We start from the raw sequence: 115,343 nt of genomic DNA, 5'->3' as shown, positions 1-115,343 counted from the left end.
GGCGCTCGCCGTGAGCAACGCTCTGCGCGACGAGGTCGAGTACATCCCGGGCGCGACGACGGTGCACACCCCGGCGTCCGAGGCCTGGGCCAAGCGCGCCGGCGTGTGCCAGGACCTCGCGCACCTGGTGTCCGGGGCACTGCGGTCCATCGGCATCCCCGCCCGGTACGTCTCGGGCTACCTGCACCCGGACGACGAGGTCGAGATCGGCACGACGGTCAGCGGTGACTCGCACGCCTGGGTCGAGTGGTGGGTGGGCGAGTGGTTCGCCTACGACCCGACCAACCGGGCGATCGCGGGCGACCACCACGTGGTGATCGCGCGGGGACGCTCGTACGACGACGTCCCGCCCTTGCGCGGGATCTTCGCCGGTGCGGGCACGCAGGAGACCTCCGTGACGGTGGAGATCACGCGCGAGGCCTGACGCGCTCGCGGGTCAGGCGATGCCGGCCTCGACGGCCAGGATCGCCGCCTGCGTCCGGTTGGCGACGCCCAGCTTGTCCATGGCGCGCGTGAGGTAGGTCTTGACGGTCGTCTCGGCGAGGAACGTCCGCCGGGCGATCTCGGCGTTCGAGAGGCCGTCGGCCAGCAGCGCGACGATCTCGCGCTCCCGGTCGCTCAGAGCGCCGACCGCTCGCACGGCCCGGGCGTGCCGCGGGTCGAGGCCGGGACCGACCGAGTCCAGCAGCCGGCGCGTCACGGCCGGGGACAGGACCGCGTCGCCGTCGGCCGCCGCGCGGATCCCTCGTCGCAGCTCGTCGGGGGAGCTGTCCTTGAGCAGGTAGCCCGACACCCCCGCCCGCAGTGCCGGAAGGAGGTACTCGTCGTAGAGGAAGCTCGTGAGCAGGACGACCGCGGTCTCGGGTCGCGCGCGCAGGATCTCGGCCGCGGCGGCGACACCGTCGAGCTCCGGCATCTGGATGTCCATCAGCACGACGTCCGGCCGGTGGGCGGCCGCCTGCTCGATCGCCGCGCGCCCGTCCGAGGCGGACCCGACGACGGTGAGGTCGTCGGCGACCTCGACCATCTGCGTGATGCCGAGCCGGAACAGCTCCTCGTCGTCGACGACGAGGACACGGACCGTGCCGTTCGCGGTGGTGCTCATGTCGCCTCCGGCGAGGTCGGTTCCAGGGCTCGTGGTGACCGGGGGAGGAACGCCTCGACGAGGAAGCCGCCGTCGCCCGTCGCCGCGGCCGTCGTCGTCCCACCGGCGCTGCGCACGCGGTCGGCCATGCCCGCGAGCCCGGCGCCCTGGCCGGGACCGCGGACCACACCGTGGGCCGGCGGGTCGTTGCGTACGACGACCTGCAGGCGGTCGCGGTCGGCGGACCGGACGACGACCCTCGTCGCCGCGCCGGGCGAGTGCGCGGTCGCGTTAGTCAACGCCTCGCGCACGACGAGCGTCACGACGGACCCGGCCGCGCCGCGCAGCTCGTCGGCGGAGACCTGGACGTCGAGCTCGATCGGCTGTCCGACGGCCCGTGCCTCCTGCGTCAGCCGGCTCAGGACGGCGAGGACGTCGTCGGGGTCGTCGTCGGGCGGGTATCGGCGTTCCAGGCCGAAGACCTCGCGCAGGTCGTCGGTCGCGAGCCGTCCCTCGTGCCGGATCCGCTCGGCGGCCTCGTGCACGGCCGGGGACGGGTCGGAGGTCTCGAGCAGGTTCGCGGTGAGCACGATGACGCTGATCCGGTGCGCGACGGTGTCATGGGTCTCGCGGGTCAGCCGCTCCCTCTCGGCGGTCCGCGCGGTCTCGGCGGCTCTATCCTGTGCGCGGGTCGCGCGCACGGCTGCCTCGGCTGCCCGACGTTGGGTGTCGCGGTCGGCGCGACCGATCAGCCAGGGCACGAGGATCGCGACGACGTACGCGACGGTGGCGGCCGGGACGACGTGGGGTGCCGTGAGCGCCTCCACGGGTCCGACGAGCAACGCCGCCGCGGCGATCCACAGCGCGCTGGCCCGGGTCGAGGCGACCTCGCGCCCGGTCGAGTGCGCCGCGACCAGTGCGGCCGGTGCCGGCGACACCCAGCACAGCAACGTCGTGGCCAGCAGGACGGGGCCTGGGAACGACGAGCGCAGGAGCAGGGCCATCGATGCGAGCACCTGGGCGAGCAGCTCGACGGGAACCCCGTGGACGGCGGCGCCACCCTCGTCGCGGACCAGCACGACTGTCACACCGCACAGGGCCGCGAGCACGGCGACGGTGAGGTCGAGCCGTGACGGCACTGCCGGCCGCGTCATTCGCCCACCGTAGGGGCGCGGGCTCGTGGAGTCGACCTTCGTACGACACGGGTCGGACCGATCGTCGGACCTGGTCAGCGGCGTGCCCGGGCACTGTTGAACCGTCACCGACCGCCCCGCTCTCGTGGCTCGCTTCCCCGATGAGCCGGTGGCGTCAGGACTTCAGCACCCCGTCCGGCAGAGACGACCGAGACGGATGCAGGACCACAGAAGGAGCACGACATGTTCAGCACCGCTAGGAAGACGTGGCTCGCGGCGACCGCCGGGGCTGCCCTGCTCACCCTCACGCTGACCGCCTGCGGTGGCATGAGCGAGGTCGAAGCCCCGCCGGCCAAGGCCGCCGCCACCGCCGAGGCCCCGGTCGCCGAGGACACCACACCCGAGCCGGTCGCCGAGGCAGCAGCCGAGCCGAAGGGCACCTTCAAGGACCCGTTCGTGTTCGGCACGCCCGTGGGCACCGACGACCTGGCCGTCACGCTGGGCGCGGTCGAGGTGGACGGTGTCACCGAAGCCGTCAAGGCCGCGAACGAGTTCAACGAGGACGCCCCTGCGGGCACGGCGTACGTCCGGGTGCCGGTCACCCTGACGAACACCGGCACCGAGAAGGTCACCCCGTGGCTGGCCGTCACGGTCACCCTGGTCGCCCAGACCGGAGAGTCGTTCGACAACGTGCTGCTCGCCGAGGGCTCGGGTGCCTCGCTCGGCAGCCTGACCGACGTGGCCGACCTGTACGAAGGCGGAACCGGCACGGGCTACCTCTACTTCGCCGTGGACCCCGCCGCGCTGCCGACCATGGTCTTCAACGTCGCCGAGCTGATCTCGTTCAGCGACGGCGTGTTCGTCAAGGCAGTCTGACCGTCGACCTACGTCGCCGGCGCCTCGCGAGGCTCGCGTGACCCGTCCTGAGCACCCGGCCAGCTCCGCTGGCCGGGTGCTCGTGCGTGCGGGTGGACGACGGCGTCGACGAGTGCCGCGGCGGCCCGTCGTCGGCTCGTGGGCTCCGTCGAGGAGTCGACCTTCGTACGACATGGATCGGACCGATCGTCCGACCTGGTCAGCGGCCCGTCGCGGGACGGTTGAACCCTCATCGATCCACCACCGCCAAGAGAGCAGAGACATGAACCCGAACACCCGCCGCCTGATGCGCCTGACGGTGCCGGGCCTCGTGATTGCCGCCGTCCTCGTCCCGTCCGCCGCTTCTGCGGCGTCTGCTGAGGACATCGACACCGTCGTGGTCCTCGACCAGGCCGCCGACACCTCCGCGGACGTGCCGACCGAGAACGCCACGCCGGCGCCCGCCGACGTCGCCGCGGCCGTTCCGCCCGCCGACGTCGCCGAGCCCGTCGCGGTCGCCGCCGCGGAGGTCGAGAACCCCGCCGCGCCGGCGCCGACGACCGACGCCGCCGCCGTGACCGCGGCCGCGGTCGCCGCCGAGCCCGTCGCGACCGCGGCGCAGGCGCCGGAGKCCGCCGCCACCGCGACGCCCCCCGTCGCGCTGACCGCCTCGGTGGTCGCGCAGGCGGACACGGTGACCGAGCGCGTCGTCCTGCACGCCGCGGCCACGAATAACGACACGAAGGCAGCACGCATCGTGTTCTCGAGCTCCTACGGCCAGGTCGCGTTCGACGGTGTCGCGCCCGGCGCGACCGTCAGCGGTGACATCCAGACCGGCCAGCGTTCCGTCGCGGCCGGCTCGGTGACCCTCGCGGCTCACATCGCGGCCGACGCCAGCCACGCCGGTGCCTACACGAACCGCACCCTCACGTACGCCCCGTCCATCGCGACGGTCGCCCCGCGAGGGCGCGCGAACGGCAACGGCTGGGTCCACCCCCAGACCGGGCACTCGTTCCTCGCCGGGTACTTCGTCAACACGGGCGGCGACCCGGTCGTCGTCCGTCTCCTGACGCCGTATGGCGACTCCGAGCAGCAGACGGTCGCGCCGGGTGCGGCGGCCTACCTCACGGTGGACACCGGGAAGGTGTCCGTCCCCGCCGGCACGATGTCCATCCGCGCGTACAAGTACGTCGACGGCCGCGGCTACGCCCACGTGTTCGACATCACCCACCCCGAGCTGACGGGCTTCGAGCCGGTCAAGCCGGTCCCGCCGCGCTCCGTCACCCCCGCGGTCCCGACCTGGGTGGACCCGTGCGGCGTCGACGACAACGGCACGTGGAAGTTCACCGACACCGCCGACTACACGTACACGGTCCGGACGTTCTCCAACGACAAGGTGCAGATCAAGGCGACGCCCGCGGACGGCGTCGTGTTCCCGGCGGCCGCGGCCGTCCAGTGGCAGAAGTTCCAGGACAACAGCCGGTGCCTGATCTCGCCGTCCGTCCGGGTCACCCAGCCGACGACGGACGTCGCCACCGGTGCGGTCACGATCGACCGCGTCGAGGGCATCGCGTCGGCGTACGTCTTCAACGGCGCCGGTGTCGTCTCGGGCAAGCCCGCTGACCTCAGCCGCCTGCAGGCGGGCACCTACACCGTGATCGCGACCCCGGCCGCCGGGTACGCGTTCGGCAGCCTGCCCGCCGGCTGGAAGCTCAGCGTCAGCGGCAAGGCCGTTCTCACGTTCGTGGTCGCGGCGCCGAGCACCGCTCCGGTCCTCCCGTCTGTCCCGACGACGCCCGACCTGGGCGACGCGGCCGCCGAGGTGTCCGACGTGGCCGACAACGCCGGCGTGGCCGACATCGCCGACCTGGCCGACGAGGCCGCGCCGGCCGACCAGGCCGAGGTCACGGGAGCTGTCCGGCAGGTCCCGGCGAGCGCGTTCGCCCGGGAGGCCTCGTTCCGCCCTGCCGACGTCAACCCCCTCGTCGCGTCGCAGGTGCTCGCGGCCGGTTCGTCGAGCGGCACCCTCGCGCTGACCGACGACTCGGGGGACACGCAGGTGCGTGCCGACGCCCCGGTCGCGAAGCACGCGACGGCCGAGGTGTCCGACGGCTCGCGCTCGATCCTCGCCTACCTGGTGGTCGGGCTCAGCACGCTCGCACTGGGCGTCGCCCGGTGGGTCCGCATCTGACGCACTCCGCAACGACGCAGGTCTCCCGGCCAGTCCGACTGGCAGGGAGACCTGCGCGTCTGTCGGCTACGGGGTCAGGCGACGGGACAGGGCGTCGTCGAGCGCCGGTCGGTCGCCCGTGACCTCGAGCAGGTCCGGCGAGAGCCGTCCCCACAGGAGGAGGGCGAGGTCGCTCGCCGTCCCGTGCACCGCGACGACCGGGCCAGTGGCCCCGCCGAGCAGCCACGACCGGTCCGCGTCGGTGGCGTGCAGCGCGACGGGTTCGGGCAGGGGCTCCATGCGTCCCATGCGCTCCTGGCGCGGCTGCATGACCGTGACCACCTCGTCGACGGTGTCCGCCCACACGACGGGATCGACGACGAGGTCCAGGGTGCCCGCGGTGCGCAGGTCCCAGAGGTGGACGAGGGTCTCGTGCACCTGCCGGCGACGCCAGAACGAGGCCGGGCCGTTCCCGTCGAGGGTCCAGGCCTCCGCGTCGGGACCGAGCGAGGTGAGGGTGTCGACGAGCTCGGCCGCGCAGTCGCGGTAGAGGTCCTCCAGCACGAAGGGCCCGCGGCCCAGCGGCGTCTCCTGCCGGCGTCGGGCCTGGCCGGCGGCCCAGTGGTGGATCCGGGCGACGTGGACGACGAGGTCCTTCACGCGCCAGCGGCCGCACCAGGGGACGCGGGTGGTCGGGTCGACCGCGGGGATCGTCGCGAGGAACTGGCCCTGGAGATCGGACAGGACGGTCAGGAGGTCGAGGGTCGCGGCGGGCGCAGCTTCTGAAACAGGAGGGTGCGTCGTCATGGGACCATGGTGGTACCGACCGCACGCGACCCGACAGGGCGTCGGCGGTCACCGTTCGTCGCTACGGCGCCAACGCCGGAGCAACACCTATCCCAGGAGCCAGTCCGCTTGTCCCCGATCCCCGGTGCCGCCGCCTCGTCGCGCATCCACCCCGCGGCCACGCCGCCGGAGCTGCTGCGCAACTTCTGCATCATCGCGCACATCGACCACGGCAAGTCGACGCTCGCGGACCGCATGCTGCAGCTCACGGGCGTGGTCGACGCGCGAGCCATGCGTGCGCAGTACCTGGACCGGATGGACATCGAGCGCGAGCGCGGCATCACCATCAAGTCGCAGGCCGTGCGCATGCCGTGGGGTGTCGGTGACGACGCGTTCGCGCTGAACATGATCGACACGCCCGGCCACGTCGACTTCACCTACGAGGTGTCGCGGTCGCTGGCCGCCTGCGAGGGTGCCGTGCTGCTCGTCGACGCCGCGCAGGGCATCGAGGCCCAGACGCTGGCGAACCTGTACCTCGCGCTCGACAACGACCTGACGATCATCCCGGTGCTCAACAAGATCGACCTGCCGGCCGCGCAGCCCGAGAAGTACGCGGAGGAGCTGGCCAAGCTCATCGGTGGCGAGCCCGAGGACTGCCTGCGCGTCTCGGGCAAGACCGGCGAGGGCGTCACGGAGCTGCTGGACCGCATCGTCGAGCTCGTCCCGCCGCCCACCGGCGACGCGAACGCCCCGGCCCGCGCGATGATCTTCGACTCCGTCTACGACACCTACCGCGGGGTCGTCACGTACGTCCGTGTGGTCGACGGCAACCTGAACCCGCGCGAGAAGATCGTCATGATGTCGACCCGCGCGACGCACGAGCTGCTCGAGATCGGCGTGATCTCCCCGGAGCCCGTGCCGACGAAGGGCCTCGGCGTCGGCGAGGTCGGCTACCTGATCACGGGCGTGAAGGACGTGCGCCAGTCGAAGGTCGGCGACACCGTCACCAACGCGAGCAAGCCGGCCGCCGAGGCGCTGGGCGGCTACTCCGACCCGAAGCCCATGGTGTTCTCGGGCCTGTACCCGATCGACGGTACGGACTACCCGGTGCTGCGCGACGCGCTCGACAAGCTCAAGCTCAACGACGCCGCGCTCAACTACGAGCCCGAGACGTCGGTGGCGCTCGGGTTCGGGTTCCGCGTCGGTTTCCTCGGGCTGCTGCACCTCGAGATCGTCCGCGAGCGGCTCGAGCGTGAGTTCGACCTCGACCTCATCTCGACCGCGCCGAACGTCGTCTACGAGGTCACGCTCGAGGACAAGAGCGTGGTCACGGTGACCAACCCGAGCGAGTTCCCCTCGGGCAAGATCGGGGCCGTCAACGAGCCCATGGTCAAGGGCACGATCCTGGCGCCGAGCGAGTTCATCGGCGCGATCATGGAGCTCTGCCAGACCAAGCGCGGCGAGCTGCAGGGCATGGACTACCTGTCCGAGGACCGCGTCGAGCTGCGCTACGTGCTCCCGATGGCCGAGATCGTCTTCGACTTCTTCGACCAGCTGAAGTCCAAGACGCGCGGCTACGCGAGCCTCGACTACGAGCGCATCGGCGACCAGGAGGCCGACCTGGTCAAGGTCGACATCCTGCTGCAGGGCGAGACGGTCGACGCGTTCAGCGCGATCGTGCACAAGGACAAGGCCTACGCGTACGGCGTCATGATGACGGCCAAGCTGAAGGACCTCATCCCGCGCCAGCAGTTCGAGGTGCCCATCCAGGCCGCGATCGGCGCCCGGATCATCGCGCGCGAGACCATCCGCGCCATCCGCAAGGACGTCCTGGCCAAGTGCTACGGCGGCGACATCACGCGCAAGCGCAAGCTCCTGGAGAAGCAGAAGGAGGGCAAGAAGCGCATGAAGACGATCGGACGGGTCGACGTGCCGCAGGAGGCCTTCATCGCCGCGCTCTCCAGCGAGCCGGCCGGTTCCGCCGGTGGCAAGGACGCGAAGAAGAAGTGAGTCCAGCGCTCCCCGAAGGGGACGTTGCGCCCGACGACGGATCGTTGCCGCAGTCGGCGTTCGAGGGTCTGTCGGAGCGCGCCTTCGGCGTCTACCTGCACGTGCCGTTCTGCACGGTGCGCTGCGGGTACTGCGACTTCAACACGTACACGGCCACGGAGCTGGGCGGCGGCGCGAGCCAGAACGCGTACGCGGACACCGCGCTGAAGGAGATCGCGCTCGCGGCCTCGATCCTGCCCGCCAGGCCGGTGCAGACCGTCTTCGTCGGCGGCGGCACGCCCACCGTCCTGTCCGTCCCGGACCTGTCGCGCATGCTGGGCGGCGTCCGGGACGCGTGGGGGTTTTCCGACGACATCGAGGTCACCACCGAGGCGAATCCCGACTCGGTGACCCCGCAGTCGCTCGAGGCGCTCGCGGCGGCCGGCTTCACGCGGGTCTCGTTCGGCATGCAGTCCGCGGTGCCGCACGTGCTGGCCACCCTCGAACGCACCCACGACCCCCGACGCATCCCGGACGTCGTGCGCTGGGCGAAGGACGCCGGCCTGGCCGTCTCGCTCGACCTCATCTACGGGACGCCGGGGGAGTCGGTCGACGACTGGCGCACCAGCGTCGAGGCCGCGCTGGACACCGGGGTCGACCACGTCTCGGCGTACGCGCTCGTCGTCGAGGCGGGCACGCGCATGGCCGTGCAGGTGCGCCGCGGCGAGCTCGAGCTGCCCGACGGCGACGACCAGGCGACGAAGTACGAGCTCGCCGACGAGTTGTTCGAGGCCGCCGGCCTGCACTGGTACGAGGTGAGCAACTGGTCGCGCGACCGGTCCACCGAGTGCCGGCACAACCTCGCGTACTGGCGCGGCGACGACTGGTGGGGGGTCGGGCCGGGCGCGCACAGCCACGTCGGCGGGGTCCGCTGGTGGAACGTCAAGCACCCGCGCGCGTACGCGGACCGGCTCGACCGCGGGCTGAGCCCCGCGGCTGGTCGGGAGATCGTCACGGGCGACGGTGAGCTGCTCGAGCGGCTCATGCTCGGCGTCCGGCTCTCCGACGGGCTGCCGATCGACGCGCTGCCGACCGACGCGCGGCCCGCGGTCGCTGGGCTCATCGCGGACGGTCTGGTGGACGGCACGGCCGCTCTCGCCGGGCGACGGCTCGTCCTGACGCGTCGCGGTCGGCTGCTCGCGGACGCCGTCGTCAGGAGCCTCGCCGGCTGACGAGCCGACATGCCGGGTTTGATGCGGTTCCTTGACACGGGTGTGCGGCTTCGGTTCGCTGTCCGCTGGGCGACGACCGCCCGTGACCAGGGAGGCCACGCATGAGCGAGAACCCGGGCGGAACGCCGCCGAACGACGGCGAGCCCGTCGCACCTGACCCGCAGCCGCCGGTTCCTCCGGCCCAGCCACCCGCCGCCCCGCCTCCTCCGCCGCCCGCTCCGCCGGTCGCGCCCCCGCCTCCGCCGCCCGCTCCGCCTGCACCCCCGGCGGCTCCGTACGGTCAGCCTGCCCCGGGTGCGTACCCGCCGCCGCCGGCTCCGCAGTACGGGCAGCCCGCTCCGGGCGCCTACCCGCCCGGCTACGGCCAGCAGCCGCCCGGTGCCTACCCGCCCGCGCCGCCCGGATACGCCCCGCCGCCCGCCGGCGGCTACGCCCCGCCGCCGCCCTCGCCGCTCGGTGAGTCCTTCGGGTACGGCTGGAAGGCGTTCACGCGCCACGGCGGCCTGTTCATCGGCGCCGGCGTCGTGTGGTTCGTCATCTTCATCGTCGCGTTCTCGATCGTCGCGGCGATCTTCGGCGGGTTCAGCGACCTGTTCCGGACGACCGCCGGCGGGCGGATCGGGTTCTCGTTCGGGTTCATCGTGCTGACGCTGGTCGCCTCGCTGATCGGCTACCTGATCCAGGCGGTCTTCATCAAGGCGGCGCTCGACGTGACGGAGGGGCGCCCGATCGGCTTCGGCGACTTCTTCCGGTTCGTCGACGCCGGCCCGGTGATCGTGACGGCCCTGATCCTGACCGGCATCTCCGTGGTGCTCAGCCTCATCCCGTTCTTCGGGGGGCTCGTCTCGCTCGTCGTGAACTTCCTGCTGTTCTTCACGTTCTGGTTCGTGATCGGCAAGCAGCTCGCGCCGGTGGACGCCATCAAGGCGAGCTACCAGCTCATCACGGCGAACCTGTCGACGACGATCCTGTTCTACCTGCTCAGCATCCTGATCCTGGCTGCGGGCGCCATCCTGTGCGGCATCGGCCTGCTCGTCGCCGTCCCGGTCGTGCTCCTCGCGAGCGCGTTCCTGTTCAAGCGGCTGCTCGGCGACCCGATCGCCGCCGTCGCCTGACCGCTCCACACCCGGTGCCCGGTCCTCGTCCGCGAGGGCCGGGCACCGTCATGTGGTGACGAAGTCGATGAGCTCCTCGACGCGGCCGAGCAGGCTGGGCTCGAGGTCGGCGTAGCTGCGGACCGAGCGCAGGATCCGCTGCCACGCCCGCGCGACGTCGGCCTGGTCCTGCGCCGGCCAGCCGAGCTCGCGCAGGATGCCGTGCTTCCACTCGGTGCCGCGCTCGATCGTCGGCCAGGCCGTCAGGCCGATGCGCTCGGGCCGGACCGCCTGCCAGACGTCCACGTACGGGTGGCCCAGCACGAGCACCGTCCCGGCGGGGGCGAGACGGACGGCCTCCGCGGCGATCCGGCTCTCCTTGGCCCCGGCGACGAGGTGGTCGACGAGCACGCCGACGCGGCGGCCCGGACCCGGGGCGAAGTCGCGGATCGCGTCGGGCAGGTTGTCGACGCCGTCGAGGAGCTCGACCACGACGCCCTCGAGGCGCAGGTCGTCGCCCCAGACCTTCTCCACCAGCTCGGCGTCGTGCTTGCCCTCGACCCAGATCCGGCTTCCGCGGGCGACGCGCGCCCGGGCGTCGTGCACCGCGACCGAGCCGGAGGCCGTGCGGGTGGGCTTGGCGGGTGCGGTCGCGCGGACCGGCGCGGTGAGCGCCACGGGTTCGCCGTCCACCCAGAAGCCCCGGCCGAGCGGGAACGTGCGGGTGCGGCCGGCGCGGTCCTCCAGGACGACCACGTGGATGCCACCGGACTTCTCGACGCGGACGACCGCACCGACCCAGCCGGTGGTGACCTCCTCCACGACGAGGCCGGTCTCGGCCGCCTGCGGGCGGCTGGTGCGTGGTGCGCGATGGTGTGTCGAGCCCGAGCCACGCAGGACGTCGGAGCCGTAGCGGTCCTGGTTCACCCGGGCAGCGTAGGTGGCGGCCGCGCGGGGGTCGTCGGGGCGCGCCGGTTCCGCTGTGCGCGGAGCACCCGGTGGTGTCGGCGGCGCGGCGTAGCATTGGCACTCCTGCCGGGCGAGTGCTACCGGCGTGCGTGCGCGAACCACGAGGCTGGGCGAGGAGGCGAGAGATGAGCGACGACAGGCGTCTGGACGTCCTGCGCGCGATCGTCGAGGACTACGTCGCCACCCGCGAGCCGGTCGGGTCGCGCGCGCTGGTCGAGCGACACTCCCTCGGGGTCTCGCCGGCCACCATCCGCAACGACATGGCCTCCCTCGAGGAGGGCGGCTACATCGCGCAGCCGCACACCTCGGCCGGTCGCGTGCCCACCGACAAGGGCTACCGGCTCTTCGTCGACCAGCTCTCGAGCGTCAAGCCGCTGTCCAGCCCCGAGCGCCGCGCGATCGGCACGTTCCTGGAGAACGCGCAGGACCTCGACGACGTCGTCGACCGGGCGGTGCGCGTCATCGCGCAGCTGACGCAGCAGGTCGCGGTCGTGCAGTACCCCTCGCTGCGACGGTCGGCGCTGCGGCACGTGGAACTCGTGCCCGTGGGCCAGCGGCACCTGCTCGTCGTGCTCATCACCGACACCGGGCGCGTCGAGCAGCGCACGCTCGAGCTGGACCGCGACCTCGACGAGTCGGTCGTCGCCCTCCTGCGCGCCCGGCTGAACGTGAGCGCCGCAGGTCGTCGGCTGTCCGAGCTGCCCGTAGCGCTCGCGGACCTGACGCCGGCGTTCGAGCCCGCGGACCAGGATCTCGTCCGCAGCGTCGTCGCGGTGCTCGAGGAGACGCTGGCGCAGGAGAGCGAGGAGCGCGTGGTGCTCGCGGGCACCGCGAACCTCGCACGCGCCGGCGGCACCGACGTGCGCTCGATCGGGCCGGTGCTCGAAGCCCTGGAAGAGCAGGTCGTCCTACTGCGGCTGCTCTCGGAGATGGCCGAGGACACGCAGGCGGTCACCGTGCGGATCGGTCGCGAGACCCAGCACGACGGCCTCGTCGAGACCAGCTTCGTGACCACCGGCTACGGCGACGAGGGAAGCGGCTCGGTGGCCCGCATCGGCTCCATCGGCCCCCTGCGCATGGACTACCCGGCGACCATGTCCGCGGTGCGCGCGGTCGCGCGCTACCTCACGCGGATCCTGGCCCAATGACGGAACTGACCAGCACTCCCACCGGAAGCGAGCACATCCTCCCGTGACCGACTACTACGAGATCCTCGGCGTGCCGCGGGACGCGACGCCCGAGCAGATCAAGAAGGCGTACCGCAAGCTCGCGCGCGAGCACCACCCGGACGTCGCCGGGGCGGACGCCGGGTCCGAGGACACCTTCAAGGACGTGTCGCGCGCCTACGACGTGCTCGGCAACCCCGAGAAGCGTCGCGCGTACGACATGGGCGGCGACCCGTCGTCGCCCGGTGGCGGCATGGGTGGCGGCTTCGGCTTCCAGGACATCTTCGAGACGTTCTTCGGTGCCGCGACCGGCGCCGCGCAGCAGCGCGGTCCCATCCCGCGGGCGCGTCGTGGCCAGGACGCGCTGGTCCGCCTCGACCTCGACCTGGCCGACGTGACGTTCGGCGTGCACCGCGACGTCCCCGTCGACACCGCGGTCGTCTGTCCCACCTGCTCGGGCACGTGCTGCCGGCCTGGCACCTCGCCCCGCACGTGCGAGGTCTGCGGCGGCCGTGGCTCCGTGCAGCGCGTGGCCCGCTCGTTCCTCGGTCAGGTCATGACGACCCAGCCGTGCGCGGCGTGCCACGGGTTCGGCAGCGTCATCCCCGAGCCGTGCACCGAGTGCTCGGGCGAGGGCCGGGTCCGGTCGCGTCGCACCCTGAGCGTCGACGTCCCCGCGGGCGTGGACACGGGCACCCGCATCAAGCTCACGGGCCAGGGCGAGGTCGGCCCCGCCGGCGGCCCGGCCGGCGACGTGTACCTCGAGGTGCGCGAGCGCAAGAACGACACGTTCGTCCGCCGCGGCGACGACCTGCACGCGACGCTCCAGGTGCCGATGACCGCCGCGGCGCTCGGCACCGTGCTGACCCTGGACACGCTCGACGGTCCGCGGGAGGTCGACCTGCGACCCGGCACGCAGCCGTCGCAGATCATCACGCTCAAGAACCTGGGTGTCGGGCACCTGCACATCGGCGGGCGGGGCGACCTGCACGTCCACGTCGACGTCCAGGTTCCGACGGCGATGGACGACGAGCAGTCCGAGCTGCTGCGCAAGCTCGCGGCGCTGCGCGACGAGGAGCGCCCGGAGGCGCGTTTCGCCGGGTCGAGCTCGGGCGTGTTCGCCAAGCTGCGCGACAAGCTGTCCGGCCGCTGAGCGGCCGGTCCGGATGAGCGCGCCCGTCTTCCTGGCCGACCCCGGGAGCCTCCGGGACGTCGTCGCCGGTGGCACGTACCTGCTCGGCGGTACGGAGGGCCGGCACGCCGGCGTCGTCCAGCGACGAGCCCCCGGTGAGCGGGTCGACGTCGTCGACGGTGCCGGGGTGCGCCTCGTCGGCGTGGTCGACGCGGTGACGGCCGACGGTGTGGCCGTCGCGGTGACCGAGGTCGTCGTCGAGCCCGCGCCGGCCGTTCCGCTGGTGCTGGTGCAGGCGCTGGCCAAGGGCGACCGCGACGAGATGGCGATCGAGGCGGCCACCGAGGTCGGCGTCGACGCGGTGGTCCCGTGGCAGGCGGAGCGCTCGATCGTGGTGTGGCGGGGCGACCGCGCCACCAAGAGCCGGGCGCGCTGGCTGGGCACCGTGCGGGCGGCCGCGAAGCAGTCGCGCCGCGCCCGCGTGCCCGACGTCGAGGTCGCGCTGGACGGCCGGGCGCTCGCCGAGCGCATCCGGTCCGTGGTCGCCGCCGGCGGCGTCGTGCTCGTCCTGCACGAAGAGGCGGCAGCCCCGATCGCGGAGGTCGCGCTGCCGACCGCGGGGGAGTGCCTGGTCGTCGTCGGGCCCGAGGGTGGGATCGGCGAGGTCGAGCTCGCCCGCCTGACCGATGCGGGCGCGGGCGCGGTCCGGCTGGGTCCGCACGTGCTGCGCACCTCGACGGCAGGACCCGTCGCGATCGCGATCCTCGCGCAGCGGCTGGGACGTTGGGTATGACGGGGACTCTTGTGGGCCAGGGCTCGTAGACTTGCACCCTGCACGAACACATCGCTGACAAGGAGCCCACGGCGCACGCCGAGCACATGGCCGAACCAACGCCCAACCCCGCACGCCCAGCCCGCGCCCACGGTGCGCCGGCTCGCGTCGAGCACCGGATCACCGTGCCGTCGGACATCTCCATGGTGGAGCTGCTCGGCCTCCAGGACGAGGTCCTTCGCGCGATCGAGACCGGCTTCACCACGGTGGACATCCACGTGCGGGGCAGCGAGGTCACGCTGGCAGGTCCGGTCGGCGACGTCGCGCTCGTCTCCCGGCTCGTCGACGAGCTCGTCGAGATGGCCGCGAGCGGCACGCCGCTCACCCCGGACATCGTGGCCCGCTCGGTGACCATGCTCACGGCGGCGTCGACGGTCCGCCCGGCCGACATCCTCTCGTTCAACATCCTGTCCAGCCGCGGGCGCACCATCCGGCCCAAGACGTCCGGGCAGAAGGAGTACGTCGACGCGATCGACCGGCACACGGTGACGTTCGGCATCGGTCCGGCGGGCACCGGCAAGACCTACCTCGCCATGGCGAAGGCCGTTCAGGCGCTGCAGGACCGCACGGTGCACCGCATCGTCCTCACGCGGCCCGCGGTCGAGGCCGGCGAACGGCTCGGGTTCCTGCCCGGCAGCCTCTCCGACAAGATCGACCCGTACCTGCGCCCGCTGTACGACGCGCTGCACGACATGGTCGACCCGGAGGCCATCCCGCGGCTCATGGAGGCCGGCACCATCGAGGTGGCACCGCTGGCGTACATGCGCGGGCGGACCCTGAACGACGCGTTCATCATCCTCGACGAGGCGCAGAACACGACCGTCGAGCAGATGAAGATGTTCCTCACCCGCCTGGGCTTCGGGTCCAAGGTGGTCGTCACCGGGGACGTCACGCAGGTGGACCTGCCGTCGGCGACGACGTCGGGGCTGCGGGTGGTCGAGCAGGTGCTCTCGGGTGTCGACGACGTGGCGTTCTGCCGCCTCGGCTCGTCGGACGTCGTCCGGCACCGGTTGGTCAGCGAGATCATCGACGCGTACGCGCGCTGGGACAGGAACTGAGAGCGGCATGAGCGTCGATGTGAACAACGAGTCCGGGTACGACGTCGACGAGGCGGAGTTCGCCGCGCTGACGCGGTACGTGCTGGACGCGATGCACGTGCACCCGCAGACCGACGTCTCGATCCGCCTGGTCGACACCGACGCGATGACGGACCTGCACGTGCAGTGGATGGACGAGCCGGGTCCGACGGACGTCCTGTCGTTCCCCATGGACGAGCTGCGCCCCGGTCGTGAGGGCGAGCCGTCCCCGGTCGGCCTGCTCGGTGACGTGGTCCTGTGCCCCGAGGTGGCCGCCCAGCAGGCGCGCGCCGCCGGGCACTCGACCGCCGAGGAGCTCCTGCTGCTCACCACCCACGGGCTCCTGCACCTGCTCGGGTACGACCACGCCGAGCCGGACGAGGAGAAGGAGATGTTCGCCCTCCAGCGCCAGCTGCTGCTGACGTTCCTGGCGTCGCGATGACCGACGTCCCCGCCGCGCTGCTCGTCCTGCTGGCGGTCCTCGGCATCGCTGCCGCCGCGGCCCTGTCGGCGGGCGAGATCGCGGTGGTGCGCGTGTCGCGCGCGGCGGTCTCCGAGCTGGTCGCCGAGCGGCACCCCGCCGCCGGGCGGGTGCGTGCCCTGACCGAGCACCCGAGCCGGGTCGCCGCCGCGGCCGCGTTCGTGCGGCTCCTCACGGAGATGACCGCGACCGTCTGCATCACGCTCGCCGTCGGGTCGGGAGACCTGCCCTGGTGGGCGGTCCTGCTGATCTCCGTCGCCCTGTGCGGCCTGGTCGCGTTCCTCCTCGTGCGGGCCAGCCCGCGCACGCTCGGCCGGCGGCACCCGGCCCGCACCCTCACGGCCCTGTCGTGGCCGCTCACCGCGGTCACCGCGGTCGCGGGGCGGCTCGGTGCGGTGGGCCGGCCGACCGCGGGGTCGGCCGAGGAGGAAGAGGACGAGCTGCGCGACATGGTCCAGCGCGTCAGCGAGTCGGACGTGATCGAGGACGAGGAGCGGGAGATGTTCCGCTCGGTCCTCGAGCTGGGCGACACGCTCACGCGCGAGGTGATGGTCCCGCGCACCGACATGGTCACCACGCCCGAGGACACGCCCGTGCGCAAGGCGCTCGCCCTGCTGCTGCGGTCGGGGTTCTCCCGCGTGCCGCTGACGGGGGAGTCGGTCGACGACCTGACCGGCGTCCTGTACCTCAAGGACGTCGTGCGGCGGCTGCCGATCGCACCCACCGGCCGCTCGAACAACAACGAGCAGCAGGCCATGCTCGACGCCCCGGCCAGCTCCCTGGCGCGGCCCGCGGTGTTCGTGCCCGAGTCCAAGCCCGTCGACGAGCTCCTGCGCGAGCTCCAGGACGGGTCGTCGCACATGGCGATGGTGGTCGACGAGTACGGCGGGATCGCGGGCCTCGTCACCATCGAGGACGCCCTCGAGGAGATCGTCGGCGAGCTGACCGACGAGCACGACCCGACCGCACCGGTGGTCGAGGACCTCGGTGACGGCGTGTTCCGGGTGCCGGCCCGGCTGGGCCGCGACGAGCTCGGCGAGCTGTTCGGCATCGAGGTCGACGACGAGGACGTGGACAGCGCCGGCGGCCTGCTGGCCAAGGCACTGGGTAAAGTTCCACTGCTCGGGTCCGCCGGGGACATCCACGGGCTGCACCTCGTCGCTGACCGCGTCGAGGGTCGGCGTCGCAGGCTGGCCACCGTCCTGGTGAGCCAGATCGGCAAGGTCGGCCCCGAGCCCGACGACGAGCAGGACAGCGCGGGTTCCACACGTGACCCCGCGTCCGACAACCACGGAGCAACCCGATGACCTTCCGATCCGGCTTCGCCTGCTTCGTCGGGCGACCCAACGCCGGCAAGTCGACGCTGACCAACGCGCTGGTCGGCCAGAAGGTCGCGATCACGTCCGGCCGGCCGCAGACGACGCGGCACACCATCCGCGGCATCGTGCACCGCCCCGACGCGCAGCTGATCCTCGTCGACACCCCTGGCCTGCACCGGCCGCGCACGCTGCTCGGCGAGCGGCTCAACGCGCTGGTCAAGGACACGCTGACCGAGGTCGACGTGGTCGGGTTCTGCCTGCCCGCCGACCAGCGCGTCGGCCCGGGCGACCGGTTCATCGCCGAACAGATGACCGAGCTCGCGCGCGACGGCCGGGGCACGCCCGTCGTCGCGGTCGTGACGAAGTCGGACCTGGTCAGCAAGGGCAAGCTGGCCGAGCACCTCATGCAGGTCCAGGAGCTGGGCGAGTGGGCCGACATCGTGCCGGTCTCGGCGGTCGGCGGCTACCAGGTCGACGTCCTGGAGAAGGTCCTCATCGGGCACCTGCCCGAGGGGATGCCGCTCTACGCGGAGGGCGAGCTGACCGACGAGCCCGAGGCCGTCATGGTCGCCGAGCTGGTCCGCGAGGCTGCGCTCGAGGGCGTGCGCGACGAGCTCCCGCACTCGCTGGCGGTCGTCGTCGACGAGATCGTGCCGCGCGACGAGCCGGCCGCGGGCGGGGTGCCGATGCTCGACGTGCGCGTCCACCTGTTCGTCGAACGCGACAGCCAGAAGGCGATCATCATCGGCAAGGGCGGTGCCCGGCTGCGCGACGTCGGCAGCGAGGCGCGTCGCGGGATCGAGGCACTGCTCGGCGCGCGCGTCTACCTCGACCTGCACGTCAAGGTCGCCAAGGACTGGCAGCGTGACCCCAAGCAGCTCGGGAAGATGGGCTTCTAGACGACATGCTGAAGAAGGACGTCGAGACGTCGAGCGCGTCGGTGGTGTCGAGCCCCGAGACGTCGGACGCGCCGCGCGGGACCTCGCGTGCGCCCGAGAGCGGTAGCCGGACCCGGTCCGCTCTGGGGATCGCGGCGAGCACCGTGGTCGGCGTCGTGGTGCTGGCGGTGCTGGGGTCCATCCTCGGGCCGCAGTGGGACCCGACCCCGCTGACCGACCCGTTGCAGGTGCAGACGGCGTCGACCGCGATCGGGAACGCGGGGACGGTCGGGAAGTACGAGGTCAAGACGACGGTCGTGACGGTCCAGCTGGACGGGACGACGATCGACGCGCGGATCAGCGAGCCCGTCGGGCTCGACGAGCCGAAGCCGGGCGTGGTGTTCATCCACGGTGCGGGCACGGGCGAGTACAAGATCGCGTTCCTCGCGCAGGCGAAGGCGCTGGCGGCCTCGGGCATCGTCGCGATGGTGCCCAACAAGCGGCTCGACACGTACACGACCCGCCACCGCGACTACCCCGCGATGGCCGAGGACTACGCCGCATCCGTGAAGTTCCTGCAGTCCTACCCGGGCGTCGACCCGGACAAGGTGGGCCTGTACGCCGAGAGCGAGGGCGGCTGGATCGCGCCGGTGCTCGCGGCCGAGCACCCGGACGTCGCGTTCGTGGTCCAGGTGTCGTCGCCGGTGGTCCCGCCGCGCGAGCAGGCCGCGTTCGCGGTCGACTCCTACCTGCGCAACACCGGCGTGCCGGACGGGGTGTTCCGGGCGATCCCGCGCGCGGTCGGCATGTCGATCCCGGGCGGTGGGTTCGAGTACGCCGACTTCGACGTCACGCCGTACCAGCGCCGCATGCACCAACCGGTCCTCGTCGTCTACGGCACCGGCGACATCTCGATGCCGACGATCCAGGGCGCCCAGCAGATCATCGACGACACCGCCCTGGCCGAGAACAGCGACATCACCGTGCGGTACTACGCGGGCGCCAACCACGGGATCCGGGTGGACGGGGTCGTGGACGCCGCGTTCCTCGACGACCTGTCGGGCTGGATCCTCGGGCTGCCCGGGACGGCGGCATCCGAGCCGCGCGTCGCCGGCGACCAGCCGGTGCAGACGTACCTCGCCGCGCCGGTGCCGCACCCGGTCTGGAACAGCGACGTGGTGCTGGTGCTCCTCGGGCTCGCCGTGCTGCTGATCCTGCTCGGACCCGTCGCGGTCGGGGTTGCCCGTGGCATCGAGGCGGTCACCGTGCGCGGCGACGCGCCGGTGGGACACCGGTTCGCCCACGGCATCCTGCCTCGGCTGGTCGCGGTCGGCGTCGGTGCGATCGTCACGCTGGTCGCACTGGTCTGGTACATCGTCTCGATCGCCCGGCTCGCCCTGAACTACCAGCGCGACGACCTCGTGGTGCAGGGCGGCTGGATCCTCGTCCGCGTCCTCGGAATCGCCGTCGTGGTCGCTGCGGTGCTGCTCGTGCGGCAGTACCGTCGGGCTCGGGGTGCCGGTGCACGCCCGGCGCCCGGCGTCCTGCGGACCTTGGTCCTATGGGGCGGTGTGGTTGGCTCGGGCATCCTTCTCGTGGTGCTCGCCTACTGGGGTGTCTACCAGCTGGGCATCTGACCACAGGGTGGCCGCTCGTTGTGTACCTGAGGCTCAGGTAGGGGACGATGTGCGCCGATGATGACTGGAGGCACCCGATCGGGTGTCACCTCGTCGCGCGAACAGCTGGGGGGACCGCAGTGCGAACGTCGTGGGGTTCGGCCACCGACCGCGGACGCGTTCGCGACGTCAACGAGGACGCGCTCCTGGCCTACCCGCCGGTGTTCCTCGTTGCGGACGGCATGGGCGGTCACGACGCCGGCGACCTGGCCAGCCGGATCGCCGTCGAGGAGTTCGCGCAGCTCGCCGGCCAGGCGGCGGCCAGCGCGGACGACGTGCACGCCTGCTTCGAGCGGACCGCGGCGCGCATCCGCACCGAGTTCACGGGCGGGCGTCAGGGCGGCACGACCGTCGCGGGCGTCGCCGTGACCGAGCACGACGGCGGCTCCTACTGGCTCGTCTTCAACGTCGGCGACTCCCGCGTGTACCGCTGGGACGGCGAGTCCCTCGAGCAGGTCAGCGTGGACCACTCGGTGGTCCAGGAGCTCATCGACCTCGGCGAGATCGACGTCGCCGAGGCGGAGACGCACCCCGAGCGGCACGTGCTGACGCGCGCGCTGGGCACGGGCGACGCACCGGAGCCTGACTACTGGCTGCTGCCTGCGGGCCTGCAGGACCGGCTCCTGATCTGCACGGACGGGCTGACGCGCGAGCTCGGTGAGGCGGCGCTGCAGGAGGTCCTGGTCGGCACGAGCGACCCGCAGGACGCGGCCGCCCTCCTGGTCCGACTGGCGCTCGAGCACGGCGCCCGCGACAACGTCAGCGCCGTCGTGGTGGACGTGGCCACCTCGTCGGGTGCGCACGAGGACGTGCACATCACCGTCCCGCGGGTCGATGCCGACCGCGGTCCGCACCTGTGGGACGAGATGCTCAACGGCGCCACCGTCCCGCGGTTCTACGCGCCGGGCGAGTCGCCGAGCGACACGAGCAAGCCCTACGAGGAGGACCAGTCATGAGCGTTCCCGAGTACTCCGCAGGCGAGTGGACCGCCATCGTGCGGCCGGGGTTCGTGGCGCTCCTGGGTCCGACGGCGGCCGAGTCCACCGTCCGCGACCTGTGGCAGGAGACCGGCGACGGCGTGTTCGCGGCGCTGGCCCTGCTCGCCCGCGACGGTTTCGCCGGCCTGCCCCCGTTCGCGCTCGTGTCGGTGGACAAGCGCCGCGTGCACGCCGCCCTGCGTGGTGACGTCGAGGTCGTCGTCGACCTGGACGGTCGCCTCGAGACGCTGCGCTCCGGTGAGGTCAGCACGTGGACGGAGCGGGTCCTCGACGGTGTCGGCTCGGTCGCCGTCCAGGTGGACCACGCGCCGGTCGACGCGCCGACCCTTCCGGTCGCCGACGGCGTCGTGCGCGCGTCGCGGGTCCGGATCGAGCTGTCCGTCTCGGACGAGGGCGCGGGCGGCGTCGAGGACGTCGCGATCGTGCCCGCCCAGGTCGTGGAGCCGGTCGCGGCCGACGAGCAGCCGGACGCCGTCCTCGACGTTCCCGACGTGCCGTCGTCGCCCGGCGACGAGGCCGCCCCAACCACAGACACAGACCCCGTCGCCCTCGTCCCGGTCCGCGAGCACGGCGACTCGTCCGGGGTCGTCGCGGCCGCCGAGGCGTTCCTGTCCGACTCCGCGTTCGACGAGAAGCACGGCACCGGCGGCGGCCCGACCGTCCCGCTGACGGGGGCGTCGCTGGACGACCACGACGGCCTGACGATCCTGTCCACCGACCTGGCGGACATCCGCGACCAGCTGCCGTCCTGGGCGTCCGACGACATGCCGGCCCCGTTCCGTGCGCCCGAGGGTGCTCCGATCCCGGCCAGGCTCGTGCTCTCGACCGGTCTGGTCGTGCCGCTGGACCGCGCGGTGCTGCTCGGTCGCGCGCCGCAGGTCGCGCGCGTCTCCAACCGCGAGCTGCCCCGTCTGATCACCGTGCCCAGCCCCCAGCAGGACATCTCTCGCACGCACGCCGAGGTGCGCGTCGAGGGGGACCACGTCCTGGTGACCGACCTCGACTCGACCAACGGCGTGCACGTGGCGCGGCCGGGCGAGGGCGCCCGTCGCCTGCACCCGGGCGAGCCGAGCGTGGTCGGTCTGGACGAGCTCGTCGACCTCGGCGACGGCGTGACGTTCTCCCTGGAGCGGGGTTCGTGACCGCACGCCGCGAAGCCTCCACCCCGCCGCAGCTCCCGGGGTACGAGCCCGTCCGTGTGCTCGGTCTGGGTGGCTTCGCGGACGTCTTCCTCTATGAGCAGCAGCTCCCGCGCCGCGAGGTCGCGGTGAAGGTGCTGCTCGCAGGGAGCCTCGACGACGACGTCCGGGCGCGGTTCCAGACCGAGGCCAACCTCATGGCCCAGCTGTCGCACCACCCGTCGATCGTGACGATCTACCACGCGGCCATCGCCGCCGACGGCCGCCCGTTCCTCGTCATGGAGTACTGCTCGCGCCCCGGGCTGGCCGACCGCTACCGGCAGGAGCGGATCTCGGTCCCCGAGGCGCTGCGCATCGGCATCCGCCTCGCGTCGGCGGTCGAGACCGCGCACCGCGCCGGGATCCTGCACCGCGACATCAAGCCCGCCAACGTGCTCACCACGGACTTCGGCTGGCCCGCGCTGACCGACTTCGGCATCGCCGCAACGACGGGTCAGGGCGGCGGCGCGACCGTGGGCATGTCGATCCCGTGGTCGCCGCCCGAGCTGCTCGGTGAGCACCCGACGGGCGACGAGCGCTCCGACGTGTACTCGCTCGCCGCGACGATCTACTCGCTGCTCGCGGGCCGCACCCCGTTCGAGATCGCCGGCGGCCAGAACAGCGCCCAGCAGCTGGTCGCCCGCATCGAGCGGTCCCCGCTGCCGCAGACCGGGCGCGACGACGTCCCGCCCGCGCTCCAGCAGGTGCTCGAGAGGGCCATGGCCAAGGTGCCGGCGCGCCGCTACGACTCCGCGGCCGCGGTCGCCCGGGCGCTGCAGCAGGTGGAGGTCGACCTGCGCCTGCCCGTGACGCCCCTGGACCTGACCGAGGAGGCGCTCGCCGCCCCGCGCGACCAGCCGGGCCCGGGCGACCGCGGCACGGGTGCGCCGCCGGTCGACGACGATGCGACGCGTCTCCGCTCGATCGTCAGCGTGGCTCCCCACGACGCGCTGCAGGTTCCGGCGCAGCAGTCGTCCACCGGATTCGTCCCGGGTGCCGACGAGGCGACCCGCGTCCGCTCGATCACCACCGTCTCCTCGGCCCCGACGGCGACGACGGCCACCGCCCCGCGCCCGGAGCTGCCGCGGTTCGTCGCGCCCGAGGAGCCCGAGGCGGCCGACGAGGTCGACGTTCCCGGTCGTCGGCGGACCCGGACGATCGTCGGCATCGTGTCCGGGCTCGTCGTGCTGGCGGCCGTGGCGACGCTGGGCGCCGTGGCGCTGCGCGCCGACGACACCCCGTCCGGGCCGCCGAGCGCGGGCCCGGAGTTCGTCCCGGACCCGGCGCCGACCTCCATCGACGACGTCGTCCCGGCGCCCCACTCGCTGCAGGGCACCCGGCAGCCGGACGGCTCGGTGGTGTTCACCTGGGAGAACCCGGAGCCGCACGACGGCGACCGGTACCTGTGGGGCGTCCTGGAGGCCACCGGCGAGCCCGAGCTCGCGCTGATCGACGTGCCGACCACGACGGTGCCCTCCGACGGCGGCACGGGTGAGGTCTGCATCGAGGTGTCGATCGTGCGCGAGGACCGGCGCTCGTCGGCCACCCCCGCGCAGGGGTGTGCGCCGTGAGGTTCGCCCGGGCGCGCACGAAGGTGACGACCACCGCCGCCGTGGTCACCGTCCCGGTGCTGATCGCGGTGCTCGCCTTCGTCAACCAGGGCTTCCCGCTCGCCCGGCTCGACCTCAACGACGGCGCCGTCTGGTTGACGGCGACGAGCCAGAGCCAGCTCGGCCGGTACAACGCCAAGGTCGAGGAGCTCAACGGCGGCCTGGTCGCTGAGGGGACGAGCTTCGACGTCCTGCAGGACGAGGGCGACATCCTGCTCGTCGAGCCCGGCCAGGTCTCGGTCGTCGACCCGGCGTCGGTGACCGTCACGACGCAGGTGGCGACGCCCGGGACCGAGGTGCGGATGGCCGGCGGGACGGTCGCGATCACCGACGACGACGGCAACGCGTGGGTGCGGGCGATCGGCGACCTCGACGGCCTGCGGATCGGCACGGACACGCCCGACCTGGAGCTCGGCGAGGGCGGCAGCGTCGTCGTCGCCCAGGACGGCGCCGTGCTCGGCGTCGACGCGAAGGACGGGGCCGTGACGCGCCTCGACCTCTCCGACGGGTCGCTGCAGAAGTCCACCGCCGGGAGCCTGGGCGCCGGCGAGATCGAGCAGATCACCGCGGTCGGCGACCAGGCCGTCACGCTGTCGGGCAGCACGCTGCGCACGCCGCACGGCACGGTCGAGGTGCCGGGCGACGGTCTGCGCCTGCAGCAGCCCGGTCCGGCGTCGTCCGTGGTGCTGGTCGCGAGCACGACCGAGCTGATCGAGGTCCCGCTCGGCGGTGGCGACCTGGTGGAGCACGCGACCGGGGGGTCGGGCAAGCCGGCCGAGCCGGTGCGCGTCGGCACGTGCGCGCACGGCGCCTGGGCCACCGGGACCGGGTCGTACCTCCAGCTCTGCGACAACTCGGTCGCGCACGTCAGCGACCTCGAGGACATGTCGAGCACGGACGCGCTGAAGTTCCGGGTGAACCGCCAGGTCGTCGTGCTGAACGACACGCTCCGCGGTCGGCTCTGGATGCCGCTGCAGGACACCGACCTGCGCGTGCCGAACTGGAACGACGTCGTCCCGCAGGAGAACCCCGAGGAGACCAAGGACGAGTCGCAGAGCTCCGACACGACGCAGGACCTGGTCACCGAGTGCTCGAACGAGTCGGCGCCTCCGACGGCCGCCGACGACGAGTTCGGCGTCCGCCCGGGCCGCACCACGATCCTGCCGGTCGTCGACAACGACTCGTCGTCGGACTGCGGCATCCTCGCGATCTCCCAGTTCGACCCCGTGCCACCCGAGTTCGGGACGGTCGAGTCGATCTACGGCGGGCGGGCCCTGCAGGTGCAGGTCGTCCCCGAGGCGGTCGGCTCGATCGACTTCACGTACACGATCACGGACGGGCACGGCACCACGGCCCCGTCGACGGCGCACGTGGTGCTCACGGTCCACGCCGCGGGGTCCGACGAGCCGCCACGCCAGCTGCGGACCGGCTCCGTGACGGTCGAGCAGGGTGGCCAGGCCGACCACCAGGTGCTCGCCGACTTCGTCGACCCCGACGGCGACGACCTGCTGCTCGTCGGGGCGTCGGCCGACGCGGCGGCCGGGTCGGTGCGCTTCCGTCAGGACGGGACGCTGACGTTCAAGGCCGACGGGCCGACGCTCGGCCGCACCCGCGTGACGCTTCAGGTCTCGGACGGCACGAGCACGACCGAGGGCGTCCTCGACGTCGACGTGCGCCCGGGCGGCTCGCTGGCACCGCAGATCGACCCGGTGTTCGCGGTCACCTACGTGGACATGCCCGTGACGCTGCACCCGCTCGACTCCGTGCGCAGCTCGTCGAGCGAGCCGCCGCGCCTGGCCGGGGTCGACGACGTGGTCGGTGCGACGGTGACGAGCGACCTGCAGGGAGGCACCTTCACCTTCAGCGCCGCGCGCGCGGGCAGCTACTACGTCTCGTTCCTCGTCGCTGCCTCGCCGCAGCAGGCCACCGGGCTCGCCCGCATCGACGTGAAGGAGTGGCCCGAGACGGCCGCCCCGCCGGTCGCGGTGCGGGATCGCGCCTCCCTGCCCGCGGGCGGCGAGGTCACGATCGACCCGCTGGAGAACGACTCCGACCCCGCCGGCAAGGTGCTCGTCCTGCAGTCGGTCGACGCCCCGGAGGGGTCGGGCCTGCGCGTCGCCGTCCTCGACCACCGCCTCGTGCAGATCCGCGGCGACCGTACGCTCACCGCGTCGGTCGTCCTGCGGTACTCGGTCTCCAACGGCCAGTCGTCGGCGATCGGGGAGATCGTCGTCCAACCCGTGCCCGCGTCGGCGTCGTCGCAACCTCCCGTGGTGCCCAACGTCGAGGTCGACGTGCGCACCGGCGGCGTCGTCACGATCCCAGTGCTCGAGGGCGCTTACGACCCGGACGGTGACCGGCCGACGCTGGTCCCGCAGCTGTCCGAGGAGCTCGAACCCGGTCAGGGTCTGCTCTTCGTCTCGGGCGACGTGCTCCGTTACCAGGCCCCCGCGACCGCACTCACCGCGCACGCGACGTTCGAGGTCCAGGACGCCACGGGCAACCGCACCGCCGCGACGCTGACGGTCCGGGTGCACGAGTCGGACGCGAGCACCAAGGCCCCGCCGCGCCCGCGCGACCTCACGGCCCGCGTCTTCGAGGGCGACAAGGTGCGGATCGAGATCCCGCTCATCGGGATCGACCCGGACGGCGACGGCGTGACCCTGCTCGGCGTCGCCTCCGGCGCGACCCACGGTCGTGTGACGTCCGTCGGGCCCGACTGGCTCGAGTACCAGGCGCTGCCCGGCGAGCTCGACACCGACGAGTTCACCTACGCCGTCGAGGACTGGACGGGGCAGCGCGCGGTCGCCAAGATCCGCGTCGGCATCGCCCCGCGCCCGACCGGCTCGGCGACCGTCACGGCCCGCGACGACCTGGTCACCGTCAAGCCCGGGCAGCGCGTCGAGGTGCGTGTGGTGGCCAACGACGTCGACTCCGGGGGCGGGGAGCTGACGCTCGACCCCGAGCTCGACATGGCCCCGGACACCGAGGCCCAGGTGGACGGGCGACGCATCATCGTGCAGGCCCCGGCCACGCCGACGGTCCTGCAGATCGGGTACGTCGTGGAGAACGACCGTGGGGGCCGCGACTCCGCGGTGCTCACGGTGACGGTCTCGCCCGACGCCCGGGTGCTGCCGCCGATCGCCCGCGACGTGGTCGTCAGCGCCCTGGACACGCTCGGCCGCACCGAGGTGACGGTCGACGTGCTCGCGGTCGCCCAGAACCCCAGCGGCCCGCTCAGCGACCTCGTGGTCTCCGTGCCGGGCTCGCTCGCGGACGTGGCCTCCGTCGTCGGCGGCAAGGTCGTCGTCACGCTCGTCGACCACGCCCAGACCGTGCCGTTCCTGCTCACCAACAGCCTGTCTCCCGCGGCGGCCTCGTACGCCTTCATCACGGTCCCCGCGCTCGGGTTCTTCCCGCCGACCCCGCGACCCAAGGCGCCCACGCTCCGCGTCGCCTCCGGCGCCCAGCTGCTGATCCCGCTCGACGAGCAGGTGCAGGTCGCGCCCGGTCGCACGCCGACCGTCGCGGACCCGGCGGGCCTCAGCGCCACGAAGTCGGACCGCACCGACCTGCTGAAGGACAAGAAGACCCTCCAGTTCACCTCGGCGCCCGGCTACGCGGGACCCGCCTCGATCACGGTCCCGGTCACGGACGCGTCCGGGCCCACCGACGCGTCGGCGCGCACGTCGATCATCACGCTGCAGATCACCGTCTACGCGGTCGACGACCATCCGCCGACGTTCACGCCGTCGACGATCGACGTGGCCCCCGGCGAGGCGCCGCTGGCCGTCGACCTGCGGTCCTTCACCACGGGCCCGGAGGGTGACACGGAGGACCAGTCGCAGACGCGGTACTCCTACCAGCTGACCTCCGCGCCGCCGGCCGGGTTCACCGCCACCATGGACGGCACGTTCCTGCGGGTCGCGGCCGACCAGTCGACGCCCAAGGGACGCACCGACAAGCTCTCCCTGAAGATCGGCTACGGCCGCAGCGGCTCGCTCGACCAGACGATCGACCTGCGGGTGATCGCGAGCACGCGTCGCACCGCCCAGGTGCTCGACGTGAAGCTCGACGGCGTCGAGGGCAGGGAGAGCACCGTGCAGGTGCTGGAGAACGCCTACAACCCGTTCCCGGGCTCGCCGCTGACGGTCGTCGGGGCCACGGTCGAGACGCCGGGCGCCGGCACCGCCAGCGCGACGTCCAGCACGGTGAGCGTCCGCCCCGCGGCGGGTTTCATCGGGGAGATGGTCACGCGGTTCCGCGTCCGGGACGTCACCGGGGACCCCGACCGCGAGGTCGAGGGTCGGATCGTCACCGTCGTACGGGGGAAGCCCGCGACGCCGACGGCCCCGCGCATCGGGGAGATCCGGGACAAGACCGTCGTCCTGTCGTGGGACGCGCCCGACAACCGCGGTGCGCCGATCCTCGGCTACCGCGTCGTCGCCAACCCCGGGAACATCGTCCGGAGCTGCGTGAGCACGACCTGCACGATCGACAACCTCACCAACGACACCGAGTACACGTTCACGGTCGCCGCCCAGAACGTCGTCGACTGGTCCGACCCGAGCCCGAGCTCCGCACCGGCCCGTCCGGACGCGGTGCCCGGCCAGCCCACCGCTCCGACGCTCGAGTTCGGCGCCGCCTCCGTACGCGCGACGTGGTCGGCTCCGGCCTCGACCGGCTCGCCCATCTCCAGCTACACGCTCGAGATCTCGCCGACTCCCCCGTCCGGCTCGGCGACGGTCACCTCCGCGACGACGAGCTACACGTTCACCGGCCTCAAGAACGGCACCGCGTACACGGTCCGCGTCCGGGCCCACAACAAGGCGCCCGACCCCGGTCCCTGGTCGGACTCGTCGCTGCCCATGATCCCCGCAGCCGCGCCCGACGCCCCGGTCGTGACGGCCACGCGCAGCAGCGCCGGGGCCACCGGTCCGCAGATCAACGTGTCGTGGGCCGTTCCCGACGCTCACGGCGACGCCGTCCGGGGCTATGAGATCTCGGTCGACAACGGCTCGCCGGTCGCGCTCGACGCGGCCACGCTCACGTACGTGATCTCGCCCGCCGAGCGCGGGCACACGTACCAGGTCGCCGTCCGGGCGACCAACAAGGCGGGCGCGTCGCCGTGGGGCTCGGACACCGGGGAGACCTGGAGCCAGCCGACGGCTCCGACGACCCCGTCGATCGACCCCGGACCGACGGGCGTTCCCTGGGGCACCGGCTCGGTCACCCTCTCCTGGAGGCCGCCGGCCGACGCCGGCGGTGTGGGCGTCACGATCGCCGAGTACGAGGTCGAGCTCAACGGGATCTCGTCCCGGGTCGGGGTCGCGCAGTCGATCACGGTGTCGAACCTCGTCGGCGGACCGAGCCCGACGGCGCGCGTCCGAGCGTGGAACTCCCGGGGCCTTGCCGGCGACTGGTTGGCGCTGCCGCAGGTCCAGGTGGTCACGCTGCCGGCCGCCCCGGCCGTCTCGGTGAGCACCGGGGCGCTCGACCAGGTCACCATCGCCTACGCCGACGGGGACGCCGGCGGGTCGCCGATCACGGTCCGGCAGTACCGCATCGACGGCGGCCCGTGGCGGTCGAGCCCGGCGCCGACCGTCTACGGCGCGACCGACCCGGTGACGGTCTCCTACCGGGTGTGCAACGTCGCGGGGTGCAGCCCCGAGGTGACGAGCTCGGCGGCACCGGGTGCGCCCGCCGCTCCGGACGCGCCGGCTCTTCCGACCGCCGTCCTGAACCCCGACGGTACGGTCACGGTCACGTGGCAGGCGCCCAACGACAACGGCCGACCCATCGACCGGTACGCGTGGCAGCTCAGCAGCGACCCCGACAACGAGGCCGGGCACGTGGACGGCGACGTGTTCTCGACGACGTTGTCGGTGGCGCCCGGGAGCAACCTCTCGGTCCGGGTGCTCGCACGCAACGCCGTCGGCTGGGGAACACCGAGCGCCTGGGTCTCACTTCCGGAGCCGGCGGTGCCGACACCATGAGCAAGGCCGCAATCGAGAACGACCCGACGACCGATCACCTGGAGAACGCACACATGGACCCCGAGCAGAGCACCTGGTTCGCCGAGACGTTCGACGCCCTCGTGTCCAACGTGGGCCTCGCGCTGCTCGGCAAGGACCACACGGTCCGCCTCGCGCTGACCGCGATGATCGCCGAGGGCCACCTGCTGCTCGAGGACGCACCGGGGACGGGCAAGACGTCGCTGGCCAAGGCGCTGGCAGCCACGGTCCAGGGCAGCCACCACCGCATCCAGTTCACGCCGGACCTGCTGCCGTCGGACGTCACGGGCGTGACGATCTACGACCAGGGCACGCACCGGTTCGAGTTCCACCCGGGCCCGATCTTCGCGTCCGTGGTGCTCGCCGACGAGATCAACCGCGCGTCGCCCAAGACGCAGGCCGCCCTGCTCGAGGTCATGGAGGAGGGCAACATCACGGTCGACGGCGTCACGCACCCCGTCGGCCGCCCGTTCATGGTCATCGCGACGCAGAACCCCATCGAGCAGGCCGGCACGTACCGCCTGCCTGAGGCGCAGCTGGACCGCTTCCTCATCAAGACCTCGCTCGGCTACCCCGACCGGTCCTCGACCATCGAGATCCTGGCCGGCGCCAAGGACCGCACGACCAACCTGCAGGCCCGCATCACGACGGAGGCCGTGGGCACGATGGCGGACCTCGCGCAGACCGTGCACATCGACGACGTGGTGCTCGACTACGTCGCGCGCCTGACCGAGGCCACGCGCGACGACGCGCAGACGCTGATCGGTGCGAGCGTGCGCGGCGGGCTCGCGCTCGTGCGCACGGCGAAGGTCTGGGCGGCGGCCGCGGGCCGCGAGTACGTCATCCCCGACGACATCAAGGAGCTGGCTCAGCCGGTTCTCGCGCACCGCCTCATCCTCGACACGGAGGCCGAGTTCGCCGGGGTCACCGCGATCGACGTGCTGGCCCGCATCCTCGAGACGACCGCGCCGCCGGCCCTGCGGGCGGCCTGAGCACCATGGGTCTGCGGGTCTCACCGGTCGGGTGGGGAGTGGCGGTCGTCGCCCTCCTCAGCCTGCTGCTGGGCCGACGCCTCGGGTGGCTGGAGCTCGCCTCGATCGGTGCCGCGCTGATGACGGTGCTGCTCGTCGCCCTGCTGATGACCGTCGGACGCTCGCGGTACGCCATCACGCTCGACATGGCCGACCGACGCGTCAAGGTGGGGGAGCGCGCCCTCGGCCGGCTCGAGGTGCGCAACGTGGCACGGCGCCGGTCGCTGCCGTCGCGCGTCGAGCTCCCGGTCGGGTCGGTCACCGCCGAGTTCTCGGTGCCCGCCCTCGGTGCCGGGGCGGAGCACGACGACCTGTTCGCGATCCCGACCGCGAAGCGCGCCGTCATCGTCGTCGGGCCCGTGCGCTCGGTGCGGGGCGACCCGTTCGGCCTCGCGCGGCGCAGCGTGCGCTGGACGCGGCCGGTCGAGCTCTTCGTCCACCCGCTGCTCGTCTCGCTGGCGGGCGCCAGCTCGGGGCTGCTGCGCGACCTCGAGGGGCAGGCCACCCGCGACCTGTCCGACTCGGACCTGTCGTTCCACGCGTTGCGCGACTACGTGGCCGGGGACGACCGTCGGTACATCCACTGGCGGACGACCGCGCGGCGCGGCAGCCTCATGGTCAAGCAGTTCGAGGACACGCGGCGCACGCAGACGGCGATCGCGCTGGCGACGGACCCGCGGGACTACGCCGACGACGACGAGTTCGAGCTGGCCGTCTCCGTGATCGCGTCCGTGGGCGTCCAGACGATCCGCGAGGAGCGTGAGCTCGCGATGATCGCAGGCCCGGGCAAGCTCCGGGTGGAGACGCCCCCGCTGCTGCTCGACGACTGCTCAGGGCTGGAGCTCCACCCGAGCGGCGCGGGCATGGCACTGCTCGGCCGGCGCGTCGCGCAGGAGGCGCCCGAGGCGTCCGTCGCCATGCTGGTCACGGGCTCGGAGCCCTCGACGGCCGAGCTGCGGCTCGGCTCGCGCCACGTGCCCGCCGGGACCCGCACCGTCGTCGTGCGCTGCGAGCGGGGCGCCGACATCACGGTGCGCACCCACGGCACGCTCAGCCTGGCGACGATCGGGTCGCTCGACGACCTGCCCCGGCTGCTGCGGCGGGTGACGGCATGAGGACAGCCGCCCGCCCGCGCGCACTCGGCGTCGGCGCGGTCGACGCCGTGGTGCTGCTCGGTGCGCTCGGGCTCGCGCTGCTGCCCCTGCTGTCGGTCTACGGCGACCAGGCGGCCGTCCCCGCGCTCGTCGGCGGGCTCCTGCTCGGCGCTGCCGTCGCCGCCGTCGGCGCCTGGCGCCGCTGGTCGGCGCTGACCGTCGTGGCCGTGCTCGTGGTCGTGTTCTTCCTGGCCGGTGGGCCGCTGGCCGCACCGCGCACGACGATCTCCCGGTTCGTGCCGACGGGGGAGACCGTCGTCGCCCTGGCCCGCGGCCTGGCGTCGACGTGGAAGCAGGTGCTCACGCTGCAGCCGCCGATCGGTACCAGCGGCACCCTGCTCGTCGCGATGTACACGATGGCGTTCGTCGGCGCGGCGGTCGCCGTCGCGCTCGCGCTGCGCTCACGGCGTCCGGCGGCCGGTGCGTCCGCAGCAGTCGTGCCCGTCGTCGCCGTCGTCGGGGCGATCCTGCTCGGGACGCGGACCCCGTCGGTGTCGCCGATCGTCACGGGGACCGTGCTCGCCGTGGTGCTGCTCCCGTGGGCGGCATGGCGCGCGGGTGCCTTCCGGCCCCAGCGTGTGGTCGCGACGACGATGCTGCTCCTGGTCGCGGTCGCCGCGGGGATGTTCGGCGCGCCCGCCGTCGTGGCGTCGTCGGACCGGTTCGTGGTGCGCGACGAGATCGTGCCGCCGTTCGACCCCCGCGACTACCCGAGCCCGCTGTCCGCGTTCCGGGAGTTCGTCAAGCAGGAGGCCGACACGCCCCTGTTCACCGTCACCGGGCTGCCCGAGGGCGCGCGCGTCCGGCTCGCGACGATGGACCGGTACGACGGCGTCGTCTGGAACGTCGCGGGCGACGGCTCGGCGCAGGCCTCGGGCGAGTTCCGACGCGTCGGTGACGTGATCGAGTCCAGCGCCCGCGGCGAGCAGGCGCGCGTGTCGTTCGACATCGAGAACCTCGGCGGCGTCTGGCTGCCCACCGTGGGGTCGGCCACCTCGTTCGACGTCTCCGACCCGACCGCGGCGAACGGCCTGCGGTACAACGACGCGACCGGAGCAGCGGTCGTGACGGGCGGTGTCCACGAGGGGCTGTCGTACGACGTCGAGGTCGTCGTGCCGCCGGCGACGGACCCCAAGACGGTCGGCCGCGCGCCCGCCTCCGACGTCGCGCAGCCCGCGCTGGCGGGCGTGCCGGACATCGTCTCGATCACCGCGGCCGACGTCGCGCGGGACGCGGGCAGCCCCGCGCAGATCGCGCTGGCGCTCTCGAGCTGGCTCAACGAACAGGGTTACTTCAGCCACGGCATCGTCGACGCGGGCGACTACGCGTCGCTGTCCGGGCACGGTGCCGACCGCATCACGTCGCTGCTCGGCGGCGACGTCATGGTCGGTGACGGCGAGCAGTACGCCGCCGCGCTGGCGCTCATGGCGCGCGAGATGGGTCTGCCGGCGCGCGTGGTGCTCGGCTTCAAGCCCGGCGCGGACGCGACGGGCGCACCGGTCGACGGCCCGGTCACGGTGACCGGCAAGGACATCCAGGCGTGGGTCGAGATCCCGTTCCAGGGCTACGGCTGGATCCCGTTCGACCCGACGCCGCCGCCGGAGCAGACGCCGCAGGAGAACGACAAGGACAAGCAGACCGAGCCCGACCCGCAGGTCGTCCAGCCTCCGCCCCCGCCGCCGCCCGCGGTCAACCCTCCCGACGAGGACACCGAGCAGCCGCAGACGGACGACCCGGCCCCCGACGCGAGCAGCTCGCCGCTGTGGCTCCGGGTGACCCAGGTCGCCGGCGTCGCGACCATCCCGCTGATCCTGCTCGCGGCACCGTTCGTGGTGATCGTGCTGCTCAAGACCCGCCGACGCCGCCGCCGGCGGCGCAGCGCGGACCTCGTGGACCGCGTGGCCGGCGGCTGGGACGAGGTGCTCGACGTCGCGCGCGACCTGCGGCACCCGACCGGCGGCCTCGCCACGCGCAACGAGTCCGCCAAGGCATTGGCGGCGTCGTTCGAGGACGTGCCGGACGGCGCTCTGGTCGCGTCCCGCGTCGGGGCGCTCGCCCGGTCCGCCGATCGCGCGGTGTTCAGCACGGCGACGCCGAGCCCGGAGCAGGCGGCCGCGTACTGGGCCGACGTCCAGGTGGCCGTCGACGCCATGGCGCACAGCGTGGGCTGGCGACGACGCGTCCGTGCCCGGCTGTCGACGGCTTCGCTGCGGCAGGAGAAGCGGCGTCGTCGCGCGGACCGGCGACCGACCGTCGTCTCGTAGCCATGACCGTGCCCCTGCCCTTGCCCGCCATGCCCACGCACGACCGACCCCACACCAGGGAGCCCAGGTGAACGCCCGGTACGCACGCGCAGACGCCGCGCCCCCCGCCTCGATGGGACTTCGGTTCGTCGCGGTGCTCCTCGACGCCGTCGTCTGGCTCGCCGTCGGTGGCTGGCTCATCGCCCTCGGGGTCGTCGACTGGGCGCGCGCCGAGCCGTCGACGCCCGCGTCCGAGGACGCCCTGGGGCTCATGACGGTCGGACTGGCGCTCACGGGTGCGCTCGTCCTGACGCAGTGGCTCCTGCACGGCCGGTACGGCTGGACCCTCGGCCGCCTGGCGACCGGGGTGCGCACGCTGGACGTCGAGACGCGCCAGCCCGTGGGCGTCGCACGCATCTTCGTGCGCAGCGTGGTCGTGGCGGCCGGTGCCGTGGTCCTGCTCGTCGGTGCCGTCGTGGTGCTCCTCTCGCCGTTCTTCGACCGGACGCGACGCAACCGCGGCTGGCACGACCGCGCCGCCGGCGACGAGGTGCTGGACGTCCGCCGTTCGGTCCTCGCCGCGGCCGAGCAGCCACCGCGCCGCAGCCGGCCGGTCGCGACGGAGCCGGCGCCCCCGCGGAACCCGGCGCCCGTGCCCGACCGGGCCTCGGCGCCGAGGCCCCCGACGGGGAGCCAGCCGGCGCTCGTCCTCGCCCCGGTCACCCCGCGGCGCAGCAGCCCGGACCTCGACACGCGGACCATCCCCGTGGTGCGTCCAGGGCTGGGCTACGGGCTCACGCCCGAGCTGGAGCTGACCCGTCCGGCCGCGCCGCGCGCCGACCTGATCACCGGTCCGCCGCCTGTGCCGGAGCGCCCGGCGGCGGAGTTCGAGCTGTCGGACGGCCGCCGCGTCAGCATCGAGCGGACGGCGCTCGTGGGCCGCAACCCGGCCTCGGACGTGCCGGTGCAGCTGGTGCGCTTCCCCGACCCGACCCGGTCGGTGTCCAAGACCCACCTGCAGATCGGCGTCGAGCCTGGGGGCGTCTGGGTGGCGGACCGCGGCTCGACCAACGGCACGGTCGTGACGCTGCCCGACGGCGGCCAGGTGCTGTGCCGGGTCGACCAGCAGGTCCGGCTGCGCGTCGGCTCGACCGTGGTCTTCGGGGACTGCTCGATGCGGCTCGTGAAGCTACCCGGCCCCACGGCCTAGAAGCGGCCTAGAGTCGGTCCATGGCGGAGCGACGCCTGGCGGAGCGGCCGGCGATGCAGCTCGTGGGACTGGACGAGGACGCGAACGACACGTCGTCGCCCGTCCGGTCTGCGCCCGAACGCCTGCACGAGGCCGCCACCGGCGCGCGCACGTTCGCCTCCCGGCGGCCCGGGACCGCGGGCGCGGTCGTCCTGGCCGTCGTCGGCCTGCTCGCCACGGTCGTCCTCGTCGGGCCTGGGTGGCTGAGCGCGCGTGAGCGTGCCGAGGTGCTGGGACCGGCGGCCTTCGTCGGCGCGGTGGACTCGCTGCGTGCGGCGCCGCAGGTGCGCTGGACGGCGCAGGTCGACGGATCGGCGGCGCCGTTGCTCGTCGGCGACGTCGTCGTGGTGACCACCGGCTCCGTGGAGGACCGCGACCGGCAGATCGTCGGCCTCGACGCGATCACGGGCGCGGGCCGCTGGGCGATCCCCCTCGGCGCCGCCCCGGTGCCAGACTCGGTCACGTGCAAGTCCGTCGGGGACCTGCTCGCCTGCGTCTCCGGCCCCACGCCGACGCCCGACCGGCGCGACCTCGCCCAGGTGCCGGACAGCGACGTCGGGGTCGGGACGCTCTGGGCGATCGACCCGACGGACGGGACCGTCCGAGCGCACCACCCCGTGGCCGGCTGGGTGATGGCGACGGCCGCGGCGGGCTCGGACCTCGTCGTCGCGTCGTACGTGTTCGGGCGGCTCACGATCCGGCGGATCGAGCTGCTGACCGGTCGCAAGGTCTGGGAGACCGAGCGCTTCGTCACGGCCCGGTCGTCGACCAACGGCCGCATCCGGCTGGTCGTCGGGGGCGGGCTGGTCATGGCCAACGGCAACGACAGCACCCTCCTGCTCGACGCCGCCACGGGGGAGCGGCAGGCCCGGTCGACGGAGGCGCTCGGGGTCGACGAGACCCGGCTCGTCGCCGACGGCACCCTCGTGCGCGAGCAGTACCGGATCCTGGGCTCGGCGATCGTCGCCCGTTCCTCGCTGTCCACCGGCGAGGGCGACCCGTGGCTCACCGCCGAGGGGTCTGTGCTCTCGGTCGACGTGTCCGACGGGTCGTCCGGCTTCACGTTCACCTCGGACGGTCTGGGCGTCGATGGCGTCCGGGCGTACCGTCCGGGCTTCGACCAGCAGGCCTGGCAGACGCCGACGCAGGCGACCCGGGTGTCGGTCGACGCCGCCGGACGCGTCGTCGTGCGCAACGGAGGCACCCTCGCCGGGCTCGACGCGGCCGACGGTGCGGTCGTCTGGGTGCGCGACCTCGGTGCGGTGTCCGGGCCTGCGGTCTCGGACGGCCGACGGATCGGGGTCGTCCGGGGCGGCCTCGACGACCGGCCGGTCCTCGTCGCCGTCGACCTGGCGGAGGGGACCATCGAGTGGGAGCTCCCGCTGCCCCCGTCGACGACCCGCGTCGTCCAGCTGGGCACGCAGCTCTACGCCGTCGGCGACGACGCGCTGGTGGCCCTGCGGTGACCCGTGCGATCCCGTCCTGTGGCACAGGTTGCGGAGGGGTCCGGTGTTCGGGGTACGGTGACATCGTGCTCGGGATCACCCTCCTTCTTCGTTGCCGCGACGAGGCCCTCTAGGCCGCATCCTCGTCGCGGTGTCGCGTGTGCCGGCTGACCCCCCGCCGAACGCCCCGAAGGACGAGGACCCCATGAGTTATCTGGAGACGAGCGCGCAGAAGCCGTCGTCGATGCCGGTGCACAAGTACCGTCCCTTCCACGAGCAGATCCGCGTCGACCTGCCCGACCGTCAGTGGCCGGACCGCCGCATCACCAAGGCCCCGCGCTGGTGCGCCGTGGACCTGCGCGACGGCAACCAGGCCCTGATCGAGCCGATGAACCCCGCCCGCAAGCTCGAGATGTTCGAGCTGCTGGTGCAGATGGGCTTCAAGGAGATCGAGGTGGGCTTCCCGTCCGCCTCGCAGACGGACTTCGACTTCGTCCGCAAGCTGATCGAGGACGACCTGATCCCCGACGACGTGGTGATCCAGGTCCTGACGCAGGCGCGCGAGCACCTGATCGAGCGGACGTACGAGGCGATCGCGGGCGCCAAGCAGGCGATCGTGCACCTGTACAACTCGACGTCGACCCTGCAGCGCGAGGTCGTGTTCCGGTCCGACGAGGACGGCATCGTCGACATCGCCGTCTCGGGCGCCCGCTTCTGCAAGAAGTACGAGGAGCTGGTCCCCGACACCGACGTGTTCTACGAGTACTCGCCCGAGTCGTACACGGGGACCGAGCTGGAGTACGCGCTGCGGATCTGCAACGCCGTGCTCGAGGAGCTCGCGCCGACGCCCGACCGCAAGGTGATCATCAACCTGCCGGCGACCGTCGAGATGGCCACCCCGAACGTCTACGCCGACTCGATCGAGTGGATGAGCCGCAACCTGCGCTACCGCGAGAGCGTCGTCCTGTCGCTGCACCCGCACAACGACCGCGGCACGGCCGTCGCGGCCGCCGAGCTGGGCTACCTGGCCGGCGCCGACCGCATCGAGGGCTGCCTCTTCGGCAACGGCGAGCGCACCGGCAACGTCGACCTGGTCACGCTCGGCATGAACCTCTTCAGCCAGGGCGTGGACCCGGAGATCGACTTCTCCGACATCGACCACATCCGCCGCACGGTCGAGCGCTGCAACCAGCTGCCCGTCGCGGAGCGCCACCCGTACGGCGGCGACCTGGTGTTCACGGCCTTCTCCGGGTCGCACCAGGACGCCATCAAGAAGGGCCTGACGGCCATGGAGGTCTCGGCGGCGGCGCAGGGTGTCTCCGTCGACGACCTGGTCTGGGCCGTCCCGTACCTGCCGATCGACCCGAAGGACGTGGGCCGCTCGTACGAGGCGATCATCCGCGTCAACTCGCAGTCCGGTAAGGGCGGCATCTCCTACCTGATGAAGTCCGAGAAGGACCTGGACCTCCCGCGCCGGCTGCAGATCGAGTTCTCGCAGGTGGTGCAGAAGCACACCGACCAGCACGGCACCGAGGTCACGGCCGACGAGCTGTGGCACATCTTCAACGACGAGTACCTGCCGGTCGAGCCGGGCAGCCCGTTCGCACCGTGGGGCCGGTTCTCGCTGCGCGGCACGCGCGGCACGAGCGTCGAGGACGGTCCGGACACCCTCGAGGTCGACCTCGTCGACCGCGGCGTCCAGCGCACGCTGCAGGGGTCCGGCAACGGGCCCGTGGCGGCGTTCGTCTCCGCCCTCAAGGACCTGGGCGTCGACGTGGCGGTGCTCGACTACGCCGAGCACGCGCTCTCGTCGGGCGGGGACGCCGCGGCGGCCGCGTACGTGGAGTGCGCGATCGGCGACGAGATCCTCTGGGGCGTCGGCATCGACCCCTCCATCACGACCGCCTCGCTCAAGGCGATCATCTCGGCCGTCAACCGGCACGAGCGCTGACCCGACGCACCCCCTGACGCCCAGGGCGCCGCACCACCGACGGCGGCTCGCCCTGGCGCGCCCGGTGCTGCCTCGGCGACCCCGAGACGGCACCGAGCGCCGACGTCGCGCTGCCGGTCCCCGCTCCACGCACCCCGCCACCATCACCGGCGGGCGCCTCGGCGGGCACCGGCGGCGCGGCACCTAGGGTGGCCGCATGGACAGGTTCCAGGTCGTCCCGGCCGCCTACGTGGTACTTCGTCGCGACGACGAGGTCCTCCTGCAGCTGCGGCGGGGGACCGGCTACATGGACGGCTACTGGGCCTGCGCGGCGGCCGGGCACGTCGAGCGCGGGGAGTCGGTGGTCGACGCCGCGATCCGTGAGGCGCGCGAGGAGCTGGGGATCGGCGTGGCTGCCGCCGACCTCGTCGGGCTGACGGGCATGCATCGCACGAACGGGACGGGCGCCCCGATCGACGAGCGCGTCGACTGGTTCTTCGAGTGCCGCCGGTTCACGGGCGAGCCTGCCCTCCAGGAGGCCGACAAGGCCGCGGACCTGCGCTGGTTCACGTTCGACGCCCTGCCCGACCCGGTCGTGCCGCACGAGCGCGCGGTGCTGGACGCGCTCGCGGCCGGCTCCGTCCAGGCGGTCATGACCTTCGGGTTCTGACGTTGCCGCGCGATCCGTGACCGACTGCCCCGCGCGCCGAGCCGTCGTGTCGGTGGCGAGGGAGAGAATGAGCACGTGAGCCTCTACCGCGACGAGGCGATCGTGCTGCGCACCCACAAGCTGGGGGAGGCCGACCGCATCGTCACCCTCCTGACCCGGTCGCACGGCAAGGTGCGTGCGGTCGGCAAGGGTGTGCGCCGGACGACCTCCCGGTTCGGCTCGCGGCTGGAGCCGTTCATGCACGTCGACGTGCAGCTGAGCACGGGCCGCAACCTCGACATCGTCACGCAGGCCGAGACGCTCGGCGCGTACGGCCGGCGGGTCTGCGAGGACTACACGCTCTACACGGCCGGCACGGTCATGCTCGAGACGGCCGACCGTCTGGTCGAGGCCGAGCGCGAGCCGTCGGTGCAGCAGTACTGGCTCCTCGTCGGCGCGGTCCGCGCGCTGGCTGGCCGCGACCACGCCCCGGGGCTGGTCCTCGACTCCTACCTGCTGCGCGCGCTGGCCGTCGCCGGCTGGGCGCCGAGCTTCACCGACTGCGCCCGCTGCGGCGAGCCCGGTCCGCACTCCGCCTTCGCGATCGCCTCGGGCGGCGCCGTCTGCCGCGCCTGCCGACCGCCGGGCGCCGCGGCACCCGCCCCGCAGACGTTCGAGCTGCTGGCTGCCCTGCTGGCCGGCGACTGGTCCGTCGCCGACGCGAGCGCCGAGCGGCACCGCGGCGAGGGCAACGGCCTGGTCGCGGCCTTCTGCCAGTTCCATCTCGAGCGCCAGCTGCGCTCGCTGCCGATGGTCGAGAGGGTCTGACCTCCCTCTCGACCATCGGCCACCGACTCAGGCGAGCGCTGTCGCGAAGCGGGAGGGTGCCGGGTCCTTCGAGCCCGTCTCGATGAAGCGGCGCAGGTTCCCCAGGATGTAGGAGCTCCACGCGTCGTCGCAGACCTCGTAGCACTCGTGGTCCGGGACCAGGCCGACGTGCGTGAACACCACCTGGGTGCGGCCGTCGCGCTCGGAGATGTCGAACGTGACGGTGGTACCCGTCCACTCCTGCCGGTCCTCGATGAACGTGAGGTCGCTGTCGAGCACGAGCCAGGCGACACGGCTGCTCGGCACGAGCTCGGTGATGCGGAACTTCGAGTAGTGCACGTCCGTGACCCGATAGCTGAACTCGTCGCCGAGCGCGTCCGTGCTGCCGTCGTACTGCGGCTCGGTGGGTGCGGGCGGTCCGGCCCACCAACCGCGCGGGTTGGTGACGGCCGCGAAGGCCTCCGCGGGGGACTGGTCGACGCTGAAGGACAGGGTGAGGCTCGTGCTCATGGTGTGTCGTTCCTCTCCGATAGGCAACTTAAGGTTGCGTATCACGGTATCCCCGGGGCACGACATAGTGCAACCCTTCGGTTTCAGATCGTGGGGGGCGGCACAATGTCCGTCGTGCCTTCCGTCGAACCGCCGTACCCGCACCCCTCCGGCGCCCGCCCGCCGGCCATCCCCAAGGAGTTCGTGCCCAAGCACGTCGCCGTGGTCATGGACGGCAACGGCCGCTGGGCCAACGCGCGCGGGCTGCCGCGCGTCGAGGGTCACAAGGCGGGGGAGGCGTCGCTGCTCGACGTCGTCGCCGGGGCCATCGAGATCGGCGTGGAGTACGTCTCGGCGTACGCGTTCTCCACCGAGAACTGGTCACGCTCTCCCGACGAGGTCCGCTTCCTCATGGGATTCAACCGCGACGTCCTGCGCCGCCGTCGCGACCTCATGAACTCCTGGGGCGTGCGCGTGCGCTGGGCAGGCCGCCGCCCGAAGCTGTGGCGGTCGGTGATCAACGAGCTGGAGACGGCCGAGGAGCTCACCAGGAACAACTCCACCGTCACGCTGACGATGTGCGTGAACTACGGCGGCCGGGCCGAGATCGCCGACGCCGCGCAGGCGATCGCCCGGGAGGTCGCCGCCGGGCGCGTGAAGCCCGACAAGGTCAACGAGAAGCTCTTCGCCAAGTACCTCGACGAGCCCGAGCTGCCGGACGTCGACCTCTTCCTGCGGTCCTCCGGCGAGCAGCGGACCTCGAACTTCATGATCTGGCAGGCCGCCTACGCCGAGCTCGTGTTCCTCGACGAGCCGTGGCCGGACGTGGACCGCCGGCACCTGTGGCGCGCGGTCGAGACGTACGCGAGCCGCGACCGGCGCTACGGCGGCGCCGTCGACAAGGCCGCCGAACCGGGCTGACCGACGAGGGTGTGGGCGCCACGGTCGTCGCCGAGCACGAGCAGGGTCCGCTCGCGTGGACCGTCCTGGCGGACCCGGACGGCAACCAGTTCTGCGTGTCCCGGGGCTAGAGGTCAGGTCTGGTCGGCCGGGATCGGCGTGCGCGCGCGCCGGGACAGGCGGAACCACACGAGCCCGCCGATCACGGCCGCCACGACGATCACGGCGGCGAGCAACGCCCACGGCGACGCCGAGAAGAGATTGATCGCGCCCCAGACCGCGCCGAAGCCGACGGTCGCCCAGACGACGGCCCAGACCAGCGCGCCGGGGATCGAGGCGAGCGTGAACCGCAGGTAGGGCATCTTGATGATGCCGGCCGACGCGAAGATGGCGGTCTGCAGACCGACGGTCAGGTAGGCCAGGGACACGGCGGGAGCGCCCCAGCGGCGCACGAGTCCGAGGCCCTTCTGCGCCGCGTCCGTGCTGGTCCAGCCCTCGAGCCTGTCCATCGTGGCGTGCCACCAGCCGGGCGAGGCCTCGAGCTGGTGCGTGCCCTGGGCGCCGCGGACGACGCCGCGGCCGGCCCAGTAGGTGCCGTGCGAGCGGGCCATCACGATGACGAACAGCCCGAGGATCGCGATGCCGACGGGCACTCCGCCGAGGTGGTACGCGTCCCGGACGTTCACTCCGCGATGGTACGTGAGGGCGGCGGATCGACTACGGCGTCGTCGACCAGCAGGACGTCGTCGACCATGTCCGGATGGGGGTCCCTCGGTGGCACCGGACGCCTCACCAGCGGACGGACGGACGCCCCGACGCCGTAGACGAGGATCGCCAGGACGACGATCGTCGCGCCGGGCGGGATGTCCTGCCAGTACGTGAGCACCAGGCCGACGACGCTGACCAGGACGCCGATGATGCTCGCCGCGGTCATGGTGCGCCCGAAGGAGCGTGCGTACAGCTGCGCGATCGCGACGGGCACGATCATCAGCGCGCTGACCAGCAGGAGGCCGACCACGCGCATCGCGATCGTCACGGTCAGGGCGGCGATCGTCGCGACGAGCATCGACAGGAACCGCACCGGCAGCCCGCTGGCCCGGGCGAACTCCTCGTCGTGGCTGACCGCGAACAGGGCGGTGCGCAGGCCGAGCCCGACGCCGAGCACGAGGGCCGCCAGGGCGACCGTCCACCACAGGTCGGTCGTCGACACGGTCGAGATCGAGCCGAACAGGTAGCTGATCAGGTTGGCGTTGGTGCCGCCGGCCACCTTGATGAGCAGCACGCCGCCGGCGATCCCGCCGTAGAACATCAGGGCGAGCGCGAGGTCGCCACTGGTGCGGCCGCGTTCTCGGACGAGCTCGATGACGATCGACCCGATGATCGCCGCGATCACGGCACCCGGCACGGCGAGGGCGTCCTGCGGGACGAGACCGGCCCAGCTGCCGACGAGCCAGCCGACCGCGACACCGGTGAGGGCGACGTGCCCGATGCCGTCGCCCATCAGCGCCATGCGCCGCTGGACGAGGAACGTGCCGACGACGGGCGCGGCCGCGCCGACGAGCACCGCGGCGATGAGGGCGCGCTGCATGAGCGGCGAGCTGAGCAGCTCGACCACCTGGTCCCACGCGGTCACGGGAACACCTCCACGTTGAGCGGGGACGGCGGTTCCTCCGGGTCGGAGTGCGCGTGCGTGTGGTCGTGCCACTCGCCGGCGTGCTCGCCGCGGGCGCGGGGCGGGGGACCGTCGTGCGCGACCCGCCCGTGCCGCAGGACCACGGCCCGGTCGATCAGCGGGGCGAACGGCCCGAGCTCGTGCAGGATCACGACGACCGTGGTGCCCGCGTCGTGCAGGCGGCTCACCGTCTCGACGAACGTCGCCTGCGTCGGGATGTCGATGCCGGACGTGGGCTCGTCGAGCACCAGCAGGTCCGGCCGGCGCACGAGCGCGCGGGCGATCAGGACCCGCTGCTGCTGGCCGCCGGACATCTCCTGGACGGCCTGGTGCGAACGGTCACCCAGGCCGACGTCGGCCAGTGCGTCGAGCGCACGCTGCCGGTGCCCATGTGGGCGGCGGAGCGTGCGTCCGTGCAGGAGCCCGGACGTCACCACCTCGAGCGCGGTCGCGGGGACGCCCGAGGCTGCCGGCATGCGCTGGGGCACGTAGCCGATCCGGTGCCAGGGGGCCGACGGGCCCAACGGGGCACCGAACAGGCGCACCGACCCGGTCGTCGTGGGCATCACCCCGAGCAGGCTGCGCACCAGCGTCGACTTGCCGGACCCGTTGGCGCCGAGCAGCGCGAGCACCTCGCCGGGGGCGACGGCCAGGTCGATGCCGGCCAGGATCGGCTGGCCGCCGATGGTCACGCCGAGGCCCGTCGCCTCGATGACAGGGTTGGTCGCAGGGCCGCTCATGAGCACTCCATGGCTGTACGCAGGGCGTCGAGGTTCCGCTGGGCTATCGAGAAGTAGTCGTCCGATGGGTCCGCGAGACCCTCGATCGGGTCCAGGACCGCGGCCGTGATGCCCAGGTCGTCGGCAAGGGTCCGGGCGACCTTCGGGCTGACCAGGCTCTCGAAGAAGATCGTCGTGACGTCCTCGGCGCGCACGAACCGCTCGACCGCGGCGAGCCGCGCGGGCGACGGCTCGGCCTCGGGGTCGATGCCGGAGATCCCGACCTGCTCGAGGTCGTACCGGTCGGCGAGGTAGCCGAACGCCTCGTGCGAGGTGACGAACGTGCGGGTCGCGCACGACGCCAGGCCCGCGTCGTACGCCTTGTCGAGCTCCGTGAACCGGGCGTTCAACGAGGCCGCGTTCGCCGCGTAGAGCGAGGCGCCGGCGGGGTCGATCTCGGCGAGGGTGCCGGCGACGTCGTCGACGAGCGCGGGCATGCGCGTCGGGTCGAGCCAGAAGTGCGGGTCGAGGGTGCCGTGCTCGTGCTCGTCGGCCAACGGGTCGCCCGAACCGACCTCGTGCGTGTGCTCCTCCTCGGGCGTGAGCAGCGTAGTGTCCGCCGCCGCGTCGATCACGTGGCCCGGGCTCGTGAGCGCGACCGCGTCGTCGACGGCGGACTGGAAGCCGGAGAGGTAGACGACGAGGTCCGCACGGTCGAGCCGGGAGACCTGCGCGGGGGAGAGCTCGACGTCGTGCGGCTCGGCCCCGGGGGGCGTCAGGGAGCGCACCGTGACCCGGTCGCCACCGACCTGCTCGGCGACGAACTGCAGGGGGTAGAACGACGCCATGACGTCGACGGTCCCGTCGCGCACGCCCTCGGTGGCGTCGGCCGAGCAGCCGGCGAGCAGGGTCGGAACGACCACCAGCAGCGCCGCGACCCAGGGCGCGCGGGAGAGCATGGGGATCATTCTCACTTTAATCGAGAACCATTGTCAAAACGAGGCGTGCCCGTGGCCGGTAGCCTGGAGCGCTGCTCAATCCGCGACGCCGTCGCGGTCCGTCCGCCCGCGACACCCAGCCGCGGGCGCCACCACCTGGAGTGATCGAACGTGGCACCTTCCCGCCTGGACTCTGTCGTCTCCCTCGCCAAGCGGCGCGGCTTCGTCTTCCCCAGCGGTGAGATCTACGGCGGTACGAGGTCGGCCTGGGACTACGGACCCCTCGGGGTCGAGCTCAAGGAGAACATCAAGCGCCAGTGGTGGCGCGCGATGGTGACCAGCCGCGAGGACATCGTCGGCCTGGACTCCTCGGTCATCCTGCCCCGTCAGGTCTGGGTCGCCTCCGGCCACGTCGGTGTCTTCACCGACCCGCTGACCGAGTGCCTGAACTGCCACAAGCGGTTCCGCGAGGACCACCTGCTCGAGGAGTTCGAGGAGAAGAAGGGCCGCGTGCCCGAGAACGGCCTGGGCGACATCGCCTGCCCGAACTGCGGCACCCGCGGCCAGTGGACCGAGCCGCGCGACTTCAACATGATGCTCAAGACGTACCTCGGCCCTGTCGAGGACGAGTCCGGCCTGCACTACCTGCGGCCCGAGACCGCGCAGGGCATCTTCGTGAACTTCGCCAACGTGTCGACGACGGCCCGCAAGAAGCCGCCGTTCGGCATCGGCCAGATCGGCAAGTCGTTCCGCAACGAGATCACGCCCGGCAACTTCATCTTCCGCACGCGCGAGTTCGAGCAGATGGAGATGGAGTTCTTCGTCGAGCCCGGCACCGACGAGCAGTGGCACCAGTACTGGATCGACACGCGCACCGACTGGTACGTCGACCTGGGCATCTCCCGCGACAACCTGCGGCACTTCGAGCACCCGAAGGAGAAGCTGTCGCACTACTCGAAGCGCACGGTGGACATCGAGTACAAGTTCGGCTTCCAGGGCAGCGAGTGGGGCGAGCTCGAGGGCATCGCCAACCGCACCGACTTCGACCTCAAGACGCACACCGAGCACTCCGGCCAGGACCTGTCGTACTTCGACCAGGCGACGAACACCCGGTACGTGCCGTACGTCATCGAGCCCGCGGCCGGCCTGACCCGGTCGCTGATGGCGTTCCTGGTCGAGTCCTACACCGAGGACGAGGCGCCCAACACCAAGGGCGGCGTCGACGTCCGCACCGTGCTCAAGCTCGACCCGCGACTGGCGCCGGTCAAGGCCGCGGTCCTGCCGCTGTCGCGCAACGAGGCCCTGTCGCCGAAGGCCCGCGACCTGGCCGCCGAGCTGCGACGCAACTGGAACGTCGACTTCGACGACGCCGGCGCCATCGGTCGCCGCTACCGCCGCCAGGACGAGATCGGCACGCCGTTCTGCATCACGGTCGACTTCGACACGCTCGAGGACCAGGCCGTCACCATCCGGCACCGCGACGACATGACGCAGGAGCGGGTCTCGCTCGACCAGGTGACCGGCTACCTCGCGGCTCGCCTGATCGGCGCCTGACCGACCGACGAGAACGGGCCGGCAGCCAGCCGCGCTGCCGGCCCGTGGTCGTGTCTCGTCAATCGGCGAGCCTGCCGCCGACGGACAGCAGTGCGGGGACGCGCCAGGTTGAGTCGTGACATCCGTCATCCCGAACGGGTGACGCGCGACGGGGGAGCGCACCGTCCGTCGTCGCCAGGATCAAGTCATGACCTTCACCGACACGCTCCCCACCCCGGCCCCGGCCGGGTCGGGCCCGCTGGCGATCGACCTGCGCGGGCTGCACAAGTCCTTCGGCACCGTGCGTGCCGTCGACGGGATCGACCTGGCCGTGACGCCGGGCGAGATCGTCGCCTTCCTCGGCCCGAACGGCGCCGGGAAGACGACCACCATCGACATGCTTCTCGGCCTCGCGACACCGGACGCCGGCACCGTGAGCGTCCTTGGGCTCGAGCCCTCTCGGGCGATCGCCGAGGGCCGCGTCTCCGCCGTCATGCAGAGCGGCGGCCTGCTCAAGGACCTGACGGTCGGCGAGACGGTCGAGCTGACCGGATCGTTCTTCCGGTCGTCGCGGACCGCCGAGGAGGTGCTCACGCGGGCCGGGATCGCCGACATCGCCGACCGCCGCGTGGGCAAGTGCTCCGGCGGCCAGCAGCAGCGGCTGCGGTTCGCGCTGGCCCTGCTGCCCGACCCCGACGTCATCGTCCTGGACGAGCCGACCACCGGGATGGACGTCGAGGGGCGTCGCGACTTCTGGACCGCGCTGCGGACCGATGCGTCCCGCGGCCGGACGATCCTGTTCGCGACCCACTACCTGGAGGAGGCCGACGCCTACGCGGACAGGATCGTGCTGGTCAGCCACGGCAAGATCGTCGCCGACGGCTCGGCGGCCCAGGTCAAGAACCTCGCGTCGGGGCGGCTCGTGAGCGCGTCGCTGCCCGACATCACGCGCGCCGAGTCGACCGCGCTGGAGGCACTGCCGGGCGTCCAGGGCGTCGAGCTGCGCGGCGACCGCCTGCTGGTCCGCACGTCCGACTCGGACGGGGTCGCGCGGCACCTGCTCACCACCACGAAGGCCACCGACATCGAGATCACGGCCCGCGGGCTCGAGGACGCGTTCCTCGCGCTCACCGGCGACCACACCGGTCCCGCGACGAACACTGGGAGCAACGCATGAGCGCCGTCACCGTCACCGCGACACGGACCACCGCCGACCGCGCGCCGCGCACCGGCCTGATCAACCGCCAGTTCCTGGCGATCGAGCTGCGCCGGCTGGTCCGCAACCGACGGACCGTCATCTTCACGCTCGTGATGCCGCCGGTGTTCTTCCTGCTCTTCGGTACCGCCGACGACTACACGACGCAGTCGGTCGGCCACGCCAACGTGACCGCCTACATCATGGTCTCGATGGCCCTCTACGGCGCCATGATCGCCACGACGAGCGGCGGCGCGAGCGTCTCCGTCGAGCGCGCGCAGGGCTGGACCCGACAGCTGCGGCTGACCCCGCTGCGACCGTCCACCTACGTGTTCACCAAGGTCGCCGTGGCGATGGTGATGGGACTCGTGGCCGTGATCGTCGTCGGCGCCGTCGGCCTCGCGTCCGGTGCGACCGGCAGCGGCACGGTGCTCGCCGAGTCGCTGGCGCTCGCCTGGATCGGCTCGATCGTGTTCGCCGCGTTCGGCCTGTTCATGGGCTACCTGCTGCCGTCGGAGAACGTCATGCAGATCCTCGGCCCGTCGCTCGCCCTCCTGGCCTTCGCCGGTGGCCTGTTCGTCCCGCTCGGCGAGGGCGTCTTCGCGACGCTCGCCAAGTTCACGCCGACCTACGGCCTCGCCGAGCTGGTCCGCGCGCCGCTGACGGGCGACGGGGTCAGCATGTGGGCCGTCGTCAACGTGGTCGCCTGGGCCGCGGTGTTCGGGTTCGGCGCGGCCTGGCGGTTCCGCCGCGACACGGCACGCGTGTGACGAGACGGTCCGACGGTCTGTTCGAGTCAGAACGCGCGACTACCGTGGACGCCGTGAGGCGCAGAGCGGAGGTCGACAGCGGTCCGTCGGCCGTGCGCGACGTCCCGGGCGCCCCGGAGTCGTGGCAGGTGAAGGACCACGGCCCGCGGCAGCCGCGCTGGGGCGGTCGGAGTGCCTTCGTGAGCGACGAGGACGGTCTCGAGCGGCCACGCGTGCGCAAGGTCATGCGCGTCGTCGGGCCGCTCATGGGCGTCGTCTGGGTGGTCTTCCTGCTCCAGCCGTGGTCCGTCGCCTGGGACAGCCCGCCCGGCGTCGAGCGCACGGTGTCGCTGATCGCGATCGCGGGGCTCGGCGCGAGCTTCGCGTGGGTGGTGCTCACCCGGGCAGGACCTCACCGCGGCCGCGTCCCCTCGGACGCCGTGACCGCGCTGGTGCTCACCGGGCAGCTACTGCTCGTCGCGCTCTCGTGCCTGGCGACCCAGGAGCAGGGGCTCGGCGGGATCGTGTTCGTCTGCGTGTCGGCCGTGTTCCTCATGCGGGACCCGAGGGCGCTGCTCGTCGCCGTCCTGGCGGTGGTGGTGGTCGTGGTCGTGCCGCGCGTCATCCCCGGCTGGGAGCCGATCGACGACCTGATCATCTCCGTCGTCCTCGCATCGTTCGCGGTCTACGGCTTCACGCAGCTCGTCCTGCGCAACCGGCAGCTCCAGCTCGCGCAGGACGAGGTCGCGGTCCTCGCGGTCGAGCGGGAGCGGGAGCGGATCGCCCGCGACATGCACGACATCCTGGGCCACTCCCTGACCGTCATCTCGGTGAAGGCGGAGCTCGCCGGCAAGCTGTTCGACGTCGACGCCGACCGGTCCCGGGCCGAGATCGCCGAGGTGCAGGCCCTGGCCCGAGCCGCGCTCGCGGACGTGCGGGGGATGGTCACCGCCACCCGCGCCGTGACGCTCGCGGGCGAGCTCGCCGGTGCGCGGCAGGCGTTCGACGCCGCCGGCATCGAGGCGGACGTCCCGGGCACCGTCGACGAGGTCCCGGACCACCTGCGCGAGCTGTTCGCGTGGGCGCTGCGGGAGGGGACGACGAACGTCCTGCGCCACGCGGCCGCCTCGCGCGTCCGCGTCACCATGTCCTGCGACACCCTGACCGTCGACGACGACGGCTACGGCCCGGCGCTCGTCGACTCTGTCCCGGGCAACGGGCTGAACGGGCTGACCGAACGTGCCCGCGCCGCGCGCGCCCGCGTCACCGTGACCGCCAGCCCCCTGGGCGGGTACCGCCTGCTCGTCACGACGAAGGACGCCCGATGATCCGCCTGCTGCTCGCGGACGACCAGGCCCTGGTCCGCGGAGCGCTCGCCGCCCTGCTCGACCTCGAGCCCGACCTCACGGTGGTCGCCCAGGTGGGCCGCGGCGACGAGGTGGTCGAGGCCGCGCGCACGCACCACGCGGACGTCGCCCTGCTCGACGTCGAGATGCCGGGCATCGACGGGATCGCCGCCGCGGCCGCGCTCAAGACCCAGTACCCGGCGTGCCGGTCGCTCATCGTCACCACCTTCGGCCGCCCCGGGTACGTCCGGCACGCGCTCGACGCGGGTGCCAGCGGATTCGTCGTCAAGGACACCCCGGCCGACCAGCTCGCCGACGCCGTGCGGCGCGTCCACCAGGGACTTCGCGTCATCGACCCCGAGCTCGCGGTCGAGTCGCTGGCCGTCGGGCAGAGCCCGTTGACCGACCGGGAACGCGACGTCCTGGTCGTCGCGGCGACCGGGGGGACCGTCGCCGACATCGCCCGCGAGACGTTCCTGTCCGAGGGCACGGTCCGCAACTACCTGTCCGCCGCCATGGGCAAGACGGGCGCCCGGACCCGTGCGGAGGCCGTCCGGCTGGCCCAGGAGTACGGCTGGTTGCTCGGCTGAGCGACAATGGAGCCATGACCGTCTCTACTCCAGTGGCACCCACGCGCCCGGGCGCCGTGCTGCCGCCGTTGCAGATCGGCCCGCTCACCATCGACACGCCCGTCGTCCTGGCCCCCATGGCCGGCGTCACCAACGCCGCGTTCCGGCGCCTGTGCCGCGAGTCCGGGGCGGGTCTGTACGTCGCCGAGATGGTGACGTCGCGCGCGCTGGTCGAGCGCGGCGAGGAGTCGATGCGGATCATCTCGCACGAGCCCGACGAGCGTCCGCGGTCGGTGCAGGTCTACGGCGTCGACCCCGCGACGGTGGCCGCCGCCGTCCGGCTCATCGCCTCCGAGGACCGCGCCGACCACGTCGACCTCAACTTCGGCTGCCCGGTGCCCAAGGTCACCCGCCGCGGCGGGGGAGCGGTGCTGCCCTGGAAGCGGGACCTGTTCCGCGCCATCATCACGGCCGCGGTCGACGCGGCCTCGCCCTACGGCGTGCCGGTCACCGTGAAGATGCGCAAGGGGATCGACGACGACCACCTGACCTACCTCGAGGCCGGGCTCGTCGCGCAGGAGGTCGGTGTCGCGGCGGTCGCGCTGCACGCCCGCACCGCCGCCGACTACTACTCGGGCACCGCCGACTGGGACGCCATCGCGCAGCTCAAGGCCACGGTCACGGACATCCCCGTGCTCGGCAACGGCGACATCTGGTCGGCCGAGGACGCGCTCGAGATGGTCGCCCAGACCGGCTGCGACGGCGTCGTCGTCGGCCGCGGCTGCCAGGGCCGGCCGTGGCTGTTCGCGGACCTCGCGGCGGCGTTCGCCGGGTCCGACGAGCGCGTGAAGCCCGGTCTCGGCTACGTCGCGACGGTCGTGCGACGGCATGCCGAGCTGATGGTCGAGCACTTCGGCGACGAGGGCAAGGCGCTGCGCGAGATGCGCAAGCACATGGCCTGGTACTTCAAGGGGTACGTCGTGGGCGGCGAGACCCGGGCTGCGCTCGGGCTGGTGTCGACGATGGCCGAGCTCGACGACCTCCTGGCCGGCCTGGACCTCGAGCAGGGCTACCCGGGCGCGGGCGCCGAAGGCCAGCGCGGGCGCGCCGGCTCGCCCAAGCGACCGCTGCTCCCGTACGGCTGGCTCGACTCGCGCGAGCTCTCCCCGGAGTTCGCCAAGGCGCTCCACGAGGCAGAGCTGAGCGTCTCGGGCGGCTGACCGTCAGGCGCGGTGGACCGCCACCTCGGCCGCCAGGCGCGCGACCTCGTCGCGGGTGGCGTGCGGGGCCCCGAGCGCGCGCGTGCCGACGGCCAGCGCGCCGGCCGCTGCGCCGTGGGCGAGGGCTGTCGTCGTCGGCAGACCGTCGAGGACCGCGGCCAGGAGGCCCGCGAGGAACGCGTCGCCCGCGCCGTTGGTGTCGACGACCCGCGCGGGCGCCGTCCCGACCGTGATCCAGCCGTCTGCGTCGAGCGCGATCGCGCCGGCCGCGCCGTGCGTGCAGACCGCGAGCCGGCAGCCTCGTGCCACGGCGTCCGCCAGGTACGCACGCGGGTCCGCCAGGCGGGCCGCGCTCACCAGCAGCACGTCCGCCGCGGCCACGAACTCGCGCTGGAACGAGGCGGTCCCGTCGTCGTCGTGCACGTCGCACCAGACGGGGACGCCGGCCGCACGGGCGGCGCCGAGCAGCGGCCGGCTGTGGTCGGCGAGGTCGAGGACGGCGACGTCGAACCCGTCGAACGAGGGCACCGGTCCGGGGACCGGCGTCGGCAGCTCGAGGTAGATCGAGACGCGGCCGCCGTCGTCGGCCATGAGGTTGACGTGCCGCTCGGTCCGTCGATCGACCGCCTCGAGCACGTCGAGGCGCACGGCGGACAGCGCGGAGCGCACGTCCACTCCGAACGCATCGTCGCCCAGGACGGTCCGCAGCGTGACGTCCACCCCGAGCGCCGCCAGCGTCACGGCCTTGCCCGCCGACGTCCCGCCCAGCCCGTCGTCGTGCGACTGCGCGAAGACCGTCTGGGAGACCGCGCCCGGCAGTGCCGGCAGCCGGACGAGCGTGTTCCAGGACGCCGGACCGTTGACCAGCACCCGGCCCGTCATCGTGGCAGGCGTGCCCAGACCGTGGCGTCCGAGGGAACCTCGTCACCGTCGAGCTCGGTCGAGGCCAGCAGGACCTCGGCACCGGGCGGCAGCGGGACGGGCGACGACCCGAGGTTCGCGACGACGAGCACGGTCCGGTTGGTGAACGCGATGACGTCGTCGCCGAGCCCGGGCACCCACGCGAGGCCGCCGGAGCCGAGCGCCGACGACCGCCGCAGGGCGAGCGCCGACCGGTAGGTCTCGTAGGTCGAGCCGGGCACACCGCGCTGCGCGTCGAGCGCGTAGGACGCCCAGTCGGCGGGCTGCGGCAGCCAGGTCACCCCGGTCGGCGAGAACCCGAACCCGGGCTGGTCCGACGCCCACGGCAGGGGAACCCGGCAGCCGTCGCGACCCCGCTCCGCGCCCCCGGTCCGGAAGAACGCGGGGTCCTGGCGCAGGTCGTCGTCGAGCGCGGTGTGGTCGGGGAGGCCGAGCTCCTCGCCCTGGTAGACGTAGGCCGAGCCGGGCAGACCGAGCATGAGCAGCGAGGCGGCACGTGCCCGGCGCAGGCCGAGTGCCTCGTCGGGCTGCTCGTCGCCGTGGCCGATGCCGTTGGGGCGCGAGCCCGGCTCCGCCAGGCCGAGCCGCGACGCGTGCCGCACCACGTCGTGGTTGGACAGGACCCACGTGGTCGGGGCGCCGACGGCGTCGGCGGTCGCGTAGGACGCCTCGATCACCGTGCGCAGGGCGGGCGCGTCCCAGTGCGTCGCGAGGAACGCGAAGTTGAAGGCCTGCTGCATCTCGTCGGGCCGGATGTAGCGGGTCAGCCGCGACAGCGGGTCCACCCAGGCCTCCGCGACGAGCGCGCGGTCGCCGTCGTAGGTGGCGAGCACCCGGTTCCAGGCCCGGTAGATGTCGTGCACGCCGTCCTGGTCGAACATCGGACCGCGATTTCCAGCGCCGGAGCTGCCGTCGGTGGGCTCTGCGTCGTCGGAGTCCGTGCCCTCGATCATCGACACGTGCCCGTCCCAGTCGGGCAGCCCGGGCTCCTTGACCATGCCGTGCGCGACATCGACGCGGAAGCCGTCCACGCCGCGGTCGAGCCAGAAGCGCAGGATGTCCTCGAACTCGGCGTGGACCTGCGGGTTCTCCCAGTCGAGGTCGGGCTGGCGGGAGTCGAACAGGTGCAGGTACCACTGGCCGTCGGGCACGCGCGTCCACGCGGCGCCGCCGAAGATCGACTCCCAGTTGTTCGGGGGAAGCTCGCCGGAGACACCGCGGCCGTCGCGGAACAGGTACCGCGCGCGCTCGGGGGAGCCGGGCTCGGAGGCGAGGGCGGCCTGGAACCAGACGTGCTCGTCGGACGTGTGGTTGGGCACGAGGTCGACCAGGACGCGCAGACCCAGGCCGTGCGCGCGGGCGAGCAGCTCGTCGAAGTCGGCCAGGGACCCGAACAGCGGATCGACCTGGCGGTAGTCGGCGACGTCGTAGCCGGCGTCGGCCTGCGGGGACCGGTAGAACGGCGAGAGCCAGATGGCGTCGACGCCGAGCTCGGCCAGGTGGTCGAGGCGGGAGGTCACGCCGGGCAGGTCGCCGATGCCGTCGCCCGAGGCGTCGGCGAACGAGCGGGGGTAGACCTGGTAGATCACCGCGTCGCGCCACCACTCGCCCTCGGGGGACCCGGGGCGGTGGACGATCAGCTGCGGGAGGTCGGTCGTGGTCATGCGGGCAGAGCCTCGTTTCGAAGGGTGGTCAGAGGCGCCGTTGCCGGGAAAGAGGACGCGTGGTGCGCGTCGCGCCGGTCAGAGTACGGCGGGAAGGTGTGCGGTCACAGTCGCCGAGGTCAGGGACGGTGCAGCCCCGGTCGACCCGCGGACGATCAGCTCTGGGTGGAACGTCAGCTCGGTGCGCGAGGCGGGCGTGCCGTTGATCTCGGAGACGAGGGCGGACACGGCCGCGTGCCCCATCGCCTGCACCGGCTGGCGCACGGTGGTCAGCGGCGGGTCGGTGAACGCGATGAGCGGGGAGTCGTCGAAGCCCACGACCGACAGGTCGGCGGGGACGCTGAGCCCGCGCGAGCGCGCCGCCCGGATGGCGCCGAGCGCCATGAGGTCGGACCCGCAGATGATCGCGGTGTGCCCGGACTCGATGAGCTCGGTGGCGCCGGCCTGACCGCCCTCCACCGTGAACAACGACGTGGCCACGTGCGGGCCGGCGTCCACGATGCCGAGGTGACGCTCCAAGTTGACCGCGAACTCCCTGCGCTTGCGCGCCGACGGGACGAAGCGCTCCGGGCCGATCGCCAGGCCGATCGAGCGGTGCCCGAGCGAGACGAGATGGCGGAACGCGAGGTCGAGCGCGGCGGTGTCGTCGGTGGAGACGGACGGTGCGTCGACACCCTCCGCGTATCCGTTGACCAGGACGAACGGCATCCCTCGGCTGCGTAGCCGGTGGTAGCGGTCCTTGCTGGCCGCGGTGTCCGCGTGCAGTCCGGAGACGAAGACGATGCCGTCCACGCCGTGCTCGAGGAGCATCTCGACGTACTGGTCCTCGGTCGTGCCGCCCGCCGACTGCGTGCACAGCAGCGGCGTGTACCCGCGCTCGGTGAGCATCGACTCGATCACCTGCGCGAACGCCGGGAAGACGGGGTTCGACAGCTCGGGCACGACGAGCCCGACGAGCCCGGCGGATCGGGTCCGCAGCTTCTCCGGCCGCTCGTATCCGAGCATGTCGAGGGCCGCCAGCACGGCTTGGCGCGCCTGGGACGACACCCCGTGCTTGCCGTTGAGGACCCGTGACACCGTTGCCGTGCTGACGCCGGCCTGCTCGGCCAGGTCCGTCAGACGGGTACGCACGGGTGGCAGCGTAGGGGACACCGGACCTCCTTGTCCGTAGGTGATCAGAAAGCCTCGCGAAGGGTCGGAGACGAGCAACGAGAGCATCCGCGCCACCCGCTGAAACCGTTGCCTGAAAGTTACCGTAACGACTTGCAAGGCCGGTTGCAACGCCGTTAGCGTCGGCTCCATCAGGCCAGCGTCGGTGGGATTCCGCCGCGCGCGGCACACCCACAGACCTTTTGGAGAGACGATGCGACGGAGCATCCCAGTCGTCGCGGCGATGATCGGCCTGGCGCTGACCATCACCGCTTGCTCAGGATCGGACGACAGCGGGGACGACAGCACGTCGGGGTCCAGCTCGACTGCAGACGCGGCCGGCACCCTGACCATCTGGGTCGACGAGACCCGCATCGACGTGATGAAGCCCGTCACGGAGGAGTTCACCGCCGAGACCGGCGTCAAGGTGAACCTCGTGCAGAAGCTGTCGAAGGACATCCGGACCGACTTCGTGTCCCAGGTCCCCACCGGCAAGGGCCCCGACGTCGTCATCGGCGCGCACGACTGGACCGGTGAGTTCGTCACCAACGGCGTCGTCGCACCCGTCGAGCTGGGCGACCTCGCGTCGGGCTTCAACCCCGTGAGCATCCAGGCGTTCGCCTACGACGGTCAGCAGTACGGCACCCCGTACGCGATCGAGAACATCGCCCTGGTCCGCAACAACAAGATCCTCGCCGACACCCCGGCCGCGACGTTCGACGACCTGGTCGCCCAGGCCAAGGGCGCGGGCACCGAGTTCTCGGTCCTGGTCCAGCAGGGCGCGGCAGGCGACCCGTACCACCTGTACCCGCTGCAGACCTCCTTCGGCGCCCCGGTGTTCGGCAGCAACCCCGACGGCTCGTACAACACGACGCTCTCGCTCGGCGGCCCCAACGGTGACGCGTTCGCCACCTACCTGCAGAAGCTGAGCCAGGAGAAGGTCCTCGACCCGTCGATCGACGCCGACATCGCCAAGCAGGCGTTCCTCGACGGCAAGGCGCCGTACATCATCACCGGGCCGTGGAACACCACGGCGTTCAAGGAGGCCGGCATGGACGTGACCGTCCTGCCCGTGCCGAGCGCCGGTGGCCAGACCGCGCAGCCGTTCGTCGGGGTGCAGGGTGCCTTCATCTCGTCGAAGACCCCGAACGCCGTGCTCGCCAACCAGTTCGTCGTCAACTTCCTGACCACGGAGAAGGTCCAGACCGAGCTGTACACGCTCGGCGGACGTCTCCCGGCGCTCACGGCGTCGGCCGACAAGGTCGACGACGCGGTCCTCGCCGGGTTCACCGAGGCCGCCACCACCGGTGCGCCGATGCCGTCCATCCCCGAGATGGGTTCGGTCTGGACGTCCTGGTCGGAGACGGAGGCCCAGATCATCAACGGTCAGGCCACCGACCCGCCCGCGGCGTGGAACACCATGACGACCAACATCCAGGACGCGATCGACGCCGGCTGACGGACGTCCACCCGGATCGGCTCGCCGGGACCCCTCACGAAGGGGTCCCGGCGAGTGTCCGCCGAGCCGATCGAGGCACCGCGTGCCAGGCTCTGAGCACGACCTGTAGGACCCACCAGCCCGCCTCGCGCAACGTCGCGCACGTCTCCTTGACGACAAAGAGGACCTGATGACGGATCAGCAGTCCGCGGAGCGCCCCGTCCAGGGGATGACCCCGCCGCCCTCGGGTCCCGCCGACGGCGCCCCGCCCAAGCACCCGGGCAACTCCCACGCCCGCAACATGTCCGCCGGCTTCGTCGTGAAGCTCATCCTCGTCGCTCTGGTCGACGCCCTCGGCGTCTACGGGATCCTCGCGGCGGTCGCCGTCCAGTCGTGGGCGATCGTGATCTTCCTGGTCCTGGCGCTCATCGCCGTCAACTGGGTGTACTTCTCCCGCCGGATGCTGCCCGCCAAGTACCTGCTGCCCGGGCTGCTCTTCCTGCTCGTCTACCAGCTGTTCGCGATGGCCTACACGGGCTACATCGCGTTCACCAACTACGGCGACGGGCACAACTCCACCAAGGCGGACGCCGTCGAGGCGATCCTCGTCCAGAACGAGCGCCGGGTGGAGGGCTCCGCCGCCTACAAGCTCGCGGTCGTCGAGCAGGGTGACGAGCTGGGGTTCGCGATCGTCGACGGCGACACGGTCAAGGTCGGGACGGCGGAGCAGCCGCTCGAGGAGGCACCCGACGCCACGGTCGAGGCGGGCGTCGTCACCGCGATCCCCGACTACACGGTCCTCAAGTTCGGCGAGATCGCCCAGCGCCAGGCCGAGGTCACCGCGCTGCGCGTCCCGTTCTCCGACGACCCCAACGACGGTTCCCTGCGCACGCAGGACGGCTCGACCGGGTACGTCTACACCTCGGTCCTGGAGTACGACGCGGCCGCCGACACCATGACGAACGTGGAGACGGGCGTCGTCTACACGCCCGACGACCACGGGAACTTCCGCGCGGAGGACGGCACGGCGCTGACGCCCGGCTGGCGCGTCGGGGTCGGCTTCGAGAACTTCACCAAGATGTTCTCCGACGAACGCCTCTCGGGCCCGTTCTTCCAGATCCTCATCTGGACCTTCGTGTTCGCGTTCCTCTCGGTGCTGACCACGTTCGCGCTCGGCCTGTTCCTCGCGATCGTGTTCAACGACCCGCGCGTCCGCGGCCGCAAGATCTACCGGTCGCTGCTGATCCTCCCGTACGCGTTCCCTGCGTTCCTGTCCGCCCTGGTGTGGAGGGGGATGCTCAACACGCGGTTCGGGTTCATCAACGACGTCCTGCTGGGCGGCGCCGAGATCCCGTGGCTGACCGACCAGTGGCTGGCCAGGCTCTCGATCATCGGGGTGAACCTCTGGCTCGGCTTCCCGTACATGTTCCTCGTGTGCACGGGAGCCCTGCAGTCGATCCCGGGCGACGTCACCGAGTCGGCGCGGATGGACGGGGCCGGCCGCACCCGGATCTTCCGCTCGATCACGCTGCCGCTGCTGATGATCTCGGTGGCGCCGTTGCTGATCGCGTCCTTCGCGTTCAACTTCAACAACTTCACGCTGATCTACATGCTGACCGGCGGCGGCCCGAACTTCTCCGGCACCCCGTACGTCATCGGCCACACGGACCTGCTGATCTCGATGGTGTACTCCGTCGCCTTCGAGAGCGGGCTCAAGCAGTACGGCCTGGCGAGCGCGCTCTCGATCCTGATCTTCCTGATCGTCGGCACCATCTCGTACATAGGTTTCCGACGCACCCGACAGCTGGAGGAGCTCTGACATGGCCAAGGCCTCGCTCGAGCAGTACGCCCCGGTCAAGGGTGCGCGGTGGTGGACCGAGATCGGCTGGCGTCACGTCGTCGGCATCGTCACGATCCTGGTCTGCCTCCTGCCGCTGCTGTACGTCCTGTCGGCCTCGCTCAACCCGGGCGGCACGCTCACCGGGTCGAACGACCTGTTCCGGAACATCTCCTTCGACAACTACGCGGACCTGTTCTCCGACCAGTACTACCCGGGCTGGTACGTCAACTCGATCTACGTCTGCACCGTCACCGCGATCGGCACCGTGCTCATGGGCGCCGCCGCCGCGTACGCGTTCTCGAGGTTCCGGTTCCGCGGCCGGCACGGCTCGTTGACCGCCCTGCTGATCATCCAGATGTTCCCGCAGATGCTCGCGTTCGTCGCGCTGTTCCTGCTGCTGCAGACGCTCAGCGACGTGGTCCCGGTGCTCGGCCTGAACAGCGATACCGGCCTGATCTTCCTGTATCTCGGCGGCGCGCTCGGCGTGAACACGTTCCTCATGTACGGGTTCTTCAACACCGTCCCGCGCGAGCTCGACGAGGCTGCCAAGATCGACGGCGCCTCGCACGTGCGGATCTTCTTCACGATCATCCTGCGGCTCGTCGCGCCGATCCTCGCGGTGGTCGGCCTGCTGTCGTTCGTGAGCGCGTACGGCGAGTTCCTGCTGGCCAAGGTGGTGCTGCAGCAGCCGGAGAAGTACACGCTCGCGGTCGGTCTGTACTCCTGGGCCGCCGACGAACGTACGGCGCGCTGGAGCCTGTTCGCGGCCGGCGCGGTCATCGCCGCCATCCCGGTGATCCTGCTGTTCCAGTTCCTGCAGCGGTTCATCGTGGGGGGTCTGACCGCGGGGTCCGTCAAGGGATGAGCCATCTGCTCGGCCTCCCGCACCACGACGGTTCGGAGGTCTACGTCCGACGTGCCACGCCACGCCTCGGCGAGGTGGTGCCCGTGCGGGTCAGGGTGCCGGCCGCCGGTCCGGAGCGGGCCGTGTGGGTGCGCACCGTCCGCGACGGCGAACCGCGCATGGTCGAGGCGCGGCTCGAACGGTCCGACGAGCACGAGCGCTGGTACGTCGCCGACATCCCTGTGCACAACCCGGTCACGGGCTACCGCGTGCTCCTCGACGAGCCGGGCGGGTACCGCTGGCTCAACGGACGGGGCGTGCACGAGCGGGACGTCCCGGACGCGGCCGACTTCCGGCTCACCGTGCACGATCCCGCGCCGTCGTGGATGGACACGTCGGTGGTCTACCAGGTGTTCCCGGACCGGTTCGCACGCGCCGGCTCGCCCGACGGACCGCTCCCGGACTGGGCCCTGCCGGCCCGCTGGGACGACGAGCCGATCGGGTCCGGCCCCGGCACCGCGACCCAGTTCTTCGGTGGGGACCTGCCCGGGGTCGAGGCGCGACTGGACCATCTGCAGCGGCTGGGCGTCGACACCCTCTACCTCACGCCGGTCTTCCCGAGCCGGTCGAACCACCGCTACGACGCGAGCACCTTCGACCACGTGGACCCGCTGCTGGGTGGCGACGAGGCGCTCGCCTCGCTCAGCCGCGCGATCCACGGGCGGGGTATGCGGATCCTCGGCGACCTGACGACCAACCACACGGGCGCCGGGCACGAGTGGTTCGCGCGGGCGCTGGGGGACCGGGCGAGCGAGGAGGCGGAGTTCTACTACTGGTCGCAGGACGACCCGGGTTACGTCAGCTGGCTCGAGCACGCCTCGCTGCCGAAGCTGAACTACAACGCCCCCGCGCTCGCGGCCCGGATGGTCGAGGGTCCGGACTCCGTCATCGGCCGCTGGCTGGCGCCGCCCTTCGACCTGGACGGCTGGCGCATCGACGTCGCCAACATGACCGGGCGGTACGCCGACGACGACCTCACGCACGTGGTCGCGCGCACCATCCGCGCGACGATGCGCGAGATCAACCCGGACGCGGTGCTGGTGGCCGAGCACTTCCACGACGCCGGTCTGGACCTGGCCGCGGGCGGCTGGCACGCGAACATGAACTACTCGGCATTCACGCGCCCGGTCTGGACCTGGCTGGTGGACCCCGGCAGCGCGCTCGGCTTCCTCGGCATGCCCGTGCCGGTCCCGCGCCGCGACGGTGCGTCGATGGTCGCGACGATGCGCGACTTCGACGCCACCGTCCCGTGGAACATCACGACCCACCAGTGGAACATGCTCGGCTCGCACGACACCGCGCGGCTGCGCACGGTCGTCGGCACGCGGGAACGTGTCGAGCTCGCGGCCGGGCTGCTGTTCACCTACCCCGGCACCCCGGCCATGTTCGCCGGCGACGAGGGCGGGCTGACCGGGACCAACGGCGAGCACTCCCGCGTCGCGATGCCCTGGCGCGACATCGACGCCGGGGGCGGACCGCGCTGGGACGCCGGGACGTTCGAGATCTACCGGTCGCTCATCGCGGTGCGGCGCGGCTCGCGTGCCCTGCGCGAGGGCGGCATGCGGTGGGCCGTCGTGCAGCCCGACGCCGTCGCCTACCTGCGCGAGACGCTCGACGAGCGGGTGCTCGTGGTCGTCGCCCGCGCGCCGTGGGAGGGCGTCGACCTGCCGCGGCACCTGCTCGCGTCCGACGGCCTGCCGGAGAACCTGTACGGGGGTGCCGACCTCGACGTGTCTGCCGGCGCCCTGCACGTCCCCGGTGACGGCCCGGGGGTCCAGGTCTGGCGGCTCGCCTGATCGCTGGGGCACGGATCGGGTGGCGCCCGACCGGTGGGCGCCTGATCGTTAGGCTGACGCCGTGACCGCACTGGACCAGGCCCTGGACGTCGACGGGTACGTCGACGCCGACCGGGAGCGCTGGGTCCGCGAGGGCACCAAGTCCCGCGAACGGACGGCGTTCGAGCGCGACCGCGCCCGGCTGGTCCACTCGTCCGCCCTCCGGCGGCTGGGCGCCAAGACCCAGGTGCTCGGTCCGTCGTCGGACGACTTCGTGCGGACCCGCCTCACGCACACGCTCGAGGTCGCGCAGGTGGGCCGCGAGATCGGCAAGGCGCTCGGCTGCGACCCGGACGTCGTCGACACGGCGTGCCTGGCCCACGACCTCGGCCACCCCCCGTTCGGGCACAACGGCGAGCGGGCGCTGGCCGAGCTGGCCAAGGGGATCGGCGGCTTCGAGGGGAACGCCCAGACCCTGCGGCTGCTCACCCGGCTGGAGCCGAAGGTCGTCGGACCCGACGGACGCGCGGTGGGCCTCAACCTCACGCGCGCGTCCCTCGACGCGTCCGTGAAGTACCCGTGGCGGCACCTGCAGGGTCCGATCAGCGAGGCGAGCGGCCGGCCGACGCACAAGTTCGGCGTCTACGAGGACGACCTGCCCGTGTTCGAGTGGCTGCGCTCGGACGCTCCTGCGGGTCGCAAGTGCCTCGAGGCGCAGGTCATGGACCTGGCCGACGACATCTCCTACTCGGTGCACGACGTCGAGGACGCGGTCGTCGGCGGGCGTCTGGACCTCGAGGTGCTCGGCGTCCCCCAGGAGCGGGACCGCGTCGTCGAGGCCGTGCAGACCTGGTACGGCGACGCCGTCTCCGGCGACGAGCTCCAGGACGCCATCGACCGGCTGGTGGCCGCGAAGCTCTGGCGGCAGGGCTTCGACGGGTCGCGCGGGGCGCTGGCCCACCTGAAGGACTCGACCAGCCAGCTGATCGGCCGATTTGCGAAGGCGTCCCAGCGGGCGACGCGTGCGGAGTACGGCCCCGGGCCGCTCACGCGCTACGGCGCCGACCTGATCGTCCCGCACGAGACGCTCGCCGAGATCCTCGTGCTCAAGGGCCTCGCGGTCGCCTACGTCATGGCCCCGCGCGAGCTCGAACCGCTCTACCACCGCCAGCGCGAGGTGCTCACGGACCTCGTGCACGTGCTGTCCGAGCGGGCGCCGATCGCGCTCGAGCCCCCGTTCGCCGCCGACTGGGCGGTCGCCGACGACGACGCCGCGCGGCTCCGCGTGGTCGTCGACCAGGTCGCCTCGCTCACCGACGTCTCGGCCGCCGAGCTGCACGCCCGCCTGGTTCACCCGCCGCGCCACGGCGGGCCCGCAGCTTTCGTCTGATCACGTCGGTGGACGCGCCTAGACTCTGCCCGTGGCGGGACGCATCCGACGGGAGGACGTGGAGGCGGTCCGCGAGCGTGCCCACATCGACGAGATCGTCGGGCAGCACGTCACGCTGAAGTCCGCGGGCGTCGGATCGATGAAGGGCCTGTGCCCCTTCCACGACGAACGCTCGCCCTCGTTCCACGTCCGCCCGCAGGTCGGCCGCTACCACTGCTTCGGCTGCGGCGAGGGCGGCGACGTCATCGACTTCGTGCAGAAGGTCGACGGGCTCGGGTTCTCCGAGGCGGTCGAGTACCTGGCCGGCAAGGTCGGCATCCAGCTGCGGTACGAGGAGGGCGGCGCGCCCCGTCCGGGCGAGGAGCCCGGCAAGCGTCGTCGGCTGATCGAGGCGCACAAGGTGTCCGAGGAGTTCTTCCGCGAGCAGCTGAGCACCCCGGAGGCCGCCGCCGGCCGGGCGTTCCTGTCCGAGCGAGGCTTCGACCGGACCGCGGCCGCCGACTTCGGCGTCGGCTACGCGCCGAAGAGCTGGGACGCGCTCATGCGGCACCTGCGCGGCCGAGGGTTCACCGAGGCCGAGCTCACGGCGTCGGGCCTGGTCAGCCAGGGGCAGCGCGGCGTCTACGACCGGTTCCGCGGGCGGCTCGTGTGGCCCATCCGCGAGGTGACCGGCGAGACGGTCGGGTTCGGTGCGCGCCGGCTCTACGACGAGGACCAGGGACCCAAGTACCTGAACACCCCGGAGACCGCGCTCTACAAGAAGTCGCACGTCCTGTACGGCATCGACCTGGCCAAGAAGGACATGCAGCGCGACAAGCGGGTCGTCGTCGTCGAGGGCTACACCGACGTCATGGCCATGCACCTGTCGGGCGTCGGCACCGCCGTGGCGACCTGCGGCACCGCCTTCGGGTCGGACCACGCCCGGATCGTGCGCCGGCTCGTCGGTGACTCCGGCTCGACCGGGGGAGTGCAGCTGGCCTCGGGCGCCTCCGTGGGCGGCGAGATCATCTTCACGTTCGACGGTGACGCCGCAGGTCAGAAGGCCGCGCTGCGCGCGTTCGGCGAGGACCAGACGTTCACCGCGCAGACCTTCGTGGCGGTCGAGAAGTCGGGCATGGACCCGTGCGAGCTGCGGCAGGCGAAGGGCCCCGACGCGGTGCGCGCCCTGGTCGCCGGCCGCACCCCGCTCTACGAGTTCGTCATCAAGAGCACGCTGGAGACCTTCGACCTGCGCACCGCCGAGGGGCGGATCGGCGCTCTGCGCGCCGCGGCACCGGTGGTCGCGGGCATCCGGGACGCCGGGCTGCGGCCCGAGTACACCCGCATGCTGACCGGTTGGCTCGGGATCGACGACGAGGAGCAGGTGCGTCGCGCGGTCCAGGGGGCGACGGCCCGGCAGCCGTCGCGCGGCGCCGACCCGCGACCGCAGACGCCGACCCGCGAGGAGCGCCCGGCGCCGCAGCAGGCCCGCATGCCGCAGCCGGACCGCCGCGACCCCGTCGCGCAGATCGAACGCACCGCGCTCGAGGTGGTCCTCCAGCACCCCGATCTCGTGCCCGAGGAGTTCGACGACCTGCCCGCCGACGCGTTCGGCGCACCGGCCTACCGCGCCGTGCACGAGGCGGTCCGGGCCGCGGGCGGTCTCGTCGTCGCCCGGACGATCGGCAACGCGACCGCGTGGGTGGGTGCGGTGATCGAGGAGGCCGGCGAGAACCTTCGGCCGCTGGTCACCGAGCTCGCCGTGGCGCCGCTGCCCGAGGACCGGCCGGCGTCGCTCGACGGCTACGTCAAGGGCGTCGTGCGCAGCCTGGTCGAGATGGGCTTCACGCGGCACATCGCCGAGCTGCGCGGACGGCTCCAGCGCATGGACGCCGAGGCCGACCCCGACGCCTACCGCGCCGCGTACGCAGAGCTGGTCGAGGTCGAGGGCCGACGCCGGAACCTGCGCGAGAGCGCGTAGGAACGGTTCAGCGCAGGGCGACGAGCCCCGTGCCCTGGTCGAGGGTCAGACCGCCGTGGATCGTCGCAGTCACGGTCATCGCGGCGACGTAGAGGTTGCCGCCGTACCAGGAGATGAACGCGGTGTCGGTGGCGTCCCGCCCGGTCGCGATGCGGACCAGGGACTCGCGCGGCGCCATCCCGGTCGCGTCGACCACCTGCCACGCGCCGTCGATGTACGCCTCGGCCACGGCGTGGAAGTCCATCGGCTTGAGGCCGGGCGCGTAGACGGAGGCCAGGCGGGCGGGCACGTCGCGGGCGCGGAGCAGCGCGACGACGAGGTGCGCGAAGTCCCGGCAGACGCCGCGACGCTTGAGCAGGGTGTCCGTCGCGCCGTCGGTCGGCAGGCTGGAGCCCGACAGGTAGGTGACGTGGTTGGTCACCCAGGCGACGACGGCATCGAGCAGCGCCTCGCCCGAGAGGTCCTTGAACTGGTCGCGCGCGAACGCCAGCAGCCGGTCGGAGTCGGCGTAGCGCGACGGCCGGCGGTACTCGACGATGTCGACGTCGTCGATGGGCGGCAGGTCCGCCTGGCCCGTGATGCTGGCGTGGTAGTCGACCACCACGCGGCCCTTCGGCGCGAGCACGCGGTGCATGCGGGCGCCGTGCGCGAGCTTGATCTCGGTGACGTCGAGGGGACCGTCGTCATGGCGGACGGAGAGGAGCTCCGAGCGGTCGTAGGCGCCGTCGGCGACGGCCACGAGGAGCTCGATCTCGAGCGGGGCGCGCACGTCGAGAGAGAGATGAGAAGTCACGGTGCGCAGCACGGCCGCGGGTCCTTTCCCAGCCGTCGGTGGCTGGACCATCTAGAGGGGCGAGCGCAAGTGTGAGGCTCACGGGGCCCCGCGTCCAGCCCGCGGACAGGATCCGATGAACGCGCAGGTCAGAGCCCTGACCGCCGATCGGTCCGGGTCCGTCGGAACCCCTCTAGATGGACATGCGTCCAGGACCTTGGTCTCAGACGATCAGGACGGTCTTGCCGGGGCCGTGGCCCGGCGTGCCGGCGAAGGTGTACCCCTCCCGGCCACGCTCCAGCGGGAACGTCGCGGCGATCGTCGTGCGCAGGTCCCCGGAGGCCACCAGGGCCGCGATCCGCTCGAGTGCCGAGCCGTTGCCGGCGACGACGAAGAACGTGGCCGAGAAGCCGCCTGCCGCCGCCCGGTCCTGGTCCGGAGGCGTGTTGAGCGTGACCAGGTGCCCGCCCTCGCGGACCACCGCGTAGGAGTCGTCGAGGACCCGTCCGCCGAGCGTGTCGAGCACGACGTCGTAGGTGCGGCCACCACCGAACTGCGCCGGGTCGGTGGTCAGGACGGTCGTCGCACCGAGGGCTCGGACCACCTCCTCGTCGCGCGCGTAGGCGGTCGTCGTGACGTTCGCGCCCTTGAGCACCGCGAGCTGGATCGCGAACCCGCCCACGCTGCCCGCGCCCGCGTGCACGAGCACGTCCGTGCCCGGACCGATCGGGGCGTGGTCCTCGAAGGCCTCCCACGCGGTGAGCGCGGCCACCGGCAGCGTGACGGCGTCGACGTCGGACACGCCGTCGGGCCGGTGCGCGAGCGCGGTGGCCGGCACCGCCACGTACTGCGCGGCGCCGCCCTGCGACTCGAACGGCACCTGCCCGAACACGGCGTCACCGACGGCGAACCCGGACACGTCCGCGCCGAGCGCGGCGACCGTGCCCGAGACCTCGTGCCCGGGGACGGCCGGGGTGCCGTCCTTCTCGAGACGAGCCCACGTCTCGTCCCAGGTGAGCTCGGTGAACGTGATCCCGACGGCCGCCACCCGCACGAGCACCTCGCCGGGGCCGGGGACCGGCACCGGGGCGTCCTCGTAGACGAGCTGGTCGTAGCTGCCGCGGGTGTGGGCGCGCAGCGCCTTCATCGTGGTGCTCATCCACCCGACCGTAGCCATGGACCGACCGCGCCGCCCGCGGCCGTCTCACATGTCGTCGTGCCGCGTCACCCAGCCCTGCTCGACGCCGCCGACCGACTCGCCGATCGACTTCCTCGGCGGCTCGTGCTGCACGTGCCCGCAGCGGGTGCAGCGCCACGTCGGGTCGTCCGCAGCCGTCCGGACGAGCCGGTGGTCCCGCGGCAGCTCGCAGATCCACCACTTCCCCGGTGGGGGCACGTCCGGGCCGTGGTCGCGAAGCGCGGAGACCAGCCGGGGCACCTCGACGACGACGATCACGTACGCGAGGAACGCCATGAAGAACAGTCCGATGGAGAAGCCCGGACCCGCCAGGGACGCCACTGTCAGGGCGACCGCCGCCACGAGGGCGATCGCGAGCACCGCGGACCGGAAGATCAGCCGGCGTCGTCGCACGGCACACCCCTACCCGCCGCCGGAGCGGCTCGTCGGGACCGAGTCTCCTCGCTAATTCCCCTCGTGGAAAGGATCGTCGGCGGCCTACCGTGGCCGGATGGACCTGGCAGCAGAGGTCGAGGCGCTCGCCGGCGAGTTCTCCGGCGTGGTCCGCGTCGACCGCGCGGGAACGACGATCCTCGACGCCGCCTACGGGCTGGCCGACCGCAGGCACGCGCTGCCCATGAGGGTCGACTCCCAGGTGGCGATGGCGAGCGGCTGCAAGGGCATGACCGCGCTCGCGGTGATGAGCCTCGTCGAGGACGGGACCCTCACGCTCGACACGACCGCGCGCTCGCTGCTGCGCGACGACCTGCCGCTCGTCGCCGACGACGTCACCGTCGAGCACCTGCTCGCCCACCGGTCGGGGATCGGCGACTACCTCGACGAGAGCGAGGACTCCGACATCAACGAGTACGCCCTCGCGGTGCCCATGCAGGAGCTGGAGACCACCGAGCAGTTCCTCGCGGTGCTCGACGGCTTCCCGACCGCGTTCCCGGCCGGCGACCGCTTCCAGTACTGCAACGGCGGCTACGTGGTCCTGGCGCTGCTCGCCGAGCGCGCGAGCGGCACCGACTTCCACGACCTCGTCCGCGACCGGGTCTGCCGGCCCGCCGGTCTCGTCGACACGGACTTCCTGCGCTCCGACGACCTGCCGGGGCGGGCGGCCGTGGGGTACGTCGAGAACGGCCGGACCAACGTGTTCCACCTGCCGGTCGTCGGCAACGGCGACGGCGGGCTCTACACGACGACCACCGACATGCACCGGTTCTGGGCCGCGCTGTTCGCCGGCGCCATCGTCTCGCCGTCGTCGGTCGCCCTCATGACGAGCGCGCACAGCGAGTACTTCGAGGAGGGGCGGCGCTACGGCCTCGGGTTCTGGCTGCACAAGGACCGCGACATCCTGATCCTCGACGGCTACGACGCCGGCGTCTCGTTCCGCAGCCTGCACCACCCGGCCGAGCAGCTCACGTTCACGGTCGTCGGGACCACGTCCGACGGAGCCTGGCCGATCGCGCGACTGCTCGCGGAGCGGCTCGGGGTGGCCCCGGACTGACCGGCGTCACCACCAGCCCTGGCGCTTGGCCCACCACAGGAGGCCCGCCGACATCGCGAGCATGACGGCCAGCGCGACCGAGAGGGGCACGGGCGTCGTGTGGTTGTTCACGATGAGGTTCATGCCGAGCACCGACGCGAGTGCCGTGATGGGGAGGGTGACCACCGCGATGACGGCGAGCCGCTCGGCGGCGATCGTCATCTTCGTCTCGGTGCGCGCCCGGTAGAACTCGATCACGCCCTGCAGGTAGTCCTTCTCCTCGGCGGCCAGCGCGGCGATGCGGTCGAACTGGTCGATCAGGTCGGCGACGAGGTGGCGGCTCTCCTCCGGCACCGCGCGCGAGATCCCGGACAGGCGGCGGTAGATCTGCCCCGTCTGCGCGGCGATCGTGCGGATCGCGAGCAGCCCGTGCCGGGTGCGGAACATCTCGTCCAGGAGCTGCTCGGGGTCGTCGTACCCGCCCTCGGTGACCCGTCGCTCGAGCTCCCAGACGTCGGTGGTCAGCTCCTCGACGAACCGCTCCATGTGCCGCGTGAGGGTCGAGACGATCGCGTGCGAGATGTCGAAGGACGTCCTGGGGCGCAGTCGTCCCGACCGGATGCGGGCGAGGACCTCGTCGGTGTCGCGCAGCATCACCTCGCGACCGACCGCCGGGTTCACGGGTCCGTGCACGGTGATCAGGTACTTCGGGCCGATCACGCGGTCGAGCTCGACGTGGTGGACGTGCCCGGCGGCGCCCCTCTCGGGGGCGTGCAGGACCAGGAGCAGCGAGTCCGGGTAGGCGTGCAGCTTGGGCAGCCGGTTGCGCACCTCCATGTCGTGCACCGCGAGCGGGTGCAGGCCGAAGACGCGGGTCAGCTCCTCGGCGGCCTCCGGGGACCACTCCGGGACGTCGACCCAGACGATGCCGCGCTTGGCGGCGAGCAGGGCAGGCAGCTCCTCGACCGTGCAGTCGCGGACGCCGTCGTCGATCACCAGGTGGACGTCCATACCTGTCATCCTCCAGCGCGGGCGCGCGTCCGCCACCCGGCGCTCGGGCCGCGACCTCGCCGGGGCCTCAGGACGCGGACCTGAGGCGGCGCTCGGCGGCGGCCCAGCGTTCCTCGTGGCCGTCGGGGCCGCGGTCCGGCAGGTACGTGACCGTCTCGGCGTTGAACGCGATCACGGTGCGCAGGTCGCGCAGGTCACCGTCGACCACCCCCGCGGCGCGTGCCTGGACCAGCACGTTCCCGAGTGCGGCGGCCTCGACCGGCCCCGCGACGACCGGCAGGCCCGTGGCGTCTGCGGTGAGCCGGCACAGCAGGGCGTTGCGCGCCCCACCGCCCACCAGGTGCACGGTCCGCACGTCGTGGTCGGCCAGCTCGGCGGCGGTCCGGACCGCGCGGCGGTAGGCGAGCGCGAGCGAGTCGAGGATGCACCGCACGACCTGCGCCCGCGTCGTCGGGACGGGCTGCCCGGTCGACCGCGCGGCGTGCGCCAGACGCGCCGGCATGTCGCCGGGGTGCAGGAAGTCCCCGGCGTCGATGTCGACGACGGTCCGCAGCGACGGCACGTCGGCCGCGAGCTGGAGCAGGTGGGGCAGGTCGGCGTCGTCGCCATCGGTCTCGCGCCAGGTGCGCAGCGACTCCTGCAGGACCCAGAGACCCATGACGTTGCGCAGGTAGCGGACGGTCCCGTCGACGCCGGCCTCGTTGGTGAAGTTGGCCAGACGGCTCGCCTCGCTGAGCACCGGCGCGTCGAGCTCGAGCCCGACCAGCGACCAGGTGCCGCACGAGACGTACGCGAAGTCCGGCGCGGTCGCGGGCACGCCCACGACCGCGGACGCGGTGTCGTGCGAGCCGACGGTCCACACCCGCAGGCCGTCGCCCAGCCCGAGCTCGGGGAGCGCAGTGCCGAGCAGGGTGCCCGGTTCGCGCAGCGGAGGCAGGAGCGACTCCTCGATCCCCAGCCGTGCCGCGAGGTCCGTCGCCCACTGCCGGGTCCGTGCGTCGAGCAGGCCGGTCGTCGACGCGTTCGTGATCTCGGCGCCCTGCACGCCCGTGAGGCGGGCGCCGAGCAGGTCGGGGATGAGCAGGATCCGGTCGGCGGCCGCCAGCTCGCCGTGTGCGGCGACGAGCTGGAAGACCGTGTTGAACTGCTGCGTCTGGATGCCCGTGCGGCCGTAGAGCTCGGCCGCGCCGATCGTCGCGAAGACGCGGTCCGGCACGCCGTCGGTGCGGTGGTCGCGGTAGTGCACCGGCGCACCGAGAAGCGCGCCCGCGCGGTCGACCAGGCCGTAGTCGACCGCCCACGAGTCGATGCCGACGCCGTCGAGCGTCTCCCCGCCGCCGGTCAGGGTGCGCAGGCCGCCGACGATGTCCCGCCACAGCCGCTCGAGGTCCCAGCGCAGCCCGCCCGGGACGTCGACGGCACCGTTGGGGAACCGCGCGACCTCGTCGAGGACCACGCGCGGCCCGGCCCGCCAGGCGTCGACGCGCCCGAGCATGACCCGGCCGCTCGACGCGCCGAGGTCGACGGCCGCGAACCCCGCCATCAGCGCAGGAAGGCTGCGGCGACGCCGGAGTCGACCGGGACGTGCAGGCCCGTCGTCTGGACGAGGTCGGGTCCGGTCAGGGCGAACACCGCGGCGGCGACGTGCTCGGGCAGGACCTCCTTCTTCAGCAGCGTGCGCTGGGCGTAGTACGCGCCCAGCTCGGTCTCCGGGACGCCGTAGACGGCCGCCCGCTGGGCGCCCCACCCACCGGCGAAGATCCCCGACCCGCGCACGACGCCGTCCGGGTTGACGCCGTTCACGCGGATGCCGTGCTCGCCCAGCTCCGCGGCCAGCAGGCGGACCTGGTGGGCCTGGTCGGCCTTCGTCGCGGAGTAGGCGATGTTGTTCGGGCCCGCGAACAGCGAGTTCTTCGAGGCGATGTAGACGATGTCCCCGCCCATGCCCTGCGCGATCATCGCGCGGGCAGCCTCACGCGCGACGAGGAACGACCCGCGGGCCATCACGTCGTGCTGCAGGTCCCAGTCGCGCACGGTGGTCTCCAGCAGCGGCTTCGAGATCGACAGACCCGCGTTGTTCACCACGAGGTCCACGCCGCCGAAGGCCAGCACCGTCTCGCGGACCAGTCGGGCGATGTCCTCCTCGGAGGTCACGTCCGCCTCCACCGCGACCGCCACGTCAGGGCCTCCGAGCTCGTGGGCGACGGCCTGAGCACCCTCCAGGTTCAGGTCGGCGACCACGACGCAGGCGCCCTCGGCGGCCAGGCGCTCGGCGATCGCGCGCCCGATCCCCGACCCGGCACCGGTGACCACGGCGACGCGCGTGGCCAGCGGCTTGGGCTTGGGCATGCGGGCGAGCTTGGCCTCCTCGAGCGCCCAGTACTCGATGCGGAACTTCTCGGACTCGTCGATCGGGGCGTACGTACTGATCGCCTCGGCGCCGCGCATCACGTTGATCGCGTTGACGTAGAACTCCCCGGCCACCCGCGCCGTCTGCTTGTCCTTGCCGAACGAGAACATCCCGACGCCGGGCACCAGGACGATGGCCGGGTCCGCGCCGCGGATCGGCGGGCTGTCCGGGGTCGCGTGCCGGTCGTAGTACGCCTGGTAGTCGGCCCGGTACGCGGCGTGCAGCTCCTGCAGCCGCGCGACGACCTCGTCCAGCGGCGCGGTCGCGGGCAGGTCGACCACCAGCGGCTTGACCTTGGTGCGGAGGAAGTGGTCCGGGCACGACGTGCCCAGCGCCGCCAACCGACCCAGGGCCTGGCGGCCGACGAAGTCGAGCACGACCTCGCTGTCCGTGAAGTGACCCACCTGCGGCCGGTCGATCGAGGCGAGCCCACGGATCACGGGCGCGAGCGCGGCCGCGCGGGCCCGCCGCTGGTCGTCGGGAAGAGCCGGGACCACGACCGCACCGAACGGGTGCTCGCCCTGCGACCGCGACGCGATGAACGCCTCCGCGGTACGGATGATCCGCAGCGAGCGCTCCTCGACCTCGTCGGACGTCGATCCCCACGCCGTGATGCCGTGGCCGCCGAGGATGCAGCCGATCGCCTGCGGGTTGGCGTCCTTGATGGCCGCGATGTCCAGCCCGAGCTGGAACCCGGGCCGGCGCCACGGCACCCACACGACCGCGTCGCCGAAGATCTCCCGGGTCAGTGCCTCGCCGTCGGCGGCGGTGGCGATAGCGATGCCGGCGTCGGGATGCAGGTGGTCCACGTGCGGGGCGTCGACCAGGGCGTGCATCGCGGTGTCGATCGACGGAGCCGCGCCGCCGCGGCCGTGCAGGCAGTAGTCGAACGCCTCGACCATCTCGTCCTCGCGGTCGACCCCCGGGTACACCTCGACCAGGGCACGGACGCGGTCCAGGCGCAGCACGGCCAGGTTCTTCGCCGTCAGGGTGCCCAGGTCGCCCCCGGACCCCTTGACCCACAGCAGCTCCACGTCCTGACCGGTGACCGGGTCCAGGGCCGCGCCCTTGGCGGACGTGTTGCCACCGGCGTAGTTCGTCGTCCGCGGATCGGCTCCCAGACGGTTCGAACGGGCGACCAGTGACTCGGCAGGCGTCGGCATCAGGCTCCCCATCCGGCCTGCGCGCCACCGACGCGCTCGGCCACGATCGTGTCGGCATACCCGGACGCCCGGTAGGCGCCCATCGGGTCGGGGTCGAGCCCCTGGGACGTGCGCAGGTCCGCCAGCAGCGGCCGCACGTCCGTGTTGTAGGCGTCCATGAGCACCGCGTTCGCGCCGAGCACGTCGCCGGCCAGCTGCGCCGCGAGCAGGGCGTCGACGTCCACGAGCAGGGCCTTGGCCGTCGCCTCCTGCACGTTCATCACCGACCGGATCTGCCCCGGGATCTTGGGCTCGATGTTGTGGCACTGGTCGAGCATGAAGTTCACGCCGGAGTCGGGGGACAGGGCGCCCGCCTCGACGATCTCGTGCAGGATCCGGAACAGCTGGAACGGGTCCGCGGCGCCGACCATCAGGTCGTCGTCGGCGTAGAACCGGGAGTTGAAGTCGAAGGCGCCCAGGCGTCCGGCGCGCAGCAGCTGCGCGACGATGAACTCGATGTTGGTGCCGGGTGCGTGGTGCCCGGTGTCCAGGACGACGAACGCCTGCTCGCCCAGCGCGAGGCAGTGCAGCAGCGACGTGCCCCAGTCGGGGATGTCCATCGAGTAGAACGCGGGCTCGAAGAACTTGTACTCGAGGATCAGCCGGTGGTTCGGGTCGAGGGCTGCGTAGACCCGCGCGAGCGACTCGGCGAGGCGGTCCTGCCGGGCGCGCAGCGAGTCCTGGCCGGGGTAGTTCAGGCCGTCGGGCAGCCAGATCTTCAGGTCGGTGGAGCCCGTGGCGCGCATGACGTCGATGCACTGGACGTGGTGGGCGACGGCCTTGGCGCGCACCCGGGCGTCCGGGTGCGTCAGCGACCCGAGCATGTAGTCGTCGTCCTGGAAGAGGTTCGAGTTGATGGCGCCGATCTGCAGCCCGAGGTCGGCGGCGTGCGCCGCCAGCCGGTCGTAGTCGTCGACGAGGTCCCAGGGGATGTGCAGCGACACCCGCGGGGTGACGCCCGTGTACCGGTGCACCTGCGCGGCGTCCGCCAGCTTCTCGTACGGGTCCCGCGGGACTCCGGCCTGCGCGAAGACCTTGAACCGGGTGCCGGAGTTCCCGAACGCCCACGAGGGCAGCTCGATCGTCTGCTGGGCGAGGGCCGCCCGGGCTGTCTGCGGGTCGATCGTCATGCGTGTGGCTCCTGTGCTCCGGCCGTGGGCAGGCCTGCTGCCTGCAGCTGTGCGTCGAGGTCGAACACCTCGTCGAGGACCGCGAAGCCCTCGTCGGGGTTGCCCGGCGTGAGGAAGAACTGCGCCATCTCCGCCTGCCAACGGGCGTTGACCTGCGTCGCCGCCATCGCTGCTCGGGCGGCGGCGAAGTCCGTCGTCTCCAGGAAGCCGACGAGCAGGCCGTCGGCGCCCAGGTGCAGCGTGTAGTCCGCCCAGCCCGCGTCCCGCAGCGCCTCGAGCATCTCCGGCCAGACGGCGGCGTGCCGTGCCCGGTACTCGTCGAGACGGTCCGCGCGGACGCGGGAGATGAAGCAGACGCGGGTCATGGGAGGCGCTCCGAGGTGTGGGACCCGGTGCCGGCCGTCGTGCCGGCCGGCACCGGGGGTGGCGACGTCAGAAGTCGAAGTCGTCGATGTTGTCGGCGTTGAACACGTACGGCTCGCCCAGCAGGACGGTCGCGTCTGCGCCGACCTTGAACTCGCCGAGGTCGCCCGCCGTGAAGGTGTCACCCTCCTTGCCGGTGATCGTCCCGTCCACCAGCGCTCCGGCGGCGTATGCGGCGAGGGCGCCGAGGTCCTCCGGGTTCCACAGGGCGAAGGCGTCGACGGTCCCGTCCTTGACGTAGTCGCGCATGGAGTTCGGCGTGCCGAGCCCGGTCAGCTTGACCTTGCCCTTGGCGTCGGACGTCTGCAGGTACCGGGCAGCGGCCGCGATGCCGACCGTGGTGGGCGAGACGATGCCCTTGAGGTTGGGGTGCGACTGCAGCAGTGCGGCGGTCTTGTCGAACGACGTCTGGTCGTCGTCGTCGCCGTAGACCACGTCGACGAGCTGGATGTTCGGGTGGTTGTCCGCGAGGTCCGTCTTCATCATGTCGATCCACGCGTTCTGGTTGGTCGCGTTGGCCGTGGCCGACAGGATCGCGATCTCGCCCGCGTCGCCGATCTGCTCGGCGATAAGGTCGACCTGCGCCTTGGCGATGCCCTCGGCGGTGGCCTGGTTGATGAACAGGTCGCGGCACTCGGCGTCGACGTCGGAGTCGAACGTCACGATCTTGATGCCCGCCGCCTTCGCCTCGTCCAGCGAGCTGCACAGCGCCGACTTGTCGTTCGCGGACAGGACGATCGCGCTGACCTTCTGCTGGGTGAGCGTGTTGATGAAGCTCACCTGCGCGTCGGGCGTCCCCTCGGTCGGGCCGACCTCCTTGAAGGTCCCGCCCATGGCCTCGACGGCCGCCTTGCCACCCTTGCTCGAGGTGTCGAAGTACGGGTTGCCGAGGTTCTTCGGCAGGAACGTGATCGAGAGGTCACCCCCGCCACCCTCGGCCGACGCCGACGAGTCGCCCCCGGCCGTGTCGTCCGAGCCCGGTGCGCCGGAGCTGCAGGCTGCGGCGAGGAGGGCGACGGCAGCGGCGGCGACGGCGACGCGTGCTGCGGTGAGTCCTCGGCCGTCCTTCCGACGCGAGATCCACATCATCATGGGACTTCCCTTCTGGTGCTGTGCGGATGGGAACAACGACGTGCGTGTGCTGGTCTCAGGTGCTGCTGCGCCGGAAGCGGTCGCCGAACCGTGCCCAGAGGCCGGGGGCGATCACGGTGGCGATGAGCAGGAATCCGGTGATGACGTTGATGACGTCGGAGGACACGTCGGCCAGGCGCAGGGCGCTGCGCAGCGCCCCGATCACCAGGACGCCGGCGATGACGCCGACGATGCCTCCGCGGCCGCCGAAGATGGACACCCCGCCGACGAGAACGGCGGCGATGACGGCCAGCTCGAGGCCGACGGCGTTGTCGCCGCGTGCCGTGCCGTAGCGCAGCGTCCAGTAGATGCCGGCCAGCGCGGACATCACGCCGGTCGCGACGAACATCCCGAGCTTGAGCCGCCCGACGCGCGCGCCGGCGAACTGGGCGGCCTCGGCGTTCAGTCCGGTGGCGTAGGTGACACGGCCGACCGCGGTGGCGTGCAAGGTGATCCAGAACAGGACCGCGAGCACGAGGAACAGGAAGATCACGGACGGGATCGGTCCGACGCGGCTGGTGACGAGCGTCTGGGCCCAGTCCGGGAACCCGGTGACCGCGCGGGTGCCGAGGATTCCGACGGCGATCCCGCGGAAGAGGGCGAGGGTGCCGATCGTGACGGCCAGGGACGGCAGTCCTACCCGCGTGATCAGGAACCCGTTGAACCAGCCGCCCAGCGCACCGACCAGCAGAGCGACCACGGCCGCGGCCGGCACCGGCCAGCCCGCCTCGAAGAGCGAGCCGACGATCACGCTGCTGAGGCCGAGCATCGAGGCGACCGAGAGGTCGATCTCCGCGGAGATGATCACGAGGGTCATCGGCAGGGCGATGAGCAGGATCGGGAAGACGTCGAGCAGGAGGTAGTACCAGGTGGTGGTGCTGGCGAAGCCGGGGACCAGCACGGACGCGGCGAGCACGACGACGACGAGCAGCCCGACGACGGCGGAGTCCCGGCCGAGCAGGGCGCGACGCCACCGGGTGGCCGGCGTCGGGGCGAGCGGGACCGTGCGCGTGGGCGCGAGCGTCTGGCTCATCGGGCACCTCCCACGGTGAGTGCCGGTGGCGGTTGGACGTGATCTCGGACGGCCGTCGAGGTGAGGCGGCGCGCGTTGCGCTGGGCCAGCACGCGGTCCAGCACGATCGCGCCGAGGATGAGCGCGCCGACGACCGCCTGCTGCCAGAAGTCCGGGATGCCGAGGATGGGCAGCGCGCGGTCGATCGTCGCGAGCAGGACCGCGCCGAGCGCGGCACCCGCGACCGTCCCGCTGCCACCGAAGATCGCGACGCCGCCGATGACCGCCGCCGCGACGGCCTGCAGCTCGAGCCCCGTGCCGGCGTTCGAGGCGACCGTGGCGTAGCGGGCGGCGAACAGGACGCCCGCCAGGCCGGCGAGCGTGCCGGACAGGACGAAGGCGAAGAACGTGCGGCGCTTGACCGGGAGTCCGCACAGCCGTGCGGCCTCGGGCTCCGAGCCGATCGCGTACAGCTCCCGCCCGCCGCGGGCGAACCCCATGTACACGGCCGCGACGACGACCACCGCCAGCGCGATGAGCGCCAGCAGGGGGATCGGCCCGACCTTCGCGGTGCCCAGCGCGAGGAACGACTTCGGCATCTCGCTCGCGTTGATGCGCTCGCTGCCGGCCCAGGTCACGGTGATGCCGCGGATGATGTAGAGCGTCCCCAGCGTGATGACCAGCGACGGGACCGAGACGATGGTGACCAGCAGCCCGTTGATGGCGCCGAGCACGGCGCCGAACAGAAGCCCGAGCAGGACGACGACGACGATCGGGATGCCGGGCACGTCGATGAACCACTTGCCGGTGGCGAACGCGACGATGCCGAGCACGCTGCTGACCGACAGGTCGACGTTGCGGGTGATGATGACGATGCTCTGACCGACCGCGAGGAGCACGAGCAGCGCGGGAGCGAGCATCAGGTCGCGGAAGCCGTCGTTGCTGAACGTGAAGCCGTTGTTCTTGGAGGTCGCGACGACGACCAGCAGGACGATCGCGATGAGGATGCTGGTCTCGCGGCGGCGCAGGAGCTGACCGACGTTCATGCGGCCACCCCCGTCGCGGCGGCCATCACGGTCTCGGCGTCGGCGTCGGCCCGGTCGAGCACCGCGGTGACCCGGCCCTCGTGCATGACGAGCACCCGGTCGCTCATGCCGAGCACCTCGGGCAGCTCCGAGGAGATCATGATGATCGCGACGCCCTGCCCGGCCAGCTCGTCGAGGAGCCGGTGCACCTCGGCCTTGGTCCCCACGTCGATGCCCCGGGTGGGCTCGTCGATGATCAGCACGCTCGGCTTGGTCGACAGCCACTTGGCCAGCACGACCTTCTGCTGGTTGCCGCCCGACAGCGTGCCGGCGACGGTGTCGAGGTCGCGGGCCTTGACCTGCAGCGCGGCCGCCCAGGTCTCTGCCTCGCGGTACTCGGCGCCCGAGGAGAGCAGCCCGAGGTGGCTGATCCGCCAGCGCAGCGTGAGGGCGATGTTGCGGGCGACCGAGAGGTCGGTGTGCAGCCCCTGCTTGCGGCGGTCCTCGGGGACGAGGGCCAGCCCGCGGCGCATCGCACCCTCGGGGTCCGCCGGAGGCAGGGGAACGCCGAGCATCGTCACGGTGCCGGCGTCGTAGCGGTCGATGCCGAAGACGGCGCGGACCACCTCGCTGCGGCCCGATCCGACGAGGCCCGCGACGCCGAGGATCTCGCCGGCGCGCACGTCGAGGTCGATGTCCGCGAACACGCCGGCGCGGGACAGTCCCCGCACCGAGAGCACGGTCTCGCCGGGGGTCCGCTCGGTGCGGGGGAAGAGGGTGTCGACCGCGCGCCCGACCATCTGGCGCACGACCTCGGGCGGCGTCGTGTCGGCCACGTTCTCGGTGGCCACGTGCGCGCCGTCCCGCATGACGGTGATGCGGTCGCACAGGGAGAAGATCTCGTCGAACCGGTGCGAGATGAACACGACGGCCGCGCCCCGGTCGCGCAGCTGACGCGCGACCGCGAACAGCCGGTCGACCTCGACCCCGCTGAGCGCCGCCGTCGGCTCGTCCATCACCAGCACCCGCGCGTCGAGCGAGACGGCCTTGGCGATCTCGACGAGCTGCTGGTCGGCGATCGACATGCCGAGGGCCGGACGGTCGGGGTCGATCTCGACGCCGAGCAGCGCCAGCAGCTCGCCCGTGCGCCGCCGCATCTCCCGCCGGGAGACGAACGCGCCGACCTTCGGCATGCGGCCCATGAACACGTTCTCCGCGACGGAGAGGTCGGGGAAGAGCGTCGGCTCCTGGTAGATGACCGCGACGCCCGCGTCCCGGGCTTCGGCCGGCGTGCGCGGCACGAACGGCTCACCGCCGAGCGTCAGGGTGCCCGACGTCGGCTGGTAGACGCCCGCGAGGATCTTGACGAGCGTGGACTTGCCCGCGCCGTTCTCGCCGATCAGCGCGTGGATCTCGCCGGCGCGCACCTCGAGCTCGCCACGGCTGAGCGCGACGACAGGCCCGAAGTGCTTGACCAGGTCGTGCACCTCGAGCATGGGTCCGGTGCTGGCGGCCGCGGTCACGCAGCGTCCAGCGACGCGGACGACCGGGGGTTCGTGCGGGACATCGACGATCCTCTTCCTTGAGGCTGAATCGATTCAATGCACGGACCCTAGTCGCGGCCGGACGACGCGTGCAAGAGCGCGGGCGCGAACTGACTGAATCGTTATATTCGAGCCGCTAGCATCGGGGCCGACGAGGGAGAGGGGCCGAGCGATGACGGTGGGCACCAACGGACGGGCGCCGCGACGTGCGTCGGTCGTGGATGTGGCACGGCTCGCGCAGGTCTCCGTCGGCACGGTCTCGAACGTGCTCAACCGGCCCGACCAGGTGGCGAGCGGGACCCGTGACCGGGTGCTCGCGGCGATCGAGGAGCTGCAGTTCGTCCGCAACGCCTCGGCGCGGCAGCTGCGCGCCGGGACCCTGCAGAGCATCGGCGTGGTGCTCCTGGACATCGCCAACCCGTTCTTCACCGCCGTGGCGCGCGGGATCGAGGACCGCCTCGCGCTCGACGAGTACACGCTGATGCTCAGCTCCTCCGACGAGAAGCCGGAGCGCGAGGCGCGCTACCTGCGACTCTTCGAGGAGCACGGCGTGCAGGGCGTCATGGTGACGCCGTCGTCGCCCGGCTCGCTGGAGACGTTGCTCGCGGTGCGTGAGCGGGGCATCGACACGGTGCTCCTCGACGCGACCTCACCGCTCGAGAGCATGTCGTCCGTCGCGGTCGACGACGTCCGTGGCGGCGCGATGGCGGTCGAGCACCTGATCGCGCTGGGCCACACGCGCATCGCCTTCCTCAACGGCCCGCTGGGCATCCGTCAGTGCGCCGACCGGCGCGACGGCGTCGTGGCGGCACTCGTGGCGGCCGGCCTGGACCCGGCCGAGGCGCTGGTCGAGGTGACGATCCCGACGCTGAACGCCGACGGGGGAGTGCTGGGCGCCGAGCAGCTGCTGTCGCGGCCGACCGACGGCGCGCGGATCACCGCGACGTTCTGCGTGAACGACTTCACGGCCCTCGGGGCGCTGCGCGTGCTGCGTCGCGCGGGCGTCTCCATCCCGCACGAGATGGCGGTCGTCGGTTACGACGACGTCGACTTCGCGCCCGCGCTCATGGTGCCCCTGACGTCGGTCCGGCAGCCGACGCACAAGCTGGGGTTCACGGCCGCCGACCTGCTGCTGCGACACCGCACCGAGGGCAGCGCCTACGTCCACGAGCAGATCCAGTTCCAGCCCGAGCTCGTGGTGCGTACGTCGTCGAACCCGGCCGTCGTCGCCGGGTGACTGGGCTTCCCGCGGTGCGAATGAAACGTTACAGTCGGCATTCCGCGGGCGCTGGTGCCCGTGGGGAGCTGCCTGGGGAGGTGTCCCGGTGACCGTTCGTCAGGTGCCGCGGTGGTCGGAGCTTGCGCCGTTGTTGCGGCCCAAGCCGGTGGTCTGGGACGGCACGCAGCGGCGGTTGCGGGACGCGTTGACGATCGGCGACCTGCGCAAGGTGGCGCGGCGGCGCACGCCGCGGTCGGTGTTCGACTACACCGATGGTGCCGCAGAGGCCGAGATCAGCCTGCGCCGGGCCAGGTCGTTGTTCCACCAGCTGGAGCTGCGACCCTCGATCCTGCAGGACGTCTCCCACATCGACACCACGACCTCGATGCTGGGGCGGCCCGCGGCGGTGCCGTTCGCGTTCGCGCCGACGGGGTTCACCCGGTTGATGCACCACGAGGGCGAACGTGCCGTGGTGGCCGTGGCCCAGGACCGGGGGATCCCGTACGCGTTGTCCACGATGGGCACCACCTCGATCGAGGACGTCGCCGCAGCCGGGCCGGACGCCCGCAAGTGGTTCCAGCTGTACGTGTGGCGTGACCGGGGCGCCGGTGAAGAGCTCATGGCCCGCGCGAAGGCCGCGGGGTTCGAGGCGTTGGTCCTGACCGTGGACGTCCCCGTCGCCGGGGCGAGGTTGCGGGACGCCCGCAACGGGTTCTCCATCCCCCCGGCTCTGACCGTCAAGACGGTGCTGGACGCGGCGACCCACCCCGCCTGGTGGATGAACCTGCTGACCACCGAGACCCTGACGTTCGCGTCCCTGACCGAGTGGTCCGGGACCGTCGCGGACCTGCTGGACCGCCTGTTCGACCCGAGCATGACCCTGGCCGACCTGGAATGGATCCGCGCGTCCTGGGACGGGCCGCTGATCATCAAGGGCATCCAGACCCTGGCCGACGCCCACCGGGTCAGCGACGCCGGCGCCGACGCGATCGTGCTGTCCAACCACGGCGGCCGCCAGCTCGACCGCGCCCCCGTCCCGCTGCGCCTGGTCCCCGACGTCAAGCAAGCCCTCGGCGACACGACGGAGGTCTGGGTCGACACCGGCATCATGTCCGGCGCCGACATCGTCGCCGCCCTGGCCCTGGGGGCCGACGCCACCATGATCGGGCGCGCCTACCTCTACGGCCTGATGGCCGGCGGCCAACGCGGCGTCGACCGCGCCGCCGACATCCTCACCCGCGAGATCCGACGCACCATGGCCCTGCTCGGCGTCACCACCACCGATCAGCTCGGACCCCAACACGTACGACTGCCCTGAATCCCACCCCAGGACCGAGGGTCGGGCGGCTCAAGTACCTCGCGGGCATGGAGTCGGCGATGGGCGCCTGGATCAGCGACACGACCCCCGAGCGGGTCGCGCTCCGGCTGCAAGAGATCGCCGCGGGCTGCCCGCGAGCGTATTCACCCGGTATGGGCGGGTTCCGCGGCGCTATCCTGAGGGGTCGGGCATCCGACGCCCGGCAGTACGACGAGGAGGTCGTGCGATGCGCCGAGCGTTCCTGTCGATCGTCCTGCTCCTGGGTGCCCTGCTGATTGCGTCGGCACCGCCCGCGACCGCCGCGCCGTACTGCGGCATCCGGTGGGGCTCGTTGGAGAAGACTGCCCCCGGCCTGTCCCAGGCGCCCGTCACCAACGTCCGCACCGGGCGGCACTCCTGCTACGACCGGCTGGTCATCGACGTGGCCGGTGACGTCGGCGGCTACACCGTGCGCTACGTCCCGCAGGTCACCCGCGACGGGTCGGGCGCGGTCATCCCGACGCGCGGCGGCGCGGCCATCGAGATCACCGTGAACGACGTGGGCGAGACGTACGCACCCGCGAACCCGCTCGAGCTGAGCAACGTGTCCGGGTACCGCACCTTCCGGCAGGTCGTGTTCGCCGGTTCGTTCGAGGGCTACACCAGCGTCGGGCTCGGGGTGCGGGCGCGCCTGCCGTTCCGCGTGTTCGCGCTCGACGGTCCGGGCACCTCGTCGCGACTCGTGGTGGACGTCGCGCACCGCTGGTGAGGCTCAGGCCCGGGCGAGCGCGACCGCGGTGACGACGAGGCCGTCGCCGACGGCCCACCGACCGCGCAGGAGGTCGGTGCCGAGCCCGCGGACGCGCAGGCGTGCGGTGAATGTGCCATGGCCGATCCGGACGTCCACGTGCTCGAACCCGAGCCACGAGTGCATGATCGGCGACCACACCTTGTAGACCGACTCCTTGGCGGAGAACAGGATGCGGTCGGGGCAGATGCCCGGGTCGAGGTCGGCGAGGGCGTCCTGCTCGGCCGAGCTCATCACGAGCGACAGCACCTCGGGGGGCAGGGGCTCGAGCACCTCGGCGTCGATCCCGACGCCCGCCCAGTCCTCGCTGTGCGCCACCGCGGCCGCCCGGTACCCGTCGCAGTGGGTCATGCTGCCGACCACCCCGTCGGGCCAGATCGGGGCGCGGTCGGGCGCGGACGGCACGGCGACCGGACCCGGCCCGAGCTTCGTCAGGGCCGTGCGGGCGCAGGCGCGGACGGCGGCGTACTCGACGCGCCGCGTGGGCACGGCCCGCGCGACGGCTGCCTCCTCCTCGGGGAACAGCTCGGCGGGCACGGGGGCGCCGCGATGCTCGTCGACGACGATGTCGGGGGGCAGCACCTGCTCCATCACGCTCGCCAGTCTGTCAGGCACCGCCGACGGAGCGCTGCGGGAAATCGCGGCGGCCGACTCTCAGGGGAGGGGATCGCCCGCACGGGGGAAGGACGACTGTGCCCCGAGCCGCTGCACGGACCACGCCGCGACCCGCACGCCCGTCGCGGCCGCGTCGCGCAGGGTGTCGCCCTGCGCCAGGCGGGTCGCAAGCGCGCCGACGAACGCGTCGCCGGCACCCGTCGTGTCGCGGACGACGACCTGTCGGGCGGGCAGGGACCACGACCCGTCGGCGTCCGCGCCGACCGCGCCTGAGCCGCCGAGGGTGACGACGACGGACGGCACGCCGAGGGCGCGAAGGTGCACGGCTGCCGCCCGCGCGGTCGCGACGTCCGAGACGGGGGCCGCATGCCCCAGCCAGCCGAGGAGCAGAGTGGCCTCGTGCTCGTTGACCACTAGCGGGTCCGCGAGCACGAGGGTCTCCGGCGGCACCGGGTACGCCGGCGCGAGGTTGAGCACGACGCGGACGCCGCTGTCGGCCGCCACCTTCGCGGCATGCCACGCGGAGGTCAGGGGGATCTCCGCCTGGAGCACGCAGAGGCTCGCCGCGGCGATCAGGTGTGCGGCCGTGGCGACGGCCGCGACGTCCACCAGTGCGTTCGCGCCCGGGACGACGACGATCGAGTTCTCGCCGTCGTCGGCGAGCGTCACCACGGCGAGGCCGGTCGGTCCCGGGACCGTCGACACCGCGCCGAGGTCGACGCCCGCTTCGACCAGTCCGCTCGTCGCGACGCCCGCGTTGGCGTCGCTGCCCACGGCGCCCACCAGGGCGACGCGGGCGCCGAGCCGAGCCGCCGCCACGGCCTGGTTCGCACCCTTGCCGCCCGGGAGCAGCGCACCCGACCTGCCGAGCACGGTCTCGCCCGGCGCCGGGTGGCGGTCGACGGACACGAGCAGGTCGACGTTGACGGAGCCGACGACGACGACGTCCCAGGTCACGCGGTGCTCACGCCCCGCGGACGGACCGGACCAGCTCGACTGCCTCGCGGCACATGTGCTGGATCGTCGTGACGTCGCGGGCCTGGATGAGGGTGCGCGACACCATCCAGGACCCGCCGACGGCGACGACCCCCGGCGTGCGGAGGTAGGCGGCGGCGTTGTCGGGGCCGATGCCGCCGGTCGGGACGAACCGCAGGTCCGCGAACGGGGCGCCGAGGGCCGCGACCGCGGCAGGCCCGCCCGACGTCTGGGCGGGGAAGAACTTGACGCACGAGATGCCCAGGTCGAGCGCCGCCATGACCTCGGTCGGCGTCACGGCCCCCGGCACCACCGGCACGCCGAGCTCGAGGCACCGCTCGACGACGGGTCGCGACAGCCCGGGGGAGACGACGAACGTCGCGCCGGCGTCGACGGCCTGGTCCACCTGCGTCGCGGTCAGCACGGTGCCGGCGCCGACGAGGGTGTCCGCGCGCAGGGCGAGCGTGCGGATCGCGCCGAGCCCGGCCGGCGTCCGCAGCGTCACCTCGGCGACCGGCAGGCCGCCGCCGACCAGCGCCTCCGCGAGGTAGTCGGCGTCGAGGGCGCGGTCCATGACCACGACGGGCACCACCCCGTGGGCCTCGAGGGCGGCCAGGACGTCGGTCATCGTCGGCCCGTCCGGGATGCGGTGCGCTCGTCCACACGCACACCGTACGTGCGGAGCCCGGGCCCACGCGTGCCGACAGCGTCCACGATGCGAGAGTGTCGCCGTTCGGCGCGCGATGTCCGGTCGCGCGCATCGTCGCGAGCCCGACGTCCCGCACAACGAGTCCGTCCGCGGGTTCGTCTTCGACGTCGCGACGGGGCTGCTGCCCGAGGTCTGGCCCGACCTAGTCGATCCAGACCACGATGCCGGTGACGCCGCTCACGACGGCGGCGACGCCGGCCCGGACCGCCGCCGCGCCACGCTCGGGGGTGAACGAGTCGGCGTCGTAGGTCGAGGAGGTGCCCAGGCCCTCGCCGCGGAACGAGGCGCCGGTCCAGTCGACCGCCGTGACGTTGTGCGTCGGCTCGGCCACCTCGGCGCCGATCACGAGGAACTGCTCGTCCAGGTGGTTGGCCGTCACCACGGCGAGCGGGTCGACGAGCCCGTCGCCCACGCTGACGATCAGGTCCGGGTGCATCGACATGGCCGTCGTGATGCCGCCGACGTAGTCGGCGTCGTCGACGGCGACCGTCTTCAGCGCGACGTCCTCGTCGGCGGCCCAGTCCCGCACGGCGCCGACCAGGGTGGCGGTCGGGGCGTCGTCGCCGGCCGACAGCAGGACCACCCGGTAGCCCTTCGCCGGGCGCACGCCGTCCCACGAACCGGGCTCGGGAGCGATCGTGGCCTCCGGGCTGGGGGGCGCGGACGGGTCGACGAACCCCGACCCGAGACTGCCGATGCCCGACGGTGCGACGCGCGGCTCTGTCCAGCCGTCGGCGCCGCTGCAGCCCGCGAGCAGGACCGCTGCCACGGCCAGGGAACCGACCGTGCGAACTCGTGCGTGCAAGCGGGATCGTCCTTTGTGAGCGGAGGTGCGGGTTCCTTCCTACCCCAGGCCACAGGCGTTCTCGGCTCCCGGGAGACGACGTTCCACGGGCGTTCGTCAACGGTCCGTCTCGTGTTCATCCCGACGGTGGACGGTGCGCTGGCCCACCCGAAGGAGTTCTCATGTCGCGCGCCGCCCGGCGGTCCGTCCTCGTCTGCCTCGCCCTTCTCGTGCTCACCGCGCTCGGGTCCTCGCCCGCGTCCGCGCACGGGTTCAGCACGAGCGTCTTCGTCGACGTCACGTCACCGACGCACGGGCACGTGCGGACCGAGCTCGGGCTCGAGTACGACCTGCTCGTCGTGTCCGCCGCCGACGCCGAGCACGACGACGCGCTGTTCCAGGACGGCACGGCGGCGTTCGACGACGGGGACGCGACGGAGCAGTCGGCAGCGCTCGTCGCCCACGCGGACGCGGTGCTCGCCTATGTGACGGACCGCTTCTCGGTCTCGTCGGCCGACGAGGTCTGCACCCCCTCCCAGGCCGGTGACGTGACGATCGAGCAGCGCGAGGGCGTGCCCTACGCGGTGCTGGTGCTCGACCACGAGTGCGGCACGGCGGACGGCGCCCACGAGGTGACGACGACGTTGTTCGGCGACGACGAGGGCTACGTCCGCGACGCCAAGACGATCGTCACCTACGAGCTCGACGGGCAGCACGGCAGCGCGGCTCTCGACCAGGCGAAACCCACGTTCTCCACCGAGCAGACGACGCGCGAGCGGTTCTGGGAGTTCTTCCACCTGGGCGCCGAGCACCTGCTCACGGGGATCGACCACATCCTGTTCCTGCTCGCCCTGATCGCCGGCTCGCGGGGGCTGCGCGAGATCGTGCTCGCGGCGACGACGTTCACGGTCGCGCACTCGATCACGTTCATCCTGGCCGCGACGGGGGTCGTGTCCGTGCCCGCGCGGGTGGTCGAGCCGATCATCGCCCTGTCCATCGCGGTGGTGGCCGGCTGGTACCTGTGGCGGATCTGGAAGCACGGCGACCGCGCCACCGAGATCGACACGACGCACGGGGGACACCTCGGTCTCGACCGCGCGGGCTGGCTGCGGCTCGGCGTGGTCTTCTGCTTCGGGCTCGTGCACGGCCTCGGGTTCGCCGGCGCGCTCGGGATCGACGAGGCCTGGTCCTGGACGCTGCTCTGGTCGCTCCTGGTCTTCAACGTGGGCATCGAGGTCGTGCAGATCTCGCTGATCCTGCTGATCTTCCCGGCGCTGACCATGACCCGGTACCGGGCACCCCGTGCCGGGCTCTGGATCACCGGGCTGCTCGCGGCCGGCGTCACGGTCATGGGGCTGGTCTGGTTCGCGGAACGCCTGCTCGGCGCGTGACGAGCACCTGGGGCAACCGTTCCGGCAGGGGCAACCCTCCGGATCGTCCTCGTTCGCCCCGGGTTCACCCGGTATGGGCACGTTGGGAACCGCCACACAGGCCCCTCCCAGGAGAGAACGGACGACGCATGTCTTCGATCAGCGTGACACCCGAGCGCCGGGCAGCCCGGCACCGGATGTCTGTACGCCTCACCGCCCTCGCAGTCGGCGCCACGTGCGCCCTCGGTGGCATCGCCATCTCCAGCCCCGCCATGGCCGACGACCCGGCCAGCCTCACGGGGATCATCCTCGGCGTCGGCTCCAACGAGACGCAGCGCATCGTGACCTGGTACTCGTCGGTCGACGCGGCGCAGGGCGTGCAGCTCGCCCCCACCGCCGACCTCGTCGCCGGCGCGTTCCCCGCCTCCGCCGTGACCGTCTCGGGGGTCGGTGGCGCGAACATCGCCACGAGCGGTGGCTTCAACCGCCACGCGACGCTCGCCGGCCTGGCCGAGAACACCGTCTACTCCTACCGGGTCGGCTCCGACGCCAGCGGCTGGTCGCCGACCTACTCCTTCACGACCCAGTCGTTCGAGGGTGACTACGACTTCCTGTTCTACGGCGACCCGCAGATCGGCGCGTCGGGCAACGTGGCCAAGGACCAGGCCGGCTGGCAGGACACGCTCGACGTGTCGCTCGCGGCCAACCCGAACGCCGAGCTCCTCGTCTCCGGTGGCGACCAGGTCGAGACCGCGAACACCGAGGCGCAGTGGACCGCTTTCCTCGCGCCCGACAAGCTGCGGCAGTACCCGTGGGCCGCGACGATCGGCAACCACGACGTCGGCGGCAAGGCGTACGAGCAGCACCTGTACACGCCGAACACCGACCGCTCGGCGGCGCTCTACGCCAACGGCACGCCGACCTCGAACACGTCGGGCGGCGACTACTGGTACATCTACAAGGACGTCCTGTTCATCGACCTGAACAGCAACTCCTACGCCACCTCGCAGGGTGGTGGCGGCGACGCGGCGCACCTGGCCTACGTCACCGACGTCATCAACCAGCACGGCTCCGAGGCCAAGTACAAGGTCCTCGTCTACCACCACGCCATCTACTCGCCGGCCGACCACGCGAAGGACGGCGACAACAAGGTCCGTCGCGTCGACTTCCCGACGACGTTCTCCAACCTCGGCGTCGACCTGGTCCTGCAGGGTCACGACCACAGCTACTCGCGCAGCTACCTGATCAAGAACAGCGCGAAGGCCGACCCGACCGAGCAGCCCGGCGCCGCGGACGTGTACCCCGGCCCCGGCGGCGTCCTGTACGTCACGGCCAACTCGGCCTCGGGCTCGAAGTACTACGACATCACGGCCCCCGACGCCAGCGGCACCAGCGGTGCCGGCAACGGTGCGGACCCGCTGAACCCGGGCAGCTACTGGTACAACTCGGTCGAGAACCAGGAGCACGTGCGCACCTACGTCAAGGTCCAGGTGCGCTCCGACAAGCTCGTGGTCGAGAACGTCCGCAGCGGCGACTGCTCCGCCCCGAACGCCGCGGTCGAGCTCGGCAAGGTGCCGTGGTGCGGCCCGAACAACGGCTCGTCGCCTGCGCAGCCCGTCGGGTCGGTCACCGACTCGGTGACGGTCCACCCCTACCAGGGCTCCGGCCAGTCGATCCAGGTCGCGGTGCCCGACGCCGCTCCCGGTGAGTTCGGCTGGACGATCGACGGCTACAACGGCCTGGTCGACCTCGGCACGGCCGTCGAGCACGACGGCGACTACTTCGAGGCCACCGGGCAGATCAACCCGATCACGGTGACGGACTCGCGCCACAGCAAGGCTCCGTGGTCGATCTCCGCCTCGGTGGGCGACTTCAAGGACGGCGCGAAGTCGTTCTCGGGCGCCAACCTCGGCTGGACCCCCAAGGTGGTCCAGGCCGGTGCGGGTGCGACCGCGGGTGAGTCGGTCGTCTCCGGCTACGCCGGTGGTGGCAGCGGCCTGTCGATCTCGCGCGGCCTCGGCTCCGCGAGCCAGGGCCACGACAAGGGCACGGCCAAGCTCGGCGCCGATCTGGACCTGAAGATCCCGGGCGAGGTGGCCAAGGGCTCGTACCGCGCCACGCTCACGATCACCGCTCTGAGCAGCTGACCTCGGTCCGCTGACCGGTGGGTGGGCGCCTCGTGCGCCCACCCACCGGATTTCCCGTCTCTCGACCCCGAAGGACTCTTCGATGCATGCACGACTCGTCCGCACCGCACTGGCCGCCCTGCTCGCCGCTCTGGCCGTCCTCGGCTTCACCGCTCCAGCGACCGCGGCGGGCGAGAACGACGTCACCTGGACCGTGCGCACCGGCAGCAACGACCTCGGCGCCGACCGGACGAGCTTCGCGTACACCGTGAACCCCGGTGGCTCCGTCGACGACACGTTGGTGGTCGCCAACCACGGTGCGGCCGCGCTCGACCTCGCCGTCTACGCCGCGGACGGCTACACGACCGAGAGCGGCCAGCTCGACCTGCTCACGACGGACGAGACGTCGAGCGGCGTCGGCGCGTGGGTGGACGCGGACGCCGGCAGCATCACGGTCCAGCCCGGTGCCACGGTCGACGTGCCCTTCACGGTGCGGGTCCCCGACTCGGCGACGCCCGGTGACTACGTCGGTGGCATCGTCACGACGCTCACGCAGTCCGACGCCGAGGAGGGCATCAACGTCGACCGGCGCCTGGGCGTCCGGGTCACGCTGCACGTCGGGGGAGAGGTCCAGCCCAGCCTCGCGGTCGAGGGCGTGTCCGTCGCGTACCACGGCAACCTCAACCCCTTCGCGACGGGCGACGCGACGCTCAGCTACACGCTCCACAACACCGGCAACGCCGTCGTGTCCGCCCAGCAGGTCGCGTCCGTCGCCGGCCCGTTCGGGTGGGCGTCCGCCGAGGCCGGAGACCTCGAGGCTCCTCCGCAGCTGCTGCCGGGGGAGTCGTGGAAGGTGACGGTCCCGGTCGACGGCGTCGCGCCCACCGTCCGCCTCACGGCCACCGCCGTGGTCACGCCGCTGTTCACCGACCTGTCGGGGTCGACCACCTCCCTCGACCCGGAGACGGCCACGGCGTCGACCTGGGCCGTCCCGTGGTCGCTCCTCGTGCTCGTGCTCACCGTTGCCGCGGCCGTCGTCGGCACCGTCCGCGTGATCCGTCGCAACCGTCGCCGCCGCGCGGCGGCCGAGGCGGCCCGCGTCCAGGAGGCCGTCGACCTCGCGCTGCGCGAGCGGGCTACCTCGGCGCCGGGCTGAGCCGCACCCGCGACGCCCGCGTCCGGGCGCGGCGGACCGCGCTGCGCCCGGGCCTTCGGACCCTACGGCTCGCGCGGCGGTGCGGTGCTGTCGCGCACGACGAGCTCGGTGGCCAGGTCGATGCGCAGGTTGGCCGGCGTCTCGCCGCGCGCAAGGCTGAGGACCATGCGCGTCGCCGTCGCGGCCATCTCCTGCAGCGGCTGGTTGACGGTCGTGAGGCGCGGCGAGATCCACTCGGTCACGGGCAGGTTGTCGTAGCCGACGACCGAGAGGTCCTCGGGCACCCGCAGACCCAGGTCGTGGGCGGCCCGCAGCACCCCCATGGCCTGGAAGTCGGAGCCCGCGAAGATCGCCGTCGGACGGTCGGGCCGGTCCAACAGGCTGCGCCCGTGCGAGTACCCGCCGCCGACGAAGAAGTCGCCGTACCGGACGAACGACGGGTCGACCGTGACGCCGGCCTCCTCGAGCGCGGAGCGGTACCCGTCGATGCGGGCCCGGCTGCAGAGCACGTCGGCCGGGCCGGAGATGACCGCGATCCGACGATGGCCGAGGCCGAGGAGGTGACGGGTGGCCGCAAGACCGCCCGCCCAGTTGGCCGACCCGACGGTCGGCACGCCCGGCGGCTGCTCGCCGGCCGTGTCGACGAGCACGTACGGGATCGATCGCGTCTCGAGCTGGTGACGCTGGGCGGGGTCGAGCTCGGACAGGACGAAGATGACGCCGCGCGGCCGGCGCCGCAGCACGTCGTCGAGCCACTCCTGGCGGGGGCGGTGCGCGCCGCCGAGCTCGGACAGGACCACCCCGAGCCGGTTCTTGCCGGCCACCTGCTCGACACCGCTGATGATCTGCAGCGCCCACGGCGAGTCCAGCTCGTGGAAGACGAGGTCGAGCAGCCCCGGTCCGGATCCGAGCCTGCTGCGACGCGGACGGTAGCCGCGGGCCTCGATGACCGACTCGATGCGGGCACGCGTGGCGGGTGCGACGTCGGTGCGACCGTTCAGCACCTTCGACACGGTCGGCACCGAGACGCCTGCCTGCTCGGCGATCAGCGCGATGGTGACCTGCCCGTCGAGCAGCGGCTCGTCGGCGTGGTCCTGCGCGTCCGCCGTCATCCACGGCCTCCTCGGGGTGGGGGGTGACAGGGACCGTAGCACCGGCACGTCGACGCCCCGGGCGGAGGGACCCGGGGCGTCGACGCTGGTCACCCGGTCAGCGGCGGACCGTCAGTGTCGCCGTCTGGCTGGTCACCGATCCGGCCGAGCTGCTCACCACGACCCGCACCTGCGTGCCGGACGTCGCCTGGAGCGCCAGGAGGTGCAGGGTGCTCGTGCTGCCGCACAGCGCGGGCACCCAGCGGTTCGACCCGGGCAGCTTGACGGACCACTGGTAGCGAGGCGCCGGGTAGCCGACCGCCTCGACGTGGAACGACGCGAGGGTCCACGGACGGACCGTGACCGACGTCGGCTGCGTCGTGATCGTCGGCGGCGCGGCCTTGAGCGTCAGCGTGGCCGCCGTTGTCGTGGCCGAACCGACGACGTTCGTGAACACCGCCCGGTACTGGGCGCCGTTCGCCGCGGTGCTCACGACGACGTCGAGCGACGGGGACCGAGCGCCGGCGACGTTGCTCCAGGTCTTGGCGCCCTTCGCCTTGCGCTGCCACTGCACCGACGGCACCGGGTAGCCCGACGCGGCGGCCGTGAACGTCACGGTCGAGGCGAGCGGACCCGAGACCGACGCCGGCTGGGTCGTGACCACCGGTGCCGCCGGCGGCGGCTCGGGGGCGGCGACCAGGTGTCCGACGCCCCAGCGGGCAGTCGTCTGGTAGCCGTTCCCGGTGGGGTCGGCCCAGGCGCGGATCGCCGTCCGGGTGCCTCCGGTGCCGTCGTTGACCTGGACGTCCAGGCCCTCGAACGCGCCGAGCCCGCCGTCCTCGAGCAGGCTCACGGCCGCCTCGACGACGTACCCGTGGTCGGTCCGGCTCGTCGCGCTGGTGACGCGGGCGCGCTGTGCGGCCTCGTCGCCCGTGCCGAACGAGAGCAGGTTCTCCGCACTGATCCGGATCTGGGTGTCGTCGGCCCGGTACCCGCCGTTCTTGGCGTTGCCGGCGTCGACGAAGAGCTCGACCGAGTCTTGCTGCCAGGGGTCCGACGCCGTGACGTCGACGGTCGGGTCGGTGACGTCGGCGAGGACGTAGAGCGTGTTCCCCTTCCAGAGGGTGTGCACGGTCGCGGTCGCGCCGCCGGTGCCCGAGATCTGCTTCCCGGTCTCGACGGTCGCCGCCGACGACCACGCCGCGTCGACCGTCCCGTCGATCGTCGGGGACGTCGCCGTCTCCGGGATCTCGACGTACGACAGCGGCTCCACGAGCTGGAGCGTGCCGAGCACGCCGGCCGAGTTCCAGCCGGTCGTCGTGCCGTCGTCGGTCACCCGGACGTCGAACGGCAGGGTGCCTCCGGCCGCGACCGGGGTGTCGAGCGGGAGGGTGACGACGGCGTCGTACCCGCCCGTGACCTCCGTCCCCTCGGCACGCGGGACGGTGACGGTCCGACCGGCGTACTCGAAGGTCAGTCCGTCGGTGGCGCCGGGCGTCGCGTCGGTGACGTGGACGTAGGCCGTCAGGTGGTCCGGCGCCCAGCGCAGCTGGAAGGCCGAGCGGTCGTCGATCGCGTGCAGGGGCAGCTTCTGCCACTCCAGGGCGTCGAACGGGCCGGCGCCCTGGAACACGACCGCCGAGCGCTGCCGGGCGGGCAGGTCCTGGTCGGTGATCCCGTAGTAGGCGGGCTTGGCCTGCAGGTCGTCGTCGAAGACGAGCGGTGCGCCGTCTCCGGAACGCCAGCTCCGCCCGTCGGTCAGGCCCCACACGGTCGCCGAGAAGATGTCGGCGGAGTGCGCGCGGAGCATGTCGAACACGGCCTTGTAGTAGTAGCCCTGGTCGATCAGGTTCGCCTGCGTGACCGGGGTGCCCGTCGGGACGTCGAGCTCGGTCACGGCCTGGCGCAGCCCGAGCCCCTCGAACCGCTCGATCGCATCGCCGAGGGTCGCGACCGGCATGGAGAGGTTGACGTGGAACTGGTGGCCCACACCGTCGATCGGGACGTCGTCGGCGAGCAGCCGCTGCACGAGCGCGAGGAGGCGGTCCTGCTTGCCGGTCTGCTCCGTGTTGTAGTCGTTGAGGAACAGCGTCACCGGGTGGCTGGCGCCGGGTGCCGCGTAGGTGCCGTTGAAGGCCTCGTCGGCGAAGCGGAACGCCTGCTCGATGAAGCCCTCGCCGAGCACCTGGTACCAGTGGCTCTGGCGCAGGCCGTCGGGGTCGTTGGTGCCGTCGGACACGGCCTCGTTGACCACGTCGAACGCGTACAGCGGGTTCGTGTCGCTGCCGAAGGCGCCGTACCGGTCGCTGAGGTACTTCGCGACGTCGTCGATGTGGTCGTGCATCCGCTGCGTGAGGATCGCCTGGTCGGCCGGGCTGCTGGTCAGCCAGGTGCCGTCGTCGTGCTGGAAGAACCAGTCCGGCGTCTGGCTGTGCCACACCAGGGTGTGACCGTAGACCTTGACGTGGTTCTGCTGCCCGAACGTCATGAGGGCGTCGGCCTCGGTGTTCTCGGTGACGAACGCGTGGTCCGCGCCGTACCAGGCCTCGGGCTTCATGAAGTTCTCCGGGGTGACCTGGTCGAAGTGCTTGAGCAGCAGCTCCGAGGCGGACCCGGCGGTCTCACGGCTGTCGATCGCGGCGCCGACCGCGAACGGCACGGTGTCCTTGATCGGGGTCAGGTCCTGGATCGTCGCCGCGGCGGGCCTGGTCACCTGCAGGTCGTCGAGGAGCAGGTCGGACGTGTTGCCCGTCGCGCCGTTCTGGTAGCTCGTCTCCAGGTAGAGCAGCGCCGAGTCGGCCTGCGGCATCGTGAACTTGGCAGACACCTGCGTCCAGCCGGTGTTCGTCGCGCCGCTGAACTGCGCGAGCGTGCTGTAGGTGGTCGAGCCGCCCTTCGTCGCGGCGATGCTCAGCCACAGAGCGTCCACCGGCTGCCCGGCGCCGAAGCGCACCCAGCCCGTGAACTGGTACGCGATGCCGGGCTTGAGCACGCACGTGACGTCGTGGCCGACGCCCTGGCCCTGGCCCTGGCGGTTGCTGACGAGCACCGCGTGGGCGCTCGAGCGACCGCCGTCGGTGACCGCGACCGTCGCCGTGCCGTGGCCGTCGTCGCGTCCGGCCCAGCCGTCCAGGCCGCCCTCGAAGTCGGTGCTGACGAGCGTGTCGGTCGTGGGGTAGGTGCAGGGGTCGCCGTCGCCCGGGTCGCCGCCGCAGTCGTCGCCCGGGATCGCGATGCTGACGTCGTCGACGTAGTAGTCGTACGTCGAGGTCCCGTCGGAGAGCGCGTCGGTGCCGAGGTAGACCTGCAGGTCAGCGGGCGCGACGCCGGTGTCGGGCACGGTGTAGGTGCCCGTGAGCGTCGTCCAGCCCGTCGCGGACACTCCGGAGGTGTTGCCCACCCAGGTGTAGGCGGGCTTCACGACGAGGCGCACGGAGGTCGTCGCCGTCGTCGTCCCCGCCAGGCGCACCTTGGCGGAGAGGGAGACGGTCTGGCCGGGGGTGAGGCTCGCCAGCGCGCCCGAGGCGGTCTGGATGCCGTCGTAGTCCTGCGAGCGGCCCGTGACCCGCACGGCGGTGCTGCCGTCGACCTGCTCGAAGCTGGTCGTGGAGCTCCCGCCGTTCCCGAGGCCGCCGAGGGTCTGGTCGTCGAAGCTCGCGGCGACGAACGTCGTGGGGGCGGTGGGCGTGCAGGGGTCTCCGCCCGCCGGCCCGGTGATCGTCACGTCGTCGAGCAGGACGTCCGGGAACGTGCTGCCCGAGGTGTCCAGGTACATCGTCCCGGGCGCGACGCCGGCGCCGAGCGTGTACGAGCCGCTCACGGTGGTCCAGGCGTCGGCGGTCAGGGCGGAGTCGCCCGACACCCACGTGTAGCTGCCGTCGTCGACGGTGAAGTGCACACCGCCCGCCGGCTGAGCCGCGTCCGCGAGGCGCGCCTTGAAGGAGATCGAGTAGCTGACGTCGCGCTGCACGACCGAGGTGAGGTCCAGCGCGACGCCGTCGTAGGCGTGCGTGCGGCCTGACACCTTCAGCGACTGGCCGCTGCCGCCCGGGTCGGCGACGAGCGCGAGGCTCGCTCCGCCGTTGACCACCCAGGGCGCGTACGTGCCGCCGTCGAACGTGCTGGCCAGGACCGGAGCGTCGGCCGCGACGGCCGACGTGGTCGCGGCGAGCGGTGCGACCACCAGGGCCGACGCCGCCACGAGAACTCCGATAGTTTCGAACGGTCGGCGCTGCCGACTGGTCCAGCTCATGAACGCTCCTTTGCGCACTGTGGCCCGAATCATCGGAACCGTACGCAAGATCGCGGTGGATCCGCAGGGTGGGGTGGTCGCTTGTGACCGAATTGTGTCCGAAACTATCGGTTAGTCAACAGGTCGGTGCGCAGTTGGCTCCGCCGTGCTTTCCCACGTGCGGTGACGGGCTGGCGGTGTTGCGGCGCGACTCTCTTGATCGGGTTGCTCTTTGCCCGGTCGGCTGTGTCCACAGATTGCTCGCGCGCCCGGTCGCGTGTCGGTGGTCGATCGTACACTTGTTCGAACGGGTCGATCCGGCGGACAAGGAGGCGCGACGAATGGGCACGACACGACCGGACGCGTCCGGCCCGGCGTCCGCCGCCGCGCCCCGCCCGGCTCCCGCCGCCGCGGCGAGTGCCGAGTGCGCCCCCGCGCCCGAGTCCCTCTCCGCGTCCGAGTCAGCGACCGGGCGCGGCGCCGGGCTGCCGGAGTTCCCGGTGCCGGGTGCTTCTCTGCGGGACCTGGCGGCCCTATTGGATGGTGTGCAGGTCGCCGATCTGCCGTCGGGTGCGGTGGTCGGGGTGGTGCAGGGGTTCGAGCAGCTGATCCGGGCGGCGCAGGCGGCCCAGGCGGTCGCGATCCATGAGCTGGAGGTTCGCCGCCCGGTGCATCCGTCTCCGGTGCCGGATGAGTTGGCGTGTGCGTTGGTGATCACGCGGCGCTCGGCGGAGATGCTGGTCGTGCGGGCAGCGTTGGCGTGCTCGCATCCGGTGGTCCTGGACGCCTGGGCTGCGGGTGTGGTGGATGCGCGCAAGGTCGACGTCCTGATGAGTGAGGTGATGGTCGCCGACCCGTCGGGTCGTGACGCGGTCCTGGCCCTCGGGTTGGCGGCGGCGGAGCGGATGACGGGTCCGCAGCTGGTCCGGTATGTGCGCGCCGCGGTGATCGCCACCGACCCTCACGCCGCCCAGGAGCGCCTGGTCGCCGCGCGGGAGGACCGGGCGGTGTCGTTGACGGCATCGGTGGACGGGATGGCGTGGCTGTCCGCCTACCTGCCCGCACCCGAGGCGGTCATGGCATTCACGGTTCTGGATGCCCTAGCCGGCACCACCCGGGTGCAGGGGGATGACCGCAGCGTGGACCAGCGCCGCGCCGACGCGTTCGCCGACGTGTTCAGTGGCATCGTGGACCGGCAGGCGACCCCGGACGGGACCCCGCTGCCGCGCCGCCACGGCCACACCATCAGCATCGGCGTCACCATCGCCGCAACGACTCTGGCCGGGCTCGACGACCAGCCCGGGTACTTGGACTCGTTCGGGCCGATCCCCGCGGCGATGGCTCGTGAGCTGGCCCAGGACGGGACCTGGCGGCGCCTGCTGACCGACCCCACCGGGCAGGTCATCGACACCGGAACGGTCGGGTACCGGCCGGGTGCGGACCTGACCCGGACCGTGATCGCCCGGGACGTGACCTGCACGTTCCCCGGATGCCGACAACCCGCCACCCGCTGCGACCTCGACCACATCACCCCCTACAACCCCACCCGACCCGCCACCGACCAAACCCACGCCGACAACCTGCACGCCCTGTGCCGCCACCATCACCAGGCCAAGACCAAGAAGCACTGGAACGTGCACCGCAACCCCACCACCGGCGTCACCTGGTGGACCAGCCCCGACGGCATCACCTACGCCCGCCACCCCACACCCCTCCTCATCAACCCCGACACACTCACCTGCCCACCACCCGGACGACGACGCCAAACCCACCAGGACGACGACGAACCACCCTTCTAGACGACGAACGTCCACCCTTCTCGACGACGACGAACGTCCACCCTTCTGGACGACGACCCTCCAAACCGCGACGCAGAGGACTCGGCGTGCCCGGAAATTGGCGGCCTGTGTCGATCAAGGGGGCTCGTCAGACTTCGACGTCGTGGCGGCTCTGTCGGACGGGGGTTGTCCGCGTGGCTCGCGGATCGGGGTCGGTCTGACCCGGCCCGCTCAGACCTGTGCTGGAGAGGTCGCGGGAACCTGTCGCTCGGCGCCCGGGCTGGGGTCGTTCTCGTGGCGTCGGACCAGGGCCAACGAGCCGCCGACGGCTGCCAGGACCACGCCGACGATGGCGAGAGCCACCGGCAGCCACGTGGGGATGCCGAGGTAGACGGTGATGCCGAGGATCCGCGAGAGGCCCCAGGGCAGGAGGGCCATCTGGTCGTTCCAGATGGTCAGCGCCCGCTCGAGGCCGATTGCCGCGACGGCACCGGCGGCGATCGCGAGCGTGAGGCCGCCGGCGAGGATGGTGAAGCCGAGCGCCCGGACCGGGCGCAGGCCGTAGGCGCGGCGCAGGACCAGGGCGATCACGACGAACGACCAGCAGAACGCGGCGAAGGCGACGGTGATGTAGGCGGTCCGGGCGCCGGGCTCGGTCCAGAAGCCGAACCAGTAGCGACCTGGTCCTCGCACCACGAGCGCGACGAGCAGGATCACGGTGCGCAGCAGAACCACCCCGCCGAGGGCAGCCCAGAGGTGGAACGGGTTGCGGCGGCCGATCACGAGACGCAGCACCGCGGCCAGGACGAGCCACGCCCCGAGGGTCACGACGAGGTGCGCAGGTGCCGCGAACCACGTGTAGACCAGGCGGCTGGCCAGCAGGACGACCGCGGGCAGCGCCCAGACGAGGACGCGGTCGAGCCGGTTCGTCGGAGCCGGGACGTCGCCGAGCCGCCACGGCCGGGTCGTCGCGACGAAGAGTGCTCGGAGCGCGGTCGAACGCGGCCGGACGGCGCCCAGCACGAGGACCAGGAGAACGCCGAGGAGCAGGCCGCGTGCGAGCCAGGCCATCGTCGGATCGCGGTCGGCGCGTTCGGCGCCCAGGTCCGCGGCGGTGAAGCTGTAGGCGGGCAGGTCCACGTCCCCGCCGTACCGCGCCTCGTGCTCGGTCCGGGCGCGGTCGAACTCCTGCTCCGCCGAGCGCCACTTGTCGTAGGCGGTCGAGCTGCCGGTGTCGAGCCACTGCACGCGCCGCAGGACGGACTCGCGATACGCGGCGAGCGTGCCCAGCAGGTCGGTCTCGTAGTCGAGGGCGTCGACGAAGTGGTCGTACAGCTCGGGTGAGCGCCAGGCTCGGGGATCGGTGCCCTCGACGCGGACGCGCATGTCGGCGGCGACCTCGGTTGCGTGGGCACCGTCGGCGACGGCGGAGTCGAGGTCCGCGCGGCTCACCGCGTAGATGCTGTCGAGGGCGGCCGAGTCGCCGGTGACGATGTCCCACTCGAAGATCCACATCATCGGCGGCGGCTCGAGGCCGAGCGCCTTGACGCTCTGCTCCGCGTACGGCCGGATGTAGAGGCCGGTGGTGATCGCCTCCCGCGAGCGGCCGAGGCTCTCGGTGATCGCAGCGGCGGTCGCGGGGTCCGCCGAGAGGGTCTGTCGCACCCAGTCGGTGGTCACCTGCGTGGGGTCCGCCGACGGGTCCCACGCGAGCCGCGCGGTGCCGTAGGTGTTCAGGTCGTACATCTGCCAGAACCCCGTGCGCAGGTAGAGCGTCATCGGACCGGCGCGCAGCGGGCCGCCGTCCTGCGTCCAGTTCCACACGCCCTCGACGTTCGGGTTCGCCGCGAGGAAGGTCTGCAGCGCCTGCGCCTCCTCGGCCACGAGGTCGTTGGGCAGCGCCCCGAAGCCCTCGAACTCCCGGCGGGCCTGGAACTCGACGATGCGCCGCTGGGTCCCGACCGAGAGCGTCGGGTTGAGCGGCAGGTGGCTGTAGAAGTCGCCCATCGTGTACTTCGTCGACACGATCAGGTGCGGGTCGTCGATGCCACCGAGCACGGACTCGTACGACGCCGGGTTGGTGTGCAGGTCGCCCACGGCGCCGACGCCGACGGTCCAGGTGCGGAAGATGACGTCGCGGTCGTGCTCGGCCGCGGTGGCCAGGAGCGCCGTGAGCATCGCCTGCACCGACGACTCGGTGGTCACCGCGAGCTTCGAGGAGTAGTCCCAGCCGGCCTGGTAGACGGAACCGCCCTCGCCGATGCGGACCATGAGGCCGTCGACGAACGGCATGCTGTCGAACAGCTCGGCCAGACCGGCCTGGTAGACGGACCAGAGGGCGGGGTCCTCGACGTCGAGCCCGCCGACCGTGCGCTCGAGGTAGGCCTCCAGCGGGGGAGAGACCGCGAGCATGTCGGTGAGCAGGTACACGTGCATGCCCAGGTCCGCGGCGTACTGGAACACCGGGCCGAAGGCGTCGACCATGGCCTGTGCGCGGGCGACGTGCGGGTCGCCCTCGGGGTACACCTGGTGGCCGTCGCCCACTCCGCTGAACGTCACGTACTCCAAGAACCCCGGCACGACGACGCCGTTGTACCCCTGGCGCAGCGCGTACTGGACGAGCTGGCGGAACTGCGCGTCGATGTCGTCGACGACCGCCTGGTCCACCCACGGGGCCTCGGGCAGGACGGCCCCGGCGACGACGTCCGTGTTGAGCGAGTAGTCGTCGCCGGTGGCGAACGCCTCCGGGTCGGCCTCGCGCCCGACAGATCCGGCGTCGGTCAGGCGCAGCCCGAGCCGCGGGGCCTGGGTCGCGCCCGTCGCGTCGAGCGGCGCTCCGGAGCGGATGCGGTCGGCGATCCCGTAGAGCCCGGCCGCGGCGCCGGCCGGTCCGGAGGCTTCCAGGGCGTACCGGCCGGCCGCGTCCTGGCTGACCCGGTACGCCTCGGCGGAGTCGGCGAAGGAGGGGACGATGCGCACCGTGAGGTCGGCGGGCCGGCCCCCGTCACCGGTGGCCGTCGCGGGGATCGGCAGGCCGCGGTCGGTGAGCGCGTCAGACACCGCCGATGCGGCCAGCGCTGTGCGCTCGTCGTCGGGGATCTCGATCGTGGAGATCGCCGGGGCGTCCGCGATCGGTGCCCACTCCACGTTCGTCGCGACGGGTGGTGCCGGGGTGTCCGCGGGCTCGAAGCTCAGGCCGAGCGCCTGGCCGACGCCGACCGCTACCAGCGCGCCGAGCGCGAGCACGACGACGGCCGCCACGAGCGGCGTGCGGAGGGGCGACCGGGTGCGTGAGCGGGACACCGGCGCAGTGTAGGAAATCGCGCCGTGCGGACATGACCTAGGTCACGGGCGGTCGTGGGGCCGACGAGGGACAAACCGGTCCGAAGTGGTCGCCGGGAGCCGATCCGCGGCACGCGTTCACCCGTTCGGCTCAGCGACGCCGTCACCGCGTGCGCGCAGCCGGGACACGACGAACCAGGAGATCGCCGCCACCACCAGGGCGATCACGACCCACTGGAAGATGCCGGCGTACTTCTCGACGACGTCCCAGTTCTCGCCGAGCAGGTAGCCCGCGCAGACGAAGACGGTGTTCCAGATCGCGCTCCCGGCGGCCGTGAGCAGCAGGAAGATCCCGATGGACATGCGCTCGACGCCGGCCGGAACGGAGATCAGGCTGCGGAACACCGGAACCATCCGCCCGAAGAAGACCGCTGCACGGCCATGGTCGGTGAAGAACTCCTCGGCACGGTCGATGTCGGACAGGCTGACCAGCGGGATGCGGGCCATCAGGCGCCGGGTGCGGTCCCGGCCGACGAGCGCACCCAGCAGGTAGAGCAGGAGCGCGCCGAGGACGGATCCCGCGGTGGTCCACACGATCGCCTCGACCAGGCCGAAGGTGCCCTGGCTCGCGGTGAAGCCCGCCAGCGGCAGGATCACCTCGCTGGGCAGCGGCGGGAAGACGTTCTCGAGCGCGATCGCGATGGCGGCTCCGGCGACGCCGAGCGTCTCCATGAGGTTCACCGCCCAGCCGGCCACGCCGGTGAGCGCGGTCGGGTCCGTGGACGTGGCCGTGGTGGCGGCGAGCAGGCCGATCACGCGTCGAGCTCGTCGAGCTGGTCCAGCTGCTCGACCTCGTCGCGCGCGGCCGGCTCGACGTCCCGCTTGGTGAACGAGAGGTACACGACGATCACGGCGATCGTCGCCAGGAAGATCAGGCTCGTGGTCGTCGTGCCCAGGCCGAGACCGCCGTCCGCGGTGGGCTGCGAGAGCAGGTCGCCGATCGACGCTCCGAGCGGCCGGGTCAGCACGTAGGCGATCCAGAACGCCAGCACCGCGCCCAGCCCGAACCGGTAGTGGGCAACGGCGACGACGCCGATCGCGGCCGCGAAGAGCACGGCGGACGCGAGGTACCCGAGGCCTAGGCCCTCCGCGAGCAGGTCGCCGGCGGCGGTGCCGAGCGCGAACGTGAACAGGATGGCGAGCCAGTAGAACGCCTCGCGGCGCGTGCTGGTGATCGAGTGGATCGAGAGGGTGTGCTCGATCCGGTACCAGACCGCGAAAGTGATCCCGAGCGCGACCGCGAACACGGCGGTGGTGACCCACAGCGGCACGCCGTAGGTGTCGACGAGGTTGTCGGTGATCAGGGTCCCGACGACGCTGATCAGGACCACCGCGAGCCAGTAGACCGGCGCCACGTAGCGGGGCGCGCGGAACTGCGCCACGAGCGTCACGACCAGCAGCGCCCCGACGACGAGAGTGGCGGCGCTCAGGGTCATGCCGAGGGTGCCGGTCAGATAGTCGGCGAACGTCTCGCCGACCGTCGTGGCCAGCACCTTGATCACCCAGAAGAAGACGGTGATCTCCGGGACCTTGTTCAGCATGTGCCGGGCGTCGGTGGTCGATGTCATGGGACGTAGGCTCACGGATCGATGCTGAGGATCCCCTGAAGACGGGTGGCCTGATGAAGGTGCTGATCGTCGAGGACGAAGCCGCGATCGCGGACGCGGTCCGTCGCGGGCTCGAGGGCGAGGGGATCGCCGTCGACGTCATGCGGGACGGCGTGGACGGGCTCTGGGCGGCCACCGAGAACGCCTACGACGCGGTGATCCTCGACCTGATGCTCCCGGGGATCAGCGGTCGCGACGTCCTCGTCGGGCTGCGCGAGCGCGGCGTCTGGACGCCGGTGCTCGTGCTGACCGCGCGGGAGGGCGACGAGGTCCAGGTCGGCGTGTTCGACCGCGGGGCCGACGACTTCCTGGCCAAGCCCTTCTCGTTCGACGTCCTGCTGGCCCGGCTCCGCGCGCTCGTGCGCCGTGGTGCGCCGGAGCGCCCCGTGGTCCTGTCCGTCGGTGACCTGCGCCTCGAGCCGGCGCGCCGTCGCGTGACGCGGCAGGGGAGCGAGATCGCCCTGACACCCCGCGAGTACGGGGTCCTCGAGCTGCTCATGCGACGCAACGGCGACGTCGTCACCAAGAGCGAGATCCTCGACAACGTGTGGGACTCCGCGTTCGACGGCGACCCGAACGTCGTCGAGGTCTACATCAGCTACCTGCGGCGCAAGGTCGACGCGCCGTTCGGGCGGACGTCGATCGTCACGGTCCGGGGGATGGGCTACCGCGTGGCGGCCGACGAGTCCTGAGGCAGCAGCACGACGAAGGACGCGCCGCCGAGGTCCCCGTCGCCGATGCGGACGCTGCCGCCGTGCGAGTCGACGATGCCGCGCACGATGGCCAGCCCGAGCCCCGAGCCGCCCACCGACCGCGCCCGGCCGTCGTCGAGGCGCACGAACCGGTCGAAGACGAGCTCGCGGTCGGCCATCGGGATCCCGGCGCCGTCGTCGGCGACCTCGATGCGTGCCCCCGGGGCGACGGTGAGGCGCACCCGGTGCTGCGCGTGCCGGACGGCGTTGTCCGCGAGGTTCTGCACCGCGCGCGCCAGCTCGTCGGGGTTGCCCCGGACACGGACGGGTGCGGTGACGACGTCGACGACGACGCCGTCGCGTGGGCGGAGGCCGAAGCCGATCCGTTCGACGACCTCGTCGAGGTCGACGTCCTGCTCCCGTCCGTGCGCGGTCTCCCCGGTCCTCGTGAGGACGAGCAGGTCGTCGACGAGACGCTGCATCCGCTCGTTCGAGTCCCGCAGCACGGCGGCCGTGGCGAGCCAGTCGGCGTGCTCCGCATCGCGCACCGCGACGTCGAGCTCGGCCCGCGCGGCCGCCAGCGGGCTGCGCAGCTCGTGGCTCGCGTCGGCGACGAAGCGGACCTGGGCCCGCTGGGCGTCGTGCAGCCGGTCGAGCATGCCGTTCAGGGTCACCGCGAGCCGGGCGATCTCGTCGCCGGTCGGCGGGACGTCCACCCGGGTGCCCAGGTCGGCCTCGCTGATCTGGGCGGTCCGCGCGCGGATCTGCTCGACCGGCCGCAGCGCGCGGCCCGTCAGCAGGTAGGTCATGACCCCGACGACGAGCACGAGCAGCGGGATGCCGACGAGCATGGCCTCGGCGGCGTCCTGGACCGCGTCGGACTCGATGGCGATCGCGGCCTCGCTCGCCTGGAGCGAGTTGTGCAGGACGACGAGCAGGCCCAGCCCGGCGAGGACGAGCGCGATCGCGACCGCACCCATCGCGGCGAACGCCGATCGCGCACGGACGCTGCGGACCACCTGCCTCATGCGGGTCACGCTAGCTGTCGACGCTCCGCCCGCAGTGCGACGGTCATCCGCACGACCATGAGGGCGATCGCCACGCTCAGCACGAGCGCGACGCGTCCGGAGCCCAGACCGAGACCTCCGCGGGAGGCCGGCTGACCGAGCCAGTCCGCGAAGGACGCGCCGACCGGCCGCGTCAGCACGTAGGCGGCCCAGAACGCGAGGACGCCGTTCATGCCGAACCACCGGTAGGCGATCGCGGGCACCAGCAGGAGGGCCGTGAAGACGAGCGCAGCGGTGAGGTAGCCGAGGTGCAGGGTGACCGCGAGCAGGTCGCCGGCCGCCGTGCCGAGCGCGAAGGTGGCCATGACGGCGGCCCAGTAGAAGAGCTCGCGCCGGCGCGTGCGGATGCTGTGGATCGACAGGGTCTTCTCGCTCGCGCGCCACAGGACGAACACCGCGGCGAGCGCGACCGCGAACGCGCAGGTGGAGACCGCGTAGGGGACGCCGAGCGCGACGTGCACGACGTCGGCGGCCATGGTCCCGAACACGCCGACCATCGACACGGCGAGCCAGTACCTCCAGACGACGTAGCGGCCGGCCCGCAGCTGGAGGGTCAGCGCGACCACGAACGCCACGGCTCCGAGCAGGACGGCGATCTCCGGCACCATCGCGCGGACCAGGAAGTCGGACGCCGACTCGCCCATCGCCGTGGTCAGGGCCTTGGTGACCCAGAAGGCCGCGGCCACCTCGGGCACGCGGCTCGCAGCGGACGTGCGGCTGATCGTGGATTCGCTGGTCGTCACCGGCGGATCGTCGCGAACCGACCCTTCAGATTCCCTGAGAGCCGTGCGCCCCGACCAGCTCGCCGCGGCCGCGCACCGGCAGCCCCGCACGAGCCCAGGCGTGGTAGCCGCCGACCACGTCGGTCGCGCGGTGCAGACCGAGGTCGGCCAGCGCGGCAGCGGCCAGGCTGGACGTGTAACCCTCGGAGCACAGGACGACGACCTGCAGGTCGTAGCCCGTGGCCTCCGGGATGCGGTGGGCGCTGGCCGGGTCGAGCCGCCACTCGAGGACGTTGCGCTCGATCACGACCGCCTGCGGCACCTCGCCCTCGGCGGCGCGCTGGGCCGCGGGCCGGATGTCGACGAGCAGCGCGCCGTCGTCGAGCGTGTGCCAGGCCTCGACCGGCGACAACCGCGTCAGACGCGCGCGGGCCTCGGCGAGCACGTCGTCGATCGTGCGCGGCATCAGTTCGACTCCGGCTGGTCGGTCTCGACCGTGCGGGCCGGGACGAGGGTGCCGTCGGCGGTGCGGGCCCAGTACGTCATGCGGGTCAGCGGAACGGAGTACGCGTGGATGGTGACCGCGGGCTCGACACCGGCGTTGAGCACGTCGTGCAGGTGGCCGGGGTCGACCGTCTGGGTCTGCCCGGCCGTGAACTCCTGCGGAACCAGGCTGCCGTCCGACGACGGCCGGATCTCGGTGATCGTGCCGCTCGCGATCGTGAACGCAGCCGACGACGCACCGTGGTCGTGCAGCTCGGTGCCCTGGGCCGGGAGCCAGGTGATCAGCCAGACGTCGACGCCGGCGGGTGCGTCGAGACGGGTCCACCAACGGCCGCTCTCCTGGAAGCGGACCAGCGGGCGCCACAGGTCGGGCTGGGCGGCGATGGACTGCGTCAGCGCGCTCAGGGCGTGGACGTCGAGGACGGGGGGAACGGACAGCAGGGTCATGGTCGGGTCTCTCGGGGTGCGTCTGTGCTCCGACCACGGGGCGGTCGGACTGGCCGGGTGTCAGCGCTGACAGCGGGCCGGACAGGAGCGCGACGCGACGGCGCTGCCGCGGACGGTGATCGTCACGAGGTGCTCCGTTCTGGTCGAGAGGGGTCGGACGAGCGTATGAAATCCCGGCTCGTCGGCGTGGTCAACAACGACGCGGCATCGTCTTGCATTCCGGACGTACGAATGTCGACGAGTGACGCCCGCGGCCCCGCCCTCGATGGGACGGAGCCGCGGGGTCGATGGCCGGGTCAGGCGGTGGTGCCGGCCCGTCGACGCGAGGCGACGACCGCGCCGGCGCCGGTGGCCACGAGGACCAGCGCGACCAGGCCCAGCAGGGCGCTGTTCGCACCCGTGGAGCTGAGCGAGCCTGTCAGCGCGGTGCACGCGACGGTCGCGCCGAGCGGGAGGGTGAACGCGACGGGGTCGAGCGACTCGCCCGCGCCGTAGTAGCCGGCGAAGGCGTCGGCACCGGCGGCCGTCAGGGTCGCGGGGACCCCCGACCACGTGGCCGACGACCCGCTGACCGAACCGTGCCCGGCGAGCGAGAGCGTCGCGAAGGTGACTCCGCTCTTCGTCGTGGCCGTCCCGGCGGTGTCGGTGCTGAGCACGTCCACGACCAGGGTCCCCGTGCCGCCGTTGATCACGACGCGCGGGTTGGTCAGCCGCAGGTCGAGCGTCCCGGCGTGCCCGCTGTACGTGACTCCGCCGCGGAAGCTCGCGCTGCCGAGGGTGCGGTCGGTGTTGAACGAGCCCGTGCCGCCGGTCCACGCGTAGACGCCGCCCGATGCGGTGACGCCTCCGGTGGTCGCGATCGAGCCGTCCGCGATCGGGCCCGTCACGTACGAGTTGAAGCTCGACTTGACGCCCCAGCGCAGGCTCGCGCCGGACACGGCTCGGGCCGTGCAGGTGGGCGCGGCGGGTGCGGCCGCGACGATCGTGATCGGCACCTGGACGACGTGGTTGGCGCCCTCGATCGAGAGCGTGTGCTCGCCGGCAGGCATGTCCGCCGGGATGGTGACCGTCACCGAGACGGCGCCGGACGCGTTCGCCGAGACGTTCGTGGCCAGCGTGCGCGGCGTCGACCGGATGAGGACCGTCAGGCCCTGCTCGTCGGCGCCGAAGCCGTCGCCACCGATGGTCACGGCGCCGCCGGGGGCGGCCTGGGCCACGTTGATCGTCGCGACACCGCTGCTCGGTCCGGCCGTCGGGGTCGGGGTCGGAGTGGTGGTCGCGTTCGTGCCGACGGAGAACGTGACCGGGTCGAGGACCGTGCCGGCCGGGTACATGTCGCCGAAGGCGGCCGAGCCGGCCGCGGTGAGCGTCGCCGGTGCGCCGGTCCAGGTCTGGACGCCCGACGCCGTGGCGAACGTCGCGCCCGCCAGGTTCAGGCTCGCCAGGGCGACCGCCGGGGTGCTGGTGGAGCCCGAGCGGACGTCGACGACGAGAGTCGCCGCGCCGGCCGACGTCACGGCGACGCGCGGGCTGCTGAACGTCAAGTCCAGGGCGCCGGAGTGGCCGGTGAACCGCACCGAGCCGCCGTACCCGACCGTGCCGAGACCGGTGGTCGCGTCCACGGTGGTGCTGCCCTGCGAGAACACGTACGTGCCGTTCGACGCGGTCGCGCCGTCACCGGTCGCGATCGCTCCGGCGGCCGCGCCCGTGACGTACGCGCGGAAGGACGCCTTGACTCCCCAGGTCAGCTGGCCGGGGGTGGTCGGCGTGACCGGGGTCGGCGTGGGTGCCGGCGTGGTCGGCCCGGGGTCGGGCGTGACGCTCGCCAGCGTGACGGGGACGAAGAGCTCCTGGGTGGCGTTGACCGTGCCGCCGGCGGCGTAGGTGAACACGCCGAACCTCCCGCCTGCGAGGACGGCGTCCTTCACGGTCAGTGTTGCGGTGAAGGTTCCGTCGGTGGCGACGTCGACCCACTGGCCGCGGATGGCCGACTGGAACTGGCTGGGGACCTGGTCGAGCACGGACGACGCGAGCGCCCAGCGCTGGTCGGCGACCTTGCGGGCCGTCGAGGGTGCGCCCTGCGACGGCTTCCACGCGTCGAGCGCGCGGCCGAGGACGACGTAGGTGCCCTGCGGGAGGGTCGCGGGGATCGGTGCCCCGCGGCCTCCGACGTTCGCGGCGGGGTCGAAGCCGGAGCCCCTGACGACGATGCTCGCGCCCTCGGTGACGGGCGCGCTGCCCAGCGGCGTGGTGCCGTCGGCCGCGAAGGCCGCGAGCGAGGGCGTGAACACCGGCGCCGGCGGGGTGGTGGGCGGCGTGGTGGGTTCGGTCGGCTCCGTCGGCTCGGTGGGCGTCGTCGGCTCCGGGGACGGCACGGTGATCGCGGCGAACGCGTCGAGGCTGCGGTTGGTCGCGGACAGCGCGTGCGCGGCCGACGTCGCGACCTGGTAGGCGACTCCCGCCGTCAGCGTTCCGGCGGGGGCGACGATCGTCGTGGTGAACGCACCGTCGACGATCTGCGACGCCTGGACCCAGCCCTGCGCGATCCAGCCGGCGCCGGGCAGCGGACCCTCTCCGTGCCACGTCGACGCCGGGCCGAGCAGGACGTAGGCGCCGTCGGCCGCGCCGTCGCCGACGAAGCCGGAGCCGGTGACCGTGAAGGTCGTCGCGACACTCGGGTCCGCGACGGTCGTCGGGGTGACGCTCAGCGACGGTCCCGCGGCGGCACGTGCCGGCAGGGCTGCGGCGCCGACGAGCGCGAGCGCGACCAGGGCAACCGCGAGCATCGCGGCGACGAGGGCACGTCCGCGCTGAGCCGGGAGGCTCGCGGCGGGACTGGGGTGGTGGTGCGAGGGCACGGGTGGCTCCGAAGGGTGTCGTCGGGCGGGAGCCCGGCACGGGAGTGGACCGGGGACCACCTCTGGTCCCCGGCGAATCGGACCCTAGTATGGATAGGCTAACCAAAGCAAGGTAACCCTAAATATGCAGGTCAGCCTCGAAGTGGGAGCACGATGAGCGAGCCGTCGCGAGGGTGCTCGAGCACCTCGACGGGGTGGCCGTAGACGGCGCTGAGGCGGTCGGCGGTGAGGACGGACCGGGGGTCTCCGGCGGCCACCACCCGCCCGCGGGCGAGGATCGTGACGCGGTCCGCGTGCGCCGCCGCGAGGCCCAGGTCGTGCAGCACGACGACGACCGCGCGGCCACGGCGCGCCTGCTCCTGCGCGATGCGGAGCACGCTCTCCTGGTGGCCGAGGTCGAGCGCGGCCGTCGGCTCGTCGAGCAGGAGCAGCGGCGCGTCCTGCGCCAGCGCACGCGCGAGAGCGGCGCGCGCCCGCTCGCCGCCGGACAGCGTGGGGAACGTCCGGGCGCGCAGGTGCGCGACGTCGGTGTCGGCCAGGGCGGCCGCCACGGCGCGGTCGTCGTCGTCCTCGGCCGGCGTCCCCGCCCACGGCGCGCGCCCCATCCGGACCACGTCCTCGACCGTGAACGGGAACGAGACGGCCGTCTGCTGCAGGAGGGCGGCCCGCGCCCTGGCCAGCTCGCGCGGGTGCCACGTGGAGACGTCGACGCCGTGGATCGATGCGCGCCCGGCGGCGAGGCGCACGTCGCCGGCGAGCACGCCGAGCAGGGTCGACTTGCCGGCGCCGTTCGGCCCGACCAGGGCGTGCACCTGCCCCGCGCGGACCTCGAGCGAGGCCTCGACGAGGATCTGCGCTCCGCCGAGACGGACCGTGGCGTCCTCGACGCGCGCGACGACGCCGGTGCCGTCCGGACGGAGGACCTGCACGGGCCTCACGCCCAGCCTCCCTGGCGCTTGCGGGTGCGCACGAGGAGCCAGAGGAAGAACGGTCCGCCGACGAGCGCCGTGAGCATGCCGAGCGGCAGGTCGACGTTGTCGACGGCGGTCCGGGCGACCAGGTCCGCGGCGAGCAGGATCACGGCACCCGCCAGTGCGGATGCAGGAACGAGCACGCGGTGGCCGGGGCCGAGCAGCATCCGGACCAGGTGCGGGACGATCAGGCCGACGAACGCGATGATGCCCGCGAACGCGACCCCCGCCGAGACCAGCACCGCGATCACGACGATCAGGACCTGGCGCAGCCGCTCGACGTCGACCCCGAGGTGGCGCGCGGCCCGGTCGCCCAGCGCGAGCAGGTCCAGGCGCCCGGCCAGGAACCACGCGATCCCGATGCCGACGGCGGCCAGCAAGCCGGCGATCGCGACGGCGTTCCAGGTCGCCCCGCTGAGGGACCCCAGCTGCCAGAAGACGATCTGCTCGCGCGCGGCGGTGTTCGCGATGAACAGGAAGAACGCCAGGATGCCGCCCGCGAACGCGTTGACGGCGATGCCGGTGAGGATCAGGGTGACCACCTCGGTGCGCCCGTTCGACCGCGCGAACGCGTAGACCAGGGCGGTCGCGACGAGCCCGCCGACGAACGCGGCGGCGGCGATCCAGGACGCGGGCACCAACGACCCGGCGACGACGATGACGCCCGCCGCGCCGACGGCGGCGCCGGCCGAGACGCCGATGACCCCGGGATCGGCCAGCGGGTTGCCGAACGTGCCCTGCATGAGCGCGCCCGCACAGGCGAGGGCGGCGCCGACGACGATCGCCAGCATCACGCGCGGGAACCGGACCACCCACAGCGCGTTCTCGCCCTGCGGGTGCGCGGGCATCGGGCCGAGCTCGAGGCCGAGGTGGTGCGCGAGCGAGCCGAGCACCTCCGCGGGCGTGACCGGCACCTGGCCGAGCATCCCCGACGCGACGGTCAGGACGAGGAGCAGGACCAGCAGGATCGTGACGACGCCCGCGGTCCGCCGACTCCTCGTCGGCACCGGGGTGACGGTGGCCTCCCACCGCGGCAGCGTGGCGGTCATCCGTACAGGGCCTGCGTCAGCGCGCGGATCGTCGCGCCCGTGCGCGGGCCGAACGCGAGCAGCTCCGAGCCGTCCATGTCGATCACCCGCCGGGCCTCGCCGGCCGGGGTCTGGCCGACACCCGGGACCCCGAGCATCGCGTCGAGCCCGCCGGCCGACTCGAGCCCGTCGGTCATCACGAGGTACACCGCGGGCGCGGCCGTGATCAGGGCCTCGTTCGTGACCGGCCGGTACTCGGCGTCCAGGCCGATCGCCGTGCCGGCGTCGACCCCGCCGACGGCGGTGATCAGCTGGTCCGCGCCCGAGCCCGGACCGAACAGCAGCTTGAGCGCGGACCCGCGCAGGTACAGGAACGCGACGACGGGGGAGCCGGTCTGCGCGGGGACGGCCTCGCGTGCGGAGCAGATCTCGTCATCGGTGCGCTCGGCCAGGGCGGCGCCGGCCACGTCGACGCCGAGGGCGTGCGCGACGGCCGTGATGCGCGGCCCGACGGAGGCGAGCGTGCGCTCCGGGGCGAAGGTGACGACCGGGACGCCGGACTGCGCCAGCTGCGTGCGCGTGGCGTCGGTCAGGATCGAGTCGTCGGTGAGGATCACGGTCGGGTCCAGCCCGAGGATCGCCTCGACGTTCAGGCTGTGGCCGGCCTGCGTCACGACCGGCACCGCCGCGGCCTCCGGGAACCCGGTCGAGACGTCGCGCCCGACGACGTTGCCGCCGAGGCCCAGCGAGTACACGATCTCGCCGAGCGTGCCGTAGAGGTCGACCGCGACGATGCGGTCCGCCGACGACACGGTGACCTCGGCGCCGTCGGCGGTCGGCACGGTCACCGGCAGGGTGGGCCGGGGGTCCTCGGCCACCGGGTGGATGCCGTCGTCGGGGATCGTCGCCGTGCGCGGTCCGTCGGCGAGCGCGGTGGCCGCGGGAGCGGACGGTGTGCAGGCGGCGGCGACAGGGCTGGGGCCGGCGGACGTCGTCTGCGTCGGGGGCGACGCAGTCGTGGTGGGCGTCGGCGCGGCCTCGATCGGGGCGCAGGCGGCGAGCGCGAGTGCGGCGAACGCCAGAGTGGCGAGGCGAAGAGGGCGTCTCACAGAAGTCAGCGGCAGTGGATCGCGCCGAGGTCGGCGAACATCGCGCCGTTCAGCTGGAACGCGAGCTGCGCCTCGGCCACCGCGCGTGCGGACTGCGCACCGTCGAGCCCGAGGCCGTCCAACCGCTCGCGGTAGACGTCCTTGAACGGCTTCGCCTTCGGGATCTCGACGAACGTGTAGAACGCGAGCACCTCAGGACCGAGCCCGTAGTGCCGCTCCAGCATCCGCTTGACGATCTGACCGCCGGACAGGTCGCCGAGGTAGCGCGTGTAGGCATGTGCGGCGTAGGTGGCGACGTCGGTCCCGAGCTCGTCGAGCCGGTCGGCGTAGACCTGCGTGGCGGGGTGGACCGTGATCCGGGATGCCCAGTCGGGGCCGACGAGGTGCGCGAGGTCGCTCTCGATCGACGCGGTCCGCGCCAGCTCGTCGAAGACGAGGGTGGCGCCCCGCTCGTCGTCGCGCACCGCGTCCGTGGCCCGCTCCAGCGCCCGGTAGACGACGAGCTGCTGCGCCGCCAGGTCCGCGTACGCAGCCACGTCGAGCTCGCCGGCCATGAGCCTCGAGATGAAGCGCGACGACTCCGCCCGCTCGTGCTCGGCACGGGTGCCCTCGCGCAGCAGCGAGGACAGCAGGGTGGGCGCGACCGTGTCGGCAGTCATGGCGGAGCTCCGATGTGCAGGCGGTCGGGCGACCGCGAGATGACGATGCGTCAGAACATACGGCAGGAAGTGAGGATTGCCTATCCTCAGTGTGGCTACCCTAATCAGACCTTCGCGAGGGCGATGGCCGCGGAGACGTCACCGTGCAAGAATCACTCTTCTTGACGGGGAGGCAACGGCGATGTCCGAACAGGTGCGGGACCGCGAGCCCGACGCGCTCACCATCGGCCGGCGGGTCCGGCACCTGCGCACGTCGCGCGGCCTGACGCTCGACGCCCTCGGACGGCAGGTCGGCGTCACGCCGAGCCTGCTCTCGCTCATCGAGAACGGTCGCCGGGAGCCTCGCCTCGCGCTGTTGCGCAGCATCGCCGAGGCGCTCGACGTGAGCGTCTCCGACCTGCTGGACGCCGAGCCGCCGTCGCGGCGGGCCGGGCTCGAGATCGCCCTGGACCGCGCCCAGCGGTCGGCGGGCTTCGAGCGGCTCGCGCTGCCGGCCGTGCGACCGAGCCGGACCCTGCCGCTGCCGGTCCTCGAGCAGCTCGTCGGGCTGCACTCCGAGCTCGCGCGCCGGGACCTCGAGGCCGTCGCGACGCCCGAGGAGGCCCGTCGCGCGAACACCCAGATCCGGCTCGAACGGCAGGCACGGGACAGCTACCTGCCGGAGATCGAGAAGGTGGCCGAGCAGATGGCGCGCGCGGCCGGCTACACGGGCGGCGCCCTCACGCACCGGGCGGTGTCCCGGATGGCCGAGCAGCTCGGGTTCGCGATCGTGCACGTCGACGACCTGCCGTCCTCGACCCGCACGGTCACCGACCTCGCGCACGGCCGGATCTACCTGCCGCCCGCCTCGATCCCGGGCGGGCACGGCCTGCGCTCGCTCGCGCTGCAGGCGATCGCGCACCGCGTGCTCGGCCACGAGCGGCCGACGTCGTACGAGGACTTCCTGCGCCAGCGGATGGAGATCACCTACTTCGCGTCGTGCTGCCTCATGCCGGAGAAGGCCGCCGTCGAGCACCTGCAGCAGGCCAAGAAGGACAAGGACCTGGCGATCGAGGACCTGCGCGACGCGTTCGGCGTGACCCACGAGGCCGCCGCCCAGCGGTTCACGTGCCTGGCGACGCACCACCTCGGGATCCCGGTGCACTTCCTGCGCATCGGCGGGGACGGGGCGATCTACCGCGCCTACGCGAACGACGGCCTGCCGCTGCCGACCGATGTGACGGGATCGATCGAGGGTCAGCTCGTCTGCCGGAGCTGGGGCGTGCGCCGCGCGCTCACCCGGCGCGACCGTTCGTCCGAGTCGTACCAGTACACCGACACCCCCGCCGGCACGTTCTGGTGCTCGACGCAGACGGGGTCGGGCACCGAGGGGCAGCTGGCGATCGCGCTCGGCGTGCCGTTCTCGTCGGCGACCTGGTTCCGCGGGCGGGACACGGCGGTCCGGCACCAGTCGACGTGTCCCGACGAGGCGTGCTGCCGCCGGCCGCGGGCGTCCGCGACCGCGCGCTGGCAGGACGCGTCGTGGCCGAGCGCCCGGGTCCACCAGCACGTCTTCACCGCGCTGCCCACGGGGTCGTTCCCGGGGGTGGACGCGCGCGAGGTGTACGGGTTCCTCGACCGGCACGCCCCGCAGCAAGCGGCCGATTCTTGACGGAGCCAGCAAGAATGGTGCTTCTTGGCCGGAGCAACCCGTAGAAGTCGTCGGGACCGGGCCTGAAGTCTGAAGGAACGGCTGCACACCCCGCGGCCGCCTGAGGACGGGAGCCCCAGATGGCCAGGTACGTGTCGAGGTTCTGCGACGGAGACAAGGACCAGAAGGACCTGCTCGGCGGCAAGGGGGCCAACCTCGCCGAGATGACGAATCTCGACCTTCCCGTGCCGCCGGGCTTCACCATCACCACCGAGGCGTGCCGGGCGTACATGCGCGACGGTCACGTACCGCCCGAGCTGCGGGTTGAGGTGACCCTCGCCGTCCGGGAGATCGAGGACACGCTGGAACGCCGGCTGGGCGACTTCCACGAACCCCTGCTCGTCTCCGTGCGGTCGGGCGCCAAGTTCTCGATGCCCGGGATGATGGACACGGTCCTGAACATCGGGCTCAACGACGCGTCCGTGAAGGGCCTCACCGAGTTCTCCGGCGACGAGCGGTTCGCCTGGGACTCCTACCGGCGGCTCGTCCAGATGTTCGGCAAGACGGTGCTCGGCGTCGACGGCGCGGCGTTCGAGGCTGCGCTCGAGGAGCGCAAGACGGCGGTCGGTGCGCGCACGGACGTCGACCTGTCGGCCCAGGACCTGCGGATCCTCGTGCAGACGTTCAAGGAGATCGTGGTCGAGCAGACGGGCCGCGAGTTCCCGCAGCACCCGCGCGAGCAGCTCGACATGGCGATCGAGGCGGTCCTCGACTCGTGGAACACGGACCGCGCCCGGCTGTACCGGCGTCGCGAGCGCATCCCGAACGACCTGGGCACGGCCGTGAACGTCGTGAGCATGGTGTTCGGCAACCTCGGAGAGACCTCGGGGACGGGCGTCTGCTTCACGCGGGACCCGTCCACCGGGGCCTCGGGCGTCTACGGCGACTACCTCCCGAACGCGCAGGGAGAGGACGTCGTCGCCGGCATCCGGAACACGCTCCCGCTGGCCGAGCTGGAGCTGCTCGACCCGACGTCGTACGAGGCGCTGCGCACCGCGATGCGCCGGCTGGAGACCCACTACCGCGACCTGTGCGACATCGAGTTCACCATCGAGCGCGGCAAGCTCTGGCTGCTGCAGACGCGCGTGGGCAAGCGGACGGCGGCCGCGGCCTTCCGGATCGCCACGGAGCTCGTCGACGAGAGCCTGATCACGATGGACGAGGCGATCACGCGCTGCACGGGCGACAAGCTCAGCCAGCTGCTGTTCCCGCAGTTCGACGCCTCGGCGGCCCGACGGCTGCTGACCAGGGCGATGCCCGCGTCGCCGGGGGCCGCGGTCGGCGAGATCGTCCTGGACAACGCGCAGGCGCTGGCGCGCTCGTCGCAGGGGGCGCACGTCATCCTCGTGCGCAAGGAGACCAATCCCGACGACCTGCAGGGCATGATCGCCGCCGACGGCATCCTGACGGCCCGCGGCGGCAAGACGTCGCACGCGGCCGTGGTCGCTCGCGGCATGGGCACCTGTGCGGTCGTCGGCGCCGAGGGGATGGAGATCGAGGGGGACAAGGTCCGCTTCGGGGACGTCGTGCTGACCGCCGGGGACCTGATCGCGGTCGACGGGTCGACGGGCGAGGTCTTCCTCGGGGCGG

Annotated in this window: 93 protein-coding genes (2 of these 93 running past the window's edge); 51 read left to right on the top strand and 42 right to left on the bottom strand. The window is 72.4% G+C overall.

Annotated elements, in window-relative coordinates:
• On the top strand, positions 1-424 hold the 3' portion of the coding sequence (locus tag AC1DZC_RS07025; protein ID WP_477037948.1) for a transglutaminase family protein. Its footprint begins 416 nt before the window's first position; 424 of the gene's 840 nt are visible here — the last part of the coding sequence; its start codon lies off the left edge, out of view; it ends in the stop codon at positions 422-424.
• Between the two features lie 12 nt (positions 425-436).
• Here AC1DZC_RS07025 and AC1DZC_RS07020 read toward each other — a convergent pair whose 3' ends face one another.
• Positions 437-1,105 carry a response regulator gene (locus AC1DZC_RS07020; protein WP_477037947.1) on the bottom strand — a complete coding sequence of 223 codons (669 nt, stop codon included), beginning with the start codon at positions 1,103-1,105 and terminating at the stop codon, positions 437-439.
• Positions 1,102-2,238, bottom strand: coding sequence for a sensor histidine kinase (locus tag AC1DZC_RS07015; RefSeq protein WP_477042721.1), 1,137 nt, complete (start codon positions 2,236-2,238; stop codon positions 1,102-1,104). The genes AC1DZC_RS07020 and AC1DZC_RS07015 overlap by 4 nt, the downstream gene beginning before the upstream one ends.
• A gap of 222 nt (positions 2,239-2,460) precedes the next feature.
• On the opposite strand from AC1DZC_RS07015, the gene AC1DZC_RS07010 reads away from it, so the two are divergent.
• On the top strand, positions 2,461-3,093 hold the full coding sequence (locus AC1DZC_RS07010; RefSeq protein ID WP_477042720.1) for a hypothetical protein: 633 nt from the start codon (positions 2,461-2,463) through the stop codon (positions 3,091-3,093).
• 262 nt (positions 3,094-3,355) lie between these two features.
• Positions 3,356-5,263 carry a hypothetical protein gene (locus tag AC1DZC_RS07005; protein ID WP_477042719.1) on the top strand — a complete coding sequence of 636 codons (1,908 nt, stop codon included), beginning with the start codon at positions 3,356-3,358 and terminating at the stop codon, positions 5,261-5,263.
• Positions 5,264-5,329: 66 nt separating this feature from the next.
• Here AC1DZC_RS07005 and AC1DZC_RS07000 read toward each other — a convergent pair whose 3' ends face one another.
• Positions 5,330-6,049, bottom strand: a complete 720-nt coding sequence (locus AC1DZC_RS07000) for a maleylpyruvate isomerase family mycothiol-dependent enzyme (RefSeq protein ID WP_477042718.1) — start codon at positions 6,047-6,049, stop codon at positions 5,330-5,332.
• 108 nt (positions 6,050-6,157) lie between these two features.
• Between AC1DZC_RS07000 and lepA the strand changes: the two genes are divergently transcribed.
• From lepA to AC1DZC_RS06985, 3 genes are all read left to right on the top strand, one after another.
• Positions 6,158-8,038 (top strand): translation elongation factor 4, encoded by a 1,881-nt coding sequence (gene lepA / locus AC1DZC_RS06995; protein ID WP_477037943.1) that lies wholly within the window; start codon positions 6,158-6,160, stop codon positions 8,036-8,038.
• A complete protein-coding gene (gene hemW / locus AC1DZC_RS06990) occupies positions 8,035-9,249 on the top strand; it encodes a radical SAM family heme chaperone HemW (protein ID WP_477042717.1) in 1,215 nt (404 codons plus the stop codon). The genes lepA and hemW overlap by 4 nt, the downstream gene beginning before the upstream one ends.
• A gap of 101 nt (positions 9,250-9,350) precedes the next feature.
• Positions 9,351-10,364: a hypothetical protein gene (locus tag AC1DZC_RS06985; RefSeq protein ID WP_477037941.1), complete on the top strand. Its 1,014-nt coding sequence runs from the start codon at positions 9,351-9,353 to the stop codon at positions 10,362-10,364.
• Positions 10,365-10,412: 48 nt separating this feature from the next.
• Here AC1DZC_RS06985 and AC1DZC_RS06980 read toward each other — a convergent pair whose 3' ends face one another.
• On the bottom strand, positions 10,413-11,270 hold the full coding sequence (locus AC1DZC_RS06980) for a DUF3097 domain-containing protein (RefSeq protein WP_477042716.1): 858 nt from the start codon (positions 11,268-11,270) through the stop codon (positions 10,413-10,415).
• A gap of 167 nt (positions 11,271-11,437) precedes the next feature.
• Here AC1DZC_RS06980 and hrcA point away from each other — a divergent pair, with 167 nt between their 5' ends.
• The 20 genes from hrcA to recO all read left to right on the top strand — a co-directional run bounded on the left by hrcA (position 11,438) and on the right by recO (position 40,201).
• Entirely contained in the window at positions 11,438-12,460 is a 1,023-nt protein-coding gene (gene hrcA, locus AC1DZC_RS06975; RefSeq protein ID WP_477037939.1) for a heat-inducible transcriptional repressor HrcA, read from the top strand.
• 43 nt (positions 12,461-12,503) lie between these two features.
• Positions 12,504-13,631, top strand: coding sequence for a molecular chaperone DnaJ (gene dnaJ, locus AC1DZC_RS06970; protein ID WP_477037938.1), 1,128 nt, complete (start codon positions 12,504-12,506; stop codon positions 13,629-13,631).
• A gap of 13 nt (positions 13,632-13,644) precedes the next feature.
• Complete coding sequence (locus tag AC1DZC_RS06965; protein WP_477042715.1) at positions 13,645-14,403, top strand: 16S rRNA (uracil(1498)-N(3))-methyltransferase; 759 nt, start codon at positions 13,645-13,647, stop codon at positions 14,401-14,403.
• A gap of 86 nt (positions 14,404-14,489) precedes the next feature.
• Positions 14,490-15,500 carry a PhoH family protein gene (locus tag AC1DZC_RS06960; RefSeq protein WP_477037936.1) on the top strand — a complete coding sequence of 337 codons (1,011 nt, stop codon included), beginning with the start codon at positions 14,490-14,492 and terminating at the stop codon, positions 15,498-15,500.
• Positions 15,501-15,507: 7 nt separating this feature from the next.
• Complete coding sequence (ybeY, locus tag AC1DZC_RS06955) at positions 15,508-15,960, top strand: rRNA maturation RNase YbeY (protein ID WP_477037935.1); 453 nt, start codon at positions 15,508-15,510, stop codon at positions 15,958-15,960.
• The gene (locus tag AC1DZC_RS06950) at positions 15,957-17,306 is read left to right on the top strand and encodes a hemolysin family protein (RefSeq protein ID WP_477037934.1); all 1,350 of its coding nucleotides are present in this window, start codon (positions 15,957-15,959) and stop codon (positions 17,304-17,306) included. Before ybeY ends, AC1DZC_RS06950 begins: the two co-directional genes overlap by 4 nt.
• Positions 17,303-18,217: a GTPase Era gene (gene era, locus AC1DZC_RS06945; protein ID WP_477042714.1), complete on the top strand. Its 915-nt coding sequence runs from the start codon at positions 17,303-17,305 to the stop codon at positions 18,215-18,217. Before AC1DZC_RS06950 ends, era begins: the two co-directional genes overlap by 4 nt.
• Before the next feature lie 5 nt (positions 18,218-18,222).
• Positions 18,223-19,833 (top strand): alpha/beta hydrolase family protein, encoded by a 1,611-nt coding sequence (locus tag AC1DZC_RS06940; RefSeq protein WP_477042713.1) that lies wholly within the window; start codon positions 18,223-18,225, stop codon positions 19,831-19,833.
• 119 nt (positions 19,834-19,952) lie between these two features.
• On the top strand, positions 19,953-20,828 hold the full coding sequence (locus AC1DZC_RS06935; RefSeq protein WP_477042712.1) for a PP2C family protein-serine/threonine phosphatase: 876 nt from the start codon (positions 19,953-19,955) through the stop codon (positions 20,826-20,828).
• Complete coding sequence (locus AC1DZC_RS06930) at positions 20,825-22,012, top strand: FHA domain-containing protein (protein WP_477042711.1); 1,188 nt, start codon at positions 20,825-20,827, stop codon at positions 22,010-22,012. Before AC1DZC_RS06935 ends, AC1DZC_RS06930 begins: the two co-directional genes overlap by 4 nt.
• Complete coding sequence (locus tag AC1DZC_RS06925) at positions 22,009-23,619, top strand: serine/threonine-protein kinase (protein ID WP_477042710.1); 1,611 nt, start codon at positions 22,009-22,011, stop codon at positions 23,617-23,619. The genes AC1DZC_RS06930 and AC1DZC_RS06925 overlap by 4 nt, the downstream gene beginning before the upstream one ends.
• On the top strand, positions 23,616-29,654 hold the full coding sequence (locus AC1DZC_RS06920) for an Ig-like domain-containing protein (protein WP_477042709.1): 6,039 nt from the start codon (positions 23,616-23,618) through the stop codon (positions 29,652-29,654). The genes AC1DZC_RS06925 and AC1DZC_RS06920 overlap by 4 nt, the downstream gene beginning before the upstream one ends.
• A gap of 53 nt (positions 29,655-29,707) precedes the next feature.
• Positions 29,708-30,664, top strand: a complete 957-nt coding sequence (locus AC1DZC_RS06915) for an AAA family ATPase (RefSeq protein WP_477038096.1) — start codon at positions 29,708-29,710, stop codon at positions 30,662-30,664.
• A gap of 5 nt (positions 30,665-30,669) precedes the next feature.
• The gene (locus tag AC1DZC_RS06910) at positions 30,670-31,818 is read left to right on the top strand and encodes a DUF58 domain-containing protein (RefSeq protein WP_477042708.1); all 1,149 of its coding nucleotides are present in this window, start codon (positions 30,670-30,672) and stop codon (positions 31,816-31,818) included.
• Positions 31,815-34,121, top strand: coding sequence for a transglutaminase TgpA family protein (locus AC1DZC_RS06905; RefSeq protein WP_477042707.1), 2,307 nt, complete (start codon positions 31,815-31,817; stop codon positions 34,119-34,121). The genes AC1DZC_RS06910 and AC1DZC_RS06905 overlap by 4 nt, the downstream gene beginning before the upstream one ends.
• Positions 34,122-34,188: 67 nt before the next feature.
• Positions 34,189-35,310, top strand: coding sequence for an RDD family protein (locus AC1DZC_RS06900; protein WP_477042706.1), 1,122 nt, complete (start codon positions 34,189-34,191; stop codon positions 35,308-35,310).
• Between the two features lie 20 nt (positions 35,311-35,330).
• Positions 35,331-36,815 carry an outer membrane protein assembly factor BamB family protein gene (locus tag AC1DZC_RS06895; RefSeq protein WP_477037924.1) on the top strand — a complete coding sequence of 495 codons (1,485 nt, stop codon included), beginning with the start codon at positions 35,331-35,333 and terminating at the stop codon, positions 36,813-36,815.
• A 184-nt stretch (positions 36,816-36,999) separates the two neighbouring features.
• On the top strand, positions 37,000-38,745 hold the full coding sequence (gene leuA, locus AC1DZC_RS06890; RefSeq protein WP_477037923.1) for a 2-isopropylmalate synthase: 1,746 nt from the start codon (positions 37,000-37,002) through the stop codon (positions 38,743-38,745).
• Positions 38,746-38,941: 196 nt separating this feature from the next.
• The gene (locus AC1DZC_RS06885) at positions 38,942-39,394 is read left to right on the top strand and encodes an NUDIX hydrolase (RefSeq protein WP_477042705.1); all 453 of its coding nucleotides are present in this window, start codon (positions 38,942-38,944) and stop codon (positions 39,392-39,394) included.
• 75 nt (positions 39,395-39,469) lie between these two features.
• Positions 39,470-40,201 (top strand): DNA repair protein RecO, encoded by a 732-nt coding sequence (recO, locus tag AC1DZC_RS06880; RefSeq protein ID WP_477037921.1) that lies wholly within the window; start codon positions 39,470-39,472, stop codon positions 40,199-40,201.
• A 27-nt stretch (positions 40,202-40,228) separates the two neighbouring features.
• On the opposite strand, the gene AC1DZC_RS06875 is transcribed toward recO, so the two are convergent.
• Complete coding sequence (locus AC1DZC_RS06875; protein ID WP_477042704.1) at positions 40,229-40,711, bottom strand: SRPBCC family protein; 483 nt, start codon at positions 40,709-40,711, stop codon at positions 40,229-40,231.
• Between the two features lie 105 nt (positions 40,712-40,816).
• Here AC1DZC_RS06875 and AC1DZC_RS06870 point away from each other — a divergent pair, with 105 nt between their 5' ends.
• A complete protein-coding gene (locus AC1DZC_RS06870; RefSeq protein ID WP_477042703.1) occupies positions 40,817-41,611 on the top strand; it encodes an isoprenyl transferase in 795 nt (264 codons plus the stop codon).
• Positions 41,612-41,622: 11 nt separating this feature from the next.
• A complete protein-coding gene (locus tag AC1DZC_RS06865) occupies positions 41,623-41,721 on the top strand; it encodes a VOC family protein (RefSeq protein WP_477042702.1) in 99 nt (32 codons plus the stop codon).
• A 3-nt stretch (positions 41,722-41,724) separates the two neighbouring features.
• Here the strand turns inward: AC1DZC_RS06865 and AC1DZC_RS06860 are convergent, their stop codons facing one another.
• The 4 genes from AC1DZC_RS06860 to AC1DZC_RS06845 are packed head-to-tail and all read right to left on the bottom strand — an operon-like array spanning position 41,725 to position 44,940.
• Complete coding sequence (locus AC1DZC_RS06860) at positions 41,725-42,276, bottom strand: DedA family protein (RefSeq protein WP_477037917.1); 552 nt, start codon at positions 42,274-42,276, stop codon at positions 41,725-41,727.
• Positions 42,273-43,223, bottom strand: coding sequence for a metal ABC transporter permease (locus tag AC1DZC_RS06855; protein ID WP_477037916.1), 951 nt, complete (start codon positions 43,221-43,223; stop codon positions 42,273-42,275). Before AC1DZC_RS06855 ends, AC1DZC_RS06860 begins: the two co-directional genes overlap by 4 nt.
• Positions 43,220-44,002, bottom strand: coding sequence for a metal ABC transporter ATP-binding protein (locus AC1DZC_RS06850; protein WP_477042701.1), 783 nt, complete (start codon positions 44,000-44,002; stop codon positions 43,220-43,222). Before AC1DZC_RS06850 ends, AC1DZC_RS06855 begins: the two co-directional genes overlap by 4 nt.
• On the bottom strand, positions 43,999-44,940 hold the full coding sequence (locus AC1DZC_RS06845; protein WP_477042700.1) for a metal ABC transporter substrate-binding protein: 942 nt from the start codon (positions 44,938-44,940) through the stop codon (positions 43,999-44,001). Before AC1DZC_RS06845 ends, AC1DZC_RS06850 begins: the two co-directional genes overlap by 4 nt.
• A gap of 150 nt (positions 44,941-45,090) precedes the next feature.
• Here AC1DZC_RS06845 and AC1DZC_RS06840 point away from each other — a divergent pair, with 150 nt between their 5' ends.
• The 6 genes from AC1DZC_RS06840 to dusB all read left to right on the top strand — a co-directional run bounded on the left by AC1DZC_RS06840 (position 45,091) and on the right by dusB (position 51,531).
• Positions 45,091-46,473 (top strand): glycine--tRNA ligase, encoded by a 1,383-nt coding sequence (locus AC1DZC_RS06840; RefSeq protein ID WP_477042699.1) that lies wholly within the window; start codon positions 45,091-45,093, stop codon positions 46,471-46,473.
• 187 nt (positions 46,474-46,660) lie between these two features.
• Positions 46,661-47,629, top strand: coding sequence for an ABC transporter ATP-binding protein (locus AC1DZC_RS06835; RefSeq protein ID WP_477037912.1), 969 nt, complete (start codon positions 46,661-46,663; stop codon positions 47,627-47,629).
• Complete coding sequence (locus tag AC1DZC_RS06830; protein ID WP_477042698.1) at positions 47,626-48,417, top strand: ABC transporter permease; 792 nt, start codon at positions 47,626-47,628, stop codon at positions 48,415-48,417. Before AC1DZC_RS06835 ends, AC1DZC_RS06830 begins: the two co-directional genes overlap by 4 nt.
• Positions 48,418-48,470: 53 nt before the next feature.
• Positions 48,471-49,724 carry a sensor histidine kinase gene (locus AC1DZC_RS06825; RefSeq protein WP_477042697.1) on the top strand — a complete coding sequence of 418 codons (1,254 nt, stop codon included), beginning with the start codon at positions 48,471-48,473 and terminating at the stop codon, positions 49,722-49,724.
• Positions 49,721-50,332: a response regulator transcription factor gene (locus AC1DZC_RS06820; protein WP_477042696.1), complete on the top strand. Its 612-nt coding sequence runs from the start codon at positions 49,721-49,723 to the stop codon at positions 50,330-50,332. The genes AC1DZC_RS06825 and AC1DZC_RS06820 overlap by 4 nt, the downstream gene beginning before the upstream one ends.
• A gap of 14 nt (positions 50,333-50,346) precedes the next feature.
• The gene (gene dusB / locus AC1DZC_RS06815) at positions 50,347-51,531 is read left to right on the top strand and encodes a tRNA dihydrouridine synthase DusB (RefSeq protein ID WP_477042695.1); all 1,185 of its coding nucleotides are present in this window, start codon (positions 50,347-50,349) and stop codon (positions 51,529-51,531) included.
• 3 nt (positions 51,532-51,534) lie between these two features.
• Here dusB and AC1DZC_RS06810 read toward each other — a convergent pair whose 3' ends face one another.
• From AC1DZC_RS06810 to AC1DZC_RS06800, 3 genes are all read right to left on the bottom strand, one after another.
• The gene (locus tag AC1DZC_RS06810; RefSeq protein WP_477042694.1) at positions 51,535-52,413 is read right to left on the bottom strand and encodes a carbohydrate kinase family protein; all 879 of its coding nucleotides are present in this window, start codon (positions 52,411-52,413) and stop codon (positions 51,535-51,537) included.
• Entirely contained in the window at positions 52,410-54,116 is a 1,707-nt protein-coding gene (locus AC1DZC_RS06805; RefSeq protein ID WP_477042693.1) for a glycoside hydrolase family 13 protein, read from the bottom strand. Before AC1DZC_RS06805 ends, AC1DZC_RS06810 begins: the two co-directional genes overlap by 4 nt.
• Positions 54,117-54,194: 78 nt before the next feature.
• Positions 54,195-55,247 carry a LacI family DNA-binding transcriptional regulator gene (locus AC1DZC_RS06800; RefSeq protein ID WP_477042692.1) on the bottom strand — a complete coding sequence of 351 codons (1,053 nt, stop codon included), beginning with the start codon at positions 55,245-55,247 and terminating at the stop codon, positions 54,195-54,197.
• Positions 55,248-55,479: 232 nt separating this feature from the next.
• Between AC1DZC_RS06800 and AC1DZC_RS06795 the strand changes: the two genes are divergently transcribed.
• From AC1DZC_RS06795 to dnaG, 6 genes are all read left to right on the top strand, one after another.
• Complete coding sequence (locus tag AC1DZC_RS06795) at positions 55,480-56,724, top strand: sugar ABC transporter substrate-binding protein (RefSeq protein ID WP_477037904.1); 1,245 nt, start codon at positions 55,480-55,482, stop codon at positions 56,722-56,724.
• 169 nt (positions 56,725-56,893) lie between these two features.
• Entirely contained in the window at positions 56,894-58,522 is a 1,629-nt protein-coding gene (locus tag AC1DZC_RS06790) for an ABC transporter permease subunit (protein ID WP_477037903.1), read from the top strand.
• Position 58,523: 1 nt separating this feature from the next.
• Positions 58,524-59,408, top strand: a complete 885-nt coding sequence (locus AC1DZC_RS06785; RefSeq protein WP_477037902.1) for a sugar ABC transporter permease — start codon at positions 58,524-58,526, stop codon at positions 59,406-59,408.
• A complete protein-coding gene (locus AC1DZC_RS06780) occupies positions 59,405-61,243 on the top strand; it encodes a glycoside hydrolase family 13 protein (RefSeq protein ID WP_477042691.1) in 1,839 nt (612 codons plus the stop codon). The genes AC1DZC_RS06785 and AC1DZC_RS06780 overlap by 4 nt, the downstream gene beginning before the upstream one ends.
• A gap of 70 nt (positions 61,244-61,313) precedes the next feature.
• Positions 61,314-62,612: a deoxyguanosinetriphosphate triphosphohydrolase gene (locus tag AC1DZC_RS06775; RefSeq protein WP_477038095.1), complete on the top strand. Its 1,299-nt coding sequence runs from the start codon at positions 61,314-61,316 to the stop codon at positions 62,610-62,612.
• A gap of 31 nt (positions 62,613-62,643) precedes the next feature.
• Positions 62,644-64,572 (top strand): DNA primase, encoded by a 1,929-nt coding sequence (gene dnaG, locus AC1DZC_RS06770; protein ID WP_477042690.1) that lies wholly within the window; start codon positions 62,644-62,646, stop codon positions 64,570-64,572.
• A gap of 7 nt (positions 64,573-64,579) precedes the next feature.
• Here dnaG and AC1DZC_RS06765 read toward each other — a convergent pair whose 3' ends face one another.
• The 3 genes from AC1DZC_RS06765 to AC1DZC_RS06755 form a co-directional block, all read right to left on the bottom strand.
• Positions 64,580-65,377: a transglutaminase-like domain-containing protein gene (locus AC1DZC_RS06765; RefSeq protein WP_477037899.1), complete on the bottom strand. Its 798-nt coding sequence runs from the start codon at positions 65,375-65,377 to the stop codon at positions 64,580-64,582.
• 190 nt (positions 65,378-65,567) lie between these two features.
• Entirely contained in the window at positions 65,568-66,503 is a 936-nt protein-coding gene (locus AC1DZC_RS06760) for an NADP-dependent oxidoreductase (protein ID WP_477042689.1), read from the bottom strand.
• 45 nt (positions 66,504-66,548) lie between these two features.
• Entirely contained in the window at positions 66,549-66,935 is a 387-nt protein-coding gene (locus AC1DZC_RS06755; RefSeq protein WP_477042688.1) for a hypothetical protein, read from the bottom strand.
• Between the two features lie 97 nt (positions 66,936-67,032).
• On the opposite strand from AC1DZC_RS06755, the gene AC1DZC_RS06750 reads away from it, so the two are divergent.
• Entirely contained in the window at positions 67,033-68,031 is a 999-nt protein-coding gene (locus AC1DZC_RS06750; protein ID WP_477042687.1) for a serine hydrolase domain-containing protein, read from the top strand.
• Between the two features lie 6 nt (positions 68,032-68,037).
• Here AC1DZC_RS06750 and AC1DZC_RS06745 read toward each other — a convergent pair whose 3' ends face one another.
• The 9 genes from AC1DZC_RS06745 to AC1DZC_RS06705 form a co-directional block, all read right to left on the bottom strand.
• Positions 68,038-69,021 carry a magnesium transporter CorA family protein gene (locus AC1DZC_RS06745; protein WP_477042686.1) on the bottom strand — a complete coding sequence of 328 codons (984 nt, stop codon included), beginning with the start codon at positions 69,019-69,021 and terminating at the stop codon, positions 68,038-68,040.
• Between the two features lie 67 nt (positions 69,022-69,088).
• A complete protein-coding gene (locus AC1DZC_RS06740) occupies positions 69,089-70,564 on the bottom strand; it encodes a rhamnulokinase (RefSeq protein ID WP_477042685.1) in 1,476 nt (491 codons plus the stop codon).
• Complete coding sequence (locus AC1DZC_RS06735) at positions 70,564-72,594, bottom strand: bifunctional aldolase/short-chain dehydrogenase (RefSeq protein WP_477042684.1); 2,031 nt, start codon at positions 72,592-72,594, stop codon at positions 70,564-70,566. The genes AC1DZC_RS06740 and AC1DZC_RS06735 overlap by 1 nt, the downstream gene beginning before the upstream one ends.
• The gene (rhaI, locus tag AC1DZC_RS06730; RefSeq protein ID WP_477042683.1) at positions 72,594-73,763 is read right to left on the bottom strand and encodes an L-rhamnose isomerase; all 1,170 of its coding nucleotides are present in this window, start codon (positions 73,761-73,763) and stop codon (positions 72,594-72,596) included. The genes AC1DZC_RS06735 and rhaI overlap by 1 nt, the downstream gene beginning before the upstream one ends.
• Complete coding sequence (locus AC1DZC_RS06725; RefSeq protein WP_477042682.1) at positions 73,760-74,128, bottom strand: L-rhamnose mutarotase; 369 nt, start codon at positions 74,126-74,128, stop codon at positions 73,760-73,762. The genes rhaI and AC1DZC_RS06725 overlap by 4 nt, the downstream gene beginning before the upstream one ends.
• 67 nt (positions 74,129-74,195) lie before the next feature.
• Positions 74,196-75,272 carry a rhamnose ABC transporter substrate-binding protein gene (gene rhaS / locus AC1DZC_RS06720; protein WP_477042839.1) on the bottom strand — a complete coding sequence of 359 codons (1,077 nt, stop codon included), beginning with the start codon at positions 75,270-75,272 and terminating at the stop codon, positions 74,196-74,198.
• A 61-nt stretch (positions 75,273-75,333) separates the two neighbouring features.
• Entirely contained in the window at positions 75,334-76,350 is a 1,017-nt protein-coding gene (locus AC1DZC_RS06715; RefSeq protein ID WP_477042681.1) for an ABC transporter permease, read from the bottom strand.
• Positions 76,347-77,375, bottom strand: a complete 1,029-nt coding sequence (locus tag AC1DZC_RS06710; protein ID WP_477037889.1) for an ABC transporter permease — start codon at positions 77,373-77,375, stop codon at positions 76,347-76,349. Before AC1DZC_RS06710 ends, AC1DZC_RS06715 begins: the two co-directional genes overlap by 4 nt.
• Positions 77,372-78,850, bottom strand: a complete 1,479-nt coding sequence (locus AC1DZC_RS06705) for a sugar ABC transporter ATP-binding protein (protein ID WP_477042838.1) — start codon at positions 78,848-78,850, stop codon at positions 77,372-77,374. The genes AC1DZC_RS06710 and AC1DZC_RS06705 overlap by 4 nt, the downstream gene beginning before the upstream one ends.
• A 220-nt stretch (positions 78,851-79,070) precedes the next feature.
• Here AC1DZC_RS06705 and AC1DZC_RS06700 point away from each other — a divergent pair, with 220 nt between their 5' ends.
• The 3 genes from AC1DZC_RS06700 (at position 79,071) to AC1DZC_RS06690 (ending at position 82,183) form a co-directional block, all read left to right on the top strand.
• On the top strand, positions 79,071-80,135 hold the full coding sequence (locus tag AC1DZC_RS06700) for a LacI family DNA-binding transcriptional regulator (RefSeq protein WP_477042680.1): 1,065 nt from the start codon (positions 79,071-79,073) through the stop codon (positions 80,133-80,135).
• A gap of 88 nt (positions 80,136-80,223) precedes the next feature.
• Complete coding sequence (locus AC1DZC_RS06695; protein ID WP_477042679.1) at positions 80,224-81,435, top strand: alpha-hydroxy acid oxidase; 1,212 nt, start codon at positions 80,224-80,226, stop codon at positions 81,433-81,435.
• Positions 81,436-81,661: 226 nt separating this feature from the next.
• The gene (locus tag AC1DZC_RS06690) at positions 81,662-82,183 is read left to right on the top strand and encodes an AMIN-like domain-containing (lipo)protein (protein WP_477042678.1); all 522 of its coding nucleotides are present in this window, start codon (positions 81,662-81,664) and stop codon (positions 82,181-82,183) included.
• A gap of 3 nt (positions 82,184-82,186) precedes the next feature.
• Here the strand turns inward: AC1DZC_RS06690 and AC1DZC_RS06685 are convergent, their stop codons facing one another.
• From AC1DZC_RS06685 to AC1DZC_RS06670, 4 genes are all read right to left on the bottom strand, one after another.
• On the bottom strand, positions 82,187-82,813 hold the full coding sequence (locus AC1DZC_RS06685; RefSeq protein WP_477038092.1) for a 4'-phosphopantetheinyl transferase family protein: 627 nt from the start codon (positions 82,811-82,813) through the stop codon (positions 82,187-82,189).
• 63 nt (positions 82,814-82,876) lie between these two features.
• Positions 82,877-83,794: a ribokinase gene (locus AC1DZC_RS06680; protein ID WP_477042677.1), complete on the bottom strand. Its 918-nt coding sequence runs from the start codon at positions 83,792-83,794 to the stop codon at positions 82,877-82,879.
• A 7-nt stretch (positions 83,795-83,801) separates the two neighbouring features.
• Entirely contained in the window at positions 83,802-84,440 is a 639-nt protein-coding gene (gene eda / locus AC1DZC_RS06675) for a bifunctional 4-hydroxy-2-oxoglutarate aldolase/2-dehydro-3-deoxy-phosphogluconate aldolase (RefSeq protein ID WP_477037884.1), read from the bottom strand.
• Positions 84,441-84,663: 223 nt separating this feature from the next.
• Entirely contained in the window at positions 84,664-85,326 is a 663-nt protein-coding gene (locus tag AC1DZC_RS06670) for a hypothetical protein (protein ID WP_477037883.1), read from the bottom strand.
• Between the two features lie 161 nt (positions 85,327-85,487).
• Here AC1DZC_RS06670 and AC1DZC_RS06665 point away from each other — a divergent pair, with 161 nt between their 5' ends.
• From AC1DZC_RS06665 to AC1DZC_RS06655, 3 genes are all read left to right on the top strand, one after another.
• Positions 85,488-86,696 (top strand): HupE/UreJ family protein, encoded by a 1,209-nt coding sequence (locus AC1DZC_RS06665; protein WP_477042676.1) that lies wholly within the window; start codon positions 85,488-85,490, stop codon positions 86,694-86,696.
• Between the two features lie 128 nt (positions 86,697-86,824).
• The gene (locus AC1DZC_RS06660; RefSeq protein ID WP_477042675.1) at positions 86,825-88,822 is read left to right on the top strand and encodes a purple acid phosphatase family protein; all 1,998 of its coding nucleotides are present in this window, start codon (positions 86,825-86,827) and stop codon (positions 88,820-88,822) included.
• 82 nt (positions 88,823-88,904) lie between these two features.
• Positions 88,905-89,957 (top strand): WxL protein peptidoglycan domain-containing protein, encoded by a 1,053-nt coding sequence (locus AC1DZC_RS06655; protein WP_477042674.1) that lies wholly within the window; start codon positions 88,905-88,907, stop codon positions 89,955-89,957.
• Positions 89,958-90,019: 62 nt separating this feature from the next.
• Here the strand turns inward: AC1DZC_RS06655 and AC1DZC_RS06650 are convergent, their stop codons facing one another.
• Positions 90,020-91,069 carry a LacI family DNA-binding transcriptional regulator gene (locus AC1DZC_RS06650; protein WP_477042673.1) on the bottom strand — a complete coding sequence of 350 codons (1,050 nt, stop codon included), beginning with the start codon at positions 91,067-91,069 and terminating at the stop codon, positions 90,020-90,022.
• Positions 91,070-91,166: 97 nt separating this feature from the next.
• Positions 91,167-95,300 (bottom strand): endo-1,4-beta-xylanase, encoded by a 4,134-nt coding sequence (locus tag AC1DZC_RS06645; protein WP_477042672.1) that lies wholly within the window; start codon positions 95,298-95,300, stop codon positions 91,167-91,169.
• Positions 95,301-95,476: 176 nt separating this feature from the next.
• Between AC1DZC_RS06645 and AC1DZC_RS06640 the strand changes: the two genes are divergently transcribed.
• Positions 95,477-97,078 (top strand): HNH endonuclease signature motif containing protein, encoded by a 1,602-nt coding sequence (locus tag AC1DZC_RS06640; RefSeq protein WP_477042671.1) that lies wholly within the window; start codon positions 95,477-95,479, stop codon positions 97,076-97,078.
• Between the two features lie 210 nt (positions 97,079-97,288).
• Here AC1DZC_RS06640 and AC1DZC_RS06635 read toward each other — a convergent pair whose 3' ends face one another.
• From AC1DZC_RS06635 to AC1DZC_RS06625, 3 genes are all read right to left on the bottom strand, one after another.
• Complete coding sequence (locus tag AC1DZC_RS06635) at positions 97,289-100,360, bottom strand: hypothetical protein (RefSeq protein ID WP_477042670.1); 3,072 nt, start codon at positions 100,358-100,360, stop codon at positions 97,289-97,291.
• A 117-nt stretch (positions 100,361-100,477) separates the two neighbouring features.
• Positions 100,478-101,155 carry a DedA family protein gene (locus AC1DZC_RS06630; protein WP_477042669.1) on the bottom strand — a complete coding sequence of 226 codons (678 nt, stop codon included), beginning with the start codon at positions 101,153-101,155 and terminating at the stop codon, positions 100,478-100,480.
• Positions 101,152-101,967: a COG4705 family protein gene (locus tag AC1DZC_RS06625; protein ID WP_477042668.1), complete on the bottom strand. Its 816-nt coding sequence runs from the start codon at positions 101,965-101,967 to the stop codon at positions 101,152-101,154. The genes AC1DZC_RS06630 and AC1DZC_RS06625 overlap by 4 nt, the downstream gene beginning before the upstream one ends.
• A 53-nt stretch (positions 101,968-102,020) precedes the next feature.
• Between AC1DZC_RS06625 and AC1DZC_RS06620 the strand changes: the two genes are divergently transcribed.
• A complete protein-coding gene (locus AC1DZC_RS06620; RefSeq protein WP_477042667.1) occupies positions 102,021-102,698 on the top strand; it encodes a response regulator transcription factor in 678 nt (225 codons plus the stop codon).
• On the opposite strand, the gene AC1DZC_RS06615 is transcribed toward AC1DZC_RS06620, so the two are convergent.
• The 9 genes from AC1DZC_RS06615 to AC1DZC_RS06575 form a co-directional block, all read right to left on the bottom strand.
• Positions 102,671-103,726, bottom strand: a complete 1,056-nt coding sequence (locus AC1DZC_RS06615) for a sensor histidine kinase (protein WP_477042666.1) — start codon at positions 103,724-103,726, stop codon at positions 102,671-102,673. The genes AC1DZC_RS06620 and AC1DZC_RS06615 overlap by 28 nt on opposite strands.
• A gap of 5 nt (positions 103,727-103,731) precedes the next feature.
• Entirely contained in the window at positions 103,732-104,508 is a 777-nt protein-coding gene (locus AC1DZC_RS06610; RefSeq protein WP_477040140.1) for a COG4705 family protein, read from the bottom strand.
• Between the two features lie 25 nt (positions 104,509-104,533).
• Positions 104,534-104,953, bottom strand: coding sequence for a rhodanese-like domain-containing protein (locus AC1DZC_RS06605; protein ID WP_477040139.1), 420 nt, complete (start codon positions 104,951-104,953; stop codon positions 104,534-104,536).
• Positions 104,953-105,438 (bottom strand): cysteine dioxygenase, encoded by a 486-nt coding sequence (locus AC1DZC_RS06600; RefSeq protein WP_477042665.1) that lies wholly within the window; start codon positions 105,436-105,438, stop codon positions 104,953-104,955. The genes AC1DZC_RS06605 and AC1DZC_RS06600 overlap by 1 nt, the downstream gene beginning before the upstream one ends.
• Positions 105,439-105,734: 296 nt before the next feature.
• Entirely contained in the window at positions 105,735-108,296 is a 2,562-nt protein-coding gene (locus AC1DZC_RS06595) for an HtaA domain-containing protein (protein ID WP_477042664.1), read from the bottom strand.
• A gap of 131 nt (positions 108,297-108,427) precedes the next feature.
• The gene (locus AC1DZC_RS06590) at positions 108,428-109,234 is read right to left on the bottom strand and encodes a heme ABC transporter ATP-binding protein (RefSeq protein ID WP_477042663.1); all 807 of its coding nucleotides are present in this window, start codon (positions 109,232-109,234) and stop codon (positions 108,428-108,430) included.
• The gene (locus AC1DZC_RS06585) at positions 109,231-110,316 is read right to left on the bottom strand and encodes a FecCD family ABC transporter permease (protein ID WP_477042662.1); all 1,086 of its coding nucleotides are present in this window, start codon (positions 110,314-110,316) and stop codon (positions 109,231-109,233) included. Before AC1DZC_RS06585 ends, AC1DZC_RS06590 begins: the two co-directional genes overlap by 4 nt.
• The gene (locus tag AC1DZC_RS06580) at positions 110,313-111,404 is read right to left on the bottom strand and encodes a heme/hemin ABC transporter substrate-binding protein (RefSeq protein WP_477042661.1); all 1,092 of its coding nucleotides are present in this window, start codon (positions 111,402-111,404) and stop codon (positions 110,313-110,315) included. Before AC1DZC_RS06580 ends, AC1DZC_RS06585 begins: the two co-directional genes overlap by 4 nt.
• A 5-nt stretch (positions 111,405-111,409) precedes the next feature.
• A complete protein-coding gene (locus AC1DZC_RS06575; protein ID WP_477042660.1) occupies positions 111,410-112,063 on the bottom strand; it encodes a biliverdin-producing heme oxygenase in 654 nt (217 codons plus the stop codon).
• A 181-nt stretch (positions 112,064-112,244) separates the two neighbouring features.
• Between AC1DZC_RS06575 and AC1DZC_RS06570 the strand changes: the two genes are divergently transcribed.
• Positions 112,245-113,714, top strand: coding sequence for a helix-turn-helix domain-containing protein (locus AC1DZC_RS06570; protein ID WP_477042659.1), 1,470 nt, complete (start codon positions 112,245-112,247; stop codon positions 113,712-113,714).
• Between the two features lie 119 nt (positions 113,715-113,833).
• On the top strand, positions 113,834-115,343 hold the 5' portion of the coding sequence (gene ppdK, locus AC1DZC_RS06565) for a pyruvate, phosphate dikinase (RefSeq protein WP_477042658.1). The gene runs 1,163 nt beyond the window's last position; 1,510 of the gene's 2,673 nt are visible here — the first part of the coding sequence; it begins with the start codon at positions 113,834-113,836; its stop codon lies off the right edge, out of view.

The organism is Cellulomonas sp. P2_B4 (assembly GCF_056404795.1).
The sequence above is the reverse complement of the archived record's forward strand: the minus strand, read 5'-3'. Positions and strand labels throughout refer to the sequence as shown.

Bases quoted from the DNA above. Each gene is read 5' to 3' on its own strand.
- AC1DZC_RS06885 (WP_477042705.1), top strand. From the start codon at position 38,942: ATGGACAGGTTCCAGGTCGTCCCGGCCGCCTACGTGGTACTTCGTCGC.
- AC1DZC_RS06735 (WP_477042684.1), bottom strand. From the start codon at position 72,594: ATGCCGACGCCTGCCGAGTCACTGGTCGCCCGTTCGAACCGTCTGGGA.
- AC1DZC_RS06950 (WP_477037934.1), top strand. From the start codon at position 15,957: ATGACCGACGTCCCCGCCGCGCTGCTCGTCCTGCTGGCGGTCCTCGGC.
- AC1DZC_RS06850 (WP_477042701.1), bottom strand. From the start codon at position 44,002: ATGAGCGGCCCTGCGACCAACCCTGTCATCGAGGCGACGGGCCTCGGC.
- AC1DZC_RS06655 (WP_477042674.1), top strand. From the start codon at position 88,905: ATGCATGCACGACTCGTCCGCACCGCACTGGCCGCCCTGCTCGCCGCT.
- AC1DZC_RS06585 (WP_477042662.1), bottom strand. From the start codon at position 110,316: ATGACCGCCACGCTGCCGCGGTGGGAGGCCACCGTCACCCCGGTGCCG.
- AC1DZC_RS06940 (WP_477042713.1), top strand. From the start codon at position 18,223: ATGCTGAAGAAGGACGTCGAGACGTCGAGCGCGTCGGTGGTGTCGAGC.
- AC1DZC_RS06725 (WP_477042682.1), bottom strand. From the start codon at position 74,128: ATGACCCGCGTCTGCTTCATCTCCCGCGTCCGCGCGGACCGTCTCGAC.
- AC1DZC_RS06660 (WP_477042675.1), top strand. From the start codon at position 86,825: ATGTCTTCGATCAGCGTGACACCCGAGCGCCGGGCAGCCCGGCACCGG.
- AC1DZC_RS06645 (WP_477042672.1), bottom strand. From the start codon at position 95,300: ATGAGCTGGACCAGTCGGCAGCGCCGACCGTTCGAAACTATCGGAGTT.
- AC1DZC_RS06710 (WP_477037889.1), bottom strand. From the start codon at position 77,375: ATGAACGTCGGTCAGCTCCTGCGCCGCCGCGAGACCAGCATCCTCATC.
- rhaS (WP_477042839.1), bottom strand. From the start codon at position 75,272: ATGTGGATCTCGCGTCGGAAGGACGGCCGAGGACTCACCGCAGCACGC.
- AC1DZC_RS06895 (WP_477037924.1), top strand. From the start codon at position 35,331: ATGGCGGAGCGACGCCTGGCGGAGCGGCCGGCGATGCAGCTCGTGGGA.
- ybeY (WP_477037935.1), top strand. From the start codon at position 15,508: ATGAGCGTCGATGTGAACAACGAGTCCGGGTACGACGTCGACGAGGCG.
- AC1DZC_RS06575 (WP_477042660.1), bottom strand. From the start codon at position 112,063: ATGACTGCCGACACGGTCGCGCCCACCCTGCTGTCCTCGCTGCTGCGC.
- AC1DZC_RS06740 (WP_477042685.1), bottom strand. From the start codon at position 70,564: ATGGCGGGGTTCGCGGCCGTCGACCTCGGCGCGTCGAGCGGCCGGGTC.
- hrcA (WP_477037939.1), top strand. From the start codon at position 11,438: ATGAGCGACGACAGGCGTCTGGACGTCCTGCGCGCGATCGTCGAGGAC.
- AC1DZC_RS06615 (WP_477042666.1), bottom strand. From the start codon at position 103,726: ATGAGGCAGGTGGTCCGCAGCGTCCGTGCGCGATCGGCGTTCGCCGCG.
- AC1DZC_RS07000 (WP_477042718.1), bottom strand. From the start codon at position 6,049: ATGACGACGCACCCTCCTGTTTCAGAAGCTGCGCCCGCCGCGACCCTC.
- eda (WP_477037884.1), bottom strand. From the start codon at position 84,440: ATGACCGACGTCCTGGCCGCCCTCGAGGCCCACGGGGTGGTGCCCGTC.
- rhaI (WP_477042683.1), bottom strand. From the start codon at position 73,763: ATGACGATCGACCCGCAGACAGCCCGGGCGGCCCTCGCCCAGCAGACG.
- AC1DZC_RS06875 (WP_477042704.1), bottom strand. From the start codon at position 40,711: ATGAGCACGAGCCTCACCCTGTCCTTCAGCGTCGACCAGTCCCCCGCG.
- AC1DZC_RS06625 (WP_477042668.1), bottom strand. From the start codon at position 101,967: ATGACATCGACCACCGACGCCCGGCACATGCTGAACAAGGTCCCGGAG.
- AC1DZC_RS06780 (WP_477042691.1), top strand. From the start codon at position 59,405: ATGAGCCATCTGCTCGGCCTCCCGCACCACGACGGTTCGGAGGTCTAC.
- AC1DZC_RS06835 (WP_477037912.1), top strand. From the start codon at position 46,661: ATGACCTTCACCGACACGCTCCCCACCCCGGCCCCGGCCGGGTCGGGC.
- AC1DZC_RS06965 (WP_477042715.1), top strand. From the start codon at position 13,645: ATGAGCGCGCCCGTCTTCCTGGCCGACCCCGGGAGCCTCCGGGACGTC.
- AC1DZC_RS06810 (WP_477042694.1), bottom strand. From the start codon at position 52,413: ATGACGGGCCGGGTGCTGGTCAACGGTCCGGCGTCCTGGAACACGCTC.
- AC1DZC_RS06930 (WP_477042711.1), top strand. From the start codon at position 20,825: ATGAGCGTTCCCGAGTACTCCGCAGGCGAGTGGACCGCCATCGTGCGG.
- AC1DZC_RS06870 (WP_477042703.1), top strand. From the start codon at position 40,817: ATGTCCGTCGTGCCTTCCGTCGAACCGCCGTACCCGCACCCCTCCGGC.
- AC1DZC_RS06790 (WP_477037903.1), top strand. From the start codon at position 56,894: ATGACGGATCAGCAGTCCGCGGAGCGCCCCGTCCAGGGGATGACCCCG.
- AC1DZC_RS06830 (WP_477042698.1), top strand. From the start codon at position 47,626: ATGAGCGCCGTCACCGTCACCGCGACACGGACCACCGCCGACCGCGCG.
- AC1DZC_RS06820 (WP_477042696.1), top strand. From the start codon at position 49,721: ATGATCCGCCTGCTGCTCGCGGACGACCAGGCCCTGGTCCGCGGAGCG.
- AC1DZC_RS06985 (WP_477037941.1), top strand. From the start codon at position 9,351: ATGAGCGAGAACCCGGGCGGAACGCCGCCGAACGACGGCGAGCCCGTC.
- AC1DZC_RS06845 (WP_477042700.1), bottom strand. From the start codon at position 44,940: ATGCTCTCCCGCGCGCCCTGGGTCGCGGCGCTGCTGGTGGTCGTTCCG.
- AC1DZC_RS06705 (WP_477042838.1), bottom strand. From the start codon at position 78,850: ATGCTCGAGGTGCACGACCTGGTCAAGCACTTCGGGCCTGTCGTCGCG.
- AC1DZC_RS06715 (WP_477042681.1), bottom strand. From the start codon at position 76,350: ATGAGCCAGACGCTCGCGCCCACGCGCACGGTCCCGCTCGCCCCGACG.
- AC1DZC_RS06760 (WP_477042689.1), bottom strand. From the start codon at position 66,503: ATGAGCACCACGATGAAGGCGCTGCGCGCCCACACCCGCGGCAGCTAC.
- AC1DZC_RS06915 (WP_477038096.1), top strand. From the start codon at position 29,708: ATGGACCCCGAGCAGAGCACCTGGTTCGCCGAGACGTTCGACGCCCTC.
- leuA (WP_477037923.1), top strand. From the start codon at position 37,000: ATGAGTTATCTGGAGACGAGCGCGCAGAAGCCGTCGTCGATGCCGGTG.
- AC1DZC_RS06795 (WP_477037904.1), top strand. From the start codon at position 55,480: ATGCGACGGAGCATCCCAGTCGTCGCGGCGATGATCGGCCTGGCGCTG.
- AC1DZC_RS07020 (WP_477037947.1), bottom strand. From the start codon at position 1,105: ATGAGCACCACCGCGAACGGCACGGTCCGTGTCCTCGTCGTCGACGAC.
- era (WP_477042714.1), top strand. From the start codon at position 17,303: ATGACCTTCCGATCCGGCTTCGCCTGCTTCGTCGGGCGACCCAACGCC.
- AC1DZC_RS06745 (WP_477042686.1), bottom strand. From the start codon at position 69,021: ATGGACGTCCACCTGGTGATCGACGACGGCGTCCGCGACTGCACGGTC.
- AC1DZC_RS06785 (WP_477037902.1), top strand. From the start codon at position 58,524: ATGGCCAAGGCCTCGCTCGAGCAGTACGCCCCGGTCAAGGGTGCGCGG.
- AC1DZC_RS06690 (WP_477042678.1), top strand. From the start codon at position 81,662: ATGCGCCGAGCGTTCCTGTCGATCGTCCTGCTCCTGGGTGCCCTGCTG.
- AC1DZC_RS06665 (WP_477042676.1), top strand. From the start codon at position 85,488: ATGTCGCGCGCCGCCCGGCGGTCCGTCCTCGTCTGCCTCGCCCTTCTC.
- AC1DZC_RS07015 (WP_477042721.1), bottom strand. From the start codon at position 2,238: ATGACGCGGCCGGCAGTGCCGTCACGGCTCGACCTCACCGTCGCCGTG.
- AC1DZC_RS06570 (WP_477042659.1), top strand. From the start codon at position 112,245: ATGTCCGAACAGGTGCGGGACCGCGAGCCCGACGCGCTCACCATCGGC.
- dusB (WP_477042695.1), top strand. From the start codon at position 50,347: ATGACCGTCTCTACTCCAGTGGCACCCACGCGCCCGGGCGCCGTGCTG.
- AC1DZC_RS06700 (WP_477042680.1), top strand. From the start codon at position 79,071: ATGACGGTGGGCACCAACGGACGGGCGCCGCGACGTGCGTCGGTCGTG.
- AC1DZC_RS06960 (WP_477037936.1), top strand. From the start codon at position 14,490: ATGGCCGAACCAACGCCCAACCCCGCACGCCCAGCCCGCGCCCACGGT.
- AC1DZC_RS06605 (WP_477040139.1), bottom strand. From the start codon at position 104,953: ATGCCGCGCACGATCGACGACGTGCTCGCCGAGGCCCGCGCGCGTCTG.
- AC1DZC_RS07010 (WP_477042720.1), top strand. From the start codon at position 2,461: ATGTTCAGCACCGCTAGGAAGACGTGGCTCGCGGCGACCGCCGGGGCT.
- AC1DZC_RS06685 (WP_477038092.1), bottom strand. From the start codon at position 82,813: ATGGAGCAGGTGCTGCCCCCCGACATCGTCGTCGACGAGCATCGCGGC.
- AC1DZC_RS06805 (WP_477042693.1), bottom strand. From the start codon at position 54,116: ATGACCACGACCGACCTCCCGCAGCTGATCGTCCACCGCCCCGGGTCC.
- AC1DZC_RS06910 (WP_477042708.1), top strand. From the start codon at position 30,670: ATGGGTCTGCGGGTCTCACCGGTCGGGTGGGGAGTGGCGGTCGTCGCC.
- AC1DZC_RS06620 (WP_477042667.1), top strand. From the start codon at position 102,021: ATGAAGGTGCTGATCGTCGAGGACGAAGCCGCGATCGCGGACGCGGTC.
- AC1DZC_RS06600 (WP_477042665.1), bottom strand. From the start codon at position 105,438: ATGACCCTGCTGTCCGTTCCCCCCGTCCTCGACGTCCACGCCCTGAGC.
- AC1DZC_RS06750 (WP_477042687.1), top strand. From the start codon at position 67,033: ATGGACCTGGCAGCAGAGGTCGAGGCGCTCGCCGGCGAGTTCTCCGGC.
- AC1DZC_RS06905 (WP_477042707.1), top strand. From the start codon at position 31,815: ATGAGGACAGCCGCCCGCCCGCGCGCACTCGGCGTCGGCGCGGTCGAC.
- AC1DZC_RS06650 (WP_477042673.1), bottom strand. From the start codon at position 91,069: ATGACGGCGGACGCGCAGGACCACGCCGACGAGCCGCTGCTCGACGGG.